General features: G+C 36.7%; 97 protein-coding genes and 3 pseudogenes (1 of these 100 cut by a window edge). 22 read left to right on the top strand and 78 right to left on the bottom strand.

Annotation, left to right across the window (positions count from 1 at the left end):
- Nucleotides 1–1,145, bottom strand: partial view of a dihydroorotase gene (locus ACE1TG_RS05140; RefSeq protein WP_375051287.1) — the 5' portion only. The gene continues 229 nt to the left of window position 1, outside the view; the window shows 1,145 of its 1,374 coding nt (coding positions 1–1,145); it begins with the start codon at nt 1,143–1,145; its stop codon lies off the left edge, out of view.
- A gap of 1 nt (nt 1,146) precedes the next feature.
- On the bottom strand, nt 1,147–2,541 hold the full coding sequence (locus tag ACE1TG_RS05135; protein ID WP_375051286.1) for a sodium:solute symporter family protein: 1,395 nt from the start codon (nt 2,539–2,541) through the stop codon (nt 1,147–1,149).
- A gap of 106 nt (nt 2,542–2,647) precedes the next feature.
- Here ACE1TG_RS05135 and ACE1TG_RS05130 point away from each other — a divergent pair, with 106 nt between their 5' ends.
- Nucleotides 2,648–3,352, top strand: a complete 705-nt coding sequence (locus ACE1TG_RS05130; RefSeq protein WP_375051285.1) for an IclR family transcriptional regulator — start codon at nt 2,648–2,650, stop codon at nt 3,350–3,352.
- Nucleotides 3,353–3,538: 186 nt separating this feature from the next.
- Here ACE1TG_RS05130 and ACE1TG_RS05125 read toward each other — a convergent pair whose 3' ends face one another.
- From ACE1TG_RS05125 to ACE1TG_RS05080, 10 genes are all read right to left on the bottom strand, one after another.
- Nucleotides 3,539–4,717 carry an LL-diaminopimelate aminotransferase gene (locus ACE1TG_RS05125; protein ID WP_375051284.1) on the bottom strand — a complete coding sequence of 393 codons (1,179 nt, stop codon included), beginning with the start codon at nt 4,715–4,717 and terminating at the stop codon, nt 3,539–3,541.
- A gap of 66 nt (nt 4,718–4,783) precedes the next feature.
- Entirely contained in the window at nt 4,784–6,358 is a 1,575-nt protein-coding gene (locus ACE1TG_RS05120; RefSeq protein ID WP_375051283.1) for an ABC transporter substrate-binding protein, read from the bottom strand.
- 189 nt (nt 6,359–6,547) lie between these two features.
- Entirely contained in the window at nt 6,548–7,354 is an 807-nt protein-coding gene (locus ACE1TG_RS05115) for a serine hydrolase (protein ID WP_375051282.1), read from the bottom strand.
- Between the two features lie 23 nt (nt 7,355–7,377).
- Nucleotides 7,378–8,973 carry an N-acyl-D-amino-acid deacylase family protein gene (locus ACE1TG_RS05110; protein WP_375051281.1) on the bottom strand — a complete coding sequence of 532 codons (1,596 nt, stop codon included), beginning with the start codon at nt 8,971–8,973 and terminating at the stop codon, nt 7,378–7,380.
- 70 nt (nt 8,974–9,043) lie between these two features.
- Nucleotides 9,044–10,045 (bottom strand): ABC transporter ATP-binding protein, encoded by a 1,002-nt coding sequence (locus ACE1TG_RS05105; RefSeq protein ID WP_375051280.1) that lies wholly within the window; start codon nt 10,043–10,045, stop codon nt 9,044–9,046.
- A complete protein-coding gene (locus ACE1TG_RS05100) occupies nt 10,026–11,039 on the bottom strand; it encodes an ABC transporter ATP-binding protein (protein ID WP_375051279.1) in 1,014 nt (337 codons plus the stop codon). Before ACE1TG_RS05100 ends, ACE1TG_RS05105 begins: the two co-directional genes overlap by 20 nt.
- A gap of 36 nt (nt 11,040–11,075) precedes the next feature.
- Nucleotides 11,076–11,981, bottom strand: coding sequence for an ABC transporter permease (locus ACE1TG_RS05095; protein WP_375051278.1), 906 nt, complete (start codon nt 11,979–11,981; stop codon nt 11,076–11,078).
- Nucleotides 11,982–11,996: 15 nt separating this feature from the next.
- Nucleotides 11,997–12,947, bottom strand: coding sequence for an ABC transporter permease (locus ACE1TG_RS05090; protein ID WP_375051277.1), 951 nt, complete (start codon nt 12,945–12,947; stop codon nt 11,997–11,999).
- Nucleotides 12,948–13,687: 740 nt separating this feature from the next.
- A complete protein-coding gene (locus ACE1TG_RS05085) occupies nt 13,688–14,716 on the bottom strand; it encodes an aminopeptidase (RefSeq protein WP_375051276.1) in 1,029 nt (342 codons plus the stop codon).
- Between the two features lie 19 nt (nt 14,717–14,735).
- Nucleotides 14,736–16,199 (bottom strand): sodium:solute symporter family protein, encoded by a 1,464-nt coding sequence (locus ACE1TG_RS05080; protein ID WP_375051275.1) that lies wholly within the window; start codon nt 16,197–16,199, stop codon nt 14,736–14,738.
- A 361-nt stretch (nt 16,200–16,560) separates the two neighbouring features.
- Between ACE1TG_RS05080 and ACE1TG_RS05075 the strand changes: the two genes are divergently transcribed.
- Complete coding sequence (locus ACE1TG_RS05075) at nt 16,561–17,457, top strand: LysR family transcriptional regulator (RefSeq protein WP_375051274.1); 897 nt, start codon at nt 16,561–16,563, stop codon at nt 17,455–17,457.
- Between the two features lie 404 nt (nt 17,458–17,861).
- Here ACE1TG_RS05075 and ACE1TG_RS05070 read toward each other — a convergent pair whose 3' ends face one another.
- Nucleotides 17,862–19,271, bottom strand: a complete 1,410-nt coding sequence (locus ACE1TG_RS05070) for an MDR family MFS transporter (RefSeq protein WP_375051273.1) — start codon at nt 19,269–19,271, stop codon at nt 17,862–17,864.
- Between the two features lie 395 nt (nt 19,272–19,666).
- Here ACE1TG_RS05070 and ACE1TG_RS05065 point away from each other — a divergent pair, with 395 nt between their 5' ends.
- The 7 genes from ACE1TG_RS05065 (at nt 19,667) to ACE1TG_RS05035 (ending at nt 30,030) form a co-directional block, all read left to right on the top strand.
- Nucleotides 19,667–21,943 (top strand): ATP-dependent DNA helicase, encoded by a 2,277-nt coding sequence (locus tag ACE1TG_RS05065; protein ID WP_375051272.1) that lies wholly within the window; start codon nt 19,667–19,669, stop codon nt 21,941–21,943.
- A 477-nt stretch (nt 21,944–22,420) separates the two neighbouring features.
- Complete coding sequence (locus ACE1TG_RS05060; RefSeq protein WP_375051271.1) at nt 22,421–23,185, top strand: DeoR/GlpR family DNA-binding transcription regulator; 765 nt, start codon at nt 22,421–22,423, stop codon at nt 23,183–23,185.
- A gap of 351 nt (nt 23,186–23,536) precedes the next feature.
- Nucleotides 23,537–24,286, top strand: coding sequence for an HAD family hydrolase (locus ACE1TG_RS05055; protein ID WP_375051270.1), 750 nt, complete (start codon nt 23,537–23,539; stop codon nt 24,284–24,286).
- A 17-nt stretch (nt 24,287–24,303) separates the two neighbouring features.
- The gene (locus tag ACE1TG_RS05050; RefSeq protein WP_375051269.1) at nt 24,304–25,308 is read left to right on the top strand and encodes an ABC transporter substrate-binding protein; all 1,005 of its coding nucleotides are present in this window, start codon (nt 24,304–24,306) and stop codon (nt 25,306–25,308) included.
- Between the two features lie 227 nt (nt 25,309–25,535).
- Nucleotides 25,536–27,218 carry an ABC transporter permease gene (locus tag ACE1TG_RS05045; RefSeq protein WP_375051268.1) on the top strand — a complete coding sequence of 561 codons (1,683 nt, stop codon included), beginning with the start codon at nt 25,536–25,538 and terminating at the stop codon, nt 27,216–27,218.
- Nucleotides 27,219–27,237: 19 nt separating this feature from the next.
- Nucleotides 27,238–28,305, top strand: coding sequence for an ABC transporter ATP-binding protein (locus ACE1TG_RS05040; RefSeq protein WP_375051267.1), 1,068 nt, complete (start codon nt 27,238–27,240; stop codon nt 28,303–28,305).
- A 144-nt stretch (nt 28,306–28,449) separates the two neighbouring features.
- Nucleotides 28,450–30,030: an FIMAH domain-containing protein gene (locus ACE1TG_RS05035; RefSeq protein ID WP_375051266.1), complete on the top strand. Its 1,581-nt coding sequence runs from the start codon at nt 28,450–28,452 to the stop codon at nt 30,028–30,030.
- A 245-nt stretch (nt 30,031–30,275) separates the two neighbouring features.
- Here the strand turns inward: ACE1TG_RS05035 and uxuA are convergent, their stop codons facing one another.
- The 12 genes from uxuA to ACE1TG_RS04975 all read right to left on the bottom strand — a co-directional run bounded on the left by uxuA (nt 30,276) and on the right by ACE1TG_RS04975 (nt 42,954).
- Entirely contained in the window at nt 30,276–31,355 is a 1,080-nt protein-coding gene (uxuA, locus tag ACE1TG_RS05030; protein ID WP_375051265.1) for a mannonate dehydratase, read from the bottom strand.
- Nucleotides 31,356–31,402: 47 nt separating this feature from the next.
- A complete protein-coding gene (locus ACE1TG_RS05025) occupies nt 31,403–32,005 on the bottom strand; it encodes a bifunctional 2-keto-4-hydroxyglutarate aldolase/2-keto-3-deoxy-6-phosphogluconate aldolase (protein ID WP_375051349.1) in 603 nt (200 codons plus the stop codon).
- Nucleotides 32,006–32,026: 21 nt separating this feature from the next.
- Complete coding sequence (locus tag ACE1TG_RS05020) at nt 32,027–32,797, bottom strand: glucose 1-dehydrogenase (protein ID WP_375051264.1); 771 nt, start codon at nt 32,795–32,797, stop codon at nt 32,027–32,029.
- Nucleotides 32,798–33,108: 311 nt separating this feature from the next.
- Nucleotides 33,109–34,059, bottom strand: a complete 951-nt coding sequence (locus ACE1TG_RS05015; RefSeq protein WP_375051263.1) for a sugar kinase — start codon at nt 34,057–34,059, stop codon at nt 33,109–33,111.
- Nucleotides 34,060–34,109: 50 nt separating this feature from the next.
- Nucleotides 34,110–35,006 (bottom strand): DMT family transporter, encoded by an 897-nt coding sequence (locus ACE1TG_RS05010; RefSeq protein WP_375051262.1) that lies wholly within the window; start codon nt 35,004–35,006, stop codon nt 34,110–34,112.
- Nucleotides 35,007–35,053: 47 nt separating this feature from the next.
- Nucleotides 35,054–36,187 (bottom strand): ROK family transcriptional regulator, encoded by a 1,134-nt coding sequence (locus ACE1TG_RS05005; RefSeq protein WP_375051261.1) that lies wholly within the window; start codon nt 36,185–36,187, stop codon nt 35,054–35,056.
- Nucleotides 36,188–36,245: 58 nt separating this feature from the next.
- On the bottom strand, nt 36,246–36,998 hold the full coding sequence (locus ACE1TG_RS05000) for a sugar isomerase domain-containing protein (protein ID WP_375051260.1): 753 nt from the start codon (nt 36,996–36,998) through the stop codon (nt 36,246–36,248).
- A gap of 1 nt (nt 36,999) precedes the next feature.
- A complete protein-coding gene (locus ACE1TG_RS04995) occupies nt 37,000–38,169 on the bottom strand; it encodes an N-acetylglucosamine-6-phosphate deacetylase (protein WP_375051259.1) in 1,170 nt (389 codons plus the stop codon).
- 2 nt (nt 38,170–38,171) lie between these two features.
- Nucleotides 38,172–38,939, bottom strand: a complete 768-nt coding sequence (locus ACE1TG_RS04990) for a glucosamine-6-phosphate deaminase (protein ID WP_375051258.1) — start codon at nt 38,937–38,939, stop codon at nt 38,172–38,174.
- On the bottom strand, nt 38,936–40,183 hold the full coding sequence (locus ACE1TG_RS04985) for a neutral/alkaline non-lysosomal ceramidase N-terminal domain-containing protein (protein WP_375051257.1): 1,248 nt from the start codon (nt 40,181–40,183) through the stop codon (nt 38,936–38,938). Before ACE1TG_RS04985 ends, ACE1TG_RS04990 begins: the two co-directional genes overlap by 4 nt.
- Nucleotides 40,164–41,429: an AGE family epimerase/isomerase gene (locus ACE1TG_RS04980; RefSeq protein ID WP_375051256.1), complete on the bottom strand. Its 1,266-nt coding sequence runs from the start codon at nt 41,427–41,429 to the stop codon at nt 40,164–40,166. Before ACE1TG_RS04980 ends, ACE1TG_RS04985 begins: the two co-directional genes overlap by 20 nt.
- 22 nt (nt 41,430–41,451) lie before the next feature.
- Nucleotides 41,452–42,954 carry a sodium:solute symporter family protein gene (locus tag ACE1TG_RS04975; protein WP_375051255.1) on the bottom strand — a complete coding sequence of 501 codons (1,503 nt, stop codon included), beginning with the start codon at nt 42,952–42,954 and terminating at the stop codon, nt 41,452–41,454.
- Between the two features lie 345 nt (nt 42,955–43,299).
- Here ACE1TG_RS04975 and ACE1TG_RS04970 point away from each other — a divergent pair, with 345 nt between their 5' ends.
- Nucleotides 43,300–43,614 carry a hypothetical protein gene (locus ACE1TG_RS04970; RefSeq protein ID WP_375051254.1) on the top strand — a complete coding sequence of 105 codons (315 nt, stop codon included), beginning with the start codon at nt 43,300–43,302 and terminating at the stop codon, nt 43,612–43,614.
- 1,455 nt (nt 43,615–45,069) lie between these two features.
- Here the strand turns inward: ACE1TG_RS04970 and ACE1TG_RS04965 are convergent.
- Genes ACE1TG_RS04965 through ACE1TG_RS04945 form a run of 5 tightly spaced genes read right to left on the bottom strand, consistent with a single transcriptional unit; the run spans nt 45,070 to nt 50,143 of the window.
- Entirely contained in the window at nt 45,070–46,428 is a 1,359-nt protein-coding gene (locus ACE1TG_RS04965) for a GntP family permease (RefSeq protein WP_375051253.1), read from the bottom strand.
- A gap of 46 nt (nt 46,429–46,474) precedes the next feature.
- Entirely contained in the window at nt 46,475–47,623 is a 1,149-nt protein-coding gene (dgoD, locus tag ACE1TG_RS04960) for a galactonate dehydratase (protein ID WP_375051252.1), read from the bottom strand.
- Complete coding sequence (locus ACE1TG_RS04955; RefSeq protein ID WP_375051251.1) at nt 47,620–48,267, bottom strand: bifunctional 4-hydroxy-2-oxoglutarate aldolase/2-dehydro-3-deoxy-phosphogluconate aldolase; 648 nt, start codon at nt 48,265–48,267, stop codon at nt 47,620–47,622. The genes dgoD and ACE1TG_RS04955 overlap by 4 nt, the downstream gene beginning before the upstream one ends.
- Before the next feature lie 11 nt (nt 48,268–48,278).
- Nucleotides 48,279–49,235, bottom strand: coding sequence for a sugar kinase (locus ACE1TG_RS04950; protein ID WP_375051348.1), 957 nt, complete (start codon nt 49,233–49,235; stop codon nt 48,279–48,281).
- A gap of 53 nt (nt 49,236–49,288) precedes the next feature.
- A complete protein-coding gene (locus ACE1TG_RS04945; RefSeq protein WP_375051250.1) occupies nt 49,289–50,143 on the bottom strand; it encodes a MurR/RpiR family transcriptional regulator in 855 nt (284 codons plus the stop codon).
- Nucleotides 50,144–50,276: 133 nt separating this feature from the next.
- Here ACE1TG_RS04945 and gnd point away from each other — a divergent pair, with 133 nt between their 5' ends.
- From gnd to ACE1TG_RS04930, 3 genes and pseudogenes are all read left to right on the top strand, one after another.
- Nucleotides 50,277–51,164 (top strand): phosphogluconate dehydrogenase (NAD(+)-dependent, decarboxylating), encoded by an 888-nt coding sequence (gnd, locus tag ACE1TG_RS04940; RefSeq protein ID WP_375051249.1) that lies wholly within the window; start codon nt 50,277–50,279, stop codon nt 51,162–51,164.
- A 161-nt stretch (nt 51,165–51,325) separates the two neighbouring features.
- On the top strand, nt 51,326–52,885 hold the full coding sequence (gene gntK, locus ACE1TG_RS04935) for a gluconokinase (RefSeq protein ID WP_375051347.1): 1,560 nt from the start codon (nt 51,326–51,328) through the stop codon (nt 52,883–52,885).
- A gap of 806 nt (nt 52,886–53,691) precedes the next feature.
- Nucleotides 53,692–53,955: pseudogene (locus ACE1TG_RS04930) on the top strand (transposase); the annotation flags it as partial.
- A 453-nt stretch (nt 53,956–54,408) separates the two neighbouring features.
- On the opposite strand, the gene xylB reads toward ACE1TG_RS04930, so the two are convergent.
- The 17 genes and pseudogenes from xylB to ACE1TG_RS04845 form a co-directional block, all read right to left on the bottom strand.
- A complete protein-coding gene (gene xylB, locus ACE1TG_RS04925) occupies nt 54,409–55,902 on the bottom strand; it encodes a xylulokinase (RefSeq protein WP_375051247.1) in 1,494 nt (497 codons plus the stop codon).
- A 273-nt stretch (nt 55,903–56,175) separates the two neighbouring features.
- A complete protein-coding gene (locus tag ACE1TG_RS04920) occupies nt 56,176–57,693 on the bottom strand; it encodes a tripartite tricarboxylate transporter permease (RefSeq protein WP_375051246.1) in 1,518 nt (505 codons plus the stop codon).
- A gap of 11 nt (nt 57,694–57,704) precedes the next feature.
- Nucleotides 57,705–58,187 (bottom strand): tripartite tricarboxylate transporter TctB family protein, encoded by a 483-nt coding sequence (locus ACE1TG_RS04915; RefSeq protein WP_375051245.1) that lies wholly within the window; start codon nt 58,185–58,187, stop codon nt 57,705–57,707.
- 70 nt (nt 58,188–58,257) lie between these two features.
- Nucleotides 58,258–59,286, bottom strand: a complete 1,029-nt coding sequence (locus tag ACE1TG_RS04910) for a tripartite tricarboxylate transporter substrate binding protein (protein ID WP_375051244.1) — start codon at nt 59,284–59,286, stop codon at nt 58,258–58,260.
- 83 nt (nt 59,287–59,369) lie between these two features.
- The gene (locus ACE1TG_RS04905) at nt 59,370–60,176 is read right to left on the bottom strand and encodes a sugar phosphate isomerase/epimerase family protein (RefSeq protein ID WP_375051243.1); all 807 of its coding nucleotides are present in this window, start codon (nt 60,174–60,176) and stop codon (nt 59,370–59,372) included.
- Between the two features lie 13 nt (nt 60,177–60,189).
- Nucleotides 60,190–61,152, bottom strand: coding sequence for a sugar phosphate isomerase/epimerase family protein (locus tag ACE1TG_RS04900; RefSeq protein WP_375051242.1), 963 nt, complete (start codon nt 61,150–61,152; stop codon nt 60,190–60,192).
- 63 nt (nt 61,153–61,215) lie between these two features.
- A complete protein-coding gene (locus tag ACE1TG_RS04895) occupies nt 61,216–61,860 on the bottom strand; it encodes a GntR family transcriptional regulator (RefSeq protein WP_375051241.1) in 645 nt (214 codons plus the stop codon).
- 1,083 nt (nt 61,861–62,943) lie between these two features.
- A complete protein-coding gene (locus ACE1TG_RS04890; RefSeq protein WP_375051240.1) occupies nt 62,944–63,075 on the bottom strand; it encodes a hypothetical protein in 132 nt (43 codons plus the stop codon).
- A gap of 486 nt (nt 63,076–63,561) precedes the next feature.
- Nucleotides 63,562–64,182 (bottom strand): annotated as a pseudogene (locus ACE1TG_RS04885) (ATP-binding protein).
- A 128-nt stretch (nt 64,183–64,310) separates the two neighbouring features.
- Nucleotides 64,311–64,664, bottom strand: coding sequence for a magnesium chelatase domain-containing protein (locus tag ACE1TG_RS04880; RefSeq protein ID WP_375051239.1), 354 nt, complete (start codon nt 64,662–64,664; stop codon nt 64,311–64,313).
- A gap of 484 nt (nt 64,665–65,148) precedes the next feature.
- Nucleotides 65,149–66,498 carry an alkaline phosphatase gene (locus ACE1TG_RS04875; protein ID WP_375051238.1) on the bottom strand — a complete coding sequence of 450 codons (1,350 nt, stop codon included), beginning with the start codon at nt 66,496–66,498 and terminating at the stop codon, nt 65,149–65,151.
- Between the two features lie 693 nt (nt 66,499–67,191).
- Nucleotides 67,192–67,974: a fructoselysine 6-kinase gene (gene frlD / locus ACE1TG_RS04870; protein WP_375051237.1), complete on the bottom strand. Its 783-nt coding sequence runs from the start codon at nt 67,972–67,974 to the stop codon at nt 67,192–67,194.
- 32 nt (nt 67,975–68,006) lie between these two features.
- Complete coding sequence (locus ACE1TG_RS04865) at nt 68,007–68,834, bottom strand: TIM barrel protein (protein ID WP_375051236.1); 828 nt, start codon at nt 68,832–68,834, stop codon at nt 68,007–68,009.
- Between the two features lie 30 nt (nt 68,835–68,864).
- Entirely contained in the window at nt 68,865–69,698 is an 834-nt protein-coding gene (locus tag ACE1TG_RS04860; protein WP_375051235.1) for a carbohydrate ABC transporter permease, read from the bottom strand.
- Nucleotides 69,699–69,740: 42 nt separating this feature from the next.
- On the bottom strand, nt 69,741–70,616 hold the full coding sequence (locus ACE1TG_RS04855) for a carbohydrate ABC transporter permease (protein ID WP_375051234.1): 876 nt from the start codon (nt 70,614–70,616) through the stop codon (nt 69,741–69,743).
- A 62-nt stretch (nt 70,617–70,678) separates the two neighbouring features.
- A complete protein-coding gene (locus ACE1TG_RS04850) occupies nt 70,679–71,974 on the bottom strand; it encodes an ABC transporter substrate-binding protein (RefSeq protein WP_375051233.1) in 1,296 nt (431 codons plus the stop codon).
- A gap of 140 nt (nt 71,975–72,114) precedes the next feature.
- Complete coding sequence (locus ACE1TG_RS04845; RefSeq protein WP_375051232.1) at nt 72,115–72,852, bottom strand: GntR family transcriptional regulator; 738 nt, start codon at nt 72,850–72,852, stop codon at nt 72,115–72,117.
- Between the two features lie 275 nt (nt 72,853–73,127).
- On the opposite strand from ACE1TG_RS04845, the gene ACE1TG_RS04840 reads away from it, so the two are divergent.
- Complete coding sequence (locus tag ACE1TG_RS04840; protein ID WP_375051231.1) at nt 73,128–74,138, top strand: SIS domain-containing protein; 1,011 nt, start codon at nt 73,128–73,130, stop codon at nt 74,136–74,138.
- Between the two features lie 436 nt (nt 74,139–74,574).
- On the opposite strand, the gene ACE1TG_RS04835 is transcribed toward ACE1TG_RS04840, so the two are convergent.
- Nucleotides 74,575–74,697: a hypothetical protein gene (locus ACE1TG_RS04835; RefSeq protein ID WP_375051230.1), complete on the bottom strand. Its 123-nt coding sequence runs from the start codon at nt 74,695–74,697 to the stop codon at nt 74,575–74,577.
- 300 nt (nt 74,698–74,997) lie between these two features.
- On the opposite strand from ACE1TG_RS04835, the gene ACE1TG_RS04830 reads away from it, so the two are divergent.
- From ACE1TG_RS04830 to ACE1TG_RS04810, 5 genes are all read left to right on the top strand, one after another.
- Nucleotides 74,998–76,200 (top strand): phosphoenolpyruvate hydrolase family protein, encoded by a 1,203-nt coding sequence (locus tag ACE1TG_RS04830; protein WP_375051229.1) that lies wholly within the window; start codon nt 74,998–75,000, stop codon nt 76,198–76,200.
- Nucleotides 76,201–76,301: 101 nt separating this feature from the next.
- Nucleotides 76,302–77,522 carry a Tm-1-like ATP-binding domain-containing protein gene (locus tag ACE1TG_RS04825; RefSeq protein ID WP_375051346.1) on the top strand — a complete coding sequence of 407 codons (1,221 nt, stop codon included), beginning with the start codon at nt 76,302–76,304 and terminating at the stop codon, nt 77,520–77,522.
- Between the two features lie 62 nt (nt 77,523–77,584).
- The gene (locus ACE1TG_RS04820; protein ID WP_375051228.1) at nt 77,585–78,409 is read left to right on the top strand and encodes a phosphoenolpyruvate hydrolase family protein; all 825 of its coding nucleotides are present in this window, start codon (nt 77,585–77,587) and stop codon (nt 78,407–78,409) included.
- 74 nt (nt 78,410–78,483) lie between these two features.
- Entirely contained in the window at nt 78,484–78,684 is a 201-nt protein-coding gene (locus tag ACE1TG_RS04815) for a metallophosphoesterase (protein WP_375051227.1), read from the top strand.
- Nucleotides 78,665–79,114: a serine/threonine protein phosphatase gene (locus tag ACE1TG_RS04810; RefSeq protein ID WP_375051226.1), complete on the top strand. Its 450-nt coding sequence runs from the start codon at nt 78,665–78,667 to the stop codon at nt 79,112–79,114. Before ACE1TG_RS04815 ends, ACE1TG_RS04810 begins: the two co-directional genes overlap by 20 nt.
- Nucleotides 79,115–79,494: 380 nt before the next feature.
- Here the strand turns inward: ACE1TG_RS04810 and ACE1TG_RS04805 are convergent, their stop codons facing one another.
- From ACE1TG_RS04805 to ACE1TG_RS04795, 3 genes are all read right to left on the bottom strand, one after another.
- Complete coding sequence (locus ACE1TG_RS04805) at nt 79,495–79,986, bottom strand: DUF1097 domain-containing protein (RefSeq protein WP_375051225.1); 492 nt, start codon at nt 79,984–79,986, stop codon at nt 79,495–79,497.
- Between the two features lie 320 nt (nt 79,987–80,306).
- Nucleotides 80,307–80,768 carry a hypothetical protein gene (locus tag ACE1TG_RS04800; protein WP_375051224.1) on the bottom strand — a complete coding sequence of 154 codons (462 nt, stop codon included), beginning with the start codon at nt 80,766–80,768 and terminating at the stop codon, nt 80,307–80,309.
- A gap of 41 nt (nt 80,769–80,809) precedes the next feature.
- Nucleotides 80,810–81,043: a hypothetical protein gene (locus ACE1TG_RS04795; protein ID WP_375051223.1), complete on the bottom strand. Its 234-nt coding sequence runs from the start codon at nt 81,041–81,043 to the stop codon at nt 80,810–80,812.
- Nucleotides 81,044–81,484: 441 nt separating this feature from the next.
- On the opposite strand from ACE1TG_RS04795, the gene ACE1TG_RS04790 reads away from it, so the two are divergent.
- Nucleotides 81,485–83,245, top strand: a complete 1,761-nt coding sequence (locus ACE1TG_RS04790) for a glycoside hydrolase family 3 protein (RefSeq protein ID WP_375051222.1) — start codon at nt 81,485–81,487, stop codon at nt 83,243–83,245.
- Between the two features lie 1,051 nt (nt 83,246–84,296).
- Here ACE1TG_RS04790 and ACE1TG_RS04785 read toward each other — a convergent pair.
- The 23 genes and pseudogenes from ACE1TG_RS04785 to ACE1TG_RS04675 all read right to left on the bottom strand — a co-directional run bounded on the left by ACE1TG_RS04785 (nt 84,297) and on the right by ACE1TG_RS04675 (nt 110,241).
- Nucleotides 84,297–85,274, bottom strand: a complete 978-nt coding sequence (locus ACE1TG_RS04785; RefSeq protein WP_375051221.1) for a sulfotransferase family protein — start codon at nt 85,272–85,274, stop codon at nt 84,297–84,299.
- Between the two features lie 26 nt (nt 85,275–85,300).
- Entirely contained in the window at nt 85,301–86,122 is an 822-nt protein-coding gene (locus tag ACE1TG_RS04780) for a sulfotransferase domain-containing protein (RefSeq protein ID WP_375051220.1), read from the bottom strand.
- Entirely contained in the window at nt 86,119–87,621 is a 1,503-nt protein-coding gene (locus ACE1TG_RS04775) for a flippase (protein ID WP_375051219.1), read from the bottom strand. The genes ACE1TG_RS04780 and ACE1TG_RS04775 overlap by 4 nt, the downstream gene beginning before the upstream one ends.
- Nucleotides 87,622–87,765: 144 nt before the next feature.
- Complete coding sequence (locus ACE1TG_RS04770; protein WP_375051218.1) at nt 87,766–88,953, bottom strand: glycosyltransferase; 1,188 nt, start codon at nt 88,951–88,953, stop codon at nt 87,766–87,768.
- Nucleotides 88,954–88,975: 22 nt separating this feature from the next.
- The gene (locus ACE1TG_RS04765; protein ID WP_375051217.1) at nt 88,976–90,334 is read right to left on the bottom strand and encodes a hypothetical protein; all 1,359 of its coding nucleotides are present in this window, start codon (nt 90,332–90,334) and stop codon (nt 88,976–88,978) included.
- A 17-nt stretch (nt 90,335–90,351) separates the two neighbouring features.
- Entirely contained in the window at nt 90,352–91,476 is a 1,125-nt protein-coding gene (locus ACE1TG_RS04760) for a glycosyltransferase (RefSeq protein ID WP_375051216.1), read from the bottom strand.
- A 26-nt stretch (nt 91,477–91,502) separates the two neighbouring features.
- A complete protein-coding gene (locus ACE1TG_RS04755) occupies nt 91,503–92,045 on the bottom strand; it encodes an acyltransferase (protein WP_375051215.1) in 543 nt (180 codons plus the stop codon).
- A 15-nt stretch (nt 92,046–92,060) separates the two neighbouring features.
- The gene (locus ACE1TG_RS04750; protein ID WP_375051214.1) at nt 92,061–93,185 is read right to left on the bottom strand and encodes a glycosyltransferase family 4 protein; all 1,125 of its coding nucleotides are present in this window, start codon (nt 93,183–93,185) and stop codon (nt 92,061–92,063) included.
- 7 nt (nt 93,186–93,192) lie between these two features.
- Complete coding sequence (locus ACE1TG_RS04745; RefSeq protein ID WP_375051213.1) at nt 93,193–95,316, bottom strand: bi-domain-containing oxidoreductase; 2,124 nt, start codon at nt 95,314–95,316, stop codon at nt 93,193–93,195.
- A 40-nt stretch (nt 95,317–95,356) separates the two neighbouring features.
- A pseudogene (gene wecB, locus ACE1TG_RS04740) lies at nt 95,357–96,438 on the bottom strand (non-hydrolyzing UDP-N-acetylglucosamine 2-epimerase).
- 34 nt (nt 96,439–96,472) lie between these two features.
- Entirely contained in the window at nt 96,473–97,693 is a 1,221-nt protein-coding gene (locus ACE1TG_RS04735; RefSeq protein ID WP_375051212.1) for a nucleotide sugar dehydrogenase, read from the bottom strand.
- 22 nt (nt 97,694–97,715) lie between these two features.
- Nucleotides 97,716–98,573: an SDR family oxidoreductase gene (locus ACE1TG_RS04730; protein ID WP_375051211.1), complete on the bottom strand. Its 858-nt coding sequence runs from the start codon at nt 98,571–98,573 to the stop codon at nt 97,716–97,718.
- A 12-nt stretch (nt 98,574–98,585) separates the two neighbouring features.
- On the bottom strand, nt 98,586–99,803 hold the full coding sequence (locus ACE1TG_RS04725; protein ID WP_375051210.1) for a glycosyltransferase family 4 protein: 1,218 nt from the start codon (nt 99,801–99,803) through the stop codon (nt 98,586–98,588).
- Entirely contained in the window at nt 99,800–101,584 is a 1,785-nt protein-coding gene (locus ACE1TG_RS04720; protein WP_375051209.1) for a heparinase II/III domain-containing protein, read from the bottom strand. The genes ACE1TG_RS04725 and ACE1TG_RS04720 overlap by 4 nt, the downstream gene beginning before the upstream one ends.
- A 30-nt stretch (nt 101,585–101,614) precedes the next feature.
- Nucleotides 101,615–102,250 (bottom strand): sugar transferase, encoded by a 636-nt coding sequence (locus tag ACE1TG_RS04715; protein ID WP_375051345.1) that lies wholly within the window; start codon nt 102,248–102,250, stop codon nt 101,615–101,617.
- A 317-nt stretch (nt 102,251–102,567) separates the two neighbouring features.
- Nucleotides 102,568–103,449 carry a UTP--glucose-1-phosphate uridylyltransferase GalU gene (galU, locus tag ACE1TG_RS04710; RefSeq protein ID WP_375051208.1) on the bottom strand — a complete coding sequence of 294 codons (882 nt, stop codon included), beginning with the start codon at nt 103,447–103,449 and terminating at the stop codon, nt 102,568–102,570.
- A gap of 27 nt (nt 103,450–103,476) precedes the next feature.
- A complete protein-coding gene (locus ACE1TG_RS04705) occupies nt 103,477–105,306 on the bottom strand; it encodes a polysaccharide biosynthesis protein (RefSeq protein ID WP_375051207.1) in 1,830 nt (609 codons plus the stop codon).
- A 41-nt stretch (nt 105,307–105,347) separates the two neighbouring features.
- The gene (locus ACE1TG_RS04700) at nt 105,348–106,082 is read right to left on the bottom strand and encodes a transcriptional regulator (RefSeq protein ID WP_375051206.1); all 735 of its coding nucleotides are present in this window, start codon (nt 106,080–106,082) and stop codon (nt 105,348–105,350) included.
- A gap of 58 nt (nt 106,083–106,140) precedes the next feature.
- Complete coding sequence (locus ACE1TG_RS04695; RefSeq protein WP_375051205.1) at nt 106,141–106,797, bottom strand: response regulator; 657 nt, start codon at nt 106,795–106,797, stop codon at nt 106,141–106,143.
- A gap of 141 nt (nt 106,798–106,938) precedes the next feature.
- The gene (locus tag ACE1TG_RS04690) at nt 106,939–107,703 is read right to left on the bottom strand and encodes a tyrosine-protein phosphatase (protein WP_375051204.1); all 765 of its coding nucleotides are present in this window, start codon (nt 107,701–107,703) and stop codon (nt 106,939–106,941) included.
- A 129-nt stretch (nt 107,704–107,832) separates the two neighbouring features.
- On the bottom strand, nt 107,833–108,606 hold the full coding sequence (locus tag ACE1TG_RS04685) for a tyrosine-protein phosphatase (protein ID WP_375051203.1): 774 nt from the start codon (nt 108,604–108,606) through the stop codon (nt 107,833–107,835).
- Between the two features lie 203 nt (nt 108,607–108,809).
- Nucleotides 108,810–109,508 carry a CpsD/CapB family tyrosine-protein kinase gene (locus tag ACE1TG_RS04680; protein WP_375051202.1) on the bottom strand — a complete coding sequence of 233 codons (699 nt, stop codon included), beginning with the start codon at nt 109,506–109,508 and terminating at the stop codon, nt 108,810–108,812.
- The gene (locus ACE1TG_RS04675) at nt 109,483–110,241 is read right to left on the bottom strand and encodes a YveK family protein (protein WP_375051201.1); all 759 of its coding nucleotides are present in this window, start codon (nt 110,239–110,241) and stop codon (nt 109,483–109,485) included. The genes ACE1TG_RS04680 and ACE1TG_RS04675 overlap by 26 nt, the downstream gene beginning before the upstream one ends.
- Nucleotides 110,242–110,466: 225 nt before the next feature.
- Between ACE1TG_RS04675 and ACE1TG_RS04670 the strand changes: the two genes are divergently transcribed.
- Nucleotides 110,467–111,507 (top strand): C40 family peptidase, encoded by a 1,041-nt coding sequence (locus ACE1TG_RS04670; protein WP_375051200.1) that lies wholly within the window; start codon nt 110,467–110,469, stop codon nt 111,505–111,507.
- Nucleotides 111,508–111,682: 175 nt separating this feature from the next.
- The gene (locus ACE1TG_RS04665) at nt 111,683–111,898 is read left to right on the top strand and encodes a Spo0E family sporulation regulatory protein-aspartic acid phosphatase (RefSeq protein ID WP_375051344.1); all 216 of its coding nucleotides are present in this window, start codon (nt 111,683–111,685) and stop codon (nt 111,896–111,898) included.
- Nucleotides 111,899–112,178: 280 nt separating this feature from the next.
- Here ACE1TG_RS04665 and ACE1TG_RS04660 read toward each other — a convergent pair whose 3' ends face one another.
- The 4 genes from ACE1TG_RS04660 to ACE1TG_RS04645 all read right to left on the bottom strand — a co-directional run bounded on the left by ACE1TG_RS04660 (nt 112,179) and on the right by ACE1TG_RS04645 (nt 115,202).
- Entirely contained in the window at nt 112,179–113,231 is a 1,053-nt protein-coding gene (locus ACE1TG_RS04660) for a galactitol-1-phosphate 5-dehydrogenase (RefSeq protein WP_375051199.1), read from the bottom strand.
- A gap of 24 nt (nt 113,232–113,255) precedes the next feature.
- A complete protein-coding gene (locus tag ACE1TG_RS04655; RefSeq protein ID WP_375051198.1) occupies nt 113,256–113,411 on the bottom strand; it encodes a hypothetical protein in 156 nt (51 codons plus the stop codon).
- A gap of 65 nt (nt 113,412–113,476) precedes the next feature.
- The gene (deoC, locus tag ACE1TG_RS04650; protein ID WP_375051197.1) at nt 113,477–114,148 is read right to left on the bottom strand and encodes a deoxyribose-phosphate aldolase; all 672 of its coding nucleotides are present in this window, start codon (nt 114,146–114,148) and stop codon (nt 113,477–113,479) included.
- Nucleotides 114,149–114,170: 22 nt separating this feature from the next.
- Nucleotides 114,171–115,202 (bottom strand): zinc-binding dehydrogenase, encoded by a 1,032-nt coding sequence (locus ACE1TG_RS04645; RefSeq protein ID WP_375051196.1) that lies wholly within the window; start codon nt 115,200–115,202, stop codon nt 114,171–114,173.
- Nucleotides 115,203–115,343: the final 141 nt, after the last annotated feature.

Here is a 115,343-nt window from a genome sequence, read left to right as displayed (position 1 = left end):
TTACCTTGCTCAATAGACCCTTTATTGTCTAGGTTAAACCTTTGGGCTGGATTTAGTGCTAACAATTCTGCAAAATTGCTTAACGTAACCCTTTCTTCACCGATCAAATAATCAAAAAGTAATGGAATCATAAATTCCAAACCAGGAGAGCCTGATTTTGCTTTAAAAATGTTGTCATTTCCTATTGACTTATCCGCTTTTTGCCAAGGCGCGTGATCAGACGTAATAAAATCAATGCTCCCATTAAGTAACTGTTTTTCTAATGCTTTCAACTCATCCGGTTCCCTTAAAGGTGGATTGATTTTTGCTTTTGGACCAAGTTCCTTCAAATCCTCAGTCGTTAATAGCAAATAATTATAGCATGTTTCAGCCGTCACATTCGCTCCTTGTGCTTTAAACCAATTAATATATTCGATACTTTTTGCATGACTGACATGAACGATGTGCAACTTCGCATCTGCCCATGTAGCCATATCTAGCAGCTTGATCACAGCTGTCGTTTCTGTGACAGGTGGCCGAGTCAAGTTATGATAAATAGGTTCAACATGATTTTCGCTCTTTGCATCTTCAATATAACGCGTTAATAATTCATCATTCTCAGCATGGAAGGCAACAACTAAATCTCTTTTTGCCGCTTTTTTCATTGTTTCTAATATATCGGCATCTGATATTCTCGGAAATCGATAAGGGTCCGTCTCAAATGTTGAAAGTTTAAAACCTGCCACACCATTATCAGCTAATTCATCTACTACTGCCGCACCGTTTTCTTTAGGAACCGTTCCCCATAAGGCAATGTCGACCACGGACTCTTTATTAATTGTATCAATTTTTTCATTCAATATATCTTTATTTGTCACAGGTGTTGGTAAATCATAAGGCATATCTATAAAGAGTGTAATGCCACCTTTCGCTGCTGCCATGGATGCGCGTTGAATCCCTTCATTTGGATTACTATAGCAATGCACGTGTGTATCGATAAATCCTGGAAAAATATAATCGTTTCCAAAATCATGCACCGTTTCCCCGTCTAAATAATCTTGCATTTTTGAAACCTCTTCTATTTTGCCATTGATAATACCGATTTCCCCTAAAAAGTTCTCCTCTGGTGTCACAATATGACCTCTTACTACTTTTTCGAACATCATATTAATCCTCCTTTGCTGCTTTATTTATACCTGCCATAATGATTAATCCTAAAAATGATCCAATTAACCCGTAAACGACATACATACTTGTTCCCAATCCGTGGGCAATTGCCGAGCCTAATAACCCCATAACAATGCTAATGATACCTGCGCGATTATTAAGAACGCTTTTATCTCTAAGGATAAACCCGCCAATAATCGGAATCAGTAATGCCGATACCGAATAAGCAAACGATGCAACGATCCACCCTAAAGCTTGCGGATAGAAAATTGCCAATGACGCGGCAATCGTAAGCACAACAATAGACACGATTCTAGAAATAGACAGGAGCTTCTTTTCTTTAACATCAGGGTTAATGTAATTTGTGTAAATATCTTTTGTAATCGTTACCACTACTGATTGAACAGCACTACTTAATGTAGACATAATTGTCGCAACAATAAATACTGAAAACATAATTAAAAACCAGTCGGGGGTTTGAGTTAAAAACCAGCCTGTTGCTTTTTCTGGATTATCTAATGAAGGATTAAGTGAACGAACAGTCAGACCAATAGTTGAAGACCAAAATGTTGCAATCGCAAATAGAACAGCCGTTACACCTATAGCTTTCGTAGCATTTTTGGCATTATTTGCCGAATAAATGCGTTGATAAAGCTGCTGGTTCGTTAAGTTACCAGGCATCACACCAAAAACCCAAAATAACACCGTCCCCATTCCAACACCTACTAATCCTTTAGGGAAATCAGATATTTCACTTGGTGTATTCGACATAATCGATTGAAAGCCATCTCCCATATTTAACGCCATAAAGAAGGAAATAACCGCACCAATTGCCATACCACAGCCAAAAATAAAGTCAGTCCATGCAACCGATGTCATTCCCGCTGGCAATACAAACGCCAAACTAATAATCGCAAATATGGCTACCATTAGCGATGCATTCATACCTGTGATCGTTGCAAAAATTTTCCCAAAACCAACCAATTGCGTAATCATCCAGCCAAACGGAACAATTAACGTACACAGAATTGTAAGAATCGATAACACTGGATTGCGTCCATAAATGTCTCTAATAATATCTGGCATTGTTTCAAACTTACTATTTCGAAGCCATTTAGCCATAAATAAAAATGGGAAAAATCCTATCATTGTTAATATGCCATAGGTTAAAGTTGACCAACCACTTGAATAGGCAGTCCCTACAAGACCAACAATAGTTGCACCACCCATTACAGTAGCGAATTGCGTACCAATTTGTACATATAGCGGTAATGCCCTGCCTCCGACATACCAGTTTTCAATCCCTTTCTTTTTTCGTCCCAAAAAATAAGAAAAAGTTACTATACTTAAAAGCACAATCGTAATTGATAGAAATAATATTAGATTGGTATTCAAAGTAAATCCTCCTTTAGTATTGATTTTGTGTTTAAAATCATATATTATGATGAATATTTAGACAAACCTGACATCTTACATAATGAGACAAAAAGGAGTTGTTGAAATGAATTATAAAATCCTTCAATTATTTCATACACACGGAACACCATTACATATTGATTTAATTTTAAATGAAACAGATGTGCCAAGAAGCTCACTCTATCGACATATCAAAAATTTAATTGAAGCTGGATTAATAGAAGCTATTGGGAAAGGCATGTATGCACCAGGCTGGTTAGCTGATGAAATTTCAAGAGTTAAAAGGGGTTCACTTGATCCATTAATTAAAGCATCCTTACCGATAATGCAAGAAATTAATAGAGAAAGTGGGGAATCCGTTAATTTAACGGTTGTTAATGGATCTAAGGTAAGAGTGCTCGCCCATTTCGAAAGTATGCATAATTTGAAGTTTTCCTTTGTAGAAGGACAAATATTAGATATTTTTAAAGGTGCCTCATCAAAAGTATTATTGGCCAATTTAGAAGAAAAACATCGCCAATTCCTGATCGAATCCAACCTCACACATGAGGAGGGGGAAGTATTAAATCAAGAAATAGAACAAATTAGAAAAGTCGGATACTCCATTACAAATTCAGAAGTCGATGATAACGCAATTGGCATATCAGTTCCTATTCTTAAAGGTGGAAAGTATGTACTCGGCGGACTTTCAATCGCAGGACCAGCCTTCAGAATAAAAGATGACAACATCAACACCTATATCGAAAAATTAAAAGAAGGAGCAATCGACATTGCATTACATTTGGAATAGAGGCAGGGGACAGGTTGGGACTGCTGAAAAACTAAAAGAGTTCGTTTTACTTCATGTGTAAAAGAGGATTATTACGAGTATACGGAATGTTTTTATATCGGGAGTTCTTATAAGTACTACTTAGACTTTACTTGATAATTTAAATAACCACAGCATTGCTCAATGCTGTGGTTTGCGAATAGACTGTTATTGGACAAGGAATCTGTCCTTTAATTCCTTTATTCTTTTTATCGCCTCATTAATTCTTGGAGTGGAGGCGGATAGGGAAATTCGAAAATACCCCTCACCACTCGGTCCAAAAACATTCCCGGGAGTAAAAATCACCCCTGTATGTTCTAAGATAGTAGCGACAAATTGCTCAGATGTGTATCCTTCTGGCACAGGGACCCATAGAAATATAGTGGCGTTCGTAGTCTCTGCCTTAATTCCAATTGATTGCAGCGCTTTAATCATAGCCTCCCCGCGCTTTTTATAAATTTGATTATGTTCCTCAACACAACTCTGATCACTATTTAAAGCATGTGCTCCAGCCTTCTGAATAGGTGTAAACACACCAGTATCTATGTTGCTTTTATAAATCGACAATGAGTTAATGACATCCTTATTCCCGACAACGTATCCAATGCGCCATCCTGTCATACTATATGATTTTGACAACGAACCGAATTCAACCGCTAAATTTTTTGCTCCAGATACTTGGAAAACTGTTGGGGCTTTGTAACCATTATAAGTTACCATATTGTAAGCAGAATCATTAATTAGTAAGATATCGTTTCGTTTAGCAAAATCAACAGCCTGTTTGTAAAATTCTAGATCGACAGTTGCTCCAGTGGGATTATTTGGGTAATTTAAAAACATCACCGTCGCATTATTAACTATGTCTTTATCAATAATAGAAAACTTTGGTTTAAATCCATTCTCCGCTTCTAAAGGCATTGGATGATAACTTCCCTCAGCAAGAATGGTAGCCATACGGTAGACCGGGTAACTAGGATCTGGGATCAAAACGGAGTCACCAGGATCTACCACCGCCTGCATTAGATGCCCAATTCCCTCTTTTGAGCCAATTAAAGCATGTACTTCCGTCTTAGGATCAAGCTCTACACCATAAGTTCGCCTGTAAAAATCAGCAACAGCCTCTCTAAATTCCTGACAACCACCAAAGCTCGGATACCTGGAGTTAGCAGGATTACCCAGCTCATCTATCATCCTGCTCACAATATGATCTGGTGTTGGGAGATCCGGATCGCCTACTCCCAAATCAATAATATCTACTCCTGTATCAATAAGCTCGTACTTCCTTTTTTGTATTTCAGCAAATTGATAAGGAGGTATGTTAGAAAGTTTGGTAGATCTGTATTTCATCGGTTAAAACCACCTCAAATTAATTTCAAATTATTTATTAACGATTAAATAATCCAAAATTATTATCTAATTGGTCTTTTCAACATTCCAAAAGTTCATGCCTATAATATCCTTAAAACCTTTTACGTCTTTCGAGACTGCATAAAGGAAATTTTTATCACCTATCTTAAGAACAGGTAAATACTCCCAGGCTGCCAATTGTAATTCCTCATTCTTAGCTTTTGCTTCTTCTTTAGAACTAGCACCTCTTATCTCGTCAAGTAAACGATCAATTTTCGGGCTGTCCGTCCAACCTGCCCAACCATTTTTTGAATCAAGGAATATTAGCTGCGTAGGATCTGTATTTATACCAAAGCCTGTAATAAAGGCATCATAAGCGGTTGAATCTCCTTGACTTTCTATTACTGTTGCCCAATCATATACCTCTAAGTTTATATTCATACCTATTTCTTCTAATTGCTCTTTTACTACTACAGAAGCTGTATAAAAATCTTCATACTCACGACTGGTGATAAATGTTACTGGTTCACCATCATAACCTGCTTCCTGTAATAATCTTTTTGCTTTCTCAGGGTCTTTCTGATTATAATATTCACTTCCTGCTTGCGTATACCAATCCGATTGTTCTTTCATCATTAATCCCGGATTCATTCTGTAAAATTTTTCGCTGCTAAGGGAGGCTATTAAAATCTCTTCTAAATCCAATGCTGCAGCAACCGCTTGTCGTACTTTAACGTCAGAAAACGCTCCTTCTTTTTTGTTAAATACAATTAGATTGAAACCACTTGGCCCTGTATACGGTTTTATATTACTGTCAGATTCTATCTGATCATAACTATCAAACGGAATTGTTGTTGCAAGGTCATACTCTCCTGATTTCATACCAGCCAATCGAGTAGATGAATCAGTTACAATCATAAAATAAAGTTCCTCTATCAGCGCCTCTCGCTTACCTGCTGGCCCATCACTTGGAGCTGATGAAGCTTGATACTCTTTAAACTTTGTTAACTTTATATGCTGATCCTGTTTCCATTCATCAAATTTAAAGGGTCCTGTACCTATATATTCATCTATCCCATCCTCACCTGCAGACTCTATAACTTCTTTAGGCATGATGGCAGGTAGCTGTGTAGTGCTTGATAGTACAGAAAATGCAGTTCTATTTGGTTTTTGCAATTCTAACAAAACAGTGTATTTGTCCTTTGCTTTAAACACACCTTCACTAAAAGCGGCCTTTGCTCTAGAGGAATACTCCTGCCAGCGTTGCATTGATGCAACCACATCTTCGGCTGTCATTTCTTTTCCATTATGAAATTTGATACCTTCTCTTAGATGGAATGTTATTAATTTACCGTCGTCACTCGTTTCATAAGACTCAGCCAACATTGGCTCGGGTTGGAGATTCGCATTAATAGTTACAAGGGGTTCAAAAATTTGTAGTGCTATATCCCTGGTAACGGTTGCAGTACTTATTAGTGGATCCAATGTTGGCGGCTGAGCATTTAACGCTACTCTTAACTCATCTGCTGACTCTCCGCCATCAGACCCGCTGTCACTGTTACTCTCAGACGAGCAACCAAATAACAACAGTACAACAACTATGAACAAGACACCGTACAAAAATTTATTGTTAAACTTCAAACTATTCTCCTCCTTTTTAGCTACTTAAACACCTTTCTGTAAATCTATAAGAATGCTCTTTAATACGGAACTTTTTGCAATCTAGCTTTATAGACAACAAATTGATCGAACAGAGTAACTAAAATGCTCTATTTACATCCAGCACACCTCCACTAACAAGTTTTTTTCTTCTATTCTTTTGAACATTCTTTAAATCATAGTTTGGTATACTTCCTTTCTAATATTAGCTATTGCGTCTAATGCTTTAGTAGAATCGGCATTTTTAGAGAGCACCGATATAGCCATACTGCGCTGGCCTGCATATAGGATACCTGCATCATGTTGATGCTCTGAGTCCCAGCCAGTTTTATTTGCCAGTTCCCACTTTGGTTGTACACCAATTATTGTACTTTTACTATTGGGTAAATATGCTGGTATCCCATTTCGTATCTGTTGCTGTTTTAAAATACTTATCATTTGTTGAGAGCTATAAAGGGAAATAACTTTACCAGTGGCCAATTTTCTAAATAGAAGGGATATATCTGATGCGGTAATGTAATTTTCATTATCAAACTCATTCTGTACTGGATAAATCATTAACTTCTTTTTAAGACAACTGTCTTCCATTCCAATAGATTGCATAAAGTTTTCTACTTCTTCAAACCCAATTAAATCAATTAATATATTTGTTGCAGTGTTATCACTTTGAACAATCATTAAAGTCATTAGATCATAAATTGTCAACTGAGTCCCCGGGGATAATAATTGTAATATGCCTGAACCTTTTACAATATCCTCTCTCTTTAATGTTAAATAATTGCTCAGAATTATTTTTCTTCTTTCATAAGTAGCAAATAGTGCCGCCATTATCGGAACTTTAATAAGACTTTTGGCTGGAAATTGAATATTGCTATTTATATCTATCATTTTTTCTTTATCTAAATCTTCCACAACTACAGCCCACTCACCACCGGCGTTCATTACGATATTTTCTATACTGTTCTGCAAACTTTTCACGCCTATACCCTCCACATAAAGTATTAAAATGAATTACTATACTTTTTTCTAATAACAACACCAGGGGTTTTTTCAGTGTATTTTCCTTCTGTTACAGCTAATTCACCGTTCACTAGAACATGGACAATACCGGTTGAATCTGAAAAAGGTTCATCATAAGTTGCTTTATCTGTTATCGTTTCTGGATCAAAGACAACAATATCTGCCATATAGTTCTCCCGTAAAAGACCGCGATCTTTTAAACGAAGTAACTGTGCAGGTGCTCCAGTCATTTTTCTAATAGCCTCCCAAATAGGAAAAACCTCTTCCTCTCTAACATATTTTCCTAATATTCGCTGGTATGTACCATATAGACGTGGGTGCGGTTTACTACTAAAAATGCCATCTGAGCCAACCATTTGTAAAGGATGCTTCATAACTTTCATAACATCCTCCTCACCCCCCCAATGAATAATCATTGTTACCGAAGCTTTTTCCTGAATCAGTAAATCAAAAGCAGCGTCAGATGGGTCGATACCTTGGACAGAAGCGATTTCTGCCAGACTTACACCTTCCCATTTACTATTTTTTGCAGAAGCAACAGAATTAATAATTATGTTGTCCCATCCATTATTTCTAACGGGATTATCATATTCACCGCTGTTTAAAATTTCATGCTTTATTTTCATTCGCATATCTTTATCTTCCAACCGTTTTAACATCGCACTTATACCATCAGCCTGAGCCCATGGAGGTAAAATTGCCTGCAGTATCGTAGAAGCAGCTGTATATGGATACTGATCAAAAGTTACCTCAATACCTTCCATTCTTGCTTCATCAAGCTTATCAAGAGCTATAGCTAGTTTGTCACGATTAATTGCTCCACAAACTTTAAAATGTGATACATGGAGGCGGACCCCAGACTCTCGTGCAACATTAATTACTTCATCAAGAGCTTCTAATGAAGTGTTACTTTCATTGCGTATATGCACGACAAAACAGCCATCATACTTTGTTACCCGCTTACAAATCTCGATGAGTTCCTCCTGGTTTGCATAGGAACAAGGTGGATATTGAATGCCTGTGGAGACTCCACAAGCCCCTTGTTTCATTGCTTCTTCTACCAGCCTGGCCATTTTTTGACACTCCTCTTTAACTGCCACACGTCCCTCATTACCTGTTACCATTGTTCGAATATTACCATGTGGAACAAGAAACACAGAATTACCAATTAGATTGGATTGTTCTAAAAATGTTAGATATTCATCAACTGTTTCCCATGGCCAGTCACCAATATAGCCATTTACGCCTTTCATTTGTTCTTGCCAATGGGGTTTTGTCGTCCTGGAAACAGGTGCAACAGAAATGCCGTCCTGACCGAACAGTTCCGTTGTGACCCCTTGTAGAGCCTTGATTTTATGGATATCTGATCTTGTACATAATAAGTCTGAATGTACATGTGAATCAATAAATCCTGGAGAGACCACTTTATCAGAAGCATCAATAGTTATCCGGGCTGATTCCTTAATATTCTTGGACATATTAATTATCTTATTATCTTTAACAGCTATATCTAATTGCGTCCAAGGGTTACCAGTCCCGTCGCAAACCATACCATTACGAATAACAACATCAAACATAACTTTATTCCCTCCTGTTAAAATATAAGGATCTTTATAGGAAATAGGGCATAAATACCATCAATTAAAATCATTCATATAAATGACAAGCTACAGAATGGCCAATAGACATTTCCTTTCTCATAGGTGTTTGTGTTTTACATATATTCATGACGTGAGGACACCTAGTATGAAAAACACATCCTGATGGAGGGTTTAATGGAGATGGTATTTCCCCTTTTAGGATTATTCGTTCCTTCTTAATCTGTGGATCAGGAATCGGTACCGCAGATAGCAAAGCTTTCGTATACGGGTGGAGTGGTGATTCAAATAGTTTATCAGTAGGAGCTTCCTCTACGATGTTACCCAAGTACATCACACCTATTCGATCGGATATGTGGCGTACCACACTAATATCGTGCGCGATGAACAGGTAGGTTAGCTTCATTTCATTCTGCAGCTTTTTCAATAAGTTAATTATTTGAGATTGAATGGACACATCAAGTGCGGAAACAGGTTCATCAGAAATTACGACTTTAGGATTTACGATTAGGGCTCGAGCCAACCCAAGACGTTGCCTTTGCCCACCTGAAAATTCATGCGGATAACGGTAATAATGCTCCAGCTTCATTCCTACTTTATATAGAATCTCCATAACCCTTTCAGTACGTTCTTGTTTGGTTCCGATGGAGTGAATGGCCAAAGACTCTTCCAAGGTGTGACCGATCCTTTTTCGTGGGTTCAATGAGGAGTAAGGGTCCTGAAACACCATTTGTAATTCCTGCCGCATCTGTCTAAGCGCCTTACCATTTAACTTAAAGATATCCTTATTTTTATATATCGCTTTACCCTCTGTTGGTTCAGTCAAGCGCAAAATAGTTCGCCCAGTAGTACTTTTACCACATCCAGATTCTCCTACTAATCCAAGTGTTTCCCCTTCATAAAGTTGAAAGGAGAGGTCATTCACAGCTTTCACTTGCCCCTTTTCCCTTCTAAAACTCTCTATTAGTCCTTTCCCTTTAACAGGAAAAAACTTCTTTAATCCCTGAACGTCCAATAAGGGAAAATTGCAATCATCTGTTTGGAGAGACATGACTTTCCTCCTCTTTAAAAACGATTTTATCTGTATGCCAACATCTGACTTTTTGTCCCCGGTATTCTTTTAGTTCCGGCATTTTCTCACGGCAAAGTTCATCAGCATACGGACAACGCGGCGCAAACCGACATCCTTTTGGGACATCTTCTAATGATGGAACAGTCCCTTCTATTACGTGCAGATCTTTTGAACGATCACTGTTAAGACGGGGAATTGATTGTATTAATCCTTTGGTGTAGGGGTGAAGTGGATTGTTAAATAGATTTTCAGTGTCTGCTTCCTCTACGATTTGTCCTAAGTACATAACTACAACACGAGTACAAACTTCCGCAACAACGCCAAGGTCATGAGTAATAAAAATCACACCCATTTCGCGTTTTTTATTCAAATTTAATATTAGGTCTAAAATTTGAGCTTGAATGGTTACATCTAATGCTGTAGTCGGTTCATCTGCAATTAATAGTTGGGGTTCACAGGAGAGTGCTATTGCAATCATTATTCTTTGTTGCATCCCACCCGATAACTGATAAGGATATTCGTTTATACGTTTTTCGGGAGCTGGAATTCCGGTTAACCGTAGCATATCAATTGCTTTGACATAAGCTTCTTTTTTGGAGACCTTTTGGTGTAGCATGATTGCTTCAGTTATTTGATAACCTATAGTATAAACTGGATTAAGTGAACTCAATGGGTCCTGGAAAATCATCGCAATATCGTTTCCTCGTATAGCTTGCACATCTCCTAGAGAGAGTTTGAACAAGTTGATTCCATTAAATTCAATTTTACCTTCATATTTTGCTGTGTTTTCATCCAGTAAGCGCAAAATCGACTGGGAGGTAACACTTTTTCCACACCCCGATTCACCAACCACCCCTAGTATTTCACCTTTATCAACATTGAAGGTAATTCCATCGACTGCTGTAACGCTTCCTCGTTCGGTCTGAAAACTTGTCTTCAGATCTTTTACCTCCAAAAGAGGTTGTTTCGACATCGTAATCACCCTATCTTTCAAGAATTTTGTTATGCCTTAGGAACGCTTTTTCACATTATTAATACGGGGATCGATTAAATCACGAAGGCCATCACCTAATAAATTCAAACCTAATATGCACAGAATAATCATAATTCCTGGAAATACCGTCATCCACCACGCTTCAAAAATAACGATCTTCCCGTCATATAAGATGTTACCCCAACTTGGATCTGGAGCTGGGACACCAGCTCCTAAAAAACTTAATGCAGCTTCAACAATAATAGCCTCAGCAAAAACGAATGTTGCCTGAACTACAAGTGGTGAAATCGTGTTTGGCAAAATATGCAGCCAAATTATCCTCGCAGTACTTGCTCCTTGTGACCTCATTGCCTCTATATAAGTTTCTTCACGGACTACAAGAGCAGCGGAACGGATGACCCGTGCTATATAAGGGCTAAAAACTATACTTAACGCGATGATGACATTTTCGGTTTTTGGGCCTAAAGCCGCCATTAAGGCTATAGCCAATAAGATAGCTGGTACTGACATTAGCCCATCACAAATTCGCATTAGGAGATGATCCAGTGCACGGTAATAGCTTGCAAATAGGCCAATAATCATCCCTATAATTGAAGACAAGGCTGCAACGGCAAAACCAACTCCCATTGTGGCACGTGCACCATAAGCAACACGGGATAGTAGATCACGTCCAAAGTTATCGGTACCTAATATATATTCACTGCCTGGTCCTTGTAAACGGTCGGTTACTTCCATTTCATAAGGATCGAATGGAACTAATAACGGCACTAAGAGGGCAAACAAGATTAAAAAGATAGTAATGGCGCCTCCAGTTACCATCATCTTATTGGCCAATAGCCGTCGGACAAACAATTGCCTTTGTTGTTTTTTTAAGCTATGTTTAATATTTGAAAGTTCTACATTAGATCCATTCGACCTCATGCAATACACACCTTTCTATTTACGTTCTAATCGAACGCGTGGATCAACTACTCCGTACAATAAGTCAATGATCAGGTTGATGAAAACGTAAGAAAAGGTTACAAACAGTACCACACCCTGAATAACGGCATAGTCGCGACGTTCTACTGAATTAATTATTAGCTGGCCAATGCCAGGAATATTAAAAATAGTTTCCGTAACTACAGCACCTGCAACTAGGGTCCCAAACGTTTGACCAATTACTGTGAGAACAGGTAGAAAAGCATTTCGTAGCGCATGTTTATATACTACATTTCTTTCCTTTACACCTTTAGAACGAGCCGCTTTAATAAAATTTGTGTTTAACACTTCCAACATTGAGGAGCGAGTCATACGAGCAAAAAGGGCAGCTTGTATAGCACCTAATGAAATTGCCGGCATAATGAGGTACTGAATATGGTTCCATAACCCACTACTTAAAGGCTGATATCCAGCTACTGGTAACCATTCTAGTTGAACGCCTACCAACAATATTAAAAAAAGTCCTAATAAAAAGCTTGGCACAGCCATACCCAACAAGGAAAAACCCATAATAGATTGATCCATAGTTGACCCCCGTCGCTTTGCAGCAGCTATTCCAAGGGGGACAGCAATTAACAAAGCCACTATTTCTGCTAAAAGCGCAAGAGAAATTGTAGGCATTATATGGTTACCAATAGCTTGTGTAACTGGCTCTTCCATGAAATAGGAGAAACCTAAATCCCCCTGAAATACACCAAATATCCAATTCATGTATTGTTCATATAATGGAAGATTGAGACCAAGCTGTTGACGTAACTCCTCAATTTGTTGAGCAGTAGCTTGTTCACCTAAAATGACAGACGCAGGATCACCAGGTGTCAGATGAATTATCATAAAGATAACTACTGACACAACTAATAAGACAGGCACAAGTGAAAGAATCCTTTTTAATATGTATAGATACATAGATAGACCTCCTTTAACTAACAGATCTATAATCTCATCCTAGAAACTTGTTAATGCTCCTCTGCAAGCAGATACAATTAATTACCAACCACTTTTCTATAGATTCAATATATTACTTTTTATATAATTAGTTTGCTAGTATTCTATTCTCTAACTTGTCCTATAATGACAATCTTTTAGAATTTTTAAGGAAAATTCCTGTAAATAACCTTCCTTTAAGTAGACTAATACTGAATTTATTTATGGTTATCCAAAAGATCTCATTATTAAAGTCAGTTATAAAAGGTTTATAACTGATACTATATTTCAATTACTTTTTATGAATATTACAAAATACACCTCTAAAAACCTTTTCAGTTTTTAATTTTTCCCACCTATAATAAGTTAAACGGCTTATACGGAATGGTTCGTATCCCAAAATAGAGGGGGTTTGATAAACTCAATTTTGATACCAGTCATCCGATAAATACCATGACGTCGAATTGACTCGTTTCGTTCAAGAAAGACAAAATAGTATTGGAGAGAAATGCTATTTTAACTAAATGACTTTTCACACCATGAAGCAACAGAACTAAAACTAAAAAAAGGCCGCCAGTTCTATCAAACCAGCAGCCCTTATCAATATATATTCAGGATTCTTTACAAAACCTGGAATGTGACAAAGTCACTTAAAATGATCGGTAGCCCCTATCAGTCGTCTAAAATAATCTAGCACTGAACCCAATTATCTCCCCTACAGTTTACTTAATATAGTATCCAGTAAGCTCAGGTAGATCTTTACTCACTAATCTTCCATTCCTAAAAATTTCTTTGCCATCTAACTTAATGGTTGGATACCAGAAAATATTGTCAAGGTGTCCATTAACAATAAGTTCACCACCCATTGTAGATTCATTGTTACCCATTCCGACGTGTCCGGTGCCGTAGATAGATTCATCTTCAATGAACTGTCCGCGTAATTTTGCTTTAGGATTTAAACCTATACCTAATTCAGCTACTTGACGGATACCAGGATCACCTACTTCTTCAAGACGCATTTCAAGTAGAGAAGCCTCATTACCTCCCTCAATCTTTGAAATATTTCCATCTTCTACGGTTACATAGATAGGTTCACTTACCATACCAATTGCTGAGTGAGCAGCATCTACGACAATTTTACCTTGAGTTGTGCCTTCTAATGGTGCGATATTCGCTTCCACACAAGGAGGGGCTGCGAACTTATCTTCATATTCTTTTTTTCCTTTGTGTAACCAACCATGCTCAAGGTCAATATTGTATCTACCTTTTAGATTGAACCATAGATTTGTACCAGCTGGTGTTGTTACTTCAGCTTCGTTGGCCTCTGTAAGCATTTGATTAACAGTCATAACAGTATCCTTGATTGCTTCAAAAGGGGTTTCAACCATTGTACGGGCGAATAACTCATCATCAACAGATGGAATGGTTAAGCAACGAGCGCCTGCGCGACTGGCATCACGACGAGCTTTCGTGTGACTCATTGACCATACTGTTGGCATGAAAACAACGTCAACAGCTTTCATTGCTTCACATACAGATTTATTCGGATTCATACCATGAAGTCTTCCATAAACAGGCATAATCACCAAATCAACATTTTTTGTTACTGATAAGGCTGCAGCCATAATTGCTTCACCATATTTAAGACTAGCGGTATCGGTAATAATTAAGACATCTTCACCTGGTTCTACCTTTGCACATTCTGTTACAAGAATTGATGCACCTTTAAAAATATCTGGTCTTACGTTCATAATAATTCAGTCCTTCCCCTTATAATGTTGTACTTTTCTTTGCAATTTCTGGTTGTTGCAATCGAGAAAACATGTTTAATGTCTTTTTTGATGGTTGGGTCATTTTGCTTACGATAATGATCAGTGTTAAAGAAATAGCCAAGGTTGGAATAATTGGATCAATGTTATTTGGTACAAATCCAACCCCCTGTCCCAATCTCCAAATAATTGCAATAGCGGCTCCGGAAATAATACCGGACCAAGCCGCTTCCTTCGTCATTTTTCTATAATACATACTCAATAGAATAACCAAGCCTCCAGCACTACCGGCAATAGCATATGCAATATTCATCATCTCAATGATAGATGCTGGTCGCCAAATCCCAATTGGTATTGCAACAACAGCTAGAATTACAATTACAAGTTTTGAATAACCAAGAACTCGTTTTTCGGAAGCATTTTTATTAATAAGCGTTTTATAGATATCAAGAGTTAAGCTTGTAGCAGCTGTTAACAACCAAGTGTTTACGGAAGATAAAATCCCAACAAATATTGCTGCCATGCCAAGTCCTACGATAAATGCTGGTGCATAATCCACCATTGAAACCATCCAAATTGTTTCTGCATCAGCAATATTTGGATACAAGATCTTTGCTGCTGTAGCAGTTGCAAAAATCATAATCCAGAAGGGCAGGTAAATTACAGAAATTCCAATACCTGCTTTTATTATTTCCCGTTCATTTTTAGCTGTGAAGAAACGGGTTAGAAATCCTGGATGCCCTAAGTAACCAAGACTCCAAATGATAACCCATGATAGTGATGCAAAAGTTCCAACACCACTCGTATTTGTAAAGAAGTTGGGCGACTCTGCCATAACAAAAGTTGTAATTTCGCCCCATCCCCCAGCTGCATTAATAATGATTGGAAAAGCTATAACAGATACGATTAGAAGAATGAACATTGCAATAAAATCACTATTAAGCACAGAAATCATTCCGCCAAAAACAGTTAATAATACGGTGACAACACCAATAATGAGAATACTAGTGGAGTAATTAAATCCAAACATACTCTCAAATAATAAACCACCCTGTACATAAAGGGTTCCCATTAGAATAACCATCCAAATGGTAACTAAAAGTGAGAACACAGGTTTTAATAGAGGACTATCAAAGCGCTCCGCTAAATATTGAGGTATAGTAAACTTACCAAATCTTCTAAGCTTAGGCCCTACAAAGAAACACATAATAAAAAACCCTAATGAACAGCCAATTAAGATCCAAAAAACAGAAGCACCTGTATTATAAAAGGAAGCTTGCATTCCCAGGAAGGCTGCCCCGCTAATTGTTGAAGCCATCAATGACCCAACAATTAAATACCAGGGTGCTTTTCTTTCAGCAATAAAGAATGAATTAACATCCTTAGCCTTTGTATAAGCAACAATAACAACAATTATCAAAAGCGCTACTACTAAAAAGAATCCAAACAATGTCCAAAAACTCATTTATTCCCCTCCTTTATAATGCTTTAATATAATGTTAAGCGCTTTCATCCTTTTCCGACTGATACCTATCGTTTTTTAATAAATATGTTCCAAGAATTATTGCCGCCACTATATTAGCGACTCCAACTAGTACAATGATAGACATATCAAATAACCACTCGATTTCTTCCACCACCTTTAGGTTTATAATTTACCGATATTTCTATATATTCTATTTATTTTAGTATACACACCCCAATTTGATATGTATAATATTTATTATATTAAATATTGATACTATTCAAATATCAATCTATAAATGGATGTCGGTGTAATATCCGAAGAGTAATCGAAAAGTAATAATTGTATAGGGGTGTTCAATATGGAATTAAGGCATTTAAAATATTTTATTGCGGTAGCAGAAGAGCTTCATTTCAGAAGGGCAGCTGATAGGTTACAAATGGCTCAACCTCCACTCAGCCAACAGATTAAAAAGTTAGAGAGCAATTTAGAAGTGTCCTTATTTAATCGAACCCAAAGGAAAGTAGAATTGACGCAGGCAGGACGGGTATTTCTAGAAAGGTGCTATGAAATCATAGATCTCATTAATTCTACTACTGAGGAAGTAAAGAGGGTTCAAAGTGGTGATATTGGCCAATTCACTCTAGGCTTCACCGGTTCAGTAACCTTTGATTTACTCCCTAAAATTTTGAGAGTATACCAATATTATTACCCGGACGTTCATATCAACCTAAAACAGTTAACCACTTCAGAACAAATAGTTGCTCTTAATGAGGGAAACATACATATTGGCTTACTCATTTCCCCCATTGAAAGTACAACTTTAGAAATTGAAGACTTACGCAAAGAAACTTTTCTTGCTGTATTGCCTAAAGATCATAGGTTAGCTAATGAAGAGCATTCTTTACATCCGTCAATGTTAAAAGATGAGCGTTTTATTATGACGGCAAAAGAAGCTGGATCCGCCTATTATTATTCTACAATTAGCTTTTTACATAAAAATGGTTTTAGCCCGAAGATATCTTTAGAAGTCCAGGAGTTATACACCGTCGTCGCAATGGTAGCATCTCGCTGGGGAATTGCTTTATTACCAGAATCAATTAGATTTTTAAAAAATCCCGAAGTAGTATACAAACAACTGGAAAATAGTTTTACAACCAAAACGTCTATTGCATATCGCAAAAAAACAAATTCACCAATTGTTGAATCTTTTATTAAATTAGTTAAGGATCACTTTCAAACGAAGGACTCTATTTAACAGGAGTGGATGTGAATAGATCGTTTTTCACAAATCGGTTGTAAAAGCACTAAAAATATTAAAAGAAGTTTATTAAACTAAATATATAAGAAAATATAATAAAGAAAAGGAAAGAATCAACTTAGAAAAACGCTACCACATATAATAATTTCAACTAGACAAGTAGGGAGTTCCCAGGCTTCATAAATAACTTCTAACAATTTATTGACCCAAACAAGACCGATAGTAAGATAGTAAGTAAACTATTAAAAGGGTATTTTTTGATACAATACAGTTAAGCAAAAGGAACATATTGTGGAATACCAACGAAGGGATCGGTATAAAAAGTGAAAAACATTTACCCTTTTTGTTTAATTTAACAGCACTCAAAAAACCCTCCATAAGCAAAAGCCACCCAAACGTCATTACCCACTCTCAGCAGGCTGCTTCTCCCTTTCTAAAAACAGAGAAAGAAGCAATCCTGTCACAGCAAACAAAAATGCGACGAAGAAGGCTGTTTTCACACCGGTCAAATAATTAGCTGGCTGTACGACTGCCTCAGTTCCGGACGCTACATTACTGATAAACGAAATAATAAACGTCAGTCCTAATGATCCCCCGAATTGGCGAGCTGTATTGATTACCGCAGTCCCATGCGGAATCAGCTTATCAGGCAAAGCATTGATGCCAGCGGTCATGATGGGCATATTAATCAATGCCACCCCGCCCATGGCAACCATAAATAACCCCATCGTAATAATAAATGGCGTATGAAGACCAAGAATTAAATGAAAGCCGAGTGTGCTTAGACTGAGCAGCACAAAGCCAATAATTGCAATTGTTTTGCCACCGTATTTATCAAACAATCTTCCTGCCAAAAGCGACATAGCAGCAAGTGTCAGCGCTCCGGGCATCACAATCAGGCCTCCGTAATAAGCTGAGAACTGCTGAGCATTCTGTACATACATCGGCAAAATCGTCTCGATTGAGATGAGCAGACTGAACGAAAGGATGGATACAAACGCAATCAGTGCAAAGACAGGCACTTTTAGCACACGAATTTCCAGAATAGGAGTCTCGAGCCGCAACTGACGAACCACAAATAAACCCAATGCTAGGGTTCCTGTAATCAGACTTGTAAGTGTAACTGGATCGGTTATACCACCTTCCTGTATGTTATTAAATCCGTAAAGCAATCCACCAAAACCAAGCGTTGACAGTATAATGGATAAGATGTCGATGTCTGTTTTTCTTTGCTCGGTAATATTGCGCATATAAAAGAAAGTAAAAAGCAGAATACATGCTGCAATCGGTAGGGTTATTAGAAACAACGAACGCCATTCAAAATAGCTAATCACAACACCGGAAATAGGCGGGCCAACCGCGGGCGCAACGTTAATCACAAGCCCAGCCAATCCCATCGCATATCCTCTTTTTTCTTTTGGATACAAAAGGAACAACAGTGTCTGCATTAACGGTATCATTATGCCAGACCCCATGCCCTGAATAACACGCCCTACGATCAGAGTGGGAAACGAAGGTGCAATCAAACAGATCAATGTCCCTGCAAAAAACAAGAACATGGCACTCATCATTAATTTCCTTGTTTGAAATTTATCAATAAAATAAGCCGTTATCGGAATCAGAACGGCAATAGTTAACATGTAACTGGTTGTCAGCCATTGGACTTCCGTTGAGTTAATCTCGAAAGCACTCATGATTTTTGGAAAAGCTGTAATGAGCAGAAATTGTGTCAAAACAGATAAAAAAGCGGCCGACAATACAATCGCTACAATTAGGCGTCTTTGGATTCGTGTTAGATTTACCGCAGTCATCTCACCTGCCTCCCTTCGTAGTTTTACGTTTCCTATTTATATACAACCATATTACATGTCACACAATGTTTCGGCAATCAACTAACAAACGCTGAACACTTAAATTAGAAGTGTGTTTCTGATTATGTAATCTTATCAAAGGCCGTGCACAAAATCATAGATGGGATTAATCGTGCCATCCCCACGAAACATCAAACCCAAAATAAAAAAGTCGCCAGTTTCAAAACAGCTGTCCTAGCTATTATTATTGTATAATTCAACAAAATTTGGGAAGTGACAGGCACATTGGCCCTCCTTCCACAACCACCAAATGAAGCAATAGAAACGCCCTCATGCTTCCTCTTCCCTAAAATCAGCTGACCTGCTAAACTTAATGTAACGAAGCAGGTGATTACATGACAAACGTTGTTAAAATATCGGTACGGCATCTAGTGGAACACGTATTTCGAAGTGGGAGTATTGAGTCCGGTGGTTTCCGTTCAGCGAACCCTCTTACAGATGGTACAAAGGCTCACCAGAAGATACAAAAAATGTACAAAAAAGATGATCAAAAGGAAGTCTATCTAAAAAAGGAGATTCCTTTTGAAAATATAAGCATTCATGTGGACGGACGCTGTGATGGTTTGCTTTTTCAGGAGGACGGTTCAGTAATCGTTGATGAAATCAAGTCTACTTCACATGCGCTCGGTACTATTACAGAAGAGACCTACCCAGTACATTGGGCCCAGGCTATCTTCTATGCATATATTTATGCGCTAGATCAGGAGCTAGCGGCAATAACGATTCAGCTTACATATGTGCAAGTTAAAACAGAAGAGCAGAAACAGTTTCAACGTACTATGACACTTACCGAACTTGAAGACTTTGTAATGGAAGTGGTCAGTCAATACGCTACATACGCTAAAGCTAAGATTCAGCATATAAATAACAGAGATACCAGCAGTAAAGAGCTGGCATTTCCTTATGGGGTCTACCGGGATGGCCAACGCAAGCTTGCGGGATCAGTCTACAAAACGATACTTGATAAAAAAGTTCTGTTTGCCAAAGCTTCCACTGGAATTGGTAAAACGATTTCCACTATTTTTCCAGCAGTTAAATCGATTGGGGAAGGCAACCTCCAGCGCATCTTTTACCTGACTGCAAAAACCATTACCAGACAAGCAGCTGAGGAAGCATTCCAGTTGTTGATTGAAAATGGGCTGGAAATGAAGGTTGTCACCATTACAGCAAAAGACAAGATCTGTTTTCAGGAGGAAGCTATATGTACCGCTGAGCATTGTCCTTTTGCTGAAGGTTATTATGACCGGATTAACGAGGCGATTCTAGACATTTTTGAAAACGAATCATTAATGAGCCGTACAGTGATTGAAGCCTATGCACGGAAACATCGCGTTTGTCCATTTGAATTTTCGCTTGATCTTGCTTACACAGCAGACGCCGTTATTTGTGATTATAACTATATATTCGACCCTAGAGTGTCCCTGAAACGCTTAATAGAAGACCAGAAAAGACAAGCAGTGCTACTCGTCGATGAGGCACATAACCTAGTTGATCGTGCACGGGAAATGTACTCGGCGGTGTTATTCAAATCAGCTTTTTTACAAGTACAAAAAGAATACAAAGATATAAATGGCGCTGTTGCTAAAGCCGCAAAGGCGGTCAATGTTTGTCTCGCTGAAAAGCGAAAGCAGGCAAATATAGTAGAAAAACAACTGGATGAAGACCTGGCAGTCCTGGTGGAAACGTTCACTGCAGTGGCAGAAGAAGAATTGGTTCAAAGTGAGGAATCCAATCAACTTTTAGTGGATACTTATTTTGCTGCCAGTAACTTCGCAAAAATCTGCCGGCTCTATGATAAATGCTTTGTTTCTTATGTTGAAGTAGACAAGAACGAGGTAATGTTGAAGCTGCTTTGCTTAGATCCATCACACCTGCTTCAGCAAATGGGAAAAGGTTTCCGTTCTAAAGTTTTCTTTTCGGCTACACTAACACCAGCGGATTACTATAAAAATCTGTTAGGAGGAACCAAGGATGACTATGTGTTATCCATCCCCTCTCCATTTGTCCATGAAAATGCAGAGATTCTTGTTAAGCCTTTGTCCACACGCTATCGTGACCGTGAACAGACACTGTTGCCAATGGTCAAGTTTATTCTTGATGCCCTGAAAAAGCATGAAGGGAATTTCATCATCTTTTTCCCGTCCTATAACTATATGAATAAGGTTTTCGAAGTATTTAAAACGGAAGCACCAGATGTAAAAACAATTGTCCAGGAAACCGGGATGTCGGAGGAGTTACGGGAGGATTTCCTAACTGCCTTCAAGGCAAGCGCAAATGAAAGATTGGTAGGATTTGCGGTACTTGGTGGCGTTTTTTCAGAAGGGGTCGATTTGAAAGGAGACCGGCTTTCTGGCGTCATGGTCGTTGGGGTCGGGCTTCCGCAAATCGGATTCGAACGAGATATCATCAAGGATTATTTCACTAATGAAGGACATAATGGCTTTGATTACGCCTACGTCTATCCTGGAATGAACAAAGTTCTGCAGGCTGGCGGCAGACTCATAAGGTCTGAGGACGATCAGGGGACCATTGTCTTAATAGACGACAGATTTTTACAGCCAAAATATCAGAAGCTATTCCCGGAAGAGTGGCGGCATTATAGAGTGGTTTGAAGCATGGAATTTCTAACATCCTGCTTCACCTTTTTTCGGGTGCCCTTGCTGAACAGAGTAATCGTTTCACCTGCAAGAGCGCCTATTGTTATACCCTATTTACGTTCTTGTTGTGTTTGCACATTAATCAACTTCTTCTTTATTGGTATTTATAAAAAATAACTTCTTAGATTTATATCACTGTGTTTAAACAGTTTTATTAAAAAAGCTCTATCTCATAGAGAATAATCCCCGTTACAATTCAGCTGGGACAAGGAACCTGTCCCTCATGTCCCCAATGAAGCATGGCAACGGTGGTTCTAACCTAGTTCTTTTTCAGTCTACATAGAAAGGTTGATTTTATTACAGATTAACAAGTGACAGACGCCACTCAAAAGTGCTATAATATTCACCAAAGTTGTATTTGGGTGTAATTAGTTTTGTATGATAGTGAAAACTCCACACGATTACATAACAATGGGGCAGGAGGTTCTTTTATTGTTTGCAAAAGAGCGGCGTGAAAAAATTATAAAAATGATCCATATTAATAAGTCAGTCAAGGTCTCTCACTTGATTGATAAATTTGGTGTTTCTTTTGAAACCATCCGACGCGATTTGGAAAGCTTGGAAAAGGGTGGCTATCTAAAGCGTGTACACGGTGGGGCTGTTCTAGACGAAGTGGACAGCCGGGAGTTAACCTTTACAGTCAGAAAAACCAAAAATGAAAGCGAGAAGAAAGAACTTGCCAAAACAGCAACCCGCTATGTAACAGAGGGGCAGTCCATCGCCATTGACGTGAGTACAACGAATACCGAATTTGCAAAAGCTTTGAAATCCAGATTCAAACGGCTGACTGTACTGACCAACTCCATGGTGATTGCACGAGAGCTCTCTGAAATGAACGATTACACCATTCTCTTTGCTGGCGGAATTCTTAGGAATCAAGAGTTGTGTTCCGTTGGGGACTATGCAGAAGATTTTGTTTCAAACTTTCATATTGATACGTTTTTTATGAGCGTTAGTGGAATTTCCCTTATGAGAGGTTTGACTGATTATGGGATAGGTGAAGTTCAATTAAAGAAAAAAATGCTTGAAGTTGCACAAAATTGTGTTGTCCTGGCTGATAGCACCAAGTTTGATGTAATCTCCCTTGTAAAAGTATGTGAATTTAACCAGATAACTCGGGTTGTGACGGACAGCATGATTAGTGAAAATGTAGTTGAGAGATTTCAGCAAAACGGAATTGATATTGTCTATTCATAACTGACACCGGCCCTTTGAGGATCTTGGTAAAGATTTAATAAAACAGCATCTAGTTGATTTCCAGAATCTAATCTAATATAGGCACGATCAGAGGCTCACGATTCAATCTAAAGAATCTGAGCTTTTTTTATGCATTAAAAAATAAAACTTCATCAAACACTGTTATGTCGGTACTTTTAACACATTACCTATGAAGTATTAACTAGAATACGGTTGACATGAATAAATTTACTTGTAAACTAGTTAATGACAAACAAACACACAAAACACACAAACTCACAATTTGTTTATGTGTGTTTCTTACATTTTTTTACCTTATCAAAAGACTGGAAACTTGAAAGGAGGTGTCGAATGAGCAGAATCCGAATAAATCATCAGGAATACGACATAGAAGGAATCCTTTTTGATAAAGATGGGACGTTATTGGATTTCGGCTCCCTTTGGTTGAATTGGACAGAACAGCTTGTTGAGAGCATAGCACACAAAACGGATAACATCTGTCAAAAACAAACGTTTGCCAATTCGCTTGGGTTTTCCTATAAATCATCTACATGGGACCCAGGAGGACCGCTTGCAATAGGGTCCATGCAGGATATCCTGACAATACTTTCACTAAACCTTTATCAACACAACATCCCATGGAACCAGGCTTTTCAAACCGTAAATGAAGTATACAGCGAATTGGAAAGCGGCCTGGATGATGAACTGTCGCTTAAACCTATTAAAGGTTTGCATACCTTTCTTGAAAAGGCAAGCGAGCAGTCGGTTAAGATGGGGGTTGTTACATCCGATAACCACCAAACTGCTAAGAACCATTTAAAAATCCTGGGAATTGACCACTATTTTGCATCCGTGATCGGACGTGATCTTGTAAAATATGGCAAACCATTTCCGGAAATGGTACATATCGCGTTGGACCAACTGTCACTTAATCCCGAAAAAACATTAATTATTGGAGATTCCAACGGGGATATGCTGCTGGGCAAATACGGCAAGACCCTGGCAAGCATTGGCATTGGAAAAAAAAATCAAACCCATTTAATTAATGCTGATCATGTCATCGAGGATTATACGCCAGAATTTATTAGTATGGACGAATGAAAGGAGACTGTTAAAACATGAAAAAAATTATTTCATTGACGATTCTAATAGTCGTTGCGCTAATCGCAGCAGGTTGCAATGACAATAGCGAGAGCAGCAGCGACAATAATGATGAACCAGTCAGCATCTATACCCACAATGACTCTGAGGAGATGCAAGCATTTGTAAAAGGAATGACAGAAGAAACCGGAATTGAAGCTGAGGTGTTACGCTTGTCAAGTGGTGAAGCGTGGAGCCGGATGAAATCAGAAGCGCCGGATTTTGGTGCGGACATGCAATGGGGAATGTTACATAGTTTTGCGATTAAAGCAAAGAAAAATGATTACCTTGCCTCATACAAGTCACCCACTTGGAAAGATATCCCTGATAAATTTAAAGATCCCGATGGAAAATGGTACGGCTGGTCTTACTGGTTTAACATGCTGGCTGTAAATAAAGAAATCATTAAAGAAAAAGGCCTGGATGTACCACAATCATGGGAAGATTTATTAGACCCGCAGTACAAAGGTGAAATCGTACTGCCGGACCCTGGAACATCAGGAACAGCCTATCTGTTTACCTCCACCATTCTACAAATAATGGGTGAAGAAAAAGGATGGGAATACCTTGAAAAGCTGGATAAAAACGTTGGCCAATATACAAAGTCAGGTTCCGCACCAGCACAACTCGTTGCCCAGGGTGAATATGCAATAGGGATCACATGGGATCAGGCGGTTTATGAACGAATCGAGCAAGGTTATCCAATCGAAGCAGTCATCCCTGAAGAAGGAGTGGGCTACAGCCTCGATGTTGTATGGATGTTTAAAAATGCCAAAAACAAAGAAAAAGTAAAAAAAATCATTGACTATATCGGTACAACGGACGCTATGAAGATAGCAGCAGAACATCGATCCATGGTAACGAATCCTGATATTGAAGCAGGTGTTAAAAATATCGAGAAACATTTGATTGATTATGATGCCGTTTGGGCTGCAGAAAACCGGGATCGTATCATGCAACAATGGAAGGAAAATTTTAATTAAAAAGAAAAGCGCAAGCGACCGTTTAGCAACGTACAAACTGGAGCACTCCGCAATGAGATAAAGGAAACACGGTAAGCTGCAAGCGAACCGATGTTGACTTATCGTAGTGAGGAGTGTGAAGTTTGCTAGTTGCTGGGCGCTGAAGCTGGACATAGATTGTTCCACTTGAGAACATAATAACGCTTAAATTTTATACTTTCTTATCTTTTAAAAAAGGGGTGTCTTACTTGGAAATAAACGGCACAAGCCTTGGTCATCCAAAACCTTTTCTGCATAAGTGGAAGAGGTTTTGGTCAGAACCATTATTCGCAATAGCAACCATTATTCTCGCAATATCAATCATTCTGTTTATTGTTGCTCCTGTCCTTGCTGTGTTGTTAAAAAGCTTTGGGCTGGGAACAGGGGCATTCACCCTAAATTATTACAGCGAGTTTTTTCAATCATCCTACTACTTTGAAGCACTGTTGAACAGTATGTATTCGGCTGTTGTAACAACGATGGCTGTTATCGTGCTAAGTATTATCGTCTCACTATATGTAACAAGGTCACAAAGTATTGCTGCCCGGTCCTACAAAGGTATTGCTTTACTTCCACTTGTTGCACCGCCATTTATTTTCTCATTATCGCTAATTATATTATTAGGGCGTAACGGCGTAATCACGCAATATCTTAATGATCTTTTCGGCTGGCAGTTCAGTATTTATGGCTTCTGGGGTGTTGTTATCGCACAGATTATTGGATATTTCCCAGTTGGTTATATGCTGGTAGAAAGCACATTGCGTACAACCAACGCCAGTCTCGAACATGCTTCGTACGATTTAGGTGCCAATCAACGAAAAACAATCTTTAATATTACACTTCCATTAGCAAAATCGGGAATCATTAAAGCTTCATTGCTTGTATTTGTTATGGCACTAGCAGACTTTTCAAATCCGCTGATTATTGGTGGAGGGCTGCCATTCCTCGCATCTGAAGCATATTTATTGGTTGTTGGACAGCAAAATATTGAACTCGCTGCCGTTTTAGGCGTATTTTTGATTATACCGAGTCTAATCGTTTTTGTTTTCCAGACGTATTTTATGAAAGAAGCAAACTTGGAAACAATCGACGGCGAGTCTGGCGGTTCAGCACCTCCATTAAAAGGGTATTTGAAAACAATCATCGTATCTATATCAACTGCTGTGATCGGTTTTATTTTATTGATGTTTATAATGGTTGTACTTGGAGCATTTGTAAAAATTATCGGAATCAATAATACGTTTACACTAGAGCACTTCTCGAATCAAACAGGTTGGGATTCCCTGTATACCAGTGTCATTGTTTCCTTTTTTGGAGCAATTCTGTCGGCAGGACTGGGTATCCTTCAAGGTTTCCTCTTTGCCAGAAAACCGATACCCGGAAAAAAATTACTTGAGTTTCTTACATTGTTCGGTTTAGCAGTACCGGGCACTGTGATGGGGATAGGCTATATTCTTATTTTCAACGGATCGCCATTCTTCCTGACAGGTACCGTTATGCTGCTTATCTTGAACATGGCATTCCGTAAAATCGGCGTTGGACTGGAAGCAGGTATTAGTAAAATGCATCAAATCGACACATCGATGGAAGAAGCATCCAATGACCTGGGCGCGGGACCTTACAAAACATTTATAAAAGTCGTATTGCCTCTGTTGACACCAGCGTTTATGGCAGGTTTTGTTTACGCCTTTATGACCGCAATGGTTTCCATCAGCTCGGTGATTTTTCTGATTTCACCAGGTACCAACCTGGCCGCAGTATACATTTTAAATCTCGCCAATCAGGCACAAATTGGATCGGCATCAGCAATGTCCTTTATATTAATACTGATTGTTTTATCATGTTTGGGACTTCTGAAATTTATCGAAAAGCGAACAGGTGTCAAAATTTAGTGCGAAAGGAAGCGATTGCTTGACTCCAACTATATTAGAATTAAAAAATTTATATAAATATTTTAACGATGTCAAAGCCGTTGATGATATTTCCATCGATATTCAAAAAGGAGAGCTGGTTTCGTTTATCGGACCGAGTGGTTGTGGAAAAACAACTTTATTGCGAGTCATTGGCGGTTTTCACGAACAGGATTCGGGTGACGTAATCCTTGAAGAGGAGACAATCAGCCATCTACCACCGAATAAACGGCAGACAGGAATGGTTTTTCAAAACTATGCACTTTTTCCGCATATGTCCGTTTATAAAAATGTTGCATACGGTCTGAAACAGCAGAAAGTCCCAAAAAATGAACGGGACACCAGAATCAAAAAAGCATTATCGCAAGTTCAGTTGGATGGATATGAATCACGAAAGCCAAGCGAATTGAGCGGCGGGCAGCAGCAACGAGTCGCAATTGCCCGTTGCCTGGTTCTTCAACCTAAAGTTCTTTTGTTGGACGAACCACTCTCAAACCTGGATGCAAATCTGCGAATGGAAATGCGGGAAGAAATCAGACGGTTGAAAGATGAGCTTGATTTGACCATCGTTTTCGTGACCCATGACCAGGAGGAAGCCTTGAGTATTTCTGACCGGGTTGCCGTTTTAAATGGCGGTAAAATCCAACAACTGGATACACCTGAGGTTATCTATAATCAGCCGAGCAATGAATTTGTAGCCGATTTCGTTGGTCAATCCAACATCTTAAAGGGAAATATTGAGCCTGCGGGAGATGAGATTTCCTATTTTAAATCAAAAGATATGCATTTCGAAATGAAAACACCACAAAATGATCTGAGAGAAAAATCGTTAACATTGCTTATCCGTCCAGAACGGATTCGTATTGATGAATCTAGCCCCATTAAGGGAACCATCACAAAAACACTTTATAATGGAAGTTTCATCCGGTTCTTTGTCCAAATCGGCAAGGAAGAATTAAGCGTTGATCATTTTAATATGAATGAAAAAGTCAATTATAAACAAGGCGATACAATTGGAATTAAGCTTCCCTCAACCCCGCATGTGTTGACGAATCAGAAAAGTGGTTAATGTGTGCGGCTGGTGACAAGTGAAACTTCCAATTTAAATATAATAGATAAAATGGAAAAGGAGGTGCACAATTCTATTTTTGAGGGAGAAGAAACCCTCTATGAATCACATTGTTTCGAATCATAAAATTCAGGAGGTACTTACATGTCTACTATTTTTCAGAAAAAATTTACGAAATTTATAGTTGCAGCAATTCTAGTTTTCTCACTAGGAATGACTGCATCTACTTTGAACACACAAGCAGAAGATAATTCAGGAGATTCGAATACCACTTCGGAAGAACCAAATGTAGTTTTTCCAGTAATCAGTGACACACAAATCGGTCGATCTGAAGGTGGTCCGGAGAGATTTGACAGTGCTATGAATCAGCTTAACCAACTCGCACCAAATCAAGATGCACTCGTTTTTATTGGCGACTTAACCAGTCATGGCTATGAAAAGGAATATGACATATGGTCATCCATCTTTAATAAGCATGTTCAGCCTCAAGCGGAACAACTCATTGGTATTGGAAATCATGAGTATAATTATAACGGCCTTACCCCTGAACAATCACAACAACGATTTTTTGATAAAACAGGCATGGAATCTCTTTACTATCAAAAAAACATCAAAGGCTATGACTTTATAATGATGGGTGAAGAACGTGGATACTTTTATTCAAACGAGCAGGTTCAATGGTTAGGAGAGCAGTTAAAGCAATCAGAACAGAGAGATCCGAATAAACCAATTTTCGTTTTCTTGCACCATGGTATTAAAAATACAACATACGGAACGGAAGATTGGTATATTGAAAATGATAACCAGAAATTGCTTCGGGAAACACTTAAAAAATATCCGCAAGTAGTTTTAATTGCCGGCCATACACATTATCCTGTTAGTGATCCTAAATCTATCTATCAAAAAGACTACACCGCTGTCAATTCTGGTTCTATAGCTTATATGTGGACAGAAAAGGGATATCTTCAAGGTGAAGTTCCTGAGGCAGAGGTTAGTAACGGACTTCTTGTGAAAGTCTATGATGATGAAGTTGTCATCAAGCGCCGTAACTTTACCGGCGAACGTTGGGTACAGGATCCCTGGGTTATTAAAACTCCAGTAAAAAGTAAAGAAGACTTTAAATATACAGACGATCGTGATCAGGAAAGCCCTTATTTCGATAAGGATTCGAAGCTTTCCGTTGGTAAACTAACGACGAACAGCTTGAAAATATCTTTCCCACAGGCATTGGATAATTTATTGACACATTCTTATCAAGTAACTGCCATAAATCAAAAAACCGGGGAAATTGCAAATCAGTACAAGGCCTTTTCGGAATATTATAAAGGAGAGGTGCCAAGCTCATTAGAATTTCCTGTAAATGATCTTCAACCAGCTACAGCATATCAAATTAATGTACAGGCTATTGATGCCTTCGGAAATGTCAGTAATAATCTGACTACAAATGCAACAACACTAGCAGAAAGCGTTCTTGAAATGCAGGAAGTAGTCAAACGGTTTGAGGATCAGGGAGAGTTCGTGAACCATGGCGTCGCCCAATCACTGAAGGCCCAATTAAATACAGTAAACAAATTCACACAAAATAATGCTTCAGAAAAAGCTATTACACACATGACCGACGTTAAGTCTTTATTAGAGAATAGGAAAGAGAACAATCAAATATCTGATAAAGCGTATAACTATCTCATGATGAATACGGACAATTTAATCAACAAATGGAAATAGTTTAATAAAGTTAAATATAGCCATAAATTACTCAATTAAGTGAAAAAAGAGAGGGATTCTTCCCTCTCTTTTTTATGGCTGAATTTTTGCATAGGCACTGTTCTTATGCATCCTGTGCAAAATGAAAGGAGTACCAAGTAAAGCAGTAGAAACGCTTCTTCGTCTCCTCTCGCTAATAAAATACCACAGTGAAAAACACCATGGTAGAGCCAAAACTTATATTTGCAAAAAATAGTGCCACTAATCTAAGTAACACTATCCTCACTTTTGGATTTCTTAAAAGCTTCCCATAAACCCCATATATACATGATTCCAAGTGCGCGGTCATTCAGTCCATAACCGGGTCTGCTTCTTTCTCCCCAAATATGTCTACCGTGATCCGGTCTAACATACCCGGAAAACTGAGTTTCGTGATAACTCTTTACTACATTATAAATATCAACAGTTCCATCTTCTGTACGATGTGATGTTTCAATAAAGTCGCCGTTATCATACGTTTTTACATTTCTAATGTGAGCAAAATGGATCCGATTTGTAAACTTTCTTACCATATCAGCAACATCATTATCAGGATTAGCACCAAGTGATCCACTGCATAAAGTTACACCATTATATGGATCATCAACCAAATTTAAAAACCTCTGGATATTTTGTTTATTCGTTATAATTCTTGGCAGTCCAAATACTGACCATGGTGGATCATCAGGGTGAATGGCCATTTTGATGTCGTTTTCTTTGGCAACCGGAATAATTCTTTCAAGGAAGTATTGAAGGTTAGACCATAGATCTTCTTCGGTCACCTGCTTGTATTGTTCAAAAAGCTTAGATAGATGCTCAAGTCTTTCAGGTTCCCAGCCGGGCATAGTAAACGAAGAATTCCGAGAAATCATATCTACTAACTTCATTGGATCTGAATTTTTTATCTTTTCATTTTCAAAAAATAGGGCCGTTGATCCATCATCCATTTCCTTAAACAATTCTGTCCGTGTCCAATCGAAAACTGGCATGAAATTATAACAAATAACCTTCACACCCGCCTGTGCGAGCTTCTCTATTGTCTTGATATAGTTAGTGATATATCTATCACGCGAGGGTAATCCCAGTTTTATATCTTCATGAATGTTGACACTTTCTACAACATCTATATTTAGACCGCTTTTCTCTACCTGTTTTTTTACCTCTATGATCTTTTCATTAGGCCACTCTTCTCCTGCCGGAATATCATGCAAAGACCAGACTACACCTTCTACACCAGGTATCTGTTTAATATGTTCTAATTCTATAGTGTCGTTTCCTGTTCCAAACCACCTAAATACCATTCTCATTTTATTACACTCCCATTGGACTATACCTTACCTATCTTTTTTTAGGATTAGACCTTTTGAATAAGCTTTCTGGCATTATTCTCAATTTCATCCAGGCTTCCTTTTACCAGTGAACTACCTACACCTACAACTTCGGCTCCATTTATAAACCAGTCATCTATATTATCCAAATCCACTCCGCCTGTTGGCATAATTGACAATTGTGGTAATGGCGCTTTAAATTGCTTTATTGACTTTGGGCCAAAAACTCCACCTGGGAATAGCTTAATCAACGAACAGCCTGATGATAGTGCGGACATCATTTCAGTTACTGTCATACATCCAGGCAAATATGGAATTTGATAGAGATTGCATAACGATGCTGTTTCTTTATCAAATCCTGGGCTTACAACAAATTTTGCTCCTGCTTGCATTGCGATCTTAGCCGTAGTTACGTCTAACACGGTTCCTGCTCCAATTAATATATCTGGATAATTTTCTGACAAATTTACAATTGCCTTTTCCACCTGGGGGGTTGTATATGTTAACTCAATACTTGTAATTCCCCCTCGAATGCACGCTTCAGAAATTTCAATTGCTTCTTCACTTGAATCTGCCCGAATCACAGCTACTATTTTTGATTCCGTTATTTTTTGTAATATATTTACCATTTGCAAAGCATTCACTCCCTGCTAGATCTTAGTTGCTCCAAACCCACCGTCTACTGTTACCATTGAACCAGTAACAAATCCTGCAGCTTTTTCTGATGCTAACCAAATCACTGCGCCTTGTAATTCTTCAGGATTACCGAATCGTTTCATTGGCGTATGGTCCATGATTGATTTAACACGTTCTTCCGTTAGTATTTTACGATTTTGCTCTGCTGGAAAAAAACCCGGAATTATAGCATTTACTCTGATATTATAAGGGGCTAATTCCTGTGCCATAAATTCGGTAATACTATTAATAGCAGCTTTAGAAGCTGAATATGTTACTACCTTTGTCAATGGTGTTATTGATGAAACAGAAGATATATTGATGATGCTGCCACCACGTTCTCTCTCTTTGTTCTTCCGTGAGAATTCCTGACAGGTAAACATAACAGATTTTAAATTCACATCCATAATGTTATCCCACTCATCTTCTTTAATATCAAAGAAAGGTGTTGAGCTATTCACACCTACTGCATTAACCAATATATCCCATCCACCGTACTCATTATCAATAGTTTCAGCTACTTCTTTAATAGAATCCAAATGCAGCACATCTGTTTTAATAAAATCTACTTTTACATCATACTCTTTAATCTCTGTCAAAATAGAATTTGCTTTTTCTTCATTACGTCCAGTTAAAATAATATCAGCGCCACTTTGTGCTAAGCCTTTTGCCATAGACGAACCAAGTGTACTCGTCCCGCCCATAACAACTGCCATCTTACCTTGTAAATTAAACATTTCATTCATCAAAAAACCTCCAAACATTTTCCATCATACATCCTAATTATTACTCTGGATGGCATTTCATACATCAAGTAAAAAGGCTTTTACCAATTAGTCCTGAACGATTCTCATAACCGGCCTGATTAAACACGTTTTGAGAAGGAGCTAATTTACGTATCTCCAGGCCGTTCCACAACATCTTCTTCATAAACTTGCCGATAACCTACTGTATAGTCTGTGTCGCGTCCAACGGAATATATGGATTGATTACGTAAACAACTTGGAAGCATTCCCCTTACTCATCCGACCGAGATCCATTAGTATAATTAAGAATCCTATCTCTCAATAACCTTTTTATTCTCTAATTTGTTCAGAGCATTTTCCAAGTACGGTAGCCCCTCATTGTCACCAATGACTTCCACAACCATAGAACCAATTATATTACCAAACTTTAATATTTTCTCAGGACTCCAATTATTTAATATTCCGTAAAGGACGCCAGCATCAAATCCATCTCCAGCACCAACTGTGTCTATTTCATTAGTGTTTTTTTCCGAAGGCTGTTTGTATAAGTTATTATCAGTCCATAGCATTGCACCATTTTCACCCTGTTTGATAAATAAGTGGGAAATGGAATATTCTTTTACTTTTTCTACTAAGTTTTCTATTCTATCTGTATTAAATAACAATTCCATTTCGTCGATTCCAGCAAGTAAATAGTCGACATCTCCCATCCAACGCAGCAATGTAGCACGAGCCTTTTCTTTGCCCCAAAGTTTTAACCGGATGTTAGGATCCATCGAAATTTTCAAATTATGCTTTTTTGCCAATTGGATTGCTTTGTCAACAGTTGAAATATTTTGATCATTTACCGCTGGGAAAACACCTGTAATATGCAAGAGCCTAGCCTGTTTAATAAAAGATTCATTTAGTGAATCTGAATTTAGCGTTAAAGTAGGTGACTTCTGTCGGTAGTAAAATGTATTCGAAGAACCATCTCCATTTATTTCTTTAAAATTAATCGACGTCGGATAGTCTTTTATTAGTTTCACTTCACTAACATCAATACCTTCACCACGAGCAAAATTATATATATATCTACCAAATTCATCATGACCTAACCGGCTTATCCACCCTGTTTTCAATCCCAGTCGGGCACATCCAATTGCAACGTTAAATTCCGCCCCGCCAACTTTACGTTTAAAAGAGTTAACAAAACGCATTGGCCCAGTTGAATCAGGATCAAAAGTAATCATAGCATCGCCAATTGTTATAACATCATTCACTTGCAAAACCTCCTTTCTTTGTTGATTGCGAAAATGAATACTTGGATTATTCAATTCTGATGACTCTTCTTGTTTTGCCATAACACTTCAGCTGCACCCGATCCAAATAAAACACCACTTACAATGAACACTAACCCTATTAATTGTATAATTGAAACTTGTTCGCCTAGAAAAAATACTGCCCCTAGTATCGAAAACAAAGTACTTAAATTCATAAAGGCGGAGGTTTTAGCCGGTCCAACATATCCTACCGAATAATTATAAAGCATATGACCAATTGCTGTTGCCATTATTCCAGAGGCAAAAAGAATCGGCCAAAATAAACTGGGTACAAATTGAAAGGAGTAAATACTCCCTGGATTTTTCACTAAACTGATGGCAAACAATAAAGATGAACCAATCAAAAACATATATGCAGTTAATAAACGCGGATCTAACGTTTTAGAAACCTTTTTGATTATAATAAAACTAAGAACTTGACTGACAATTGCTATTAGTACAAAAGAGTCACCTAAGGAGATTGTACTAGTCTGATCACTCCCGGTAATGACGGTGCTCCATACACCAATTACGCCGAGTAAAAAACCGAACCATTGCAATTTTGAAGGGTGTATGCGAAGTAATACCAAGCTAAAAATTGCAGTTAAGATTGGGCCAGTACCCATAATTAATCCCGCATTTGTACCTGAAGTCATTGTTAATCCTACAGAAAGAAAATAATGATGAATAACAACATTCAGCAAAGCTCCTCCAACAATATATGGCCATTCCTTTATCTTTGGATATCGAACTAACTTCAACATTGATAAAATGAAGAATACCGTTAGTGAAGCTAAAAAAATCCGTAAAGCTGTCATCATAACTGGATCCATTTGGGCAGTTAAATACTTTACTGCCGGTAAATTCATCCCCCATACAAACATAACTAATATAAGAATGATGTACATTTTCAGGATGCTCATTTAATCACACTTTCGTTCTTAAAGACTACTTATTAAAAAATAAATCGTTCGAAATTAATAATTGGTGATAATGCTGCACCTATGCTCATGCTGTATCTTTCATTACCGAAGATTATTTTAGTTTTTTGATAGGGTATTTCTAAAGCATTTTCATTAATATACTGTAAGCATCCATTTGTAAAGTCATTATAATTATTGTATGGAGTATCAATCATGATTTGGTTAGGATTAACTAAATGAATTACCTGAACCAGTGCCTTACCTAAATTAATGCCGTAGTTTTTAACCACTCTATTTATTTCAAGTGAAGTATCATCTTGGTTTGATAGAACTTTTTCTTCTATTGGATAGGAATATCCAAGTTCACCTAATCTTCTTTTAAATGCGTTATTGCTAATCAGAAGTTCTAAACAACCTCTTTGTCCGCAAGCACATAATTCACCATTGGGATTAATAGAAATGTGTCCGATCTCACCAGCGGTCCAGCTTCCACCATTCATGATTTTATTATCAATAATAAATGTACCACCAACACCTTCCCCAACACGTACATAAAATGAACTACCACCATCTCTGTTGCCTTCTTTTTCAATAGCGCTTATCGCACTCATGTTTACACTGTTTTGCACAAAAACCGGTACATTATGATTTTCAAAATCCTGGAATGAAACATTCTTCCATCCCATATGAGTAGAGTTATATACAATACTTTTATGAGAATCAACTATACCAGGAATACCAATCCCAATCCCCAGAACATTATCATATTTTTCAAGTAATGTTTTTATCATTGAATCTAATTTCATTTTTATATAATCTGGATCTTTACCAATATAGGATAGAGTTTCTCTTTCTACTAACTCACCGTAATAATTAACTACAGAGTATTCAATCCCTTTTTTACTAATAGCAAATCCAAGAGATTTATAGCCTTTTTTATTAATCTCAATAATAACTTTAGGTCTTCCTTTTGATCCTGGTTCCTTAAAACCAGTTTCTTTTAAAATTTGATTATTAATAAACTCATCTACAATTAGTGAGATTGTATTCTTGCTTACATTCATTTGCTTTGCTAAATCTTGCCTAGACGTTTTTCCCAGCTGACGAATTAGGGATAACACCTTTCTTTTATTTTGCTCTCTAAGTAACCCTGTTCCTTTAGACAAAATTACACTCCTCTGTTCAAGTAAAAATTTACCACCACCTTATTATATATAAAAAATATTATAATTTCTTGATTTTACCCTTAAATTGATCAATAAATCTTGCATTCCATTCATCTCCGCCCGTAGCATTTCCGCTTTTCCAGATTGGAGGTTGAATATTCTCTTTTGCAAGTTGGTTAGTTGCTTCTATACAAATTGAATTTAAAATAAACGCATTTACAAATGTAGACATAGCACCAACTTTTTGTTCCTGTCCTTGAATTTCCAAAACAGCGTCTCCAACTTTAATTTTCGAATCAATGCTTACATCTGTTATATCATGAAGATTGTGTTTAGACGGGTGCCTAGCAGGATGATCGATAGGTGTATTTTCAGCATGCTCGACTGAGCTAACGCCAATTGTTTTTACGCCTCTTTCTTTGGCCTCTAACACCGCATCGATGGTCGCCGCGTTTATTCCATATGCATTTACTACTATTAATAGATCACCTGTTTGTAAGTGATTATCATCTATTACAATTCTTCCATACCCAGGTGTTCGTTCTATTGCCATCGATCTTAAAGCACCATTGCTTAACAATGTTCCTTCATCAAGGATAGCACTAGCATGCATCAATCCACCTGCTCTAAAGAAAATTTCTTGTGACGCAAGATTTGAGTGTCCACCTGGACCAAACACATAAAAAATCCTATCTTGTTTAATCTGTTCTGCAACTATTTGTGCTGCATCAATAATTTTCTCCTTTTCAGTTTTAACTATTTCTTTTAAGAAATTATTAATCTCTTCATAATATTTCAGTGTTAAATCCATTCTATTCACTTCCTTTTTGGTAAACGAGTTTACCTTTTTTGTATGTCTCTATGACTCTCCAATTACTAGATTTCGTATCAAGCAAAATCAAATCTGCAGGTGCCCCTATAGTGAGCCCTTTCCGCTGATCTATTCCCATTAATTTTGATGGATAAATTGAAGCCTTATTAATCGCTTCTCCCAGTTCGGCTACCTCACTGTCTACAAAGTGTTTTACACCTTGTAACAAATATTTAGCAGAGCCTGCTAACAAATTGGGATTATCCTTTAAAAATAATCGTCCGTTTTGTGATAATGTTACTTCCCCGCCAACAGCTGTAGTGTAATCACCTGGCATCATTCCTGATAATGCAACACTGTCACTAATGAGAATCATTTTATCTCTTTTCACTTTATTTATTACTTTTAAAACGTTTTTAGGTAAATGATTTCCATCAGATATTACCGATGCCCAAAGATTCTCTTCTGCTAATTGATCCCAAATATAATTTGGGTGTCTTGCTAGAGAAGTATGGGCGCCATTTCCTAAATGGGTTGATAATACAGCACCAGATTTCACAGCTTTATCAATTTGTTCGGCATTAGCAGAGGTGTGTCCTAAAGCAACTTTAACACCATTTTCTGTAGCCTTTTTAATAAAACTTATAGAATCTTGCCATTCAGGTGATAACGTAATAAGCTTAATCATCCCTTTTGCTTTTTCTTGTAAATCACAAAACTCGCTCCAACTCGGAGGACGAACAAAATCTTTGGAATGTGCTCCTCTTGGTCCATCTTCCATAGAAATATATGGTCCCTCTAGATGGAATCCTCCGATTGCATTTACTTCATTTATAGAATTTAATGCTTGCACGTTTTTTTCAAAAATATAAGATAACTGATTAAATGAATTACTTATAATTGTTGGATAAAAAGTAGTTACACCAACTTGGTTTAAATAATTAATAACCTTACTCCACTCATCCTTTTTTAATGGGTTTTTATTAAAGTCTGTACCCATATATCCATTTATTTGTATATCTACCAAACCCGGAGTAATTATACTCTGTAAATTATCATCTGTTTCGATTTCTCGAATTGAATTGATTCGTCCGTTTAGTATTTTTACTTCTATTGGATTTCCTGTTTTGTAATGGATGCCTTTAACTACTTGTGTTTCTCTGTCTATCATGATTATTGACCTCCATAAGCCTCTTTATCTAGTAAAAGATGAGTATTACTGTGATTTCTTAAGATTGTTGCAGGACATGAAGTACTAATTTTATCATTCAACACTTTATATACTGCGTTCTTTTTAGAAACACCTGGTACCGTACATATCATGGAATTAGCTGATAATAAGGCAGGTATTGTTAATGTAAAAGCATGAGTTGGTACATCATTAAATGTTGGAAAACAACCGTCATTTACTTGTTGTTGGCGACATTCTTGATCTAACTCCACAACTTTTATTGTTTCAGGGTCTTGAAAGTCTGCAACAGGAGGATCATTGAATGCAATGTGTCCATTTTCTCCGATACCTAAGCAGACAATATCTATAGGCGATTGATTCAGTAAATTTTTATAACGATCTATTTCCGATTCGGGATTCGCATTACCATCTATAAAATGAAAATCCTTCATATTTACCTTACTAGTTATATTTTTTTGCAAATAATTTTTAAACCTCTCATCAGAATCAGAAGGAAGTCCAATATATTCATCCATGTGAAATCCTACAACCCGTGACCAGTCGATTTCATTATCCTTTGTCAGGTAATATAAGAATTCATTTTGTGAAGGTGCAGCTGCAAAAATAACTCTTATTTCCTGTTTTTGTTCTAATAATTGTTTTATTTGTTTAGCGGCGATGTCAAAAGCTGCCCTACCCATAGCTTCCCTGTCGGAATAAACAGAATACTTTAGTTGATCTTCCTGTCCCTCATGTATCATACCTTTCATACTATACCTTCCCTCCCTAGAATTGTTTTTATTTCCTTTTCAATATCTTTCTCTACATAAGAAGCTAATTTAGACGGGTATCCAAAATAAAATAGTGATTCCTCAGCTTCATACCCACCTTCCTTTAGCTGCATTTCCGTAGGTACATACCCAACCATTCCATTTGAGTAACCTAATGGCAAAATGTCTTCATCTATTTGTTTTATAAATCTCCCGTATTCATGGACCATTTCTGCATTACAACATAGTAGGCTTAGTTTTTCACTCAATTCTATATATTGAATAATTAAGTTGTAATTACCGTTAGTATTCTTAACTAAATTTGGCCATTCATCCTTTAGAGGTTCTGGAATATACATGTCTACTGCAGTATCATTATCAAATGATAGTGGAAACTCAGCAACTCTAAAAGCAATCTGGCCAGCATCATCAAGGAAGTCCCCATCTTCATTAAGTAGATCTAATACCTTGTTAGACATTTTCAATCCAATGTCAGCCATTTTTTTTATTGATCCCCTATAAAAGCTTCCATCTCGAATCATAGAAGGTCTAATATCCCCACAGAATCCTTGGAGAAAAGCAACATTACTATTAGAATATTGTTCTTCTACTTTTTTACAACAGTAACCTGTGAACTCGCTTGAGATAACATTTGCGTCGGTAGTAGTCGGATGGCAAGTATAATGAATCCAAATTCCTTTTTTGATACCTTTTTCAGTAATAAAAGAAATAACCGTTAAATCATTATCAACTTCTCCTTCTATATTTGGTTCCATTTGCACGATTCCGTTTATCTTTTTTCTTCTATTCACACCTATTTCTGCTGTACCTTTATTAACTTGCATCTTCACTTTCTCTAAATCTGATAAAGATTCAACAATACTATTAATTACCTTGTGCTCTAATAAATCAAGATATTCATTGTTTGGATTTCCTAGATCACTACTAAAGCGAAAACTAGTCTGTGGACCAGAATGATTATGTGTAGCATGGAAGCATATTTGGTTGACAGGTATATTGAATCGCTTTTCTATTACTTCTCCTAACCTTTTAACAAAAGCAGTATCCCACCAAATTAAATCAGCCACAAAAAATAGAAAATAAACTTCATTGCTTTGAATAAGATATGTCCTTAAATACAACGGTTCATGAATCTCACTGGCCTTTCCTTTTCTATGGGAAAAGCCAGCTAATTCAATTGGCTCAACGGGGGTTATATCCTGTTTACTGGTACCTAAAAGCATGATTGTCTTCTCCCTCTAATAATTTAATGATGAGCGTGTAGCTTCTAATAATGTGAAATGGATCTTTAACAGGTAGAGCCACAACTTTCTTTAGAGGATACCCCTCTCTGTTTCTAATCTGAATCCATTCTCCAATATTTTCATTAGGGTTCGGAAAAGTATTAAAGACATAATCTGCCACTTTCTGATACCACTCCAACCAGTACTGATTTTTAGTTTCATAAAATAATAGTAAAGTAGTATAAAGAGCTTCAGCATGAGGCCACCATAATTTTGTGTCCCAAGTGTCTTTAATAAGTGATTCATAAGGAGTCTGTATCTCTTCCCCTTTAGGTACCCCTCCTTCTTTATCTACAAAGCGCAATAGACCACCATATTGATTGTCCCAGCCAAGAGTTAGAGCATTACTGGATACAGATGATAAGTATGATAAATATTCTTTGCGGCCCTCCGGATTTAATTGATTAATGCCGTGAAGCATAAACCAAGCTGACTCAATAGTGTGTCCAGGATTCAGATGTCTTTCCAATAAGGTCCCCTCTTGGTTAGAAGCGGACGAATACATTTCAATAATTCTATTGTTATCAGTAAATTTATTTACAATTTGTTCAAGGAACATTCTAACATCAGTTAACAAATCATCTTTGGACATATGATTTAATGATAAAGCTGTTTCATATAATTCCTGAGCCACATTTAATAAAATCATAGGAATAGAATGAGAACTGTACCCAGGAGGTATTGGGTAAGGTTCTGAGCTGAATTCATCATTTTCAACCCTTTGCTTAATCGTTTTATAAATAATTAAAGTATTATCAAATACATTTTTATCTCTCTTGTAAAATGCATAAGCGTTACAGCCTAATACATAAAAACAATCAGCAAAGATACTAGTGTCCATTTGGTCCTTTATTTTACTTCCATCTTTTTTCACAGCAAAAACTACATGATTATTTTCCATTAATGCATACTGCGTTAAAAAACCATATGTTTTATCCATTGCATCTTTCCATCTATCAGAGAGTTGAATGATCCCTTGTTCTTTCAGCTTTTGCAGATTACAGCATAACCAAAGAAATCTACCCTGAGACCAAATATATTTTTTATCACTAACTAGCTTACTTCCATCATTTGTGAAACAGGTGAAAACTCCTCCATCTTCTGTGTCAATCGCTCTTTCCCAAAATGGCAAAAGATTAGTTTCTAAATGATTTATATAGTTTTTTTTAATACTGTTAATATCCATTCTGTATCACCATTCTTTGTAGTTAGTTTGCTATTGTTTTTTTATCTTCTTCCTCATCTTCTGTACTTACAGCATTTAATAAATCTACAATTTCTGATTTAATTTCTTTATCTTTATTCAGGTATCCCAATCCAATAAATACTATAGCGGAAGTGATTACTGGAGATCCTATTTCAATAGCAAGAGAAACATCTACAAAATACTTTGTTAAAACAAACATGGATAACCCTGCAACTATGGATGAAATGGCTGCTTTAGAACCAGAATATCTAAAGGCAGGAAATAAACCAAATAACATTGGTATCGATATTGGTCCAACTAAGGCACCAAACCATGAAATTACTAACCCTAAAACTCCACCAAAATTATCTGCCTGGATTCCAATTATTAATGTTATAAAAGTAAAAGTAAAAGTGGCAATTCTAGCTATTCGTAAAGACTCTTTTTGATTAAGAGATTTAAACCGATCGGATATTACTGGTAAAATATCACGAGTTATTACAGCAGAAATGGTATTTGCATCAGAAGAAGTCATTGACATAGTTGCAGCAAATAACGCAGCTAGCACTAAACCTACGAGTCCCGCTGGAAGAAGCTCTTGGGCTAATAATCCATATGAACGTGTCGGATCTTCAAGCCCCGGTAGAATAATTGGAGCTGCCCACATAGGGAAGAATAGAAACAACGGCCAAATCAAATATAGAATACCTGAGAAAAGCGCACTCTTTTTAGCCTCTTTACCTGATGGTGATGAAATATAACGCGTAGCTAAATTCCATGTACCACCGTTGTAACTTAGAAAAACAACAAATAAGAAGAATATCACATACCAAAAAGTATAAGGTTCATTAAATGGTTGGCTATTAGCATCTGGCAACCGATCCCAAATACCTGTGATTGAACCCATACCACCCATCATGTTCAAAACTACAAAGAACATAATTAAGCCAGCAACTAATTGGACAACAAATTGAGCAAAATCTGTCCAAACATCAGCCCATAGTCCCCCAATTGTTATATATACAAGAGAAATAATACCAGAAATTAAAATTCCGTATATAATTGGTATTCCAGTAAATACATTAAGTAATAAACCTATTGCTGCCCATTTAGCACCTACATCGAATAATTTTAATAATACACCACACCAAGCCATCAATTGTTGAGTTGGTACATTATACCTTAGTGAAAGATATTCTGTAGGTGACTCCACATTATAATTAATTCTCAGCCGTGCCCATCTTGGAGCCATAATATATGCGCCCGATACAACCGCAACAAATATCACTAGCGCCCACCAAATATAAAGACTAAAGCCATGGGTGTAAGCTAGCCCTGCATATGCTACAAAGACAGCACCACTATAACCAGAAACGTGATGAGATACACCAGAGAGCCACCATGGAAGATTTCCACCGGCTACAAAGTAATCTCCTGAGCCACTAACTTTCTTGTAAGACCAAAAACCAATTATGACCATAACCAAAAAGAACATACCTACTGAAAGCCAATCTAATAAATGCAATTTAAAAACCCCTCTCCCCTGTTTACAAATTTTATTTAATTAGTAATAGACTATGACTAATTAATAGTAAATTATCACATTATTATAATTTTGTAAAGGCTTACATTTCTGAAAATATTAAAAAAAGCCATATTTCATATTATTCCTAAATTAAACCCATTCAAGAGAGTTGAGGATTTTTCGGGAAAATCAATTCAGAATTGTCCGAGTTGACAGGTGTTCTAACTTGAGAAAATTTGAATATATCTATGTATGGAAGTGAGTTAATCTTACTAAGTAGGTCATTCTATGATTATAGTTATATATGTGTTTTATTAAGATTTTCTTAAAGAGGGAGTGGACACTATGCAAATGGCTTTATTTGCACTTTTGATTGGATTTTCATTCATAATTTTTGGTTTTTTTGGACCAATATCTATTGGTATAATTATTTTCGGCTTCATTTTAGGAGGGATAGGTGTAGTACTAGGTTCATTTTCTATTACAAATAGTAATGTTGACTATTTGCTCAATGACCCTAAAAGGATAGATGAAGCTTTTAAGAAATGGATTTCAGAAAAATTAAGTGAATATAATATTGTACGAGATGATATGAAATATCTACACACAGCCAATAAGTATTATATCTTAAAACCTGACATAGGAAATTTATATTTGTAAACTATAGTGCTGATTATAATTTTCAAACTAAGATCATTAAGGATATCTTTAACGATCATATAATAGATTTAAACAACGTTAGAAAAGTATCATTAAAAACCAATGACGAAATAATAGGATAAATAATAAAAGAAAATGCACTTGGTAGAGCATTGGCTGAAGGATAAGTGACAAGCACCCATACATTAATCAACTAGCATGATTCATATCGGGATAAAGCGAAAAGTTCCGTTTCTGATTAATCCAAACAAAGGTTCTTATATACTATGTATTCGACATAAACCACCATATTCTAATAAGACAATCGAACCACCGCAGCGATCACCAGTATCAACTTCGCACTTCATACTTCCGAAGGGACAGTTTTTACAATAATCATTTCGTTTCCGTTTTGGTGTTTGTCGTTTCCTCTAATAAAACTTATCAGTTGCTTTTAATTCTTTGCCTTCAATCTCAAATAAGTGATCAAAGTCAATTATTTGACGCTTACCCTAATACCATCAGAAATAAATGATCCTGCCCCTTACACGCCTCACATAAACTGGTTTAGTTTGCCGTTTTGAGTATATAAAAGCAGGAATAATTGATTAAAAAAAGTTAACCACAACAAAAAAACTCACAATTACTTTAGCGCTATAACGCGGCGGGGGGTGACCCAATATCCCCCTGTCTTAGAAACTGATTTAACAGAAAATACTATGAACTAAAAGAAACAACTAAATCCTTTAACTTTAACTCATCAGTAAATTCTTTCAACTTAAACTTTCCATTCGCATCTATAATAGCCTGCGTAACTTCCCATTTTCGCCTTAAAATTCAATTTTCCATGCAAAAAGTCGGCCGAAATTCAAAAAAACTTTTCAGAAAATGCCATTTTGAATGCCAATCTTTGAAGTTAGGGGTAAATTTATACAGAATCCCAGGTACTCTTCTTATCATTACAATCGTTTCAACTTTAGCGAAGGTGGCATTTATTAGACAAAAAAATAAAACCAGCTTTATTTCACCAAGATGCTACCTTTAGCAAAGTTCTGTCGATTGTACTAATAAATAGAGGGTACCCAGATAAAAAGAGTACCCAACAATGAAAACTATTCTATTTGACTACAACGTATATGAAACTATCTTGAATTTATGATTATCACAAGATTATATGGAGCGTTACCAACAGCTATGCCTATAGAAAACAGCTCAACATATGAAGGAAAACGAGCTGCTGTCATGCATCATATCGGTATAAAGCAAAAAAGTCAGCCGGAACCGTCCCTATGTTTCCTGTGTGGCAATCTTAAAAGCAGCAATTCAAAACTGAGTCTTCAAACCTATTATTATAAAATGACACCATCAAAAAATGAATAGGACAGTTCCAAGGAAGCAAAAGGACCGCCCCATGATTCCGACTGTCCGTCGCACAAAAAGATGCCTGCCACATAAATGACAGACATCTGATTCGAATTAAATAAAGATACTAATAATAAGTGATACGCCAAATCCGACAAATGCAATGATTGTTTCCATCACAGTCCAGGACTTCAGTGTATCTTTCTCTGACATTCCAAAGAATCGGTTAACCATCCAGAAGCCAGAATCGTTAACATGTGACGCAATTGTCGCACCTGATGCAATTGTTATAACAAGCAGTGCAAGCATAGGTCCTTCAATACCAAGCGTGCTGATTACCGGTGTGATCAAACTTGCAGCTGTAACCATCGCTACTGTAGCTGAACCTTGAGCAATACGGATTGCTGCCGCTACAACGAATGCAAATACTAGGATTGGGATATTCAGGTTCTCCATCGATTGTGCCAGTACATCACCAATTCCAGTTTCAACAAGGACTTGTCCGAAAATACCACCGGCACCTGTAATTAGAATAATGATACCTGCAGGTTCCAGCGACTTAGTTGCAATTTCTTGAATTTCAGTACGGCTGTATCCGCGACGTGTGCCAAGGAAATAAAATGTCAGCAGTGCAGTAATAGTTAGTGCAACACCAGGGTTACCAATAAACTTGAGTATGGTAAGTGTTGTACTATCTTCTGCAAGCAATACACCGCCAAACGTATTTAATAAAATCAGTGTTAACGGCAATAGAATCAGTACTGCAATCATGCCAAAGCTAGGAAGTTCTTTTTCATATGATTTCCCTTCCGCTTTTTCAGCAAGATTTTGCATCATTAGCTCAGGAACCGGTACATGAATCTTTTTAGCGATATAGGAACCGAATATTGGACCAGCAATAATTGCGGCTGGAATACCTGCCATCAGACCAAATAAGATTACCCAGCCAAGATTTGCTCCCAATAAAGAAGACACAGCAATCGGTCCTGGTGTTGGTGGTACAAAACTGTGTGTTACCGCCAGACCAGCAAGCAATGGAATTCCGTAGAACAACAGGGACTTGCCTGTTTTCTGCGCAAGACTGTAAAGGATTGGTACTAAAATAACAAATGCTACATCCAGAAATACTGGAATAGAGATAATAAAACCAGTTAACATAAGTGCCCAGTTTACACGCTTCTCACCAAACTTATTCATTAAGGTCAGTGCTAAGCGTTCGGCACCACCTGAGACCTTCAGTATTTCACCAAACATGGCGCCGACACCGATAATTACGGCTATCTCACCAACGGTTCCTCCCATACCAGCCTGGACGGCTTCAAAAATTTCGGATGGACTCATGCCCGACAGAAGACCAACAATATAACTTACAACGATTAGTGCAATAAAAGCCTGCAGATTCATGCGGATTACCAGAAATAGTAAAAGCGCTACGCCAAATGCGGCGAGTAAAGTTAATCCTAGTGCTGACATTTAAATTCTCCTCTTCTTAAAAATTAATCTCTTTTTGTAAAACTCCTTACCACTCTGCTACTGTACCATCACTATGACGCCAAATCGGATTCTTCCAGCTGTGACCTTCCTTGGATGCCACTTTGACCCGGTCCTCATTTATTTCAATTCCAAGTCCCGGCCCTTTCGGTATGCTGACAGCACCTGATTTATATTCAAATACAGTTGGATCTACCAGATAATCAAGCAAATCACTACCCTTGTTATAATGAATACCAAGGCTCTGCTCTTGGATTATACAGTTTGGTGTACATGCATCCACTTGTAGTGACGCCGCCAGGTTAATTGGTCCCAATGGTGCATGCGGAGCCACTGCGACGTCAAACGTCTCGGCCATGGCCGCAATTTTCTTCACTTCAAGGATGCCCCCAGCATGCGACAAATCCGGCTGAATAATATCCACGACGCCATCCATCAGCATCTGCTTAAAGCCCCAGCGAGTGTAATTCCGTTCACCTGTCGCAATTGGCGTTGTTGTATAGCTTGCAATATTTTTAAACGCTTCCAAATTCTCAGTAAGTACAGGTTCTTCAATGAACATTGGACGGTACACTTCAAGTTCTTTGACAAGGGTTTTGGCCATTGCCTTATGGACACGGCCATGGAAGTCAATCCCAATCCCAAAATCATTCCCCACTGTTTCTCGGATTGCAGCGACACGGTTTACTGCAGCTTCAACCTTTGCATGGCTATCAATATAATTCATCTCCTCGGTGCCATTCATTTTAATTGCAGTGAACCCGGCATCAGCCTTTTCCTTGGCAGCAGCACCCACATCTTGCGGCCGGTCACCGCCAATCCAGGAATATACCTGAATGTTGTTCCGGACTGATCCGCCGAGCATTTCATAAACCGGAATATTATAATATTTACCTTTAATATCCCAAAGCGCCTGCTCAATTCCGGAAATGGCACTCATCAAAATGGGACCTCCACGGTAAAAGCCACCCCGATACAGAACCTGGAAATGATCCTCGATATTACGTGGGTCTTTCCCAACCAAATAGTCCATCAGTTCACGGACAGCTGCTTCGACTGTATGCGAACGACCTTCCACTACAGGCTCTCCCCAACCACTGATACCGTTATCTGTTTCGATTTTCAAAAACAGCCATCTTGGGGGTACCTGATATAGTTCAAAGTTAGTTATTTTCATTGCTGTCCCACATCCTTTATCGTCTCAGTGAATTGTCTGGCTTTATCTGTAATATCTTTTAATGTTTCCGGATTCACACCACGTTTTGTGTTGACAAGTGAGCTGCCAAGTCCCGCCGCAACGGCGCCCTTTTCAAAGTATTCGCGGACATTAGTCAGGTCGACTCCGCCGGTTGGCATAAGCGGAATATGTGGCAATGGACCGTGGATATCTTTAATATAGTTTGGCCCTACCGTTCCCGCCGGAAAAATCTTAATAAGATCAGCACCATGTTCATACGCGGTTAAGATTTCGGTTGGTGTCAGCGCCCCTGGGATACTGACGACTCCATATCGCTTCGTCATCTGAATTGTTTCTACGTTAACCGTTGGTGAAAAAATGAAACTCGCACCGGCTTTAATCGCCGTCCGGGCAGTTTCCGGGTCAAGAACAGTTCCTGCCCCAACGACCATATCATCGCCAAATTCCTCATTCACCCTTCTAATTAGCGTGTCCACCTGAGGAGTATCTGCTGTTATTTCCATAATGTGAACGCCGCCCTCGTTCAGGGCATCCGCAATTGACAGTACGTCGTCACCCTTTGCCCCGCGTATAACTGCAACGAGTTTATGCTCTTTTATTCGTTGAAAAGTGTCAGTTGTCATCGTTAACCCTCCTATCGGTCCACATCATCATAGTTATCTTTATTAATGAATGCGGTAAGCCTTTTCATATCTGGCAATCCTTCTACATCGCCCTCGGCCATGGTAACCATTGCTCCGACGGCATTGCCTCGCCTTACCGTTTCTTCAATAGAACAACCATCAATCAACCCTGAAAGACAGCCGGCCGCAAAACCATCTCCAGCACCCACCGGATCGGCTACCCTATCTACCGGAAAACCTGCAACCAGTCCGCTAAATTCATCAGTGACTGCATATGCACCTTCTTTGCCAAGTTTCAAGATAACAGTAGATGCGCCATTATTAAGAAAAGCTTGTGCCAGCGATTCACGACCCAATTTACCGAACAGGAACTCCGCCTCCTCAATTCCCGGCAGTACAATATCTGCCATAGACGAGAGTTCCATAAGCACAGCACGCGCCCGCTCCTCGCTCCACAGCTTGCGTCGTAAATTAGGGTCGAATACCACTTTCACTCCCGATTGTCTGGCATACTTTACCGCTTTTAATACGGTTTCATAACATTGCTCACTAAGCGCGGGTGTAATCCCAGTAACATGCAGATATTTTGCCCTGGCAATATATGTTTCTTTTATGTCATCATCGGACATACGGCTTGCCGCGGAATTCTTCCGGTAATAGTTCATTCTTGCTTCATCAGCAGTTAACTTTTCCTTAAAGAAAAGTCCTGTGGGTGCCTCGCTGTCAAAACGAGTCTGACTGACATCCACCCCCTCGCCACGTACAAATGAAAGGATTCGCCTGCCAAATTCATCATCCCCCAGACGGCTGATCCATCCCGCCTGATAACCAAGCCTTGAAAGCCCAATCGCCACGTTCGATTCTGCTCCGGCAATTTTGGTTGAAAAATCACCAGCATAGCGCATCAGACCCGACGAAGCTTTTGGTGTAAACAGCACCATTGATTCTCCTAATGTAATGACGTCCATATTGTTTTCACCTTCCTGCATGTTAAACGTTTACATTTTGAAAAATAATAACCCTATAATCGTTTCAGCGAAATTGCCTCCCGCATATTTTGCAATGCATGACGGCCGTCTTCTTGTTCGGCAATCATAATGTTGGTATATAATGCATCAATAATAGTCAGCTGAGCTATCCTGGATGACATTGCTTCAGAGCGGAAATCGATTTCCTCGGAAACCGTATACAATGAAATGTCCGCTTCCTTCGTTAACGGGGATTTAGCAAAGTTCGTAATGCTGATGGTTGTCACACCATTCTCCTTTAACGTTTGCAGGACATCCAACATATCTTTTGTCGACCCTGAGTGCGAAATTAAAATCGCAACATCCCCACTAGTTAATTGGGAGGCTGACATTAGCTGCATGTGTGATTCTAGATTAGCGTTCACCTGGATACCAGTACGGATAAATTTATGATAGGCATCAAGGGCAACAACCGCAGAACCACCACTACCGAAGAATTCAACCTTGCTTGCATCGGCAATAGATTCAACCGCTTGCTGGAATATAGTTCCATCAATAATCTGCATCGTGTCCTCCAATGTCTTGATGTTGGAACGAAAAACCTTTTCCGACACAGTCCCTACACTATCCCCGTCACTAATTTTTTCATGAATATCCTTCATTGGTGTAACGATCTCAGCGGCCAGCGCTATCTTGAACGCCTGATAACCTTTGAATCCAATCCGTTTGCAGAACCTGAACACAGTTGATTCCGCTACCTCAAGCTCATCGGCCACCTGATTAATCGTATTATGAATAATATTCTGGGGATTATAGAGTACATAGTCAGCAATTTTCTTTTCTTTATCACTAAACTTGCCATAGTTACTCCTGATACTGGCTAACGCATGTTTCTGCTTATTATCCATTTATTTGCTCCCACTTCAAATTTATAAATCGATTATATAAGAAAAAAATTCTTTTATCAATATTGATTATGAAAAAAATTTTGATACACTTGAAGTAGTATCGAAAAAATCATTCTTAATGAGGTGTACAACTATGAAATTAGGTATTATCGGTCTTGGTAAAATGGGATATAATTTAGCATTAAATTTAGCTGACCATAACCATGAAGTTGTGGGATATGATAATAAATCTGTGGATGCAGTCGACGGACAACTGCAAATTAAAAAGTCAATTAAAGATTTGGTGGATGAACTACCTTCACCGAGAAAAATCTGGCTGATGGTTCCTGCCGGGGAAATCACTGAATCAGTAATTAATGAACTTGCACCACTCCTTGACGAGGGTGACCTACTTATTGATGGCGGAAATTCCAATTATAAAGACACATTACGTCGTGCTGAATCACTGAAAGTAAAAGGCATATACTTATTTGACTGTGGAACCAGCGGCGGCACGGATGGAGCAAGAAACGGCGCCTGTACCATGATTGGCGGGGACGCAGAGAAGTTTAAGGAAATCGAACAATTGTTCAGCGATTTATCTGTAGAGAACGGCTATCTATATACTGGTAAAGAAGGAAGCGGACACTTCCTGAAGATGGTCCATAATGGTATTGAATACGGAATGATGCAATCAATCGCTGAAGGATTCGATATCCTGAATAAAAGTGAGTTCGACTATGACTATGAAAAAGTCGCCAAAGTTTGGAACCACGGGTCTGTTATTCGTTCTTGGCTGATTGAATTGATTGAAAATGCATTTTCAAAAGACGCCAACCTTGATCAACTACGTGGTGTCATGAACTCTTCAGGTGAAGGAAAATGGACTGTCGAATCAGCACTTGATTTCCAGGTCGCTGCCCCGGTAATTGCCCTATCCCTAATGATGCGCTACCGCTCCCAGGAGGATGACACATTCTCCGGTAAAGTGGTTGCAGCGCTCAGAAACGAATTCGGCGGACACGCAGTAGTAAATAAATAACTCTTAGAAAACTCGGCATTCACCAAGCCTTTTGGTGAATGCCATTGTTGCACTTATGCAGTAAGAAAGTAGTTATACTTTCTTAACTGCCAGGCAAAAGGAAAAAGGTTGCTGACTGCTCCTTTTCCTTTTTCTGTTAACAATAAACTGCAGGAGGCACAATTATGAAACAGTCATTCTATTTAGGTGTGGACATTGGGACCACAAGTACAAAAGCAGTTCTTTATACAAAAGAAGGCAGTGTGGTGACAACCCATACCATAAACTATCCATTATCTACACCGAACCCACTGGTAGCTGAACAGGATCCTGACGAGATTGTCAACGCCGTCGCGGGTACCATCCGGGAGTGTATCCAAAGAAGCGATCTGTCATCAGACCAGCTGAACCTGGTTTCATTCAGTTCAGCAATGCACAGCCTGATTGCAGTGGATGAAAATGGTTCCCTGCTTACCAACAGCATCACCTGGGCGGACACACGAAGCGCCGAATATGCTAAGAAAATTAAAGAAGAACATAACGGGCTTGAAATATATTTACGGACCGGCACACCAATCCATGCCATGTCACCACTGGCGAAACTGGTTTGGCTGAAATCTGCAAAACCGGAAATCTTCAAGAAAGCAGCTAAATTTATTTCCATTAAGGAATATGTATTCTATAAGCTCTTTGGAAAATATGTAATCGATTACTCTATCGCATCAGCAACTGGCCTATTGAACCTGGAGTCACTGGACTGGGACGAAGAAGCGTTGAAACTGGCTGGCATTACAACGTCCCAGCTATCAGAAATCGTCCCTACTACCCACAAAATGACTGGTCTTAAAACGGAATACCTCGAATATACAGGTCTCAGCGAAAATGTACCATTTATTATTGGTGCAAGTGACGGGGTACTTTCAAATTTGGGAGTAAATGCGATTGATCCAGGGGTGGTAGCCGTAACAATTGGAACCAGTGGAGCTATCCGGACGGTTTACAATGAACCAAAGACCGATCCAAAAGGCCGTATATTCTGCTATGCTCTTACAGAGAATCACTGGGTAATCGGCGGTCCGGTAAATAACGGCGGAATTATTCTGCGCTGGCTGCGTGATGAATTCGCTGCCGCTGAAGTAGAAACCGCCAAACGTCTCAATATCGACCCATACGATGTGCTAACCAGAATAGCATCAGGCGTTAACCCAGGTTCGGACGGTCTTATTTTCCATCCATACATGACCGGTGAACGTGCACCATTATGGAACGCCAATGCTCGTGGCTCATTCTTCGGTCTAAGTATTCACCACAAAAAACAGCACATGATTCGCGCCGTGCTCGAAGGTACAATCTATAATCTGTACACTGTTCTACTTGCGCTTGAAGAACTAACCGGCGAGCCAAAGAGCATCCAGGCTACCGGCGGGTTTGCCCGATCAGAAATGTGGCGCCAGTTGATGGCTGATATTTTCGATAAACCAGTAATCGTTCCCGAAAGTTATGAAAGTTCTTGTCTCGGTGCAGTCGTGCTTGGCATGTATGCCTTGAGTGAAATCGAGGACTTTAGCGTCGTTTCCGAAATGGTTGGAAATACAAATACCCATAACCCTGATGAAGAAAGAACCAATATCTACCGGGAACTGCTTCCGATATACATCCGGATATCCCGAACACTTAACGATGAATACGACAGTATCGCAGCATTTCAGCGTAAATACCTTGGTGAAATAACACGCTCGTAAAACGGGCGGTTTTGGTTTCGCCCTATAAGGGCACTTTACTAACAAGGCCCTTATAGGGCAATATTATCAAGTTAGTCTTCCAATAATTGTAATTAAAATCTAATAGACTTTAAATATTCACTTCATACGATTTAGATTAGTAGATATAAGATTGTAGAGTAGCTTTTCTTTGTAGTCATCAACACAATTTAAATCGGCTTCCAATAGCGTAGAATTTAAAAATTTCATAGTGGTCACGTAATCATTTTAAGTCCTCTTGATGATTGTTGTTAATTGTTACTGCTACTTTCTTTTTTTATGTAGGTCTAGTCAGTACTATTTCGGAGGTTGTAGATAATGAAGGATCTTATTTGAATCCTTTTTATGCAATAGGTCGTGGTCGCTATGAATGAACAATGACCATTTCTTCTCTAGAAATCGAAACATTCTCTCTCAACAAGATTATGTTAGGAGTGTGGAGACGTTTCTTATGCATCCTGTAATTCCCAGAATGATAAGTACCAAGTTATGGCTTCCCCCTTGTCTCTCGCTTCCCTATGCTTTAAAAAACTAGATTATTAGATACATTTAATATATTTTTTTCCACTTCATCTCTGAGATAGCTGACACGTTCTATATCCTTAGTTTCTTTCTATGCGTCTATAATCAAGGTCATTCTTTCTTCGTGAGATAGTGATTTTATTGTTTTTTCCACTATGAACGGAGCATCTTTTGGTAAGGAAGGAATGATTCAGTATATATCCATACAGCGCTCCTTTTCACTTTCGAAGGGACTTTCTAAGGAAGCAAAAGAACCGTCCCCATGGAAAGGGTACAGGAAGGCTATTGCTATACTGGATGAAGGCTTTGATGATGCCACGCAGTTTTATGCAGAACCAGTAGACTATCATGTTAGTCTTCGCACCACCAATGTGCCGGAAGAATTGAACTCCGAGATTCGGAGGAGAGAGAATGTTATCCGCACATTTCCGAATCAGCAATCCGCCTTTCGATTGATAGGCGCGGTACTGATGGACCACGAAGATGTATTGGATCTTGGCAACCGTACGTTTTTAAAAAAGCAGAAATAAAGGAGGATGCAGCTGCGAAAATCTTGGAATAGGTGGGGGCCATGGCCCCCAGTTGGAATATTCGTACGATTAACTTTGAATAAAAAATCTACTAATGCATCCTCATCTTGTGTTCCACGATATATCATAGTCTCTTTCTCGTAATTGATTACCACTGATTACTATGCACGCTATCAATATAAAGTTACAAATTACACTTTGTACAGAAGTGTTGGGCTCTAAGGTGTGGAAAATGAGGATAGCCCTTACATTCTAAAGTATTTAGCGATTTAAGGTCCATACAGACATCAGGAAAATTTCTAAGCTTACCGCTGGAAAACGATTAGCGTGGTGAGGGGGTGGACCCAGTTCTAGGAATAGGTACTATTTTTGAATTATGAGAGAAAGGAACAAGTCCCTCAATTTCATTAAGTGACTTGTCCATACCTCTTCAATATTGATTGAGTAGCAGTATTACCTATAAGTTTTTAAATCTCTACTTATCTGCATTGTCCTTTCATAAATTGATCTATAAACCGAAAACAATTCTCCATAACGTTTAGCATTTTCTCTATTCGGAAAAAATTCTTCATCTATTTGTACTATTTGGTTAGCACCCTCAGCTAATGTCTTATACCATCTACAACCATACGCAGCAATAATTGCAGCACCTACAGCTGGTCCTTGCTCGTTTTTCAGCTTTATAACCTTCGCATTGAAGATATCTGCCTGAATTTGAAGCCAGCTATCACTTTTTGCACCGCCACCAATTGAAATGACTTGATCATTCACAGGTTTACCTTGTTGCCTAAAAAGATGAATAGATTCATTTAGTGAAAACGTAATCCCCTCAATTACTGCTCGCAAAAAATCCTGACTTTTATGCGAGGAATCTATTCCTACAAAACTTCCACGAACATCTGCATTTGCATGAGGCGTACGTTCTCCTTGTAAATATGGTGTAAAAAGTAAACCATTGGCACCAATTGATGTTGTATGTAGAGATTTGAAAAGGCTATCGAAACTCTCTTTACCAGCAAAATTTTTCATAAACCATTTTAGACTTTCACCCGCTGAGAGGGTCACACCCATTATATAGTATGCATCCTCTTTTACGTGATTAAAGTAATGCACTTTGCCATTATAATCTTGATCACTAGAATCTTCATAAGATAAAACAACACCAGAAGTACCGATACTGCACATTGTTATTCCAGTTGACAAAACACCTGATCCAACTGCACCACAGGCATTATCCGCTCCACCAGCAAAAATTTTCAATTCAGTTGTGAAACCAGTTCTTCTTGCCATCTCTTTCGATAAATTGCCTACCCAGTCATGCGATTCAACCAACTGAGGTAATAGATTTTCATCAAGCTCAAATTGCCTACAAATCTGTTTACTCCATTGTTTTTCTTTGATATCCAGCAATAATGTACCCGCTGCATCGGAATATTCCATGTTTATTTCATTTGTTAACCTAAAACGCAAATAATCTTTTGGCAGCAATACTACTTTAGTCTTCTCAAAATTTTCTGGTTCATTTTCTTTTACCCAAAGAAGTTTTGGTAATGTAAACCCTTCTAAAGCATGATTTTTAGTTATGAGAAGTAAATTTTCTTCACCAACTTTTTCGTTTATATCATGACATTGTTTTGTTGTTCTTGTATCATTCCATAAAATTGCTGGTCTGATTACGTTATGGTTTTTATCAAGAAGTACGAGACCATGCATTTGACCTGAAAAGCTCAGCCCTTCAACAAGAGCTGGATTAATATCTGAGATAATTTCCTTTAATGCTAATATGGTTTTCATTACCCATTCCTCAGGGTACTGTTCGCTATAACTTGGATAAGGTTGATGTAGTGAGTAAGAGTGAGAAACTTCATTAATGATCTCGCCATGCTCATTCATTAAAATTACTTTTACAGAACTTGTTCCTAAATCAACACCAATAACATACTTCATTCGTCACTCCCCTAACAAGAGTTGTTTTTATTTTAAATGTACATCAATTATAATTAAATATTCTCGTCAATTAATTCACTATATCAACAGATAATATGGACATAGTGTAATACTCTTATATTTTGGAGTTTTTCCTTTTAAGAACCAATGAACCTACCAGCCTTCAGTTTAAATCACCCAGGTATTGTTATGCCCTATTGCGAAGCATTTAACGACCTTTAACGACCTCACATTTGTCCCACGTGAAGATAGGGGTCATTCATTCTCTAGCACTTAATCCAAACTTTTCTTTTTCCAATTCCATGGAAGAATTTTTTGAAACCATTTTACCTTAGAGAAAATGGTGATTAGAATTAGAATTATGAAAATTAAGGCGACCGGACGATTTACAAAGATGGAGAGGTCACCTTCCGATGATAGTAAAGCTCTTCTTAAGTTTGAATCTGCCATTGGTCCCAAGATAGCACCTAAAATTAATGGAGCAGGTGGGAAACCTGTCTTCATTAATATGTAGCCAATAAAACCAAAGATAATCATGACGTAGATATCAATAGTTTGAATGTTTATGGCATAGGCGCCAATAACGGATAATGCGCCAATAACTGGTAGAAGAATAGCAGGATTAACCTGTAATGCTTTTACCATTACTTTTGAAACAAATAACCCCACTATAAGTAATACAAATGAAGCAACTAATAATATTGCTGTCATTTCATAAGGAAATCTAGGTGACTCAATACTTAACATTGGACCAGGTTGAACTCCGTGTAATAATAAGGCACCTAGAAGTACCGCTGCAGGCGGACTTCCTGGTACGGCTAAGGTTAATAATGGAATCATCGCTCCACCGATACAAGAGTTATTTCCTGTCTCCGAAGCAATTATCCCTTCATAAGATCCATAACCAAATTCTTCTTTATTCTTACTAGCATTATAGGCTCGATCATAAGCCATCCACGACGCGATATCTTCTCCAGCACCTGGGATGGTACCAATACCAACACCTACCAATCCTGAGCGCAGAATATTCCTCCAATTCCTAATGGTTAATTTTAGAACAATCCATTTTTCTTTAGTCTTTTTAACTGTTGTCATGGCAAAGGAAGTGTTTTTATTACTTAATGTTAAAATGATTTGTGGAATTCCAAAAATACCTATCATAGCTGCGATAAAAGATATTCCACCTAACAATTCTGGAATTCCAAAAGTAAATCGCTGATAGGCATAGACTTCTTCAATTCCTACCATGGATACCATAATACCTATAAAACCAGAAATCCATCCCTTTATCGGTTTATCGGGAGAAGCTAACGAACCGCAAATTAAAATACCAAACATTGCCAATAGAAAGAACTCTGGCGAAGAAAATTGTGAACGCGCTATATTACTTAAAAGTGGTGTAAAGTTGATTAAGATAATTACTCCAAATAACATACCTAAGAATGAGGCAATTCGAGTTACATATAGGGCCTTCAATGCTTCACCTTTTTGAGCTAAGGGAAATCCATCTAATGCCGTTGCAGCAGATGCGCCAGTCCCAGGTATATTTAATAATATTGCAGAAATTGATCCTCCATATATAGCACCCACATAAACTCCTAATAAAACAGGAATGGCAATGTCTGATGGGAGATTATATGTTAACCCCGTAAGTAAGGCAATAGCCATTGTGGCACTTAATCCTGGAAGAGATCCGATAATCATTCCTAGAGTGGTACTTAAAACAATTGCTATCAAAACGTCAAATGCAAATACATTGATTAACTCTTCGATTAATATTGTAAACCCCAAAATGACACCTCCTATGGAAGAGGAATTCCAATTAATTGACCAAAAATATAACTAGTCAGAACCGTCGTTACAGCAGAAATAATTAATATTTTCAAGATACCACCTGCTTTGAATACATACATAAACAAAGAAAGATAAATAAAAGTTGATATTGTGAAGGAAACAATGGGCATAAGGATAAATATATATAGGGTAAAAATACCCACTACTGTTAAAATTCTAAAAGTTTTTTCTTTTTTAAAGAAACTTCTAATTGCTTTTATATCCAATTTTGTTATTCTGGACCCTTGTCTCCAAGCACTTATAAATAGTGAAATGCTAGAGCAAAATGTTAATATACAAATAATCGCAGGTAACAAACCTGGAGATGTATAAAATGTTGCATTAGGAACGTCTATATTTAACGATATAATGAGAAAAAACAGAGACAAAGCCATCAAAAAAATGGACATTACTAAATCAGCTTTTCTCAGTTTTTCTTTTTCCATAAGCATATAAGGCACTCCTTTATGAAGAGAAAAGGACTGTGACAGTCCTTTTCTCTTTTATCATTTAAAGGGTAATTTATTCTGGTTGTTCAATACCAAACTCTTTAGGTGATTTATCTGTTACACCGTGATCATATAGTAACCATGAGAATACACTTTCCATTTTCCGGACATATTCTTTTGCTTCTTCACCAGAAAGACCAACAACATTAATATAGTTGTTTGCTGCGTATTCTTTTACAATGTCTGATTTCATTGCTTTTTGGAACTGTTCTTCAATAGCTGTTAGGGTCTCGTCTGGTACATTAGATGGAACCGCAAAACCAACAATTTGGTCAACTGGTAAGTGCTCTTCCATGCTTGGAACATAGTCTAAAATAGAAGGCACGTCTTCATATCCAGGTACATCATGTGATTCTAACTCCACCATAGCTAGAGGGCGTAATTCCTTTGCTTCTAAAAATTCAGATTGCTCTCCAACACCGGTTAATACAACATCAACTTCACCATTTAAGGAGGCTAGAATAGAAGGGTTACTTCCTTGGTATGGAACAAAGTTATACTCAATACCTGCCGCATCTGATAGTAAGGTAGATTTTACATACCAAATTGCACCTACAGCAGATGCTGCCCAGTTGATGTCACCAGGATTTTCTTTCATGTAGTCTAAAAGTTGTTGCATATCTTGGAATTTTGAATCTTTAGGTACAGATATTACCGCTGGTGTACCCCCCATTAAAAAATACTCCCAATCTTTACTAGTGGATGGATGTGCTCCTAACACAGCAGAAGGGAAAATCCCTTCCGTCATTCCTAATAATGTGTGACCATCATGTTCTTGTGACATAACAAAGTTAGCTGCAACCCCACCAGAACCACCAGGTTGGTTTACCACTTTAATTTTTTCATCAATATTTTTCTCAATCGCAGAAGCAATTGCACGGTTTCCTAAATCAGTACCCCCACCTGCAGAAGAGAAAACGGATAATGTAACTGGTCTTTCAGGCCATGAACTTTCATTATTTCCACTTGCATCCTCTGATGAGCAAGCCACTGTAACAAAAGCCATAATCGATAAAACAACTAATAATAAAACCTTTTTCATTTTTGTACTTCCTCTCTTTTTTAATCTATTATTTTGTTAATCTCGCAATTAAAACGCTTTCATTTTTTTGAGTTTAGATCCTCTTATAAATACTGTCTAGATATTCTGATATTTTCCTTAATCCAAGCTTCTTCTTTGGCTAGTGTCTCCTTAACGGTATTCTCTGCTGGCATCCACTGTTCGAGGATAATATTAAAATCGTCTCGATATTTTTTTACTGTATCAATATGGAACTTAACATAGTCATCATTTTCTCGAAGGGTTCTTCCTCTTACATTTACCCCTAGACCATTTGGCTCCATTGATAGATAAAAATCTTTTAAATGTAAGGAAATTACATAAGGTGCTAAAATTTCTGTCGTTTCATGGGGCCATTCCATTTGTGCGATATTATTACCTGTATCAAGGCAGATGCCCACAAGCGGACTATCCACCCTTTCAATAATGGTTACTAAATCCTTTGATGGAATGGTAAAGTGATTCTCAATTGCAATCGATATCCCAGAACTCTCAAATTCTGGTAGAACATCTTCTAGAATAGTGACAATTTCGTCAATACTTGGTTCAATTTCATCGTGATGAGTCGCTACCCGAAGTAATTCTGTTTTTAATTGTTTGGCAATATCTAAGTTCTTCAGAAGGCGATCTTTTGTTAGCCCTGCCATTCCTGCTTCTAATCTGATGTTCAAGTTATTTGCGCGAATTTTTAATTCTTTTAAGTCCTTCGAGCTTAAATCATCAAGTGGCAAGTTATCTGCAAATTGCAAGACTTCTGCACCAAATTCGCTTGCTTTCTCCACAACTTGAAGTGGAGAAAGCTGATTCTCATGCTGAAAAGTTTTTGTTCCTACGGCGTAACGAAAGATATAACTACCTAATCCTATTAACAAAATCCACCCCTCCTTACTTAAGTAAGCTTTCATACAAGTAATCAAACGTTTTTGCGGGATTACCTTGTTGAACAAGCTCTTCAATACGATTTGGACCAAGCTTATAAAGTATTTCTTTTGCTTTTTCCATAATTTTAAAGGTTACTTCAAACGCATGAGCAGGGTCACCATGTCTAGTGAAAACATCATAGGTTAACCAGCCAGACCAACCCATTTTGTCTAAGTAGTAAAGTGTTTCTACTGTATCCCATAGGTTTACGGAAGCAGGCAGCATATCCCAATCCCAACCACGGTTATTGTCATTAAAATGAACATAAAATAAGCGATTAGCCCGATGTGCAACAACGGCCATTTCAGCTGGATTTTCTTGTGCTGCTAGAGCATGACCAACATCCATTGTTACCCCAACATTGTCTAAACCAATTTGGTCACATAGATGAAGGGTACGACCCATATCTGCAAGAATGATATTATTCCTTGCTTCAAATGGCTTATATTCTAAGCTTACTTTGATATCAGAGCGACTACTTGCTGCCTCACGAATCCCTTCTTCTAACCATTGCCACTGATCCAGATAGTTCACTTGGAAGTTGTAATCATGACCATCAATTAACGGACAAGTTGTTACCATATCCGTTCCTAACTTTGCTGCAATGTTCATGGCACTTTTCAAGTATTGAATCGCTTCAGCTCGAACAGCTGGATCTGGATTTGTAAAGGATCCATATTTATATTTAGCTTCTGATTTAATGTTAAGGTTTACGGCTGAAACCGGTAGACCTGTAGCTCTAATCGCTTTAAGAGTTTCCTCTACATTTTCAAAATCTTGTGGATAAACTACTTCGATACCTTCAATACCAGGAATTTTTTCTGCAACCTTTAAGTTTTCAAGGAAGCTGCGAGCTGGTTGGTATTCATGAAAACGATCTGCATATTTACCTAAGATTCCAACAATAATTGAATTCTTCAATATCATTTGTTTTCACTCCTGAAATTTAGTTATTTTATACTACCTATATAAAAATGTTTGCAATGGAGGTTAAGCTTTTTTTGATTGAGAATGTAAGACATTAATTGATTTTCTTAGGTGTTCCACCATCAACTGTTCTGCATTATTTGAGTCCTTATTTTCTAAAGACTGAATAATTTCCATATGCTCTCCAAACGTCTCTGATGGTGGTCGTAATAGTCCTTGGTTAAAGGCAATATCTAGAACTTTGGTGTGATCAATATTTTGTTTCAAGAACATATTCTCCGAAAGTTCAAGTATTTTTTTGTGAAAAATAATATCTGCTTCTCTGTATGGTTCCTGATTGCCTTTTTTTGCTTCTTCATAAGCTTCTTCAAACAATGCTCTTAAGTAGATGATTGTAGCTGAGTTAATTTTTGAAGCTGCTAATCTACATGCAAGCCCCTCTAGCACGGAGCGAACCTCCCACACAGACTTCATAAAACTCTCATTTAAATCCCTTACAAAAATTCCTTGAGGAGTTATTTCCAAATAAAGGTCTCTCTCCATTTGAGTAATTGCCTGGCGTAATGGTGTGCGACTAATCCCAATTTTTTTGGCTAATTGATCCTGAATAACCTGATCACCTGGGACTAGCTCACAGTCTATAATCATCTGTTTAATTTGATCATATGCTTTTTGTTCTAAATTCCCTCTAATATTTATGGATGACAATTAAATTAACTCCTTTTACTTTAACTAAGAATAGTTTTTAACTAACTTTCATTCAAATATTGCTTTTTATATGCCTGTCTTGTGAATATTCTGTTAAAACATTTTCTGCACTCCAATAAACTTTAATATAGAACTGTAACCATTGGAAACTATTGGTTGAAGTAAATTACACGGAAAAGGTTCTCTGCACCTGAACATATCTTTAAATTATCACATAGATGTGTTGAAAATGATCGAAATTCTTAATGAGTGAGAAAGAAACTATTTCAATTAGATTTTCAAATTCGCATTTGTAATTAAATGTAAAAGACTATCTAGTTTTCTTTTAAACTTTCATTTTAGTTTCATTCATTAGTACGGCTATTAGTTTCTTCAAAACTCAGATCGGGTACAATAACTGTTTACACTGTGAGAATTGATTCTTTACTTCTACGATTTGCTTTATTTCTTTAACTCCACTCAATAGCCAGTAGTTAAATCACTTTCAAAATAAACCTCTGATTTAAAATGCTGAAATCCTAGTTCCCTAATTTGGGAGATGTCTCACAAACAATGAAAAAAGCAGGACTTACACTGAGCAATCGTAGTTTTCTGTCTTATTTATAGCGCTCTCCCCTTTCGATAGTACTGCACTGTTGTAATTTTCACTTGTATACATTGTATGTACTGTATACATTGTATACAGTCATTATACTGTGATTATAAATTACATATCATTAATAGTCAATTGAAAATTTAGATTTTTTAGAAAAACAGAGTGTACTTCACCATGGAGATAAGATAAGTAGATTTTAATAATGGCCGAATGCTTATTTGATAAACGGGGCTATGAAGAACTTTATAGTACCCAACTAGGTACGGGGATAACCAATTCAATACACCTAATAATGCCTCTTCATTATCCCAATTGGCCATTGCCTAGTCAAAAATAGGACTATTTTTCTTTTGCTCTGGTGGAGACAAGTAAATCACAATCATTTCATCCTGAATCTGACTATCAATCGCGTACTAAGCTGCCATTATCCGATTCATCGACTCTTTTACAGAAGCATCAGGTAAACCAACTATGCTAATTTTTTCACATCAGAAAGCAACTGCACTTCCACCTGAACACAATAACCTCTCAATTCCCTTTAAACCAATATTCGACACAACCGTTGATGCCATCACTTCATCGCTTCCTTTTAACTGATAAAGTAAAAGATAATCCATCATGGCAACAACATAAGAATGTTTGTTCGATTTTGGAATTTGCTAAAAATACAGTTTTCTACATTCTGACCGGGATAATGGCAATCGAATTAAGGTCAGATACAAGTAGCTGATGCAATTCTATCGTTCACGACACCTATAAGATTATAGTTGATGAAGAAATTCCGATGAGAGAACGGCGTGGATTAGAATTACCTAAATGGTTCCAATAAATGGTAGCAATCGTCGTGTAGTGATTATTAACATTGTTTTTATCGGTGGTTATAAAAGATGATTTAGGTCCTAATGAACTCGTTCACTGACCATTAACATTATTAATTAGAAAATAGAAATACTAGAATTTACCACCCTTGCCATCTTTATTACCAACGTTCGCCAAGATGTTTACCACGCATTGTTAAAATACAGTGCATATCTGGAGTTAACCATCTTCAAAAAATGTTTTGGATTTTATGATCAATGTTTCCAATTGGAGGTGTATATGATTAGTCATGAGGCAATGTGTGTAGGGAAAAAGGGGGAATATTTCCGAGTTTCTTCAGCTGATTCATTATCCAGAGAAACCGTATCCAGCTTTAGTAAAATATCCATACAACCTTGAATCGGACCGGAAACACAATTGTTATATGCGGTGATCTGTTTGGGTGTACATGTACAATAGAAGTGTCTTGAGCCTATATAACCACAAGGACAAGGATTCATTGCACCTAACAAGAGAAACTGTGCTGGATAGGTTACGGTAGAGCTGCACGACTGATGGTAACTTTCCCCGTTTCCATCGGTTGACGGAGCATGTCCAATGTCCGTTTCGGAAATTCAGCCATTTCATCGAGAAACAATACACCCTTATGGGCGAGTGAAACTTCTCCTGGTTTCGGATTCGCTCCTCCACCAATTGATGAAACGGATGATGCAGAATGATGAGGATCTCTAAATGGCGGAAGGTGAAAGTCCGCATTGGTTATACCAGCCAGTTGATAAATGCTCATCACATCAAATGACTTTCTTGACTGGCAAAATAGATGAAAATGTCTCAGCAAGTAAGCTTTTCCCACATCTGGGTGGTCCGATTATGAGCACATTGTGTCCACCAGCTGCTGCAAGTTCCAATACTCTTTTTGCCTGTCTGTATCCTAGTACATGTGGAAATCTTTTTCACAAGAGGGAATAAAATCTACTATCATTGTTGAAGAGGTGGGTGACGCTATCGTAAAAGTAGTTAATTGACCAGAAAATGACTAGATAGCTTCATGAAGTATTTCTACAAAGCGAAGTTCTATCTCGTGGATATGGTCAAGCGGAAAATCGTTAATTGGTGGTAAATATAAAATCTTCATGTCTTCTTTCTTGGCAGCAACAATGGCTGGTAACATCCCATCCACTGGTCTTATCGATCCATCTAATGATAAAACAACTAAAAACGCAGCATCATCCGGAATCGGGGCTTTAATATCTCCTGCTTCTTTCATTACCCCTATCGACATGGCCAAGTCAACTATTTGGCTGTTTTTCTTCAATTCAGCTGTTGATAAATTAATCACAACTTTCTTATCTGGAATCTGACAATCATTCGCATACAAGGCAGCCATCATCCGATCCTTTGACTCTTTGACAGAAGTATCCGGAAGACCAACAATATTACCTAGGCACTAGCTGAACTTCCACTTTCACACGTTATCCTTTTATACCTTTTAACCCAATACTTGGTACAATCGTTGCCATTTTCTCTCACATCTTTCCTCAAATATAGGATATGTAAAAGATACTCTAGTTCAGATACAAAGCCAGGAACATTAGTTCGCATTAAAATTGTTGAAAAATGGTTTTTCTACCAATTAAAACTGGGATATTTTAATGATCAAGCATAATAAGTTTGTGGAATTCAATCAATTATTCCTGCTTTTATATGTTCAAAACGGCACACTAAACTAGTTTATGTGAGGCTTGTGAGAGCCGGGATCATTTGTTTCTGGATGGTATTGAGGGGCTAACTGCAGAATTACTTATACTTTGTTGAACCTAAAAGGACAGTTCCTTAAGATGCAAAAGAACTGTCCCCATGCTTCTATAAAAGTTTTACTTTAAAAACCCAAAAATCTCTTCTGCTATATCAGTATTTTCTATTAATCCTGAAAATGCTTCATTTTTTGGCCCGTATGCATAAACCGGCACATCCACACCTGTGTGCCCACTAGTAGTAAACCCGACACCTGCCCGGTCATTAAACACTTCAGATATGGTGCTGTATAACGTATCAAAGTCATCTTTACTAGCGGCATCTTTAATAGCTTTGAGCTCTTTTTGAGTGAAATCAAACGTTACATATTTGCTCAATACTTCTTCTACGGAGTTACCTTCTATTATTTTCTGTGCCATAAACTCTGGTGTGCGCTTCGCTGCTTTAATCGCTTCCGGATTGAAGTTATAAACACCATCACGGCCAATAGAGAATCCGCCTGTAGAGTGATCAGCTGTTAGAACGACTTGTGTATGTTCATTTTCTTTAGCAAATTCAATTACAGTTTCAAATGCCTTCGCAAAATCTTCCATTTCACTCATAGCACCAACGGAATCGTTAGCATGTCCTGCCCAGTCAATTTGGCTGCCTTCGACCATTAAGAAAAACCCGTCTTTTTCCTGACTTAATTTTTCTAATGCCTCACTAGTCATTTCATCTAGAGATGGAGTTGATTCTTTCCGGTCAATAGCTTTTGGAAAACCAACTGGAGCAAATAAACCGAGTAAATGATCATTCTCGTTTTCTAGCATTTCCTCAGTTGTGGTCACATAATTATAACCATCTGCTTTAAATTCGTTTATTAGGTTTCTGTCTTCGCGATCAAAGTATTTCGTTCCACCACCAAGTAAAACATCCACTTTGTGTTCACCGTTGATCATATCGTCGAAATAGTCGTCAGCTATATCATTGTAATTATGACGTGATTCATCATGCGTTCCAAATGCTGCAGGAGTTGCATGGTTAATTTGTGAAGTGGCAACAAGCCCGGTAGCCTTGCCGCTTTCTTTTGCAGCCTCGAGTATTGTTTTTACTGATTCTTTGTCGTTGTCTACTGAGATTGCACCATTATATGTTTTAACGCCTGCAGCCATGGAAGTTGCCGCGGCTGCTGAGTCTGTAACATTTTCTTCTGAGTCTTCAGGATATGTTTTCGCCATACCAACCAAATACTTATCAAAAATTGTTTCCTCCATTTGTGGTGTTGATGGATTATCCTTCATGTAACGGTATGCTGTAGTATAAGCAGGACCCATTCCATCACCAATTAGGACAATTACGTTTTTAACCTTTCCATTATTATGCTTTTGGTTACTGCTTTTAGCATTTGTATCAGTGCTGTTAATTCCAATAACACTACCAATGATTAACAAGCTAATTGTTGCGATGACCCAAATCTTTTTTCTCATGTACATCCTCCTAGTAATTGGTAATTGTTTCACTTAATATGATAGTTGATAGAAAAATAGATTTAAATGGTAGAATAGTAACTGGTTTTGTAAAGTTTGTAACCTTGATGTAAACGCAAACATATTTTGATTGATTTGTAGTAGGGACGTATGATAAAAATTAATACTGGGTTCATAAAGTGTGATAATTTGTAGAAAAAACAGTAAAATTGTCTGACAGTCATATTCACTAGTAAATTATTTAGGTTAGGAAGAACCTATTCCACATTTGTTTTTAAAGTTGGGGCTTGCTTAAATAATCTTTAATCAGATTTCTATGTTGTTTGTCGAATGTATTCCAAATGACGCTGCTCTTTAGGGGGCTTCTAGTGGCTGCTGTGAAAACTAAACTCACACCCAAATAACTCTTCTGACCCCCATACCCATGCTTTGTTAGGAAAACCGTCCCCATGTTTCTAAAAAGGAAAATAGAACGATGTTTTTACCATTATAAAAAGGGCAAAGATACTGTTCCTAAAATCTCTTTGGCGTTTTCAAACTTTTATTCATATGTTTGGGTATTTGAAAACAATCATCGTATCAATATCAACAGTTTAGAAGCTTCCAACCCCAATAAGGAACGGCAGCCTTCAACATATATTTTTCGACAAACTACAGGCACCAAAAACTAACAATAGTCCGAAACTAACGTTGCTACCAGGCTCCATTATACTGAATGGTTTCGGCTGCAGTATCACCTCCCTTTTCCATACATACTTTAATTGTTCCTCCTTGATAAATACCATTGAGAAAACCAGCAATAAAAGAATCCCCCGCCCCCATTGTATCTATAACATCAATATCCTTTGCTTTTGATTTATAATATTTTTTACCATCATATGCCAAACTCCCATTTCCACCCAAAGTACTAACAGCTATTTTACTACCTCTATCAACTACAGACTTTAGGTAACTCCGTATATACGGATTATCTTTCACATATGAAAAAAAAGCATAATCCAAATGTGGTGCAAGTCTATCTACAAGTTCTTCTTTATCTTCATCCGAAAAATCAAAAGATGTTATCAAACCTCTTTGCTTGAAGATTTTAAAATATTTTTCGCAATGACCGGAAATGCCTGAATGAACAATGTCGTGCTCAGCTATAAACTTTATATCCTCGTCCGTCAAGTTAAAGTTTTTCATTACTCCCTCATTAAACCCAACAAATTCCCTATCATTATTGTTTAATTCTACATAGGTAACTGCCGTATTACCTTCACTAACGTGCAAGTGTGATACATCAACACCTTTTTCTTTTATATCATGATATATTTTATCGCCAAAAGCATCAGTGCCAATAATACCAATATAGGACGCCTGTGTCCCAATTCTAGCCGAATAAACAGCTACATTAACAGCATTACCACCAGAATAAATTTTTTTGATTCCTTTATAGTAATCTATGCAATTATCACCAACTGCTGCTATTCTCATAGAAACACCCTCACTCTAATATATTATACTTATTAAACACCGTTTAATGTTTTATTCAGAAAGTATACTGAATTTCGTAATGAATTTTCTGGGTTAAGGTAACTTGTATTATCCATAATCTCAAGGGTGCAGGTACCTGTATAATTGTTTTCTTTTAGTTCATTAATATACTTTTTTATCGGTAAGACACCTTCGCCTATACTTAAGTGGGCATCTGAATAATGATCACCATCCATTAAATGAAAATGTACTAAATCATTTCCGAACAAATCGAAATAATCATCTACGGTTTCATTCTCCAAATCCATGGCGACAACATCAATCATAGCTTTTAAATTGGGTGAATTAACTTCATCAAGCATTTTCCTTATATGATGACGATTCATAACTAAGTTTGTTTCTAGATAAGTAAGTGGCTCCAAAACAAGTGTTATTCCTTCTTTTACTGCCAAATGAGATAATTCATTTATCGATTCACAGGCATATTTCCAGGATTCATCATGAGAAATGGAATAATCACCGATGCCTGATGTAACAAGCATTTTTTTTGCATCTAATTCACATGCCGCAAGAATATTTTCTTTAAAGTAAGCAACACTTTGCTTGCGCCAATCCTCATTCGACGCTGCCAAATTATACGGGTAGACACATTGCTCAGGAGTATAACAAGCTAAGGACAATCCCCGACTATTAATCTCATTACGAATATACCTCAGTTTATGAAGCAGATTTCGATAAACGAACAAATGTGGTTCTCCAGCCCACAACTCAATTTGATCAAAGTTTAAACGCTGTACAGAATCAAGAAAATATTCAAGAGGATAATATTTATACGTGATATTCATTGCAGCAAGCTTCAAATAGACCCCTCCAATAAAATATATCTATGTTCAACCTTTTACACCACCGTTAGATAATGCTTTTATGAAATGCCTTTGAAAAATAATAAAAACAACAATCATTGGTACAGTTGCTACAAAAAGCCCTGATAACAAAACACCATAGTTCGTTCCAAGCTGACTTTGTAAGCTCATTATACCAACTGGTATTGTATAAAGATCTGAACTTTCAATAAAAGCTAGTGCAAACATGAATTCATTCCAGAAAAACATTCCGGTTAGCAACGCGGAAGTAAGTACAATTGGTTTACTCATAGGTAAAATAATCCGCCAGAAAACTGACCATGAACTACATCCATCAATATAGGCGGCATCTTCAACTTCTCGTGGTAACGACAGAAAATAGGCGCGCATTAAAAAAACTGCAAATGGAATTTGAAAGGCTACATAGGGAAATATCAATGCCCAATAGCTATCTAATAAATTGAAAAATTGGAGCATTTTAAATAAAGCAATTAAACTCACTTGTGGTGCCAGCATTAAACCACTAATTATGAGAATGAACCAAAAGTTTTTCCCTCTGAAATCAAATCGGCTCAAACCATACGATGCTAACGCACTAATCAGAACCACTATCACAACAGAAATAACCGTTACCAAAACACTATTAAAAAAATATTGTGCTACACCATAATTCCATGCATCCACATAGTTCTGCCAAAGCCATTCAGTTGGGAGTTTCCACGGCCTCATAAAAAAGTCACTATTAGACTTGAAACCACTAATAATCATCCACGCGAACGGTAAAATTATACAAATTGCCAAGATCGTTAAAATAGTTAAAATAATTAAGTTTGTTATTTTTGTCAATACACTTTTATGCATATATTCACCCCACTTTAACTATATATGCTGTTACTTCTTTGGTCACTTTCCTGTTTTGGAAAGTCTTAACTGGATAAATGATAGCGTAATAGTAATAATGAAAAGGACTGTGGCAATTGCTGATGCATAACCCATTTCATCGTTTCTAAAACCACTATTAAATAGCATTGTTCCAAGCACCTCTGTTGCATGGCCCGGACCACCACCAGTCATAATATATACTTCATCAAATACTTTAAATGCCCCTACCATCGTAAAAGTTATCGCCACTAATATCATCTCTTTTACTTGAGGTACAGTAATATGAAAAAATGTTCGGAAACGATTTGCCCCATCTATCATTGATGCCTCATACAATTCCCTGGGTATTTTTTGCATCGCCACTAAAAAAAGCATTGTTATGTATCCCGTGTATTGCCACTGTGATACAAAAATAACCGCAAATATTGCAGTGTCTGAATTACCTAAAAACGAAAAGGAGAAGTTAGTGAACCCAATTGCTCGTACGAACTCATTGATGATACCGATATTCGGCTGATAAATCATCTTCCACAACAAACCAACAACTGCAAGGGATAGAATTGAGGGAATAAAAAATACTGTTCTAAAAAAGGGTTGGAATTTACGAATAAATTTCTCTTCTAAAACTGCTGCTAGGACTAAACCACCACCAACTTGACAAATTAATGAAATAATAGCATACAACACATTATTTTTAAGTGAAGTATAGAATACAGGGTCAGTAAAGAGTCGTTGATAATAATCTAACCCGACAAACACTTTTTCAATCGAGAAAGCATTCCATTCATACAGACTGTTATAAAAGTTCAATATGATTGGAACGAACACGAAAATCGATAAAAAAGCCAATGCAGGTAGAATATAGAGAAAAGCACGTTTATTTTCGTATATATTCATGATAAACCTCCCTCCGCGGAGTAAACACATAAACATGTTTACTCCACAGAAATGTATAGCCTTTACTTCTCTCTTACTTCCTTAGCCACTGTTCGTACCTCTTCCATAACTTCTTCAGGCGTTTTTTCACCATTTAATAATGGTTGTAAATTTGTCAAATATACATCAGCAACCCTAGAAGCAACGGCTGTATCCAGCCATTGTGACAAGCCTTCAGCCTCTTCAATAATTTCCTGGGCTCTTGATGACTGTGGTAGTGCATTTTCTTCGTTAACTGCACCTTTTACACCGCTTGTCCAATTTACCATATCAACCATCATTTCCTGTGTTTCTTTACTTGTTAAAAACTTTAAAAAATCTACAGCTTCATCTGGATGTTCCGACTGATCAGAAACTAGGAACCCATCTGGTGCGCCTGTAACATAATTTGCTTCTCCTTCTCCTGACTTAATCTCAGGTAATGTAAAAATGCCCCATTCATCTTCCAAACTATTGTTAATCTGAATAAATTCTTCTGTTTCAACATATACCATGGCACTGTTTCCTTGAATAAAGTTTTCTTTTGCCATACTATGGGAAGTTGCATTAATATTATCATTAAAGTAACCGTTTTCATTTAATTCAATTAAATACTCTAATGCTTTAACATACCCTTCATGTTCAAATTGGCTGGTTTCCGGATTATAATCTTTTTCTAATACCTCTTGTGGAACCATTTCTTGATTGAGTCCTGTTAAATAATGAATACTTGCCCAAGGGTGTTCATTCCCAAGTCCTATTGGTGTTATTCCGTTTTCTTTCAATTCCTCATTTACCTTGGTAAATTCATTCCATGTCGTTGGAACATCTAATCCGTACTCATTAAAAATTTCTTTATTATACACAAAAAACTTTCCAATTAAACGAATAGGGACACCATAAATCTTATCACCCGACTTAAATGGCTGAAGACTGGCAGAAATAAAGTTTTCACTCCATTTTTCGTCTTCACTAAAGTAACCTGATAAGTCCATAGCGACACCGGCATCAATGAACTTTTGAACAAATTGACCTGACCAAGTAAATACTATATCTGGTGCGTCCCCGCCTCCAATTGTTGTACGCAACTTATCTTTCATTGCGTTATCACCAATAGCATTCATGTCTATCTTAATATTGGGATTTTCCTTTTCATATTGTTTAACAACTTTTTCAAAAAACGGTGCATACTCTGGTTCAGGCCATTTGTGGAGAAAACTTAACTCAATTTGATTATTATTGCCTTCGTTATTGCTCCCCGAAGCATCATTGGAACATCCTGAAATAAGCAACAAAATGCTAACCATTAATAATGCAAAATACCATATTTTTCTGACCATATCATTCTTCCTCCCTTTGTAAATGAAGATTTTGAATCTACGTTAAATTTAATTCTATTAATTCAATCATTTACGGAAATGTATATACCTATTGGTATATACCACTTCAAGCATAACAGTATAAGATTATTCTTTGGCCACTATTCAGAAGGGTTTAAATACAAGCGTGAATAATATCTGATAATATCACTTCTAGTAACAGATCTCGTAAACTCAACAGGTTCTTCTTCTCCACTAAATGCTGTTGAGTCAATAAATATACATACACTGTCACCGGGGATTGTTAAAAGTCTACATTCTTCTTCACTTGCTTGTAATATTTGAATATACTGATCTGCCTTAACTGGTTTAATATTATAAGACTGCTCCAGTGTGCCATACAATGATACATCATCCGCAATATACTCTTCGATTCCCGCACATAAGTAATAAGGGATGAAAGACATCTCAATGGCAATCGGAATGCCATCTCCTAAACGCAATCTTTTCAAAACAATAACGTCAGTGTCTTCATCTATCTTTAAGTTTTCCCTAATGTGCTCATCAGGATTTTCTTTGTATATCTCGAGCAATTTAGTGCTTGGTTGCATACCTTTTTTAATTAATTCTTTACTATAGCTATTAAAAGTTATAAAATCCATCTCTATTTTTCTTGTTATAAATGTACCAACTCCTTTCCTTTTTTCAACCAACCCTTCCCTTTCAAGAACCAATAACGCTTTACGAGCAGTCATCCTGCTAACGTTACATTTATCCGCGATTCTTCTCTCGGACATTATTTTGTCCCCATGCTTTAATTTTCCACTTCTAATATCCTTCATGATCATTTCTTTGAGCTGATTATATAGCGTTGTTTTTTTCAAAATATCTTGCTGCACTGATTTCACTTCCTCATCGCCTTGCATTATGTGGTATATACCATATCATTTGTTGTATATTTTATAATTTTGCAAATTATTTGTCAATGAATTTTTATTTATTTTTAAAAAGTATTGCTATTTTGAATATTGTTTGATACTATATTTTCAATTCTAATATTCGCTATTCGCTTTTTTTTAATCAGAAGTGGTATATACCATTATCATTTTTTATCCAAAGTCCCTTCATAAGACTTTATAATCAACTTATTTTTAGCACTGAAAGGAGATAGTACATGTTTAACTTTGATGAAAACATTTACTTAAAAAATGGAGAATTGACTTATCAAACACGTGATACTATTGAACAAATTGCACATGAAGTGCACGAAGAAGGTTACGAAAATATATTCTTTATTTCTGTAGGTGGATCTATTGCTATCATGTGGCCAATTCAAGAAATGTTGAATCAAATTACAGATGTCCCTGTATATGCAGAACAAGCAGCTGAAATTGTACTAAAAGGACATCAGAAGCTTTCAGAAAAGTCTATTGTAATTACAGCATCCAAATCTGGAACAACGAAAGAAACAGTTAAGGCTGCAGAATGGTGTAAAAATAAAGGATACCGTACTGTTTCACTAATTGGAAAAGAAGGATCCCCACTGGAAAAAGCAAGCACATGGACTATACCAAATTTAGCTGAAAATGGTGTTGAATTTGAATATATGCAGCTGCTATTATTTGTGTTTAAGCTGTTAGAACTAAAAAATGACTTTCCGCAGTATGAGAGATTCGCTACTCAAATTGAACATTTACCAAAAAACCTGTTAAATGCTAAAAAGAAATTTGAAACAAGAGCAAACGAAATCGCTAAAAAATATTACCAGGAGCCTTATAATATCTGGGTTGGCAGCGGTGAAATGTGGGGAGAAGTATATCTATTCTCTATGTGTATACTTGAAGAAATGCAATGGATACGAACAAAATCAGTCCCATCCCCAGAATTTTTCCACGGTACGTTAGAACTTGTGGAGGAGGATGTTCCTGTATTTCTTGTAAAAGGTGAAGGAAAATGTCGTTTTCTTGATGACCGTGTAGAAAAATTTTGTAAGCGATTCACCAAAAAATTAGAGGTTATTGATACAAAAGATTTTGAACTGAAGAATATCGATGATGAGTTTCGTTGGATTTTAGCACCTACCATCTCGACATCGTTGCTTGTTGATCGTCTAGCAAAACATTATGAATATTATACTGGTCATAAAATGGAAGATACACGCTACTACCGAAAAATCGATTATTAGTTAAATACATTAAAACATTAGAAGTTTTATGTACTGAATAACCTATTGTACTACACTATGATGAGGGTGCCCTTTTCAGGAAAGCAATGATTCTAAATAAAGTTATTGAACTTCTTAAAAGGGACAGCAAGCTATTATAATGATTCGATTTCGTATAGGAGTATATTGTTCAACTTTCAGGAGTAAATCCAAGTTGGTTATACGTTATACTTATAGGAATTTACTGATTTAAATCACACCCTTACTACTTTCGACCCAACGAAAATTATATTTACTACCAAATTCCCCAGCAGATAAAACAATACTGCCGGGGAATTTGCTTTTACACAATCAATATTCCTTACATTTATTCCCTTAAAATTTCCAGGAAGAACAGGCACCAGAATAGAAACCAAACGAGCCAAATCAAAGAGAGAACGTAATACTTACTAACTATTTAGATAAGCGCCATTGTACTGGCTGCTAAATACATTCCTTTATATCCAATTTCCGTTCCAAATGAAGCTGTTGATTGAAGAAGAACGAGATATAAATTCTCTCTAAAAATATTATATAACAACTTACCAAATTTTTCATAAATTAAATATTCTAAAAAAACAGGAAGCATGATGGCAATATTTAATAGGAGGAGTTTTATGTGGCGCTGCGGCACTCTGAAGCAGCAATTAAAAACTGATTCTTCAAACCCATTATTTATAAAAAGCATCAAAAAATTAAAGGGACAGTTCCCAAGGAAGCAAAAGAACCGTCTCCATGCTTCTCCTTTTCTATGATGAAGGTTAGCGTTAAAATAAAAATAGATGGGACAAGTGGCCTGACCTCGTGTCCCAGAAATCAATAGTTGTGGGGGGAATGGTTGTTGGATGAGAAGGATCGGGTTAGAAAGTTACTGTATGATCATTACAAGATTCAAGGTAGTTTAATTGGTGTTGCGGCTGGTTCTGGAATGACAGGTAAATATGTGGAACGTGGAGGAGCAGATTTTATTCTTGCATTGAGCTCTGGGCGCTTTAGGCAAATGGGGGTTAGTTCATTAGCTGGCTTTCTTGCTTATGAAAACAGTAATAAACTAGTGATGGATTTTGCCAGCAAGGAGCTCATTCCAATTATTAAGGATATTCCGATTTGCTTTGGTATAATTCCGAGTGATCCAACAATAGAATTAGATCAATATATTGATGAGATTAAGGAAAAAGGATTTGCTGGTATAAACAATTTTCCTAGTATAGGATTTATCGATGGACATTTTCGACAGGCATTGGAAGATGACGGCGCTACTTATGATAGAGAAGTAGATGCAATCCGAATTGCTAATCAAAAAGGGTTATTCACGGTTTCTTTTGTATTTGATGAGGATCAGGCTATCCAAATGATTGACGCAGGTGCTGACGTTATTTGTGTCCACTTAGGGTTCACTGCAGGTGGCTTCTTGGGTGCAAGAAAAATATTATCCTTGCAAGCAGCAAAAAAGAAGGCAGTCAGGATTTTCAACAAGTGTAATGAACGCAACCCAAACATTATGAAAATGATTTATGGTGGCCCGGTTACAAGTCCAACCGATGTAAAATTTATGTACGATGATACAGACATTATGGGTTATATTGGAGGTTCGGTTTTTGAACGGACTCCAACCGAGCACACATTAACGCAAATTACTAAATCCTTTAAGCAAACCAATGATTTTAATTATGATGGATTGATTGAAACAATTATGGAGGGTATTGGAGGTCAGGAAAATTACATCAACTTCATTAAGAAGTATATAAATTTACATTACATGGAAGAGATATCCATTAATGAACTCGCCAAGATTTTAAATTTATCCCGTACCTATCTAAGCACACTGTTTAAACAGGAGTTAGGCATCTCTTTCACACAATACCTTATTGATTTTCGTATAAATCGTGCCATTGAGATCCTGGAGACAAAAGATGTACCGTTAAACATTGTGGCAAAAATGGTTGGTTATCCGAACTATACAAACTTCAGTAAAATTTTCAAGAAATATAAAAAGGTATCACCAAGGGAATATAAAGAAACATACGTAAAGCAAAGTTTGTAATACATAAAGACATTAACTTCTCTTCTGGAAAGCGTTATCATTTAATTATGATGGATGAAGCGTTTTCTGATGATTTTTCAAAAACGAGGAGTGATGAAATGATGAAGACGATTGCTTTAGTTGGAACGTTCGATTCAAAGGGAAAAGAGTATTTATATGTAAAGGAACTGATTAATTCGTTAGGACTAGCAACTGTTACGGTTCACGCAGGTGTGTTTGAACCAGAATTCGTACCCGATGTGACTAATGCGGAGGTAGCCGCTGCAGCAGGCGAAGATATTAGCGAAATTGCAGCACAGCAGGATCGTTCGAGGGCGACCGCAGTCTTGTCTAGAGGGATGGAAGTATTATTACCTAAGTTATATAACGAAGGAAAGTTTGATGGAGTCTTATCCTTTGGTGGATCAGGAGGCACATCGATTGCGGCACCTGCAATGCGTGCACTTCCAATTGGTGTTCCAAAAATTATGGTATCAACCGTTGCATCTGGCAACACCGAACCTTATGTTGGAACAAGTGATCTTATTATGATGCCATCGGTTGTCGATGTAGCCGGTTTAAATACCATTTCTACTAAAATATTTACCAATGCTGTATTCTCGATCGTTGGAATGGTAAATTATGAAAATAACGCTGAAGTGGAGAAAAAACCACTAATCGCAGCGACTATGTTCGGTTTAACAACGACTTGCGTGAATTATGCAAGAGAATATTTAGAAGCGAAAGGATACGAGTTGTTAGTATTCCATGCAACAGGTGTGGGTGGTCGAACAATGGAACAACTGATTTCCGATGGATATGTCGACGGCGTACTTGACCTGACAACTACAGAATGGGCAGATGAATTAATGGGCGGCATATTGAATGGTGGTCCGAATCGTTTAGAAGCGGCAACAGATAACGATGTTCCTCAGGTGGTTTCGTTAGGTGCATTAGACATGGTAAACTTCGGGCCATTTGAATCGGTTCCAAGACATTATGAAGGTCGTAATTTCTATAAGCATAACCCTATGATCACCCTAATGCGGACAACAGTCGAAGAAAATAAGAAATTAGGCGAAATCATTGCAGAAAAATTGAACAGGGCAAATGGGAATACTATTTTGATGCTGCCATTAAACGGTCTGTCAGGACTTGATATAGACGGTCAGCATTTCTACGGCCCTGAAGAAGACAAGATGTTATTTGATACGTTAAAGGCAAATATTGATTCAAGTAAAGTTGAAATCATTGAAATAGATACGGATATAAATAATCAAGAATTTGCTGAAACAGCTGCAGAACAATTAGTTCAACTCTTAAATAAATCACAAGTTAAATAATATGGCCTTGTATAGGGGTTCATCTTTGTAATCTATCTATCAAAAAAAAGGAGCAGATGGGGATGTTAGCAAGAAAAGAAATCTTAAACCGTTTTAAAAATGAAGTTAGCTCAGGAAATATCTTATTAGGGGTTGGCGCTGGTACTGGAATTACTGCAAAAAGCAGTGAAAATGGTGGAGCTGACCTGTTAATCATATATAATTCTGGCCGCTACAGAATGGCTGGCCGTGGCTCTTTAGCTGGGATTCTATCCTATGGAGATGCAAACCAAATCGTGGTAGAAATGGGTAATGAAGTATTGCCGGTAGTCCAAGAGACTCCTGTACTAGCAGGCGTGAACGGAACAGATCCATTTCGAGTCATGGATGTTTTCCTTAAGCAATTGAAAGATCAAGGTTTTAGCGGCGTACAAAACTTTCCAACGGTTGGTTTAATCGATGGAACTTTCCGTGCGAACTTGGAAGAAACAGGTATGGGGTATGACTTAGAAGTTGATATGATTCGAAAAGCACATGAATTAGATCTATTAACCACGCCTTATGTATTTGATGAAGAACAAGCGAAGAAGATGGCGAAAGCAGGTGCCGACATTCTAGTAGCACATATGGGATTAACAACAAAAGGAACGATTGGTGCGCAAACAGCTTTAACCCTTGATGACTGTGTCGAACGCATCCAAGGGATTGCAAATGCCGGGAAAGCAGTTAATCCGGATATTTCCGTCATATGCCATGGTGGTCCAATTGCAGAACCGGAGGATGCGGAGTATGTGATCAAACGAGTAGATGGCGTTGTTGGATTCTTCGGTGCCTCTAGTATTGAAAGATTTGCAGCTGAACGGGGAATTAAAGAACAATCATCTGCATTTAAAAAAATTAAAAAGTAACTATACGATTTCGTAAACAGATCTAGTCCTTATAGAGGGCTAGATCTATTTCTGCTTTATGGGAGGAATAACAAATGCTTTCGCTAGTCATAAGTGATATTCACGGCTGTCTCGATGAGTTTGAAAAGTTATTACAGGTTATTCATTACCGGCCGAATCATGATCAGTTGATTTTGTTAGGAGTTTATATAGACAGAGGTCCTAAAAGCAAAGAGGTCGTTCAATTGATAAAGAAGCTGACTGAACCCTATCATTGTGTTAAGGAGAAATCATGATGACCGCTTTGTCAGATTAATCGAACAGTCCAGTTTCACTGCTTACGAGACTTTTATCAACTATGGTGGATGTGAAACACTAGAGAACTATGGCCTGAAGCAAACGTCTTCTATTCAACATATAGCAGAATTCATTCGTCAGGAGTTTATGGATCATATCGAATTTCTGAAAAGCACACGATGGTATTATGAAGACAAACATTATATTTATGTACATGCAGGGTTAAATCCTGTTTTTAAGAATTGGAGAGACCAGCCGAAAGAAGATTTTTTCACCATAAGAGAAGTATTTCTTAATCAAAATACAGTGGTTAATAAACTAGTAGTCTTCGGCCATACCAAGACTAGAGACATCTATGGTTTAGATGCTATCTGGTTTTCTTCTGATAAAATAGGAATAGATGGTGATGCGCATATGGCGATCAATTAAACTGCCTAGAAATTGTAAATGGAAAAGTGCTGAATCAATATCATGTAGACTCATAATGTAATTTCCATTAACGCATTTAAGCAAAGCGCAAGCGCCTTGTTCACCCCCAACTAGCTTAAGTAAAGGCTATATGGTGACTTTTTCCACATAGAGCCTTTGCTTAAGACCTCGAGGGGGTAGCCGCTGGAGCTTGACATGGCTTCTGCTGACAGTGGATTTCTTAGAGCCTAAATTTTATACTTTCTTTCCTTAGAACGAAAAAGATGACCTCTGTGTAATACAGAAGTCATCTTTTTAATGTAGTATAGTAGACATAATTCTCTTAAAAATGTATATAGTGGAGATCCAACCCATTCATTCTCGTCTTTACTCTATAACAATTAAAGTGCCTGGGCTTCTTCATTTACAGAATCATCTTCTTCCTTTGTTTGCAGAAGGAAACCACCTAATTCAGAAAGATATCCTAATACAGCACCGCAAATAAGACCTATTACCGCACCGCCGAAATCAAATCCTGCAGCGAAATACGTGGAACACCCTATAAATGCTCCAGGTATAAAACTAAGCCATGATATACTTCCCTGAAAACACATGCCTGCTGCTCCAACTGCAACTCCAATTCCAAGCGCAACAGTAGAACCGACTAGTGGCCCTAAAAGTCCGGAAATCTGAATGATTAAAAAGCCCCAAATCACGCCGGTGAAATTTAATATTAAGGAGGTCTTTAACCCCTCTATTTTAGTCCCGCCTGCATAAAAGCTCGCCCATGATAAAAAACCTGCAAAAGTAATCAATCCTAAACTTGAACTTACTACAGTCCATAACCCCGCTAAAATGCCTACACTTATTCCAACTGCTGGTATAAAACCCATTAAATTCTCCTCCCTTTCGAATATAAAACTATTTTTATATATAAAGTCTTGACCAGTCCGCAATTACTAATATAAAGTTAATTATTGTTTAATCATTAACCACTCCTCTATTTCTCTATTTTGATAAGATGAAAGAAAACGTTTTCATTGATTACATTAATGATAACGTTTTCCGGAAGAGAAGTTAATGTTTTTATGTTTCACAAACTTGTCTTTATGTTACTTATTAATGATTTTCCTGGTGACTTTCTATAAAATCATATTTGAGGTTTAAGAAATAGCCCAAATAACGAGAGAAGATTTATGGGAATCTAAGCCGATTATGACAAATCACGAGTGACCTGGCTGCTTTCAATTGTCATTTGAGAATAATTAAATGCTAGTGGACTCCAACCATTTAACCACATTTTCATTACATTCCCCGACATGGTTATGGAATGGCCAAGCGCCAGCATACTTGCAAGCTTGTAATCATGCTTGAATTGGTTCGTTATTGTTCGATTTGTCATCCAATGATAAGCACGTATAATGACCTCCACGCATAACGGCGCTAGTGACATGGCAAGAAAATGATTAAAATTATAGCCTCCAACAGAATACATTCTCTCCGCTACCTCATTTAATTTCATCTTTCTTACAGTTCCACGGTCATTAATATCAATAGGGGTGTCAAAGGTTATCACTTGTGTCAGCGAGAAAAATGGTGGCACAATACTTCTTTTCGTTCCTATATCTATTATAAAATGGCTCAGTGTCTTAATAACTGCCATAAAAATATTCATTCCGTGATAATTAGGGTTATTTAACACAGCCAGCTTCCACTTTAATCAAATAATGAAATCGTTCCATTCATACTATTTATCACACCAAAAACAAGCTGTAATATTGGGTCATGTACAGGTGTTTTTAGCCTTTGAAGGTTACCATTTAATTTAAAATTATCGTTTTCCTCTATAATCCGTGAAAAGTTTTTTATTTTCACAGCATCATATGGGGTAATGGCCCACTCCTCTAACGCTTTGACTCTATCATTATTCTTCAGATCCAACGATTCCATCGCTTTGTTGATATTTTGTAGAAAAAACAGTAGAATTGTCTGACAGTCATATTCACTAGTAAATTAGTTAAGTTAGGAAGAACCGCCCCCACGCCTCCCCATAACTCTACCTAATCCTATAGATTATGGTGCTATAGTAGTATAGACATCCAGTTATATAGGATATAGCATATATATGTAAGTTAAATGTAAGCGTTAACATTAAGGTGAATCAATCCCCCTATGGAAAGGTAACATTAAGGAAAGGAGGACAGTTTTAGCTTATATTTAACTTGAATAGTAAATACTTCTTCTACATGAATTTTCCCAAGTGGGTAACTACAATGGGGAAGTTATCTTGTGTATTACTTTTGAAAAACAAAAATAGTCTTAGGCCATCCTAGAAAATCCTGTAGAGCCGAAATGATGATTTTAATAATTTTAATAGAGGAGTGGTTTTAAGTGAAAAGAGTAATAAGTATTTTGAGTATTATCACACTACTTACAACACTGGTTATCACTGGTCCAATTACTTCCTTAGCTAAAAAAGATGATCTTCATTATCCACCCAATATGAAAGCAAACCATGGTATGGTTCAGCGAATTATTGCACACATGACTCCAAAAGAAAAGATAGGGCAACTTGTAATGCCTTCCACCCATGATAACAATCAACAACTTCCTAATGAACAAACGAAAGAATTAATTCAAGAATATAAAGCAGGCTCAGTTATTGTCTATGGTAACAGGGATGCTGAAAAAACAGCTCAATATAATAATCAGCTCCAAGAATGGGCAAATGACACTGATTTAAGTATCCCATTATTTACATCTGCAGACTTAGAGTATGGAGTTGTTCAACATGTAACGGATGGTACGACATTCCCGCGTCAAATGGGTATCGGTGCAACTAGAGACCTTGATGCTGCCAAAAAAGTTGCTGAAGTAACAGCAGTAGAGTCAAGAGCTGTTGGTTTTAATTGGAACTACTCTCCGGTTGCTGACGTCAACACAAACCCGGCTAACCCAGTTATTGGCGTACGTTCTTTTGGTGAACAAACAGATCTAGTCTCAGAAATGACAGTAGCTCAAGTTAACGGTTATCAGGAAAATGGTGTGATTGCAACTGCCAAGCACTTCCCTGGTCATGGAGATACAAGTGTTGATTCGCATTACGGTTTAGCTTCGGTTACATATGACCGAGAAACGTTAGAAGAAATTCACCTTCCACCTTTCCAAGCTGCGATTGATGCAGGAGTAGACTCTATCATGACAGCTCACGTTATCATTGAAGCAATAGACCCTGAACTTCCAGGTACTTTATCTAAAAAAGTACTTACTGGATTATTACGCGAACAACTAGGATTTAATGGATTAATTGTTACAGACGCAATGTCCATGGATGCAATTGATGAAGAATGGGGCAGTGGTCGTGCAGCGGTTATGGCTGTTCAAGCTGGCGCAGACATCGTCATGGCTACAGGTACTTATGATCAACAGCTTGAAACATTCGACTCTCTGTTTTCTGCTTATCAATCAGGTGAAATTACCGAAGAACGTGTCAATGCTTCACTTGAAAGAATCCTAATGAAAAAGCTAGAGTATAAATTATTTGACAATCGATTTGTCGACGTTGAACAAGCGACAGAAGTCGTTAATACACCGGAACATAAAGATTTCGCAAAAGAAATCGCACAACAATCTATTACTCTAGTGAAAAATGATGGTGTACTACCTTTTGAGGAAAATGGTCAATCAACGCTAGTCGTTGGTCCACAAATCTACGGGGATGATTATTATATAAAAGATATTGTCGATGTAGTGAAACAACATACAAAAGGTGATGTAGAATCAATCATTACCTCTGGAAATCCTTCTGCTGCAGAGATTGCAGATGTTCTTGCAAAGGCAGAACAAGTAGACCGTATTATCGCACCTACTTTCTCTGCAAGTGGACTCTCTGCCGGACAAGGTGAGCTAGTCACAGCACTTGCCGAAATTGACAAACCAGTAGTAGCTGTTTCGCTAGGACTGCCATACGATGTTCAAAATTATGATGGTGTAGATGCATATCTAGCATCTTACGCAATCGAACGCTGGGGTTCACCAGTTCCTACCTCTTGGACTGCTGCCATCGATGTTATTTTCGGTGCTCAACCAGGTGGAAAGCTACCTGTAGCAATCGATGGTTTTTATGACTTTGGTATTGGCTTAAGCTACTAAAATTTAGACATAGCTGGTTATCAATTATGTATCTGTTATTAAGAGAGACTCGCCTCACTTAAGAGGTGAGTCTTTGTTTTTTCATTAGATTTAGAAGGAGGAAAAACTATTATATAAGAAGGTCTAGGGTAGGTAGCTGTTGCTACCGGTTTATTATTCAGTACGTTATTTACAGTACACGTAACTAGTGATACAGTCTTTGCAAAAGAGGATAGTCCGCCAAAATAAGATGTTTCTGTGTCCCCTATTCCACAGTCTATGGATAAGACCTGGAATGGGTTTCCTGTCACACCAAAAGTAGGGATTGTTACGAAAAGTGATACAGATGCCGGTTTAAAACATTACGGGATTCAATCACCACCCAAATAGTATTATTACACACCAACCATAAGGGGGCATTCCATGTCTCGATAAGAGCCTAAGCAATCAAGCTTTCACTCCGTATTATACGAAAGATTTCCGGAAATCATTTGCTTGAAAAACTTTCTGCCGTAGTAGATTTGAACATTATGATTAAAAAGTTCCAGCAAAAAAACCAGAATTATATGCATGTAGCTTTTTTCATGTAGGCACCCGCGGGATTCTACATGAAAGGTATCCATTACCTATATCTACTATGCCGTAAACAACATACCATTAGATCTCTTTCTGGCAAAAAATCCAATTGTCATTTAAATAGTTAACTTCTCCTAAAGATCATTGGAAACTTAAACTTAGATAGGAATAATCTTGTACTACACTCTCTAAAGCAGCAATACTAATTCTTTAAACCTATTATTATAAAATGCAAACATCAAAAAATGAAAGGGACAGTTCCTGAGGAAGCAAAAGAACCGTCCCCATGCTTCTCTGAACTCTATAACAAAATTAACTAATCATTAAATTCCACTGGCTATTAATCTAGTCATCTTAAAAGAAGTACAATACTTACCACTGTTCTTCCCCCCAGAGACATATCCACGTTAGGGTCTTATAATATAACATATTTTATTTTAATATGCGGGTTAACGAATGATTATTCCCCTTTAAATAATTATTCGTTTATATTAATTTATAAATATTTTATTAATAGTCTATTTGCTAAATATGTTCTTATTTTCTCATTTTTTGATAATTTAAAATAATTACGTTTATCAATTATCTCATAACCATATCGTTTTAATATATGCTTAAAACAGGTATTTATTAAATTTATCTCTATTGGTTCTATTTCATCTGTCCATCTGTTTAGATGTTCACTAGATAGCCCCTTAAACGATTTATTTGTTGTGCTATTACCATCCCAAATTTCCCCATTTACTGTTGGACGGAAAAGAATATTATCGCGTCTTATATTTGTGAAATCTATAATTTTATTAACATTTTCATTTGGGTATTGTACTAAATCTTCATATTTTAACACAAAGTAGTCGTCGTCTATCAAAACTTGATTTTTTTCTAAATAATAATAACTATTATACATAGATTGCATTATTCTTCTTAGATTTGGATATCCATTTTGAGATTTAGACTTTCTTATCGAAGTTATATTTGAGTAAGGGTTTCTAACAATATGAATAAATTTTGCTTTAGGAAACATTTTTTTTAAAAGTACTGCATATTCTGCATTTTCTACAGATTTTTCAATAATTCTTAAATTATCACTTAATTTTTCAGATCTAAGAGCATAATACATAGATTCAGTGAAATTCTCAATAGATTTCTTTAAGTTATTATATCCACTTATATTACTTAAATTTTGTTCAAGTAATTCGATATCCCAAAAGCCTTTAGTATTACTATCAGCATACAAATCTGCATTTTCATTTACATATTTTATCCATTTTATATAATTATCTTTAATCTCATTTTCATCCAAGGAACTAGTAAACTGCCTCCTTATTCCATAATCAATCCATAAACCATTATGTTGAAAGAAATGCGTTTCAATAGGAATCACAAAAAGTTGAGTATGACCATCAAATAAATTCCTTAAAAGACTTGTTCCAGATTTATGAGCACCTAAAATAAAAATTGGTTCTTGATTCATTTTATCCCTCTCTTATCACTAATTTTTCAATTCCACTCGAAATCCCTATTTAATAATGAATATAACTTTGCATTATGTGGCTTATAATACTCACGAAGGAACTCTCTAGTACTGTGATTAAGTTGTTCTGAATATTCTGTTTTATTTTGGGCTTTAAAACTTAATTTTTTATTTTTTTTAAATTTTAGATTTAGAAAAGAAAAAACTTCCTTTAAATAATACTCTGTTTCTTTATAAAAGCTATCTGATTCAATAAATAAAATTTGGTTTTCAGGAAAATAATGTATCCATTCTTTAATTTGCTCATAGTAATGCCCTCTTTTTAAATAGGATCTATACTTATAATAAAAATCAAATTCTTCTGGAATATTTTTAATATTTAGTTCTTCATTTAATGCATCCTTAAACGTCAAAGGATTATACGCGTTAGTTTTATTTGAATTTCTTTGAAAATTATATTGTGAATAAGCTCTATCGATAGGATTTCTTAATAGTACAACCATTTTCATATTGGGATATTTTTCATAAACTCTTTTTGCACACTTATGGTAAAATAAATAATCTGGTGTTGCCTCTCCTGTTATATGTCCATTTTGTAATTTTAACGGAAACCATGATTTATACCATGAATATCCCTTATGATATTTTTCACTAAAAAAATATAATTCTTTTTTTATAGGTGGTGTAAAATTTTCTGCATATTTTTCTATATACTTAAACAATGAAGTAGTACCTGCTTTTTGAGCACCTAGGATTAAAAAACTCGGGTTACTACCTAATCCTAAAGAACATAGAGGCCTTTTAATTTTAAACGGTATACTTCTTAATTGATTAATAAATATAGTCATTTGATAACCTCTTTTCTAATCAGTTTTTTTGATAATGTATTTAAAATCATTTTATCTTCTTTCGATAATCCCAATAGGTAATAAATCACACTAAAGATTATTAGAAACAAACATATCAAACCTGTTAATTGTACTAACCAATAAATGTTAAGCCAATAGTTTAACAAACCTATAAATGTGCTAGCAATAACGATTGCTAGTAACACCTTGATATAACTAAAATTATAAGGATGCATATTATGGTTTTTATACACTAAAAGCAATCGTAAAATATTAACAATTACAACAGATACTAAAGAAGAAAATGCAGCACCTTCTATGCCAAATTCAGGGATCAACATAATGTTTAAACTAACATTAACTACAACCGATATAATATTAATATACATTGCCTGTTTAGAATTACCTGTCATTATTATAATGTAACCCGCTGACCCTACACCTGCATTAACTACTTGACCTATAGATACTAAAACTAAAGCAAGTGAGCCTTCAATATAACTTTCGCCAAATAACTTCATTATACTTTCACTAAAGATTAATATTAATGAAAAAGCAACTAAATTGACTAATACTATCCATTTTGTAAATACTTTATACAAATTTAACAAACTATTCATATCATTTTTATGATACAAAGAGGATATTGTTGGAGCAAACATAGTATTAAATGCAACAAGTATAAAGCTACTTAAAGTTCCAATCTTTAATGCTATACTGTATATACCTACCTGGCCTTCACCAAGGAAATAACCAATCATCAGTAAATCAGATTTTTGACTAATTAATCCCAAGTAGCCAGTAAATAATAATGGTAGAGAAAATCTAAATAATTCCTTATATTTACTTAGCTTAAGTAAGCTAAGTTTACCGAATAGTCTAAGTTTGTAAATAATTATTACTAAATATATTGTTCCGATAATAACTCCTGTATAATAGGCAAAAGGTAAACTGTAATATTCCCCCCCGATAAAGAGAGTAACCAGAAGAACAAATATTTTTAATAGGGGGGCTAACAATTCCTGGTTAGTAACATAATATTTTATCTTATTAGTTCCACGAAAAACACCTTGAGAAAGTTGACTTAGTGCCATAAATATTAAAAGAGGGGACATTAATTTTACTAAATGATTTAAGTCTGGATTGTTCAAAAGTTTTCCAGCAATATATTCACTGTTACAATAAATTAATAAAACAATTATACTACTAAATAAAAACACTAAAAGAAAACTAAAGGTTATTATGCTATTTCGTTCCTCGTTTTTTCCCGTTTCATTATATTTTGGAATAAAGTATACCAATCCTTGTTGTAAGCCAAATAAAGCTAATATTGGAAAAAAACTTATAAAAGTAAAAATATACATAAATTCCCCGTATATTTCAGCGCCTAAAAAACGAGCAGCAACAATATTAAAAAGTAATCCTATTAATAGCCCTACAATTTTACCCATAAATACTAAACCTGATTGTTTAGTAACGTTACCTAATTCTTTATTCATATTATGTTCTTCCTATTAATTAGATTTATAAAGATCAGTACTTAAGCACTATACTTATTAAAAAAACTAATTTTTTATTTTTTCCTAAATAAAATTTGTAAGTGCATTTAAAATACTAAATATACTTCTCATCTTACCTGTTTCTTAAATAATTTCTCTTAGTTGCTCACGGCTCTTCTTATTGGTAATTTTATTGTTTAATATATAATCTCTCATTCCTATTAAAAGACTATCTTCCCTTACCATTCTATAAACTGCATCACATATGCTATTCTCAGTAAAATCTGTTAATAAGCCATTTCTTTCATCAACTATGATTTCTTGAGCAGCTGGATAATTTGTGCATATAACAGGTGTTCCAGCAATAAATGCCTCAGTTATAACCATCCCATATGATTCAAAATCAGATGAAAGTACTACCACATCTGCAGATTTCATATATGAATAAGGGTTTTCTTTCTTGCCTTCAAAAATTATCACATCATCTAATCCTTTTTCTTTAGATAAAGATTTTAACCAATCTCTATCTTTGCCATCACCAACAATATGCCACTGAAACTGGAATTCACCTTCTCTCTTTAACCTTTCGCAACAACTTATTATTCTATCAATACGCTTCTCATAATTTGATAAGCGAGCAACTGTAACTATATGAAAAACCTTTTTAGTGAATGGAGATTCAATATTAGATTGTTTTTTTATCCTATCTATATTAAACATGTTATACACAACTTTAGATTTCTTTTTATATTCTGGTATAATTTCATCAAATATTTCTTTACATGCATAACTTACATTTACAATAAAATCATATTTTTCATAAGTTTTTTGGCATATTTTATAAGAAAACCCTAATTTGTATGGATCACTATGAATCCATGCAATTTTTTCCTTAGACCGTGTACACTTCAAAACATAATCATTAACTCCTGTGAAATATGTTAATTTTCCTTCTTTCCAAATATCATTTGAATATGATATAGCAACATCATAGCTTTTCGTTTTTGGTGTAATATTTAGAAGAATACCAAATGTTGTTTTAGAGCCTAACATTCTAACTATAATTTTTATTATTGCACTTAACATTGCCTTGACAAAAGAGTTCCGTTTAATGAAATCCTTAACCGATGTAGAATATAAATTCATGAGGAAGGGCTCTTTACATACACGTAATTTGTTATTGCTTATATTATTTTCAACAAATTCACTATCTTTAAACAGTAGTAAATCAACTTCATATTCTCTGAAAGGGATTTCTTCCAGTAAGTTAATAAGAGATTGACGTATTCCACCTCCAGATAAACCGTTATTTACTATCAATATTTTTTTCATTTATAATTCTCCTAATTACTTATCATATTATCGAATATACAATATACACAAATATCAAACCTAATATATACAATTGATATATTTCTTTAAACTTCGTTATTTTATTTTCTCTCCCTCTAGCGATTAACAAGAAAATAAAAGGATAAATTAACACTAAATGTCTAAAAGTAAGGGATGCTAAAAATACCAAATAAAATAACAAAAAAGTTACTGAAAGTTTATCCAAGGGTTTAATGAACCCTTTAATTGCATAGGGAATTTGAGTAAGGATATATAATGTGCCAATTCCTATAAAAGTTGTCATCGAAGCATATGAAAATGCATAATCTCCAAATAAATATGAAAATGATGGATTTGGTTGAATAAACCCATAAATAAATCTTAAAAAGATTCCAAATGGTAATAATGGTGTGTCAGTAAATATACTTACTAAGCCAGATGTCTTTTCATTTGCCCTGAATTCTGCATAATTATCAACTTTATTTAACCCTTCACTAAAAATAGATGAAATTTCATTTAGAAATAATAAAGAAGTACAGGAAGTTATTCCTATAATAATAACAAATTTATATTTCTTAGGTACAAAGTCTATAAAGTTAATTAATGTAATAATGATCATTATATACATAACAAATGTTCGAACATAGAATTGTAAAACAATAGCAAAAATGACAAATAAGTAATATATAATTCCCTTGCCAGTTTTATTAACTTTTAAATGCGTTAATGCCCATATCAAGACAATAACTAAAAAACAAGATAATATATCGCGAAATGTATAACTTGCTAAGTAAAAAAAATTTGGAAATATAGAAATAGTTATTAAAAAACGTGTTTTTTCTTTTGAGGAAAAATTATATCCCTTATTGACTATAAAATACAGCATGTTTACTATGAATACAATTAGAAATACATTAAACTGCCTTGACATAAAGACATGGTATCCATCAAACAAATTCCCAAAAGAAATCATTTTAGATAAAATAAAAATATAAAGTGTAAGTTGCTTATAAAGGTCCAAAGGATTATTATTTAAGAACTCAAGTAATCCTATGTTTAAGCTAGTGGTATTAAAAGCTTGTTTCTCATAAAACAAGTCATCAGATCCTTGAGAGTTAAAATAAGGTACACCATGCTCTGCTATAAGAGAAAAGTACATTATTGATACAAATATCATCCCGAAAACATAAGAGAAATAAACAAATTTTATTCGATTTGCATTATAGCTAAATGTTATTATTCCTACCAACAATTGTATTAATAAGCCAAAGCAAAATACTGCCTGTGACTTCATTAATATAGAGTCTATAAGTATAATAATAAATAAAAGAACGTTACTTAGAATATGGTATACTAGTTTTTCTTTTTTTTTATTAATCACAATACACCTACTTCTATTTAGCTATCTATTAGCATTTGATTCTTCCACGAAAGCGTCTCTTCAGCATAACTTCTCATATTATTTATATAATTTGGATCTTGTCTTTTTATTCTTTCATAAGAATCAATTAAATATTGAATATCAACAGAGGAATCATTTGGAATCAATTTGATTAGATAAGAAAAATCTTCACTAAAACCAATTTCACTGTTTGAACCGGCAAATGGAATCCCACGTGCACAATATTCTTTTGACTTGAGTGTTGATATTTCAAAAAGTCCGACTCTATGTAACCCAAGACTACCAATGGCTATATGTGCTTGATTGAAATAAGTTAATAACTCATCCTTCGATTTTATCCCTACAAATTCCACATACTCTTCCATGTTTCTTTCAAACGTTAACCTTTTCCATTCATCCTTCATTGGCCCTTCCCCTATCATTATGACTCTAGCTTTTCTATCCAAATTAGAATTTTTATAATATTCATTTAATCCTTCTATTAACCTATCATAACCATGATAGTGATTCATTCTTGAAACAGTAATAATGACAAAAGAGTCATCTGCTCCCTCAAGTGTTTTCTTTTGGATTTCTTTACAATCTATACCATTACTGATATTTACTGCAGGAACACCATATATTTCATCTTGATTAGACCCCATTATACGAAACTGAGTGACATAATTCCTTAAGAACCGACCAAAAACAGCGTCTAGTCTACTTATTACAAATTTCCCCACCCCATACTGAAGGCCCCATCTTTCAATTGGATAGGTAGGTAGTTCTAAATAAATAGAATTAACATTTTTCTTCAATTGTCTAAGCATTAAAAGAAACCAAACATCTGTATAAGGGTATCTAATGTAGACCGTTTTAAATTGTAGTTGGGAAACTAATCTTTCAGATTCATCAAAAATACGAATTCTTCTTATTTTTTTTTTTGAATTACTAATTTCTTTAAATTCTTCTTTATTAATGTTATATAATACAATATCTTCATCTTTGTATGCCAATAACCAAACATCCCAACCATTTTCCATTAACGCTTTACATTGACCGAATATTTTTAAAGAAACGCCATCAGATGAGGACTTATTGCCAAATGCATTATTTAATGCTATATATAATAACCTCTTCATATAAATACTCCTAATATATATTATACTTACTTATTAGCCTGATAAGTGGTTTTATCCATTTTTCGATTTGCCCAATTAATTGTATTATCAATTATCTCAGCAGGGTTCCCTAAAATTATTGAATTGTCAGGAATTTCACCTCTTACAACTGATCCTGCACCAACAATCACATTATTACCCAGTCGACATCCTGGCATTAATATGGATCTAGTTCCTACGAAACAATTTTCGCCAACATATACATCTCTAACGAAATATACTTCTTTTTCTAATTCATGACCCGTTGCTTCTATTGCTCTCGAGATTGAATAATCATGTGTCAGAAATCGAACTTCACTTGATATAACTGACTTATCACCAATATGAATAACAGAGTAATCTTTACCATCAAAGGAAGTGTTAGCACCTATATAAATCGGTCTTCCTTTTATATCCATACCTTGTTGTTTTAAAAATTTTATATACATGTTCATATAAAGAGGATGATTAAAATATGCAATAATTTTAATTATTTTACCTTTAATCCATCTCGGAATTTTCCTGAAATTTTTTAGATTATTTCTTGCCATATAATTCACCTCCACCTATTCTAAAGCCTTAATAATATTGTTAATATAATGGGTTTCAAGATACTTTCCCATAACCTTTTGTCGATTATTATCTCCCATTTTTTTTATTAATTCAGGTTCATTTACAAGCCTAATAATCGATTCGGCAATATCTTGTATGTCTTGGGCCTCGATAAATACTCCATTTTTCTCTTCATTAATTACGTCAGGTATTCCACCATGCCTCGTGGTTATAATAGCCATTCCTACCGACATAGCCTCTAATATTGAAATTGGCTGTCCTTCTTGTGGATAAAATGTCGGTAAAATAAAAATGTCTCCTTCAAGTAACAAACTTTTCTTATCATCACCATTGACTACTCCCAAATATTCTATATAATTTTGCAAATTATTTTCTTTTATATAATTAAAAAATTGCTCTTTGTGTTCCTGTGTTACAAAGTTTCCAGCAAAAGTAACCTTACAATTCACCTTCTTTTCTGCCAATATTCTAGTGGAGTATAACAAATCAAGATAACCCTTAGATTTAATCATGTTAGATAAATAAACAATTTGAATAGAATTTTTACTTTTCAGGTTGGATAACTTATTATCAATAATTGAATCTGATAGTATAAATTGATTATCAACACAATTTTCTATAACACTTATTTTACCTTTATCTACTATTTCATCAAACATAGACTTTAAACTATCGCTTAAGACAATAAAAGAATCAGCTTTAGAATAATATTTTTTTATTAAAGTTTTGATTATCACATTAGATTTTTTATAAAAATTCGAGAAACCGCCACCATGTAAATGTAGCACAATCTGAGCATTATCAGCCTTTTTTAAGATTTGCCGTAATAATACGACATCTCTAAAGCTTCCAAAAGTTGATTGAGCAATAGTAAGATAATACGTACTTATACGATTTTTCTTCTGAATATGCTTTAAAACTCTTAAAGCATTTTTTAAAGTCTTAACTTTTTGAAGTTTAAATTTTCCGCTCATACCAACTTGTGACCCTGATAAATTTACCGGATATACGTTAAATACTTCATTACATTTATCTGACTTTAGAATTGTATCCAAAGCTTTGGTATTCCCATTTATAGGTGGCGGCAACGGCCCTATGATACAAACATTTTTCTTCAAATTAGATCTACCTTTCTCTGCAATCCATAGACTTTAATGCATTGATCAAAAACCTATGACTAGCAAAAGTATCTTCAATCACATTATTTTTAACTTCACCTTTTAATACTTTGTAAATAAACTCATACTCATCCTTAATACCCTTATCCTGTCTAAGCTTCACTTTAGTTTTCTTTATACTTCCATATTGATTCAATTTAATATAATTATCCAACTCGGCAACTGCTCCATTTGAAAAAACCCGGAGTTGCTCTTTAGGGTATTTTTTTGATCCCATAGATGTGTAAAGAATATTTCCAACAGCTCCAGATTTAAACTGCAGTATAATTATCGCATTATCCTTCTTAGGATAAGCTTCATTTTGAGCAAAATTCACATTAATGGATTGCAGTTCACTACCATCCAAATATTGAATTACATCAACAAAGTGGCATGCTTCCCCTATAATTCTGCCCCCACCAACTTTTTCATCCTGTGTCCAGTGATTTTCAGGGATATACCCCGCATTACAAATATAATTGTAAACTGCAGGTACTTTATCAGTTGATAGATTTTTTTTAATCTGTTGAACAAGTGGGGCATGTCTACGATTCATGCCACAGAATAATTCGCCTTTTGAATTTTTATACACTGCTTCTATTTTATCAAGTTCCTTAGTGGTCAAACAAAGTGGCTTTTCGCAGTAAACATGCTTTCCTGTTTCTAATGCCTCAATTATAAATTTAGCATGGCTATTATGTTGCGTTGAAACTACAATCAAGTCTACTTCATCATCAGCTAACAATTTAGTATAATCATTTGTTACATAATCAAATGGGAATACTTGCTTTGCCTGAGCTGCACCAATTCCTCCTGTAGTAGCAAGGGCTTTATAGTGATAAAGACCAGTACCCTTCATAATTGGTAGTATAGAATTCTTAGCAAAATTCCCGGCCCCTATTACGCCAACTGAAATTTTATTTTTATCTACTATCTTCTTAGCGCTAATAATAGTGTCTTCCCATTTAGACTCATTCCGAGTGTATTTTAATAATATACCAATATAATGCTCATTATTTTTATTGGTAGTTATCATTTCATAAGCCTCATCAGCTTTTTCAAATGCTATTTCATGAGTAATTAAATCGGCAAAATCTGCTCTTTTCTCTGCAATTAACCTGATAAATTCCTCAATATTACGGCCTTGTGTGAAACGAACGTGACCTATCGGATAATCAATACCTTTTTCCTCATAATTGGTATTATATCTACCCGGACCATAGGAACGAGCAATCTTGAACGTTAATTCCTTCTCAAAGTACGGACGTCTATCTATATTCATTTGAGTTACACCAATCATACAGATAGTCCCACGGTCACGAGCAATCGCTGCCGCTAAATCCATTGGTGCATTAGTATTTGCTGCTGCTGTTATGATAACCTTATCTACTCCTCTACCTTTTGTATGAGATCTAGTGATGTCTTCTGCATTTTCATCATTAGAATTAATAAACGTTTTAAGGTTTGTTGCCGGTAGTGATTTATCAACAACGTCATAACCAATTACATCACAACCATAGGCATTTAAAATACGAGAAGTAATATGTCCTAAAAGGCCGAGCCCAACAACTGCTATGGTTTCACCAGGAACAACATCTGCTTGATGAATTCCTTGTAATGCTATTCCACCTAATGCACATAATGCACCTTGGCGATAGTCAGTTAGTTTATTGGGTATCTTAGCTACTAAATTTTTATTCACACGGTTAATTTCACTATGGTAAGCTTGGCCAGCCATGGCGACCATGTCCCCCACTTCAACCTCTGTCACTCCACGTCCACATTCTATAACTTTCCCTACAGCTGAATATCCCATTGGCATTGGCTCATTAAGACGAGTGAAAGCAGCATCAACTGTTGTCAAAATACCATCTGTTGACATTTTTTCTGTAACTTTCTTAACCTGATCTGGTCTTTCTAAAGCTTTTTGAATTAAATTTTTTCCACCAAATGAAGTAAGGCCTCTTTCGGTTCCGGCACTAATGATAGAATAATGAGTTTCAACTAGTACATGATTGTCTTTAACGGTAGGATGTGGAGAATCTATTAAATTAACTGTACCATCGTTGACCATTAAAAATAATTGTTTCATTCAATATAACCTCTTCTCTCCAACATATATCTTTTAACGTCTAACAAGTTTCCAATACATCCGCGATTCTTTTACTTGCCATTCCATAGCCATATGGATTACTTGCTTGACTCATTTTTTCATATTCTGCTTTATCATCTAGTAGTAATTTGAAGTTATGGTAAATAACATCTTCATCTGATCCAACCAATTTCAATGTTCCAGCTGCTATACCTTCTGGTCTTTCTGTCGTATCACGCATAACCAAAACAGGTTTGCCTAAGCTTGGAGCTTCCTCCTGAATACCACCACTATCAGTTAATATTAAATGCGATCTTAAAAGGAAATTATGAAAATCCATTACTTCTAAAGGATCAATAATTCTTATCCTGTCACAGTTTCCTAGTATCTCGTTAGCTGCTTTTCTTACAACCGGGTTCAGATGAACAGGGTATATCGCCTTTATATCGGGATATTCATCTACTATTCTTTTAATTGCCTTTAACATTTTTCTCAGAGGTTCGCCAAGATTTTCTCTACGATGAGCAGTTATCATAATAAGTCTGCTATCTGTTGCCCAATCCAATTGATTATGAGAATAGTTATCTCTAACCGTTGTATTCAACGCATCAATGGCAGTATTACCAGTTACGTGTTTAGTAGATGAATTTTTGCCTTCTTTTAGAAGATTTTCCTTAGACATCTCTGTTGGTGTAAAATTATATTTAGCTACGATTCCAACAGCTTGACGATTAAAATTCCTCGGGAAAAAGTGAATAAATATTATACGTTCTAAGTCCTGCCTCTACATGACCGACAGGAATTTGCAAATAAAAACAAGCTAATGACGTTACAAAAGTTGTAGATGTATCACCATGAACAAGGACTACATCAGGCTTAATCTCTTCAAGAACTGCCTTCATCTTTTCAAGAATACTTATGGTTACATCGAATAGCGTTTGTTTTGATCTCAAAATTGATAAGTTATAATCTGGAACACATTGAAGGCGTTCAGAACTTGATCAAGATCTCTCTGTGTTGACCTGTTACACAAACAACCGTTTCTAAATTGTCTCTAGTTTTTAGTTCTTTAACAAGAGGACACATCTTAATGGCCTCTGGTCTTGTTCCAAACACAACCATTATTTTTTGTTCACCTTTATTCACCTACTTTATTCTATAGTTTATATACACTATCAAAGGTACAAATGTTTTTTGTATCAAGAACATGCTTATCCTTTATGAAATCCATATTATTCTTGATATGATCATGTCCTACCATGACAACGACTATCTCTATTTCATTCATAAAATCCTCAAAATTCATAAATTGGTGATCTACAATTCTTTCCTTTACAAATGGATCAAACACTTTAACTCCAAAGGCTAGATGGTCATCCATTCTTTCTAATAATTGCAGGGTAGGACTTTCTCTTGTATCGTCAACATTTTCCTTGTAAGCTAATCCATAAAGTCCTACTTTTGAAATGTCTTTAATATCATGTTTTCTCATAATATCTCTGATTCGTCCCAGTACGTGTCTTGGCATAGAATCATTTATTTTTCGGGCTGTTAAAATAAGATTAGTTAAATCTGGATAGTCTCCAACTAAGAACCATGGATCCACAGAGATACAATGACCTCCAACACCTGGTCCTGGTTGCATTATATTAACTCGCGGATGCATATTTGCAGTTCTTATAATCTCATATACATCCATATTATCTGTACGGCTAATCTTAGCTAACTCATTTGCAAATGCAATATTGATATCTCTATAAGTATTCTCAACAACCTTAGACATTTCTGCTGATCTTATATCAGTCACAATAATCTCTGCCTTACAGAAATTTGAGTATAACCCTTTTATTTTATTACCAACTTCAGGATCATCTGTGCCTATTGTTCTGGCATTGTTCTCAAGCTCATATATCATATTTCCTGGGATTATTCTTTCAGGGGCATGCATTACGTGAACATCTTCTCCGATAACATATCCTCTTTTCTCTATTTCAGGACGAATATATTTATCGGTTGTACCAGGCGAGATTGTAGATTCAATAATCATTACTGCGCCCTTTTCACAGACATCAAGAACACTATTCACTGCAGAAATAACATACTTAGGATCAAGTTTCTTGCTCTCTTTAATAAAGGGTGTTGGCACTGCAAGAATATACGTGTGTGTTTTCTGATATTCTGTTGAGAATTCAACTCCATTTGAAAGGGATTCTTTAAATAATTCCTCTAATCCTTCTTCTTCAAAAGTGAGTTTACCATCTTGTAATGAGTTTACTAGATTAGCATCGTAATCTGTCCCCACTACCTTAATCCCACTTTTCGCAAACATAAGTGCTGTGGGTAAACCTATATAGCCAAGTCCAATAATATTTATCATATATAAACCTTCTTTCACACAATTAACGTTCTGTTAATTCAAGCTTTATTCCTTCATTGAAACTTAATGGGTTATACCCCAAATCTTGCTTAGCTTCTTCATATGAAAAATCTTTATTTTCATTTAGTCTTAATACTTGTTCTGCCTTTAATTTAGGATTTTTTGACACTTTCTCATAAATTTTCAATAGATTGTAGCTTAACTTCATTGGTATGTGTAGCCTTAACACTTTTTTTCCTAAGGTCTCTCCTGTAATATCAACTACTTCATTGTAAGTTAGGGCCTTTGCACCAGAAATATTATAGACTTTCTTAATACTTACTGGTTTTTCATAAGCACTAACAATAGCAGTAGCTAGGTCTTTGACATAAACAGGTTGTTGCAAGTAGCTTCCTGACCCTAGTATTGGAAGTACTGGTACTTTTTTTAAAACCTTTACTAACCTCCACATATTACGATCTTTAGATGTCCCATAGATCATAGTTGGACGAATTATTGTATAGTCTAAGTTACTCTCTTTAATCAGCTTCTCAGCTTCAAGTCTAACACCTTTACTATCAGGATTTAGCTTTGTAAAGATGCCTGTAGTACTAACAAAGATTGAACGTTTCACACCTATTTCTTCACACGCATTAATTATACTCGGTGCATGTCCAAATCCAAGAGAAGCTATATTAATCAATGTTTCTTTCCCTTTAAGAGCTTCACAAATCGACTTATAGTCATCTAATTCTCCATATACATAGTTAACATTCTCACGTTTGATTTTTTCTAGATTACTAGTCTTTCTAACAAAACAAGTAACTTCATGCCCTCTATTTACTAACTCTTCTAAAACAAATTCTCCTAAAAAGCCGGTTGCCCCTGTTAATAAAATCATATGAATCTCCCTCTATGCTTCACTTAATAGTTTTAAATACTCTTTAGCTAACTTTTCTCTAGAGTAGTTTTGTTCAACGAAGGCAGGTCCACTTTCCTTTAGGTTTTCATATAATGCCTTATCGTTTTTAATTTTAACAATTGCATCCATTATTTCATCTGCGTTATCTGGTTTCACAACTTCAGCTGCTTTTGACCGCTCTAGGATATCTGCAGCTTCGCCTTCCAAACTAGCAACAATTGGAACACCACATGCCATTATTTCGAACATTTTTGAAGGAATGAATGTCTTAAACAATTCTATGTTCTTTAATGGTATTAGACTTAAATCGGAGGTGTTATAAAATTCAGCTATCTTTTCTTTTGGTTGTGAATCAATAAATGTAACATTATTAATTGATTGCTCATCAACAATATTCTTTAATTTATCTTTTTCGGCACCTTCTCCAATAAATATAAACTGAATATCCTTGTCTTTTTCTAAACCTTTTGCAACGTTTAATATTGTGCTTAAGTTCTGAGATATTCCATGCGCCCCAACGTATGATATAACAAATTTATTTTCTAAGTTATATTTTTCTAAAATCGATATATTTTTTTCTTTAGGATAAAAGAATTCTTGGTTAACGCCATTTGTTATAACATGTACTTTGTTACCATCAATGCCTCTACTGACAACATCTTCTTTAAATGACTTTGTCACCATGATTAATTTTTTGCTTTTTCTATAGAAAAACAGTTCCATCTTTTCTAATATGTTTGTTATGAATCCTTTCTTCATAACTCCCAGTTCAACCATTGCTGCTGGCCATAAATCTCTTATTTCAAGTATGAACGGAGCCTTTTTTCTTAGACTATACCAATAACCTGAAATAATTGAAAAGAAAGTAGGAGAACTTGTGACTATGACATCGGGACTTTTTATCTTTTTCATAGAAATTAAAACCGAAGAAAACATAAACGAGATGTGACCAAGCGTCTTTTTAATAAAACCTTTATTAGGTGTCGCATATACATAGTTTCTATGTATATGGATACCGTCCATTTCTTCAAGTTGATATTTTTTACCCTGATATTCACTTGGAATAATTCCATTTGGATGATTTGGAAAACAAGTAACGACATGTACTTCATTTCCTAATTCAACCCAGTGTTTAGCCATTTCATATATTCTTGCTGATGGGGCTCCTATTTCTGGAGGAAAGTAATGACATATAACAACTATTTTCATAACATATCTCCCAACTCATCAAAATTGATGATGTGTTCTTTATCATTAATGATGACTTTAAGTTCATTATCTGATTGAATTATTTCGTTTTCATCGGAACTCAATCCTATTAAATAACCAAAGCATTGCAGACTATCATTTTTTCCAAGTATTAAATGCTTATTTTCTTCTTTGACATTAAATTGTTCAGAATACCAGCCTTTCTCAATGTCAATTTCACTTGTCCCTACTGCCGTTATTTCAATAGAATTTTTGCCACTTACAACATGAACAGTATCATTATCGATAACGAATTTAGTAGCAGGAATAAAGTGTAAAAAGCTATTGATCTTTTCTTTATATACAGATTTAACATAATCCAAAACAATTATTGTGTTTTCGTCTATATGCCCAATATACCTCTTGTGCTTTGCTCCTTGATAGGAAACATACTCACCAACATAAAATTGAATATCTTTATAGACAAATTGTTTTCTTCTTATTTTCTCTAGTCGCTTAGCCACCCTGAAACTTCCCCAAAACTGTGACTGCTCTTGATTTGATACTGAAACAGTATTGTGAGCTTTGGTGCTTCTAAAATAATCTCTCCATTTACCATTCTCATATCTATATGTGCCGGAATTAACAATGACAGGTAGCCCGTTCATAGAAAGTTCAAAGCTCAAAGCATCACAGTGAGCATGTGCAGGTAAATAAGTCGGACAGATATCACCAGTATCAAAAATCAACTTTTTATACTGATCTTCAATAATGTAAAACCCGCTTTTCTCAAAGCTAAACTTATTTTGTGGTTCTAACGCAAAGTACAATCTACATGTTTCTAATAGACTTTTGTAATTCTTACTGATTCCATCAGTACTATCATTAAATTCTGGAGTCTTACCTAAACCATCTTCAATACTATAAGTTACATCTATCATCTTTTGAATGAAGTGAATTAGTTGATTATATATAAGATCATCTTTCAACCAGTAGGCTATTTTAATCAAATCTTCTAAAATTATCTTGTGATACATAGGACTTAACTCAAAATGCATTCCATCTTCTAAGATTTGTTCTTTTAGCTGCTCCAATAGTTCTCTTTTAAATTTTTCTTTTACCTTTGTTTCTTCGAAATAGATACTTCCGATTATGAGTGCTTTTATATTTTCAAAATAATGGTTTCCTAAAACATCCTTTTCAAGATTTCTTTGCAAAAATTTATACTGTAAATATAATGATTCCTTAAACCTTTTATTAAAATCATTATCAATTACAATTCTATCCTTGAATATCTGATACGTAGAAATCCAATTCGTAATTCTTAATGAAATCGTATATGAATGCCAACCGTCTCCAACAGCAAATGGATTGTAGTCTATCCAGTTATTGATTAAAGCCTTATATTTATCAAAGTATTGATCTGGGTTTTCCCCTTCGGAATATTCATAAGCTAGTTTGTATAAGTACTCAAAGTAATGTAAATTGTATCTCCACAAATGTTGTAGCTCCTTACTGTTCCATGCATTTGATAGCTTCACTTTATTTGTAATGTTTATGAATGTAAACTGACCATTAAAGATGCCATCAGTATCAAATCGCCTTAAGTACTCACGGCTAAATTCTAATTCAGGAACAAGATAATCAAAGGAATCCTTTACTTTTAATTCGTTCGGAACTTTTATTTTTAATAGTCCTTTTTTATACAATTCTCTTTTCAATCTATTAGATAATCTATAATATATCTGTGAAGGTTTGAGATACTTTATAGTGTTTACGTATAGTTTGATTTTATTGTCCATCTAAAAGCACCTCATCTTTCCTTTACTGTCTTAGTGATTTGCTTGTTTTTTTGTAGCAGCAATCTCGTTTTCATTTGCTGGCCTATTTCCACCTTCAATAACACCATCACTTTTAACAACACTAATGATAGTCCCAAAGAAACACTTTGCATCCATTAAGATACTCACCTTCTGAACATACTCACCATCAAGCTTAGCTTTCAACTCAATAGGAAGCTCATCCCTACCGTTAATTTGTGCCCATCCTGTTAGTCCAGTCGGTACATTATTAGCACCATATTTATCACGCTCAGCAACTAGGTCATACTGATTCCATAAAGCTGGTCTAGGACCGATAATGCTCATTTGACCAATAAAGATATTCCAAATCTGTGGGAGTTCATCAAGTGAAGTCATTCTCAAGAATTTCCCCACCTTTGTAATGTATCGTTCTGGATTATCCAGCATATGTGTAGGGGTGTCTTTAGGCGTATCTATTCTCATAGTACGGAACTTCAATATATGGAAGTGTCTTTTATAAATTCCAACTCTTTTTTGCTTAAATAACACCGGCCCTTTAGAATCTATTTTAATTGCTAGAATTAAAAGTATAAATATTGGAGAAAGAACAATAAATCCAGTTAAAGAAATAATGATATCTAACAATCTTTTAGTCTTCATGTACAATTCGGTCACACTCCCTAAGGTTTTTAGTAGGTTAGTACTTAATTCCATTTAATTCATCAAACAAACTACTAACCTACTAAAGTTGTATGTTTTTAATCAAATACTAAACAGGGCATCAAACAACACCACACTACTGACAATAAATGTCTAAGGTTTAAATGACTTAAACCCACAGCATAGCCGAGTACCTCCATTTATATAGGTAAGAAGACATCACCTAATTAAAAAACGGAAATAAGGGTAAATAGATATGTAAGAGCGACTACTTATATAGCCGGTTACTTTCTATTTAACCCTCTTTCAAGTTACAATTTCTTTTATACATTTAACGTACGATCTTTCATCAATTGCTCTAAATAACTGTATAACTCTTCCTTAATTTCATCATTACCCAATGCCATCTCAATCGTCGTCTTTACAAACCCTAACTTCTCCCCAACGTCATACCGCTTACCTTCAAAGTCATAAGCATATACTTTCTGCAATTCATTCAACTTCTGAATCGCGTCGGTAAGTTGGATTTCTCCACCTGCCCCAATTTCCTGCTTATCCAGAAAACCGAAAATCTCTGGATTAAAAATGTATCTTCCCATAATAGCAAGATTTGATGGGGCAGTTCCTTGACTAGGTTTTTCTACAAAGTTGTTTACCTGATAACGTCTACCCTCAATTGTATTAGGGTCAACAACACCATAACGATGTGTCTGATCTTCTGGAACTTGCTGCACACCTACAATGGAACTTTGTGTTTCTTCATACTGGGTAATTAACTGCCTTAATGCGGGTGTTTCTGCCTTAACGATATCATCACCTAAAAGTACTGCAAATGGCTCATCACCTATAAATTTACGTGCACACCATACCGCATGTCCTAGTCCTTTAGGCTCTTTTTGTCTAATGAAATGAAGATCAACATTCGAGGCGTAGTTTATTTTATCTAATAGCTCAAATTTTTCCTTTTTCATAAGATTGTCTTCTAACTCAAAGTTGTGATCAAAGTGATCCTCTATTGCACGCTTTCCTTTACCTGTAACAATAATTATATCTTCAATACCAGATTCAATTGCTTCTTCAACGATATATTGAATGGTAGGCTTATCTACAATTGGTAACATTTCTTTTGGCATTGCTTTAGTTGCTGGTAAGAATCTAGTACCAAGTCCAGCTGCCGGGATGATTGCTTTTTTTACTGTTTTCAAATTGATAACCCCCAATTAAAGATCAAATTACGATCCTTTCGCGACTAATAGTATTCTTTCTGTATCAATAACTGTCATTAATTCATTTTTCAAATCTTCGGTTGAATATCGTTCAAAGCTTCCCACCAAATTAACTAGTGTAGAAGGATCAACTGCAACCGTCCGTCCAACATAAATCTTATCATAAACCTCACCAGGCAGAACTTCATCATCACCAAGAAGTTCCTCGTACATTTTTTCACCCGGCCTTATGCCAGCAAACTCAATCGGTATTTCATCTTCGGTGTAGCCTGATAGTTTAATAAGGTTGCGAGCCAAATCAACAATCTTCACGGGTTCACCCATATCAAGGACAAAGATTTCGCCACCTTTGGCAAGTGTCCCTGCCTGAATTACTAATCGTGATGCTTCTGGAATCGTCATAAAGTAACGGGTCATTTCCGGGTCTGTTACCGTAATAGGTCCGCCACGCTCGATTTGTTTTTTAAACAATGGGATAACACTGCCCCTACTTCCGAGCACATTCCCGAATCGAACGGCAACAAATTTGGTTTTACTGCGTGTACTTAAAACCTGAATGATCATCTCAGCGACACGTTTTGTTGCACCCATTACATTTGTTGGGTTAACTGCTTTGTCAGATGAAACCAATACAAATGTATCGATACCAAACGCGTCTGCTGCTTCAGCAACATTTCTCGTACCAATCACATTGTTCTTGACCGCTTCGTGTGGATTATATTCCATTAATGGCACATGTTTATGCGCTGCCGCATGATAGATGATCGTCGGTTGATGTTCTTCCATAATTTCAAACATGCGTTTGCGATCTTGTACATCACCGATAACTGGAACAATTTCGACATTTGTTGTACCGTATTTTTCACGTAGTTCCATATCAATTGTATAAATGCTGAATTCACCGTGTCCTACAAGTACAATTTTATGTGGTGTAAAGCGCATCAGCTGGCGGCAAAGCTCTGAGCCAATTGATCCACCTGCACCAGTTACCATGACAGTGTTATCTGTAACATATTCCGATATCGTATGAATGTCTAATTCAACCGGGTCACGTCCAAGTAAATCTTCAACTTCGACATTTTTTAAGCTGCTTACCGAAACTTTACCGGTCATAATATCCTCGATTTTCGGGATCATTTGTACTTTTGCGTCTGTTTTATTGCATTCCATCACGAGTTTATTTAACTCACCATTTTGTAAGGATGGTATCGCAATTACAATACGCTCAATATTATGATTTTGTACAACGGTTGTAATATCTTTGGATCGTCCTAATACGGGAATGCCATAAATCTGCATTTTTTGTTTATTTAAATCGTCATCGATAAATGCGACAGGATACATTTGGCTATTATCATGATTATTTTTTATTTGGCGAGCAATCATTGACCCCGCAGCCCCCGCCCCAACAATAAGTGTGCGGTTTTTTGTCTGATCTGATGTTATGTATCGGTCACGAAAAATGCGCCACATGAATCTTGATCCACCGATTAACGTGATGTGCAATAACCAGGTTACGATTAGTGCCCTGCGAAAGATTGTAAAATCATTCACTAAATATTGAACGATACCTGCAGCTAAAATTGAAAGTGTGATTGCTTTGACGATAGCAATCAATTCACCAACACTTGCATATGCCCAGACTTTGTTATATAACTTATATATCATTGCAAAAATATGATGAGAGATTAAGAGTGCAATTGAACTGATAATTAAAGCTGGCATGCTGTACTCGATGATATTCGGGTACACAACCCATGAAGCAACAAAAATTGCAAATGTGACAATAATAGAGTCTAATAGAACCAACAAGGAGATTCTCGTCCTATATGTCATCACGTCAGCTCCTTTCTATACATTTTATCACAGAACCTGACTTATTTCGCAGGCACCACCTGATTAAGCATCTTAATTATTTCGTTTCGCTTCTTGCTTCCGGTTTTTTTATAAATGTGACTCACATGCACTTTTACCGCACTTTCTTTTACTTGCAGTTTATGGGCTATATCTTTATTGCGCAGTCCATGACGCATGAAATAGGCTATTTCCGATTCTCTTCGGGTTAAGTCTATATTGTGTTCCGTGAGTTGTTTAGAAAATATGTCTATGCTTATCGATTTCAAGTTTAAAAACCTGGAGATAAATGATTGTGTGATAGTTTCAGGCATGATGTAGTGGTTGTCCAGTACATCGTTTACGGCTTCTGTAATCGACGTATGCAGTGCTGGCGTTTTTTCTACGATACTATCAATCTCAGTTTCGACTATTTGCAGCAGGCAGGTTTCTTCATTAGATGATGCAATTACGATTATTTTCGTATCCAGGTTAGCTTGCTTTATCGTATGTATCGTGTTTAATACTTCTGTCCAGGGTATACCGTCTGTATCCAGCAGTAACACAGTTGGTTCAACCAGACATACTAAGTTTGCTGAATTACTTGTATAAATAACATCGCTGCCCAATTCCATTGCTGAGTCACTTGTGATTGCATCGAGTATTCGCTGTTCAATCCCATTTTCACTTATATAACAAATCGTTATCATGGCTGACGACCGCCTTATCAAGATTAATTCATTTAACGACAATTTTTGATAATTAATCGCATTCTTCATAATACTAAAGAACCAGTCATTTTTTTAGTGACTTTTGGAAATTTTAGTCATAGTTTTATTACTTGAGCAGGTTTTTTAAATAGTCAACTGCTTCGTGGCGGTTACGGATATTCAGTTTACTGTATACTTCGCTGATATAATTCTTAATCGTTCCTTCTCCTAGGAATAACTTTTGGGCAATTTTCTTATTGGAACAGCCATCCATAAATAGGTAGGCAATGTCTAATTCCCTTGCTGTTAAATTCATTCCCCGGTTTTCCAGTCTTTTCCCAAGAATTTGTTTCTTATCTAGGGTTAGCTCTCTTATTTTATTGACTAAAATAGTTGCAACTTTACCAGACAAAACCGATTGGCCCCGTGCAGCATCCCGTATAGATTGGGTAAGATTGTCCGGATACAGGTCTTTTAGTAAAAACCCGTCTGCTCCAACATTAATTCCTCGGATGACAAGCTCTTCTTCTGCAACGGAAGTTAACATGACCACTTTGATTGAAGGATGGTTTTCTTTTATATATACCGTCGTTTTTATTCCATCCATCTCGGCCATATGTATATCCATTAAAACCACGTCAGGTTGTTCATGTTGTAATAGTTCGATGGCAGACTCACCACTTTCTGCCATGCCAATTACTTCAATATCGTCCGTATTACTAATTAGTGCTTCGACACCTTCGCGAAATAATCGTTGATCTTCTACTAGCATTACTTTGATCACAGCACCAACCCCTTTTGATAAGAAATAATCTATCCTATAGTACATATTACACTTAAGGCTGTACAAAATTATGTACAACCTGAATAATTCCATAAAAAATACTAGAAAATTTTCATGAGGTATTCATTGGTGTTTTCTAGTTTAAAATAATCCTAAAATTTTCTTTCGCTTAACAGGATGGGCTTCGTCACGATTTACCGTCTTCCCGCTTATTAATAGCTCACAATTTTCTCTATACATATACAACGCCTCATTACCATGCTGTTTTTGCAGCTCATGGTAGGCTTCCTCGAGGCAAAATCCTCTTGATGTTGTATTATGTGCATCTGAAGCAATGAAATGTGTCAGATTCGCCTCAACTAGCTGATGCGAAAACTTTTGCAGGTTCTTACCGAATTTTCCGCATATGCTTCCGGCGGTAATTTGTGACAGTGCTCCCTTTCGAATTAACTCATATAAAACGGATGGATGCTCGATTATTTCCCGGTTTCGTTCCGGATGGACTATAATTGGTATATACCCTACAACCTGAATATCAAACAGCAATTGTTTGGCATACCCAGGAACTTGTTCTGAAGGGAACTCTACAAAGACATATTTAAATTCATTGATTGGCATTATTTCATCTTTCGCCAATCCGTCAATTATATCACCGTTAATTCTTGTTTCCTGCCCAGGAAGAACAATTAGCGGAATACCCTCTGACACCAATTTTTCATTTAAGTTATTTGTATAGTGCAGTATTTCGTTTTTCGTATTTTCATATTTTCCGTTCCGATGATGTGGTGTGGCAACTATTGTGCGAATACCCTGATCAACAGCAGCTTTTGCCATCTCAACACTATCAGCAAGCGTTTCGGCACCGTCATCAACACCAGGTAAAATATGACAATGTATGTCGATCATGTTTGTCACTTCCTAGTCGTTATTTGTCCGAATACTTTAAAAATTCAATTACAGTATAACAAAAATTAACATATAATTACAAGGTTACTTTTTAAAAGTGGGTCTTTTTGCCGAATCGCAGCAAATGCCTTACTTGTTGAAAACACCCCATTTCTTCTTGGTAATAATGCGTTCAGGTGGTTCCTGATGAACGGTTTGGCCAATAATCATCAATTCACTATTTTCCATGAATGTATATTCAGTAGTATTCCCATAGTGCTTTTTAAGATAACGTGAAGCTTCGCGCATGAAGAAGCCGCGTTTTTTTACATTGTGCGCGTCTGATGCAATAAAATGAGTGAGGTTGGATTCTATCATTTGATTTGCAAATCGCTGGAACTTTTTACCCGCAAAACCTAGTAAGCTGGCAGCAGTAATTTGGGTTAACGCACCGTTCTTAACAATCCGGTACAGCTTATCAGGATCATCCTGCAATTCATGATTCCGTTCGGGATGGACAATAACAGGTTTATATCCAGCAATCTGCATATCAAATAATAGCTGTGTCGTATATTTAGGAACTTGGTAGGTAGGTAATTCAACAAACACATAATCGCTTTCTTTGTTTATCGCGATTACTTGGCCATTCTTTAAGTCTTCCAGCATATCTCCATAAACCCTGGTTTCCTGACCTTCCAGTATTTCAACTGGTATGTTCTCTTTCTGAAGCTGCCCATTTAAATAATCAACTGCCCCGGTAATGTCGGTACCATAGTTCATGAACGACTCGTTGTTATGGTGTGGTGTTGCTACGATCTTTGTGATCCCCTGTTTAGCAGCTTCATTAGCCATCATAATGCTCTCTGTAACCGATTTAGCCCCATCATCTAAACCCGGTAAAATATGACAATGTATATCTATCATCTCGTATTCCCCCTATTTTTTCTTTAGTGGGTCTATTTACCTATTTTATGATTATATCAAGATAATAAATGAAAATGGAACCATATAACGTCATTTTATAGTCACTTTAATTCCTAAAAAGTCATAGTTTTGGATAATTTTGACAAATCTCGACAAAAGATGACTCCTTTCAACCTCTAAGAGAAAGGAGCCAAACAGTTCAATTAATTTTTTCCATAATAGTAGTAATAATTCGCTTCTTTCTTATCGCGATCATTAAGGATAGTACCGAGAACCTTGGACTTGGCAGATTGCAGTTGTTCAATCGACTTAGCAGCTGCCTCATTTTCCGTTTGCTTACTGCGAACCACGAGAATCGACCCATCGCATAAGTTAGCAAGAATCTGGGCATCCGCTACTGCCATTACAGGAGGCGTATCGAATAGAATAATATCGTACATCCCACTTGCATCATTCAGCAATTGCTGCATTCTGTTAGATGCCAGCAATTCGGAGGGGTTTGGCGGAATTGGCCCGCATGAGACTAGGTCAAGGTTTTCGATTTCGCTCGGATTGATTACATCCGCTAACGGTGTTTCCCCAACTAGTACGTTGCTTAGTCCCTTCAGATTGTCGAGGCGAAACGTATAATGAATTGTAGGTTTACGAAGATCTGCATCAACCAGTAACACCTTTTTTCCTTGCTGTGCGTAAACAACGGCTAAATTCGCAGTTGTCATCGATTTTCCTTCACCAGGACCAGGAGAAGTTACGAGCATTGTCTGCAAATCCTCATCCACAGAGGAAAATTGCAGATTAGTCCGGATGGTTCGATATTGCTCTGATATAGGTGAGCGTGGATTTAGATTCGTAATCAGATGTCTCATTTTATTGTTTCTAGATTGATTTTTTCTGCGTGCCATCTAAACCACCCCTTCTTCTGGAATGTGGAGTCTGGAAGTGCTCAAGCCTTACATCATCATCCGATACATGAGTTACCACGCCAAGTACCGGCACACCCATTCTTTTTTCAACATCGTCTTCTGTCTTAATGGTGTTATCCAAATATTCAAGCAAGAAGGCAATCCCAATGCCCACCATAGCCCCAAGTACAATTGCAATCGCAATGTTAAGCAGTGGTTTTGGACTGACTTGCTCGGGGTTTGCTGTTAATTCTGCCTCCGATAAAATATGGACATTATCTACATTCAGGAGGTCAGGTATTTTTTGCTGAAAAGTAGTTACCGTTGTATTCGCTATATTTGCAGCAAGCTCAGCGTCTGGATCAGTCGCTGTTACAGTAACAACCTGTGAATTCTCTGCACTGGAAACGTTGATTTTATTGCTTAACTGATCAGCAGAATAGCTTAAGTTGAGCTCTTGTACAACATCCTCTAAAATTGCAGGACTTTTGATAATCACATTGTATGTATTTATCAATTCCACATTTGATCGGATTTCATTAACATTGTATTGACCGGATTCCTGCTGTTCCTGATTGACAACAAACATTGAACTAGACTCATAGGTTGGCGTTAGAATGAAGTAGCTAACAATCGCAGCGATCACCGCCGCCCCAACAATTAATCCAATAATAAGCACTAGACGTTTTTTAATAACCTCAACTATCTCTTTGAGGGAAATCGTTTCTTCCATAGATCTTGTACCTCCATTTACTCGTAGATGATACCCTATTTTAATATGCGGTATGTTATTTATTTCGACATTATAAACGAAATTATAACATATAATGGGTGAAATTCGATTGTTTTTTTTAATTGTCTCTATTACTTTTTTCCTATTTCCTATGGAATCTATTAAAAATATGTAGAATCATGCTATAATTAACAGACTTTAATATGGAAGGGAGAATTGAATAATTTGAACAACAAGAAATTATTTATGTCGGTAAGTGCAAGTGCGGTTATTGCCTCAGCATTTGTTGGCGCCGAAGATGCAGATGCAGCATCGTATAAGGTGAAGAGCGGCGATTCATTATGGGCAATAGCGCATAAATACGACGTTAGTGTCGGACAGCTTAAATCATGGAACAGTCTATCAGGAAACATTATTTTCCCAAATCAGGTAATTAAAACATCCAAATCTACTACTACATCAAACTCTAATTCTACTACTAATACAACGCAATCTACTACATATACCGTTAAGCGTGATGACACGTTAAGTGGCATCGCCGGGAAACATAATATTTCACTCTCTGATTTAATGGAATGGAATGGTTTGGATACAACGCTTATTTATCCTGGGAACGAGTTTGTGGTTTCTAAGGGTGGGGGCGGTGAACCTGATGGTAGTCAGGGTCAGACCGGCGGCACCGGCGATGGTCAGACGTCTGATAAGAAAGTCGCATCATCAAAAGTTTATACCGTTAAATCAGGTGACACATTGTCAGCGATTGGTTCGCGCTATGGTGTTAGTGTTGCTCAATTGAAGAAGTGGAACGATTTGAGATCGGACTTGATATTGATTGGGCAGAAGCTTAATATCGGTGGGAAGTCCGGTGGAGGCGATTCAAGCGCGCCTGCTGCTGATGTGGATTATAACGTCAAAGAATTGATTAGCACTGCCAAGAGCGTAAACGGTGCTGACTACGCATGGGGCGGAGAATCACCAAGCGGCTTCGACTGCAGCGGATTTATTTACTATTCATATAGTGAGGCAGGTAAAAACCTGAAGCGACTATCGACTAGTGGCTACTACAACCGCTCATTTTATGTGAATAAACCACAAGTAGGTGACCTCGTATTCTTTGAGAACACCTATAAGTCCGGAATATCACATATGGGAATTTATTTAGGTAACAACCAATTCATCCACGCAGGCTCAAGCGGTGTGCAGATTACTAGTTTGGATAACTCCTATTGGAGCAAGCACTTTGATGGATTTAAGCGATTTTACTAGATTTTAGGTGAAGGAGAACATCCAGCTGATGCTGGGTGTTTTTTTATTTTTAGGGTCGAAGTACTCTTTGCGATGCATTCGCTCTGTATAAAGTTAATATTTTCTATTTATTGTCGATATTATAAGTAAGAACTGGTGCAATTGCACTAACTTTCGGTTAATATCATATTAGAAGATACCAAATGTAAGGAGATGTCCCATTATAGTTACCCATGCCGAGTACACAGATAACCTTTTACGAGAAATTGAGAATAAGAAAGAGAATATGGTAAAGACAGCTCAGACTTTCGGACTAACAGGTGAAGAAACATTAAAATATAGTCGGGAGTTAGATGAGTTAATAACAAAGTACCAATATATACAAAGAAAAGAAAAGCAAACATCCAGCTGAGGCTGGATGTTTTGTATTTACTGGGTAGGATGGTAATTTTCTGCTTTAGCAGAAAATATCCTATTGAATTGTTTAAATAAAGTAGAAGATTTTCGGCAGATGCCGAAAATCACCATTCTTTGGATGGCGTGTTGCGAGGGTTTTCGCTCGAGTTTGAGGGGGCTCGCTCGAGTTTGCGGGCTGCTCGCTCGAGTTTGGAGGCTGCTCGCTCGAGTTTGAGTGCTGCTCGCTCGAGTTTGCGCGATAGCTGCAAATAAAAAAGCGCCCACATGGACGCATATTATCCCAGTTCCGGATAAAAGAGTACTTTGACATATGATCCTTTGCGGTTGATCAGGTTATCAAAAGTTTCAGGACCCTCTCGCAAATTTAGGCGGTGCGAGATCATTGGTTTGACGTCGATTTGACCTGTGCTCATGTAGTGGACGGATGAGCTCCATTCTTTTCCAGGGAACGGTGAGGATAACGCATTCCAGGATCCGAGCACGTTTAATTCATTGCGGACGATGCGCTCAAAATAAAAGCGTTCGATATTAATGTCGGCATATGGGATGCCCATGAAGACGACTTCTCCGCCTTTTTTTGGCAGGGCAAATACTTGTGCTGATGTGATCGGTGAACCTGCTGACTCGACAGCGAGGTCAACTCCCTTACCATTTGTATGTGCTTCGATTTGTTCATGTGCTGGTTTTTCCAATGAATTAATCAGCACATCCGCCCCAACCTCTTTGGCAACTTCGAGCTTTGTGTCATCGATATCAATTGCATAGACTTTCTTTGCACCGAATATTTTAGCCCATTGGACGGCGAGCAATCCGATACTGCCACAACCCATGATAGCCACTTCGGCTCCCGGCTGGATGCTAGTACGATAAAAACCATGCGCTACGACGGAGGATGGTTCTACCAGTGCAGCTGTATCGTAATCTACATTATCTGGAATTGGTACAATGTTTTCCACTGGCAATTTTACATACTCTGCATATGCACCTGGTACATGTGCGCCAATGACATGTAATTTCTCACAGCGTGATGGCTCTCCTTTTTGGCAGCTTTCACATGCTCCGCAGTAAAAAGCGGGACAGCCGGACACGCGGTCACCTGGTTTGACATTTTTTACATCGGTACCAACGTCAGTGACTACGCCTGAAAACTCATGGCCAAATGTCATACCTTCAACATATGGTCCCAATTTTTTGTATCGAGAAATATCGGAACCACATATCCCAACAGCCTTCACCTTAATAATCACGTCATCTGCTTGTTCAATGACTGGTTCTTCTGATTCTTCAAAGCGGATATCCTGTTCATCATAAAGATTAAGGGATCTCATCTCTATCACCCTTTCTAGTTGTGATTAGTTAGCTGTTTCTTCTGTCTTTTTTTTACTGGACAAAATCTTATATAAAGCAAATCCTACAATGATTGTATTGAAATAGATTTGATAGTCGAGGTAAAAATCACTTATTCCGCGTAAAGGTCCAAGCATAAATTCCAGCATTGCGTCGACCATTTTTAACCCTCTTTTCTGTAATAATGATGGGATCGATCGGGCTGTGAAACCCAATCGTCCATTCTTTAATAGCTAGCGTTAGATGTTCCACCAGTAACAATTGCTATGGCCCCACTGGCACCGATGCGGTCTGCACCTGCTTCGACAATTGCGATTGCATCGTCATAAGTGCGGACACCGCCTGCAGCTTTTACACCAAAGTCGGATCCGACAACTGAACGCAATAGCTTCACATCTTCAACGGTAGCACCGCCACCATTGAAGCCTGTTGCCGTTTTAACAAAGTCAGCTCCAGCTTCAACAATTAGTTTGGCAGCTTTGACTTTCTCGTCTTCCGTTAACAGTGCTGTCTCAATGATCACCTTCGTTGTCAGGCCTTCTGATGCGTTGACTACCTCGGCAATATCCTCTCTTACAACATCATATTCCTGAGACTTCAGCGCACCTAAATTGATCAGCATATCGATCTCTTCAGCACCGTTTTGAATTGCTTCTTTTGTCTCAGCAACTTTTGTCTTCGTTGTGGCACCACCTAATGAGAAGCCAATTGGCACACCGACTTTAATGTTGTGTGGTGCCAATAGCTCATAAGCGTATGGCACATAGTGCGGATTGACGAATACTGTCTTAAATCCATAATCAATCGTTTCCTGGCAAAAAGCCTTGATATCTTCCTTGCTCACGGTTGGGTTCAGCAGTGTATAGTCAATAATATCAGTCAGTTTTTGTTTATCCATTTTACCAGCTCACTTCCCATGTTTAGTCAACAGGTGTCAGTAAAACTTTGATTGCATCCCCATCTTTGATGGCTTTATAAGCTTCATCCCACTGGGTGATATCAAATTCATGTGTAATCATATCGTTTGCATTGACAGCCCCATTATTGATCAGTTCCAGGGATGGCTCCCAGTCTGCCGGTTTCTGACTTCTGCTGCCGACAATCCGGATTTCTTTTTGAATGACTTTTTCCATGTCGAATTGGATTTCTGATGCCGGGAAAATACCAACTTGTGCGTATTGTCCTTTTTTGCGCAGCAGATCAAGTCCTTGTTTTGCTGCGGGAATGGCACCGGAACATTCAAATACAACATCTGCCCCATAGCCATTTGTCAGGCTATTAACGACTTCTGTAATATCCTGTTTTTGTATATTAACGACATGGTCAATGCCAAGCTGTTCTGCTTTATCGAGGCGCACCTGGTCATTTGTTAAACCGGTAATGATGACTTTTGCGCCACGGCTTCTGGCAACCTGTGCTGTGAATAGCCCGATCGGTCCAGGACCAATAACAACAACAATGTCACATTCGTTAATTTCTGTTTTGTAAACTGCGTGATGCGTACATGCCAATGGTTCGGTCATAGCTGCATCCTCATAAGAAACATTTTCTGGCAAGTGGTGCAGGCTGTCTTTACGGGCAACCAAGTACTTGGCAAAGCCGCCATCCTGCTGCGTTCCAAGTCCTTTACGGTGATTGCAAAGGTTGTAATCCCCTGCTTGGCAATACTCACATTCGCCGCAAATATAAAATGTTGTTTCTGATGTGACGCGGTCTCCTGGTTTGAATTCTGTGACGCCTTCTCCAACGTCAACCACTTCACCAGAAAATTCATGTCCAAGTGTGACTGGGGCTGCAACCTTGTAATGACCTTCGTACGTGTGGATATCGGAACCACAGATACCTGCATATTTTACTTTGATTTTAACTTGATCTTTGCCTGCTTTCGGTTCTGCTTTTTCCTGAATCTCCAGGTTTCCAAATCCAAGTTCTCTTTTGACTAAAGCTTTCATAGATGACTCCTCCTGTCTTGTTCGATTACGGTGGCTTTTTTGTGAGTTTTGTTGGTTTTGGCTTGGCAGTATATATAAACTGCGTCACAGTCTAAGGTGGCTCACTGACCACGCAGGTGGAATATACTCGCTTTCCGTGGG

The sequence above is a fragment of the Virgibacillus sp. JSM 102003 genome, assembly GCF_041949995.1.
Taxonomy (GTDB): domain Bacteria; phylum Bacillota; class Bacilli; order Bacillales; family Amphibacillaceae; genus Lentibacillus.
This window is presented reverse-complemented; position numbering and strand designations above follow the sequence as displayed.

Coding starts and splice junctions, on each gene's coding strand:
- ACE1TG_RS05130 (WP_375051285.1), top strand. CDS start 2,648: ATGAATTATAAAATCCTTCAATTATTTCATACACACGGAACACCATTA.
- ACE1TG_RS04700 (WP_375051206.1), bottom strand. CDS start 106,082: ATGAAGAATGCGATTAATTATCAAAAATTGTCGTTAAATGAATTAATC.
- dgoD (WP_375051252.1), bottom strand. CDS start 47,623: ATGAAAATAACTAACTTTGAACTATATCAGGTACCCCCAAGATGGCTG.
- ACE1TG_RS04745 (WP_375051213.1), bottom strand. CDS start 95,316: ATGAAACAATTATTTTTAATGGTCAACGATGGTACAGTTAATTTAATA.
- ACE1TG_RS05065 (WP_375051272.1), top strand. CDS start 19,667: ATGACAAACGTTGTTAAAATATCGGTACGGCATCTAGTGGAACACGTA.
- ACE1TG_RS04945 (WP_375051250.1), bottom strand. CDS start 50,143: ATGGATAATAAGCAGAAACATGCGTTAGCCAGTATCAGGAGTAACTAT.
- frlD (WP_375051237.1), bottom strand. CDS start 67,974: ATGAGAATAGCAGCAGTTGGTGATAATTGCATAGATTACTATAAAGGA.
- ACE1TG_RS05000 (WP_375051260.1), bottom strand. CDS start 36,998: ATGGATTTAACACTGAAATATTATGAAGAGATTAATAATTTCTTAAAA.
- ACE1TG_RS04815 (WP_375051227.1), top strand. CDS start 78,484: ATGCTTTCGCTAGTCATAAGTGATATTCACGGCTGTCTCGATGAGTTT.
- ACE1TG_RS05100 (WP_375051279.1), bottom strand. CDS start 11,039: ATGTCGAAACAACCTCTTTTGGAGGTAAAAGATCTGAAGACAAGTTTT.
- ACE1TG_RS05085 (WP_375051276.1), bottom strand. CDS start 14,716: ATGAACGTAAGACCAGATATTTTTAAAGGTGCATCAATTCTTGTAACA.
- ACE1TG_RS04800 (WP_375051224.1), bottom strand. CDS start 80,768: ATGAATATTTTTATGGCAGTTATTAAGACACTGAGCCATTTTATAATA.
- ACE1TG_RS04850 (WP_375051233.1), bottom strand. CDS start 71,974: ATGGTCAGAAAAATATGGTATTTTGCATTATTAATGGTTAGCATTTTG.
- ACE1TG_RS04900 (WP_375051242.1), bottom strand. CDS start 61,152: ATGATATTGAAGAATTCAATTATTGTTGGAATCTTAGGTAAATATGCA.
- ACE1TG_RS04685 (WP_375051203.1), bottom strand. CDS start 108,606: ATGATAGATATACATTGTCATATTTTACCGGGTTTAGATGATGGGGCT.
- ACE1TG_RS04910 (WP_375051244.1), bottom strand. CDS start 59,286: ATGAAAAAGGTTTTATTATTAGTTGTTTTATCGATTATGGCTTTTGTT.
- ACE1TG_RS04720 (WP_375051209.1), bottom strand. CDS start 101,584: ATGGACAATAAAATCAAACTATACGTAAACACTATAAAGTATCTCAAA.
- ACE1TG_RS05020 (WP_375051264.1), bottom strand. CDS start 32,797: ATGAATGAAATGTTTAATTTACAAGGTAAGATGGCAGTTGTTATGGGC.
- ACE1TG_RS04675 (WP_375051201.1), bottom strand. CDS start 110,241: ATGGAAGAAACGATTTCCCTCAAAGAGATAGTTGAGGTTATTAAAAAA.
- ACE1TG_RS05035 (WP_375051266.1), top strand. CDS start 28,450: ATGTCTACTATTTTTCAGAAAAAATTTACGAAATTTATAGTTGCAGCA.
- ACE1TG_RS04840 (WP_375051231.1), top strand. CDS start 73,128: ATGTTTAACTTTGATGAAAACATTTACTTAAAAAATGGAGAATTGACT.
- ACE1TG_RS05080 (WP_375051275.1), bottom strand. CDS start 16,199: ATGAGTTTTTGGACATTGTTTGGATTCTTTTTAGTAGTAGCGCTTTTG.
- ACE1TG_RS05050 (WP_375051269.1), top strand. CDS start 24,304: ATGAAAAAAATTATTTCATTGACGATTCTAATAGTCGTTGCGCTAATC.
- xylB (WP_375051247.1), bottom strand. CDS start 55,902: ATGAAGTATGTTATTGGTGTTGATTTAGGAACAAGTTCTGTAAAAGTA.
- ACE1TG_RS05105 (WP_375051280.1), bottom strand. CDS start 10,045: ATGTCTCTCCAAACAGATGATTGCAATTTTCCCTTATTGGACGTTCAG.
- ACE1TG_RS04655 (WP_375051198.1), bottom strand. CDS start 113,411: ATGGTCGACGCAATGCTGGAATTTATGCTTGGACCTTTACGCGGAATA.
- ACE1TG_RS05055 (WP_375051270.1), top strand. CDS start 23,537: ATGAGCAGAATCCGAATAAATCATCAGGAATACGACATAGAAGGAATC.
- ACE1TG_RS04805 (WP_375051225.1), bottom strand. CDS start 79,986: ATGGGTTTTATACCAGCAGTTGGAATAAGTGTAGGCATTTTAGCGGGG.
- ACE1TG_RS04965 (WP_375051253.1), bottom strand. CDS start 46,428: ATGTCAGCACTAGGATTAACTTTACTCGCCGCATTTGGCGTAGCGCTT.
- ACE1TG_RS04995 (WP_375051259.1), bottom strand. CDS start 38,169: ATGATAGACAGAGAAACACAAGTAGTTAAAGGCATCCATTACAAAACA.
- ACE1TG_RS05090 (WP_375051277.1), bottom strand. CDS start 12,947: ATGTATCTATACATATTAAAAAGGATTCTTTCACTTGTGCCTGTCTTA.
- ACE1TG_RS04730 (WP_375051211.1), bottom strand. CDS start 98,573: ATGATTTTATTAACAGGGGCAACCGGCTTTTTAGGAGAATTTGTTTTA.
- gnd (WP_375051249.1), top strand. CDS start 50,277: ATGAAATTAGGTATTATCGGTCTTGGTAAAATGGGATATAATTTAGCA.
- ACE1TG_RS04915 (WP_375051245.1), bottom strand. CDS start 58,187: ATGCTTATGGAAAAAGAAAAACTGAGAAAAGCTGATTTAGTAATGTCC.
- ACE1TG_RS04645 (WP_375051196.1), bottom strand. CDS start 115,202: ATGAAAGCTTTAGTCAAAAGAGAACTTGGATTTGGAAACCTGGAGATT.
- ACE1TG_RS05125 (WP_375051284.1), bottom strand. CDS start 4,717: ATGAAATACAGATCTACCAAACTTTCTAACATACCTCCTTATCAATTT.
- ACE1TG_RS05095 (WP_375051278.1), bottom strand. CDS start 11,981: ATGAGGTCGAATGGATCTAATGTAGAACTTTCAAATATTAAACATAGC.
- ACE1TG_RS04820 (WP_375051228.1), top strand. CDS start 77,585: ATGTTAGCAAGAAAAGAAATCTTAAACCGTTTTAAAAATGAAGTTAGC.
- ACE1TG_RS04785 (WP_375051221.1), bottom strand. CDS start 85,274: ATGAATCAAGAACCAATTTTTATTTTAGGTGCTCATAAATCTGGAACA.
- ACE1TG_RS04970 (WP_375051254.1), top strand. CDS start 43,300: ATGCAAATGGCTTTATTTGCACTTTTGATTGGATTTTCATTCATAATT.
- ACE1TG_RS04950 (WP_375051348.1), bottom strand. CDS start 49,235: ATGGACGTCATTACATTAGGAGAATCAATGGTGCTGTTTACACCAAAA.
- uxuA (WP_375051265.1), bottom strand. CDS start 31,355: ATGAGAATGGTATTTAGGTGGTTTGGAACAGGAAACGACACTATAGAA.
- ACE1TG_RS04825 (WP_375051346.1), top strand. CDS start 76,302: ATGAAGACGATTGCTTTAGTTGGAACGTTCGATTCAAAGGGAAAAGAG.
- deoC (WP_375051197.1), bottom strand. CDS start 114,148: ATGGATAAACAAAAACTGACTGATATTATTGACTATACACTGCTGAAC.
- ACE1TG_RS05110 (WP_375051281.1), bottom strand. CDS start 8,973: ATGTTTGATGTTGTTATTCGTAATGGTATGGTTTGCGACGGGACTGGT.
- ACE1TG_RS04690 (WP_375051204.1), bottom strand. CDS start 107,703: ATGATCGACATACATTGTCATATTTTACCTGGTGTTGATGACGGTGCC.
- ACE1TG_RS04660 (WP_375051199.1), bottom strand. CDS start 113,231: ATGAGATCCCTTAATCTTTATGATGAACAGGATATCCGCTTTGAAGAA.
- ACE1TG_RS04990 (WP_375051258.1), bottom strand. CDS start 38,939: ATGAAAGGTATGATACATGAGGGACAGGAAGATCAACTAAAGTATTCT.
- ACE1TG_RS05075 (WP_375051274.1), top strand. CDS start 16,561: ATGGAATTAAGGCATTTAAAATATTTTATTGCGGTAGCAGAAGAGCTT.
- ACE1TG_RS04705 (WP_375051207.1), bottom strand. CDS start 105,306: ATGACATATAGGACGAGAATCTCCTTGTTGGTTCTATTAGACTCTATT.
- ACE1TG_RS04955 (WP_375051251.1), bottom strand. CDS start 48,267: ATGACAACTGACACTTTTCAACGAATAAAAGAGCATAAACTCGTTGCA.
- ACE1TG_RS04725 (WP_375051210.1), bottom strand. CDS start 99,803: ATGAAAATAGTTGTTATATGTCATTACTTTCCTCCAGAAATAGGAGCC.
- ACE1TG_RS04980 (WP_375051256.1), bottom strand. CDS start 41,429: ATGGATATTAACAGTATTAAAAAAAACTATATAAATCATTTAGAAACT.
- ACE1TG_RS04890 (WP_375051240.1), bottom strand. CDS start 63,075: ATGATGGATTATCTTTTACTTTATCAGTTAAAAGGAAGCGATGAAGTG.
- ACE1TG_RS04680 (WP_375051202.1), bottom strand. CDS start 109,508: ATGGCACGCAGAAAAAATCAATCTAGAAACAATAAAATGAGACATCTG.
- ACE1TG_RS04880 (WP_375051239.1), bottom strand. CDS start 64,664: ATGATGGCTGCCTTGTATGCGAATGATTGTCAGATTCCAGATAAGAAA.
- ACE1TG_RS04780 (WP_375051220.1), bottom strand. CDS start 86,122: ATGACTATATTTATTAATCAATTAAGAAGTATACCGTTTAAAATTAAA.
- ACE1TG_RS04795 (WP_375051223.1), bottom strand. CDS start 81,043: ATGGAATCGTTGGATCTGAAGAATAATGATAGAGTCAAAGCGTTAGAG.
- ACE1TG_RS04755 (WP_375051215.1), bottom strand. CDS start 92,045: ATGGCAAGAAATAATCTAAAAAATTTCAGGAAAATTCCGAGATGGATT.
- ACE1TG_RS04875 (WP_375051238.1), bottom strand. CDS start 66,498: ATGAGAAAAAAGATTTGGGTCATCGCAACAATTAGCTTGTTAATCATT.
- ACE1TG_RS04735 (WP_375051212.1), bottom strand. CDS start 97,693: ATGATAAATATTATTGGACTTGGCTATATAGGTTTACCCACAGCACTT.
- ACE1TG_RS04860 (WP_375051235.1), bottom strand. CDS start 69,698: ATGCATAAAAGTGTATTGACAAAAATAACAAACTTAATTATTTTAACT.
- ACE1TG_RS05025 (WP_375051349.1), bottom strand. CDS start 32,005: ATGGTAAATATATTACAAAAAATAACGGAATCAAAAATAGTAGCTGTG.
- ACE1TG_RS04770 (WP_375051218.1), bottom strand. CDS start 88,953: ATGAAAAAAATATTGATAGTAAATAACGGTTTATCTGGAGGTGGAATA.
- ACE1TG_RS05070 (WP_375051273.1), bottom strand. CDS start 19,271: ATGACTGCGGTAAATCTAACACGAATCCAAAGACGCCTAATTGTAGCG.
- ACE1TG_RS04985 (WP_375051257.1), bottom strand. CDS start 40,183: ATGCTTTTAGGTACCAGTAAACAGGATATAACCCCCGTTGAGCCAATT.
- ACE1TG_RS04855 (WP_375051234.1), bottom strand. CDS start 70,616: ATGAATATATACGAAAATAAACGTGCTTTTCTCTATATTCTACCTGCA.
- ACE1TG_RS04775 (WP_375051219.1), bottom strand. CDS start 87,621: ATGAATAAAGAATTAGGTAACGTTACTAAACAATCAGGTTTAGTATTT.
- ACE1TG_RS04760 (WP_375051216.1), bottom strand. CDS start 91,476: ATGAAGAGGTTATTATATATAGCATTAAATAATGCATTTGGCAATAAG.
- ACE1TG_RS05010 (WP_375051262.1), bottom strand. CDS start 35,006: ATGTACATCATTCTTATATTAGTTATGTTTGTATGGGGGATGAATTTA.